Raw genomic sequence first — 112,708 nt, forward strand, 5'->3', positions numbered from 1 at the left:
CGTGACGGGTGGTTCCAGTGGACACCTGAACAAAGGGCCCCGACTTCCCGTATGCATGGGGAGGCACACAGGAAGGAACGACCGCCCGTGGCGACCACGACCAGGACACGCCCGTCGCCGGACACCGACCAGGAGGGTGGCCGCCGCCTCGACTCCCCCCTGCTGCTGACCATGGTGCTGCTTCTGGCGGTCCTGCTCCAGAACCCCCTGCGCGGCGCCCTGTCCGCACCGGTCATGCAGAACTGGATGACGGTGTTCGTCGCGGTGATGATCCAGGCGCTGCCCTTCCTCGTCCTCGGCGTCCTTCTCTCCGCGGCCATCGCGGTGTTCGTCCCGCCGTCGTTCTTCGCCCGCGCCCTGCCCGCCCGCCCCGCCCTCGCGGTACCGGTCGCCGGGGCGGCGGGCGCGGTGCTGCCGGGCTGCGAGTGCGCGTCGGTGCCCGTCGCGGGAGCGCTCGTGCGGCGCGGGGTCACCCCGGCCGCGGCACTGGCGTTCCTGCTGTCCGCCCCGGCGATCAACCCGATCGTGCTGACGGCGACGGCGGTCGCCTTCCCCGGCAACCCGGAGATGGTCCTCGCCCGACTCGTGGCGAGCCTGCTGGTGGCCTGCGCGATGGGCTGGCTGTGGCTGCGCCTCGGCCGCGCCGACTGGCTGCGCCCACCGGCCCGTTCGTCCTACGACGGCCAGGGCCGGGGCGCCGCCTTCTGGGGCTCGGTCCGGCACGACGTGATGCACGCCGGCGGCTTCCTGGTGGTGGGCGCGATGGCGGCGGCCACCCTGAAGGCGGCGGCGCCGGAGAGCTGGCTGCGCGAGCTGGCCGGCAACCCGGTGCTCGCCGTGCTCGCCCTGGCCGTGCTCGCCGTACTGCTGTCGATCTGTTCGGAGGCGGACGCGTTCGTGGCCGCGTCGCTGACGCACTTCTCCCTCACCGCCCGGCTCACCTTCCTGGTGGTCGGACCGATGATCGACCTGAAGCTGTTCGCGATGCAGGCGGGCACGTTCGGCCGGGCCTTCGCCCTGCGCTTCGCGCCGACGACCTTCGCCGTGGCCGTCCTGGTCTCGGCCGCCACCGGGGCGGTGCTGCTGTGAACCGCCAGGCCCAGGCCGCGATCCTCTTCCTCCTCGGCGCGTCCCTGCTGCACGCGGGCACCACCGACCTGTACCTGCGCTACGTCAAGTCCGGCCTGCGCCCGCTGCTGCTGGCCTCGGCGGCGGTGCTGATCGTGGCGGCGCTGGCGACGTTCTGGTACGAACACCGGCGCCCCGACCCCGCGCACTCCCACCCCGAGCCCCGCATCAGCTGGCTCCTGGTGCTGCCCCTTCTCGCCCTGATCCTGGTGGCCCCGCCCGCCCTCGGCTCCTACAGCGCCCTGCGCACCGGAACGGCCCTGCAACAGCCGTACGGCTACGCCGAGTTGCCCTCCGGCGACCCGGTCCGGCTCGGCCTGGTCGACTACGCGGGCCGCGCGGTCTACGACCACGGCCGCTCCCTGAAGGACCGCCGTGTCGAGATCACCGGGTTCGTGGCGCTGGACCGCGCGGGCACCCCGTATCTGGTCCGGATGACCCTCAACTGCTGTGCCGCGGACGCCCAGCCGGTCAAGGTCGCCCTGACCGGCGAGGTTCCCCCGGTCCTCCGCCCCGACACCTGGCTGCGCGTCACCGGCACCTACACCCCCCGCCGCACGAAGGACCCGGTCAACGGCGCCCCCATCCCGTTCCTGAAGGTCACCAGCGCCGTCCCGGCACCGACGCCGCAGGACCCGTACGAGGAGAACTGACGTCGCTCTGGGGGGACTTACCGGCCGGCGGACTCGGCCAGGGTGTGCGCGACGAGCGCGTTGGCGTGGCCGTGGCCCAGACCGTGCTCGGCCTTGAGCCAGTTGACGAGTTCCATGTGCCGGGTCAGCGGCGAGGAGCGGATGAGGTCCTTCCACTCCGCGACGGGACGGCCGTACTTCTTCTCGATCGAGGGGAAGTAGCTCGCGGGGCCCTTGGCGATTGCGGTCATGTCGGTGGTCTCCTGGCTGCGTCGGGGACGGCTTTGTACAGGAGACCGACTTACGGCGCGGAAATCATCGGTCGGTGGCCCGGGATCCGGGCCACCGACCTGACTGCCGTCAGTTCTTCTCGTCGAGGAGCTCGTTCATCTCCTCGATCTCGGCGTTCTGCGCGGTGATGATGTCGCCGGCCAGCTCCTTGGCGGGCCCGTACTGGCCCTTGTCCTGCTCGGTGCCGGCCATCTCCACGGCGCCTTCGTGGTGGTCGATCATCATGGTCAGGAACATGGTGTCGAAGCCGGCGCCGGACGCCTCCATCAGCTTGTCCATGTCCTCGGTGTCCATCATCCCGGGCATGCCGGAGGAGTCGTCGCCGTGCCCGCCGGAGTGGTCCATGCCGGGCATGCCGGAGGGCACGTCCTCACCCCAGGACTCCAGCCACCCGGACATGGTCTCGATCTCCGGGTCCTGCGCCTTCTCGATCCGGGAGGCGAGGTCCTTGACCTCAGCGGAAGACGCCTGGTTCTTGGCCATCTTCGCCATCTGAACGGCCTGCTGGTGGTGCGGGATCATGTCCTGCGCGAAGGACACGTCCTGGTCGTTGTGGGCGCCGGCGGTGTCCTCGGCGGTGGCCGAGGCCGCCGTACCGGAGCCGGTGTCGGAGCCGCCGTCCTCACTGCCGCAGGCGGCGAGGAGGAAAGCGGCGGCGAGCGCCGTGGCGCCGAGCGCGGCACGACGGACGAGGGAACGGGTGCTGGTCATGCTGGTACTCCTGCGATGTACGGGGGTGTGCTGGGACATGGCTGAGTGCCGTACGACGACGGCTCGGCCTTGTCCTAGATCCGCAGGAGTTGCAGTTCGGCGAGGGTGGGCGGGGCGCGACCCCCGTCGGGTGCGGCCAGGAAGGCGCCAGGCGCCCGGTCGACGACCGGGACGGCACCGAGCGGATCGCCCGGGGGCGAGGCGAACACGGGCCCCGCACCCACGGCACCGGACGCACACGTGGCATCGGCATGCTGAGCGTGCCCACCGGTGTCGGCGTCGCCGTGGCAGACGTACTCGTCGTACTCGCCGTGCCCCATCGCCATGCCGACGTGCGCCGAGGCGGCGGGGGAGTGATGCCCGCCGACCGCTCCGGTACTCCCCGGAGCGAGCGCATGCATCCCGAAGAGCCCCGCAAGCAGCCCGAGCACCAGCAACACACGCCACCGCCCGAGGGGCGAGGACGCAGGCCGAAGCTGTGCGGGGGCTGTCACGGTCCCCATGCTACGGAAGCCGGGGGGCGGGGGTGGGGGGTACCCGGGCTTCGGTGGGATTGGTGTCGGTGTGGGTGGGCGTACCCGGCTACGTTGCGGACGTCCGTCGCCGTGCTCAGACCGTCGGCTCCGGCGCGATCTCCTTGATCAGGCCCTCGACCAGCACCCTGATCTCGTCCCGGATCGGGCGGACGGCCTCGACGCCCTGGCCGGCCGGGTCCTCCAGCTGCCAGTCCAGGTAGCGCTTGCCGGGGAAGACGGGGCAGGTGTCGCCGCAGCCCATGGTGATGCAGACGTCGGACTCCTTGACGGCGTCCACGGTGAGCATCTTCGGCACCTCGGCGGAGATGTCGATGCCGACCTCCCGCATCGCCTCGACGGCGGCCGGGTTGACGTGCTCGCCCGGGTTGGAGCCGGCGGAGCGGACCTCGACGCGGTCCCCGGCCAGATGGGTCAGCCACGCGGCGGCCATCTGGGAGCGGCCGGCGTTGTGGACGCAGACGAAGAGCACGGAGGGCTTGTCGGACATCGGAGGCTCTCTCTTGTCTCACGGCGGCATCAGGCGTGGATGACATCAGCACCCGATGGTGTCAGTCACCACTGATGTGACAGTATCAGCCCATGATGACGTCAGTCGACACTGACCTGATCCGGGTACTGGCCGACCCGCTCAGGCTCCGGATCGTGACCCTGCTCGCCAAAGAGACGCTGTGCACCACCCACCTGGTGGAGGAGACCGGAGCCAAGCAGACCAACCTCTCCAACCACCTGAGAGTGCTGCGCGAGGCAGGAGTCGTCGAGACGGAGCCCTGCGGCCGGTTCACGTACTACCGACTCAAGCCCGACGTCATCGCCTCCCTCGCCGGTCAGTTCGCCGACCTGGCCGAGTCCGCTCGTACCGCCGCAGAGAACAAGAGGGCCTGCCCATGACCCCCGCCGAAGCCGCCCCGACCGCGCAGTCCGCGCCGGCGGCTCCCGCACCCGCGCCGGCCGCCGCCCCGCCGCGTACCCCGCTCGTCGCCCGCGTCTCCGCCGAACTCATAGGCACCGCCCTGCTGGTGGCGGTCGTGGTCGGCTCCGGTATCCAGGCCACCGCGCTGACGACGGACGTGGGCGTGCAGCTGCTGGCCAACTCCCTGGCCACCGTCTTCGGCCTCGGCATCCTGATCCTCCTGCTCGGCCCGGTCTCCGGCGCGCACTTCAACCCCGTGGTCACGCTGGCCGACTGGTGGACGGGCCGGCGCGCCGGCACGGGCGTGACGACCCGCGAGGCCGCGGTGTACGTGCCCGCGCAGATCGCGGGCGCGATCGCGGGCGCGATCCTGGCGGACGCCATGTTCGGCGAGCCCCTCGTGGAGTGGTCCACGCACGACCGCTCCGCCGGGCATCTGCTGCTCGGCGAGGTGGTCGCCACCGCCGGCCTGATCCTGCTGATCTTCGGCCTGGCCCGCACCGGCCAACTCCGCTACGCCCCCGTGGCCGTCGCCTCCTACATCGGCGCCGCGTACTGGTTCACCTCGTCGACGTCCTTCGCCAACCCCGCGGTGACCATCGGCCGCACCTTCAGCGACACGTTCGCGGGCATCGCGCCGGGTTCCCTCGCGGGCTTCATCGGCATGCAGATGATCGGCGCCGTGGTCGGGCTGGCGCTGGTGGCGCTGATCTTCCTGCCGGGGCGGGGCGCGGCGGAGTGACCGGGACGTGCCGGGCGGCGGTGATCGGCGTCGGCCGCCCCGCCCGCCGGGCCGCGCGCGAGATCACCGCCCTGCTCACCGCCCTGCTCGCCGGTCAGGCGGCGGCCGGCGTGACGAGCAGGAGCCTGCCCATCGCGGCCAGTACGGACGGCTCGACCCGGTAGTACACCCAGGTTCCGCGCCGCTCGGAGGTCAGCAGCCCGGCCTCCTTGAGCTTCTTCAGGTGGTGGGAGACGGTCGGCTGCGAGACCCCCACGTCGGAGATGTCGCACACGCACGCCTCGCCGCCCTCGTGCGAGGCGACCGCGGAGAACAGCCGCAGCCGCACCGGGTCGCCGAGGGCCTTGAACATCCGCGCGGCCGTCTCGGCCTCCTCCGCGGTGAACGGCCGCTCGGTGAGCGGTGGGCAGCAGGGTGCGACGGCGTCGGAGTCGTCGAGCAGCGGCAGCACCTTGGTGTTTGACATGCATCTATGTTGACACACGTCGAAGCAAGGGGCAGGGTCCCGGGATTCCTGGATTCCGCGACCCTCGACTTCGACAAATGTCTATGTTGACGCTCGTCGAATCAGGTGCCATGCTGGCGGCGCAGGCCATCGACAAACGTCGAAGCAAAGGGGAGTCCAGTGGCTGTATCCGTGAAGAGCGCGCCCACCACCGACCAGCTGCCGGTCGTCGTCATCGGCGCGGGCCCCGTCGGACTGGCCGCCGCCGCCCACCTCGTCGAGCGCGGCCTGGAACCACTGGTGCTGGAGGCCGGCCCCACCGCCGCCACGGCCGTACGGGACTGGGCGCACGTCCGTCTGTTCTCCCCATGGGCCGAGGTCACCGACCCCGCGGCCGAGAAGCTCCTCGCCCCCACCGGCTGGGTCCGCCCCGACGGCGCGGCCTACCCGACCGGCGGCGACTGGGCCGAGCACTACCTCCAGCCGCTCGCCGACGTCCTCGGCGACAAGGTCCGCTACGGCACCACCGTCACCGGTGTCGCCCGCGCGGGCCGCGACCGCATCGTCGACGCCGACCGCGAGGAGCAGCCGTTCACCGTCCACCTGCTGGGGACGGACGGCCGCGAGGAGCGGATCACCGCGCGTGCCGTGATCGACGCCTCCGGCACCTGGTCGACCCCGAGCCCGATGGGTGCCGACGGACTCCCGGCCCTCGGCGAGAAGGCGGCCGCCGACCGCGTCTCCCACCGCGTCCCCGACCTCAAGGACCCGGCCGTACGTGCCCGTTACGCGGGCAAGCGCACCGCCGTCATCGGCTCCGGCGCCTCCGCCTTCACCGCGCTGGCCCTCCTCGCCGACCTGGCCGAGGAGGAGGCCGGCACGCACGCGGTGTGGATCCTGCGCCGCGGCATCGGCGCCAACACCTACGGCGGCGGCGAGGCCGACCAGCTCCCCGCCCGCGGCGCCCTCGGCCTGCGTGCCAAGTCCGCGGTGGAGGACGGCCACGCGAGCGCGGTCACGGGTTTCCGCACCCAGTCCGTGGAACGCGACGGCGACCGGCTGATCCTGGCCGCCGAGGACGGCCGCAGCCTGCCCCCGGTGGACGAGATCATCGTGCTGACCGGCTTCCGCCCGGACCTCTCCTTCCTCTCCGAGGTCCGCCTCGGCCTCGACGAGCGCCTCCAGGCCCCGACCGCTCTGGCCCCGCTCATCGACCCCAACGTCCACTCCTGCGGCACGGTCTACCCGCACGGCGTGGGCGAACTCTCCCACCCCGAACAGGACATCTACCTGGTCGGCATGAAGTCCTACGGCCGCGCGCCCACGTTCCTCGCCCTGACGGGCTACGAGCAGGTCCGCTCCATCACTGCCGCGCTGGCCGGCGACCGCGAGGCGGCAGAACGCGTCGAACTGACCCTGCCCGAGACCGGCGTGTGCGGTGGCGCGGGCCTGTACGACGAGCCCGAGGCAGCGCAGTCCGGCGGCTGCTGCGCGGCCCCGGCCACCGTACAGATCGGCATCGGCGCCCCGGCCACGTCCGGCGGCTGCTGACCCAACTGGAGGTACGCCATGTCCCGAGTTCAACTGGCCCTACGCGTCCCAGACCTGACCGCCTCGGTCGCCTTCTACACCAAGCTGTTCGGCACCGCCCCCGCCAAACTCCGCGACGGCTACGCCAACTTCGCCGTCACCGAGCCCCCGCTCAAGCTGGTCCTGATCGAAGGAACACCGGACGAGGACACCCGCCTGGACCACCTAGGCGTGGAAGTCGAGACGACGGAGGCGGTCCACACGGCCACCACGCGTCTCGCCAAGTCCGGCCTGACCACGACCGAGGAAGAGAACACCACGTGCTGCTACGCCCTCCAGGACAAGGTCTGGGTCCAGGCCCCCGGCCGGGAACCCTGGGAGGTGTACGTGGTGAAGGGCGACGCCGACACCCTCACCAAGAACCAACCCCCCACCACGGCCGACACTTGCTGCTGACCCACCGATGACCGACCTGGACACCAGCGGGGCCGCGACCGGCACGGGGAACCGGTCACGGCCCCGCGCCGCCCTGCCCGCCCTCTGCGCCACCCAGATCACCGGCTGGGGAGTCGTCTACTACGCGTTCCCGGTCCTGAACCCACAGATCACCGCAGAAACCGGCTGGTCGACCACCAACACGACGGCCGCCTTCTCCGCCGCCCTCCTGGTCTCGGCCCTCGCCGGCATCCCCGTGGGTCGCATCCTGGACCGCCGGGGCCCCCGCGCCGTAATGACCACAGGCTCCGTCCTGGGCGTCCTCGCGATACTGGCCGTCGCCCACGCCCCCACCCTCGCGACCTTCACAGCGGCCTGGCTGCTGGCCGGGGTCTCCATGGCGGCGACGTTCTACCAACCGGCCTTCGCGGCGCTGACGCGCTGGTGGGGCGAACACCGCGTACGGGCCCTGACCATCGTCACCCTCGCCGGCGGCCTGGCCTCCACGGCCTTCGCCCCCCTGACCGCCGCCCTGTCGGAACACCTGAGCTGGCGCGCCACGTACACGGTGCTGGCGTTGGTCCTCGCAGCGATCACAATCCCGGCACACGCACTGGCGCTACGAGCGGAATGGCCCCCGGCACCCCGAACCCTCAAACCATCCGACGGCCGCTCGGTAATACGCACCCGCCCCTTCCACCTCCTGGCCGCGGCCATGACCCTGAACAGCTTCGCGATGTACGCCGTAGTCATCGCCCTGGTCCCCCTCATGATCGCCCGCGGCCACCCCCCGACGGCCGCAGCCTGGGCCCTGGCCCTGGGCGGCGCGGGCCAGACCCTGGGCCGCACCCTCTACGCCCCCCTCGCCCGCCGCACCACCGTCACCACCCGCACGGTGCTCCTGATCGCCGCCGGCGGAGCCACCACCCTGTCCCTGGCCCTGGTCCCCGCCCCCTACCCCCTCCTCCTGGCCCTCTCCGTCACCGCAGGCATGGTCCGAGGCAACCTCACCCTCCTCCAGGCCACCGCCGTAACCGACCGCTGGGGCACCACCCACTACGCCACCCTCTCCGCCACCCTCACGGCCCCCGCCACCCTCGCCGCCGCGCTGGCCCCCTTCGCCGGCGCAGCCCTCGCCCACGAACTCGGCAGCTACACAGCCCTGTTCACGACCCTGTCCCTGACATCGTTGACGGCCGCGGCGCTGGCAGCGGGTTCGGCACCAAGGTCCCCCGAAAACCACTCAGGGGCCTGACCCGTTTCCACGGATCAGGCCCCTGACCTGGTGTTACAGCTGTCGGGGTGGCGGGATTTGAACCCACGACCTCTTCGTCCCGAACGAAGCGCGCTGCCAAGCTGCGCTACACCCCGATTGTCGCTGCTTGTCGCGGCGACGTCGTTTACTTTAGCCCACCGGTGGCTGGAGACGAAATCCAGTTTTGGCGCGGTGGTGGGCGCGGTGGCGGACGGGGTTCGGGCGGGTGTGGTCGAGGGCTACGAAGAGGACGGCGAGGGCGTAGATGGAGAGGCCGAGGAGGAGGGCGTTGCCGAGGACGCTCTTGTAGCCGTGCAGGTCCACGTCCAGGAACGGGTAGAGGTAGCGGCCGTCGGCTCCGGGGAGCAGGAGTTCGCCTCTGAGCAGGGAGAACGCCAGGTAGGCCAGGGGGTAGAGGAGCCAGGTCGCGGCGTGGCGCAGGCGTAGGCCGCCGGGGGCCGTCAGCAGGAGCCAGTCCAGGAGGGCCGCGATCGGGGTGGCTGTGTGCAGGACGTGGTTGGCCACGGCGTGCCAGCCCGTGGGGGGCGCCGTGTCGCCGGTCATGGAGAACGGGCTCGACGTGTTCGCCAGGAGCAGGTGGTAGACGAGGCCCGTGATCGTGACGTAGAGCAGGGCCGCGCCCGTCAGGGCCGGGGACAAGGGGCGGCGGGCCGTCCAGGCGCGGCGGGCCGCGAGGAGCATGACCAGGGCCAGCAGGATGTTGCTCTGGATCGTGAAGTAGCTCAGGACCCGCAGCGGGCTGCCGAGGAGGAGTTCCAGCGTCACCGCGCCGGCCGCCGCCAGGGCGATCAGCAGGCGGTACAGGGCGGCCGGGCGGCGGCGTACGGGGGCCACCACCGCCGTGGCGGGGACGGGCGAGGGCAGCAGCGCGGGCATGCCCGGAACGGCGGGCAGATCCGGGATGTCCCTGGGTATGGGGGCGGTCATGCCCTCACGCTAAGCAGGGGGGATGAATGGGGCGATACGGGCGGGCCGTGCGGGTTAACCCCGCCGATCTCCATCCCAGGGGAACGTCAGCCGCGCTCCACCAACGTCAGCAGCGTAGCCTCCGGCGGGCAGGCGAAGCGGAACGGGGTGTAGCGGTTCGTGCCGCAGCCCGCCGAGACGTGGAGGTAGGACGTGCGGCCCTCCGCCGTGTGCGTGGACAGGCCCTTCACCCGGTCCGTGTCCAGGTCGCAGTTGGTGACCAGGGCGCCGTAGAAGGGGATGCACAGCTGGCCGCCGTGCGTGTGGCCCGCCAGCAGCAGGGGGTAGCCGTCGGCCGTGAAGGAGTCCAGTACGCGCAGATACGGCGCGTGCACCACGCCCATCGAGAAGTCCGCCGTACCGGACGGGCCGCCCGCGACCTCGGTGTAGCGGTCGCGTTTGATGTGCGGGTCGTCCAGGCCCGTCAGCTCCACCGACACGCCCTCGACCTTCAGGGTGCCGCGCGTGTTGGTCAGGTTCAGCCAGCCCGCCTCGTCGAAGCCGTCCCGCAGGCCCTCCCACGGGTTGTGGATCACGCCGACGGCGGGCGGGTTGCCGTTCAGGCCGTGGCGGCCCTGGGCCTTCTCCAGCAGGTAGCGGGCGGGGTTGCGCAGCTTGGGGCCGTAGTAGTCGTTGGAGCCGAAGACGTACGCGCCGGGGAACTCCATCAGCGGGCCGAGCGCGTCCAGGGCCTCCGGCACGCCCTCGGGGTCGGAGAGGTTGTCACCCGTGTTGATCACGAAGTCGGGGCGCAGGCCGGCCAGCGAGCGCAGCCAGCGCTGCTTCTTGTGCTGTCCGCTCACCATGTGGATGTCGGAGACCTGGAGCACGCGCAGGGGGCGCATCCCGGTGGGGAGGACGGGGACCGTCACCCGTCGCAGACGGAAGGAGCGGGCCTCGAAACCCGCCGAATAGAGCAGTCCGGCGGCGCCAGCCGCCGCGATCCCCAGAGGTACTCCGTATCGCGCGCGCATACCTCCATCGTGTCAGACGGCGCCCAACTCCCGTGCCCGGCCGCCCCTCAAGCGCCCCGCCACGGAAATCAACGGGCACCGTTCCCCTTGCACCTGCGACAATCGACCCCATGACCACGCTCAAGTCGAAGCTGCAGGACGACCTCAATGCCGCGATCAAGGAGCGCGACGAGCTCCGCTCCTCGACGCTCCGGCTGACGCTCGCCGCGATCACCAAGGAGGAGGTCGCGGGCAAGGAGAAGCGCGAGCTCTCCGATGACGAGGTGCTGAAGGTGATCACCAAGGAGGCGAAGAAGCGCCGCGAGGCCGCGGACGCCTTCGCCCAGGGTGGTCGTCCCGAGTCGGCCGAGCGGGAGAAGGCGGAGGGCGAGGTGCTCGCCGAGTACCTGCCCAAGCAGCTCGGCGACGAGGAGCTGGAGCGGATCGTCGCCCAGGCCGTCGAGGAGGCCAGGGCGGCCGGCGCCGAGGGGCCGCGGGCCATGGGCGCCGTCATGAAGATCGTGAACCCGAAGGTGGCCGGCCTGGCCGAGGGCGGCCGAGTCGCCGCCGCCGTGAAGAAGCTGCTCGCCGGCTGACCGACCCCGGTGCCGGAGAGACCTACGGCCCCTTCCCCTCCGCAGAGGGAAAGGGGCCGCAGCCTTGATCCAGGAGTACGGAAGCCTTAATCCGGGGGAGCCTCAATCCCGGGAGTACGGACCTCAGTCCCGCCCCCCAGTGCCGTTACCGCTGTTCGTCTGGCCCTGGAAGAAGTCCTCCGGGATCGAGAACGTCGGATCCGGGGTCGTCGTGCCGCCGTCCGAGCCGGTGCTGGTGCCGCCGTCGACCAGGCCGCCGATGAGACCGCCGTTGCCGTTGCCGTTCTCGTCGCCGTTGCCGTTGTCGTTGTCGTCGTCATCCCGGTCCCGGTCGCCCTTGTCGCTCGGGGGGATGTTGACGAGGTTGAACTCGGGCGCTTCCTTGCCCTCCAGCGCGCCGGTCATCATGGCGTTCCAGATCGGGCCGGGGACCTGGCCACCGAAGACCTTCTCGTGCCAGACGCCACCGATCGTGATGTCCTGCATCTTCCGCTTGTGCGCGGGGTCGCCGACCCAGACCGCGCCGGCCATGTTCGGCGTGTAGCCCACGAACCAGGCGGCGTAGCGCTCGTCCGTCGTACCGGTCTTGCCCGCGCTGGCGCGGCCGCTGAGCCCTGCCTGCTGGCCCGTACCGTCCTCGACCACGCCCCGCAGCAGGGTGTTGATGGTGTCGGCGGTCTGCTCGGACATCGCGCGCGAGCAGGTCGACTTGGGGACCTCAAGCGACTTGGTCTTGCCGCCGACGCGCTGGGTGATCGACTCGATGGCGACCGGCGTGCAGTACATGCCGCGGGCGGCGAAGGTGGCGTAGCCGTTCGCCATGGTCAGCGGGGACATCTCCTGGGTGCCGAGGGCGATGGAGGGGGCCTGGTCCATCTTGGCGCCGTTCGCGCGTTCGACGCCCATCTTCCCGGCCATCTCCGTGACCGGGCAGATGCCGATCTCGCTGATCAATTCGATGTAGTAGGTGTTGACCGACTTCGCGGTCGCTTCCTTCATGTCGTACGGGCCGACCTCGGACTCGTTCTCGTTGGCGACCGGGACGCCCGACTCGTTCCAGGTCTTGCCGTCGCAGGCCGAGACCGGGCTCGGGTAGTCCATCTCGTACGGCGACCGGTACACCTTGTTCGCCGGCGTGCCGCCCTCAAGCGCCGCCGCGGCCACGATCGGCTTGAACGTCGAACCGGGCTGGTAGCCCGCGCCGCCGCCCATGGCCGCGTCGACGGAGAGGTTGATCTGCGTCTCGTTCTTGCCGAAGCCGTACGGGCGGGACTGGCCCATGGCGAGGATCTTGCCGGTGCCGGGCTCGACGATCGTCGCGGCGGTCGCCACGTCGTCGCTCTTGTAGACGTGGTCCTTGACCGACTGCTGGACCGAGTCCTGAGCCTGCGGGTCGAGGGTCGTCTGGATCGTCAGACCGCCCTGGTTCCAGATCTTGGCCCGGGCCTCCTTGGTCTTGCCGAAGACCGGGTCCTGCAGGAACACCGCGCGGACGTAGTCGCAGAAGAAGCCCGCGCCCTTGACCGCGGTGATGCAGCCGTTCTTGGGCTTGCTGACCTTCAGGCCCAGCGGCTTCTCCTTGGCCGCGTCGGCCTCCGCCTGGGAGACGTTGCCGACGTCGGCCATGCGCTGGAGCACGGTGTTGCGCCGCTTGGTGGCCTCGGCCTCGTCGTTGACCGGGTCGTAGCGCGACGGCGACTGGACGATGCCGGCGAGCAGCGCGGCCTCGTCCAGCTTCAGGTCCTTGGCCGACTTGGAGAAGTAGCGCTGGGCGGCGGCCTCGACGCCGTAGGCCTGCTGGCCGAAGAACGTGATGTTCAGGTAGTTCTCAAGGATCTTCTTCTTGCCGAGCTCCTCCTCGACCTGGATCGCGTACTTCAGTTCGCGGATCTTGCGGCCGAGGGTCTGCTGGGTGGCCTGCGCGACCTTCGTCGGGTCGTCGCCGGCCTCTTCGACGAAGACGTTCTTGACGTACTGCTGGGTGAGCGTGGAGGCGCCCTCGGAGACCCCGCCGCTCTGCGCGTTGCGGTTCAGCGCGCGCAGGACGCCCTTCAGGTCGACCGCGCCGTGCTGGTAGAAGCGGGCGTCCTCGATCGCGACGATCGCCTTCTGCATGTACGGCGAGATGTCCTTGAGGTCGACCACCGTGCGGTCGCGCGAGTAGACCGTGGCGATCGTGCCGCCCTTGGCGTCGAGGATCGTGGTGCGCTGACTCAGCGGTGGCGTCTTGAGGTTGGCCGGGAGCTCGTCGAAACTCTCGACCGAGCCCTTGGCGGCCAGCCCCAGCGCGCCGACCGCGGGCAGGGCGATGCCTGCCAGGACGGCTCCCGCGAGCACACTGACACCGAGGAACTTGGCGGCCTGCTGCGTTGGCGACAGACCACCGCCCGAGCGCTTCTTTGGCATGGGGGCAGCCTACGTTCTCATTCGCCGGACACGCGTATATGCCTTGGCCTAAGCTGCTCTCAACTGTCACAGCAGTAGGGCTACGTATCAATACGTCCGGCGACCCCGAATCGTTCCGGTCGGCCATCACTTTTTTGATGGGAACGTGTCCGAATCCGCCTTGTGTGTCACCTGGCGCCCGTTGTGACTCAACTGAACTGTCCCGCTTTGCCGGGATGATCACGCATGTCACCAGCTCACTCCCCCGGGTGATCTGCCGCTTACGCATAGTCCGTTCGGGCCATTCAAGATTGGGCCCGCTGGGGGTGTTGCGCTGTGCCCACCTTCCGTAACGTCCTCAACTGGCGGCGGTGAATATGCCGCTGCCGCCGTGGGGGAGCCTCGATTCGGGAGAGGACGGCGCCGGTATGGGCTGGGTAACCGACTGGAGTGCGCAGGCGGCCTGCCGCACTACCGATCCGGATGAACTGTTCGTTCAGGGAGCAGCGCAGAACAGGGCCAAGGCAGTGTGCACCGGATGTCCGGTACGCACGGAATGTCTGGCCGATGCGCTCGACAACCGCGTCGAGTTCGGCGTGTGGGGAGGCATGACGGAGCGGGAGCGTCGCGCACTGCTGCGCAGGCGGCCGACCGTCACCTCCTGGCGCCGGCTGCTGGAGACGGCTCGTACGGAGTACGAGCGCGGAGTGGGCCTGGTGCCCCTCGACGACGACGATGTCTACGAGAACTACGCGGCGGTGAGCTGAGGGGATTCCCCCTCACGCGCCGGCACCGGGGTTGGGCAGCTCCGGTCGGCCGGCCGCCAGCCGGTTTCCGATGTCCCGCAGCCCCGCGAGGTCATGCACATCGCCGGGCAGCGCGGCCACTTCGGCCACCGCCACCTCGGGGTGGAGCGCGGTGAAGCGATCACGCGTGCGCTGCTCGCGGGAGAGCAACTGCATACGATCGGCGTGCAGCCTCAGCAGGCCTGCGGTGAGCTGGTCGACGGGGCGCGCGGGGTCCGGGTCGCCGAGGCGCTCGACGTCCGTGGCGGCGGGGGAGCCTTCCTCGGTGGCTTCGGGCGGTGCCTCGGGAGCGGGAGATTCTGAACTGCCGTACGTGTCGGGAGAGTTACGAAGTCCAGCTTTCCCGCCGTCCTGATCGACAATGCGGGACTCCTCAAGATTTTCCGCGGCGGCGAGCGCCCGCTCGGCCGACAGCCGGTCGGCGCCGCTGCCGTGGACACGGTTGAGCACCAGACCCGCGAGCGGCATGTCCTCGGCGGCCAGCCGCTCCACGAAGTACGCGGCCTCGCGCAGCGCGTCCCGCTCCGGCGCCGCGACCACCAGGAACGCCGTCCCGGGCGCCTGAAGCAGCTTGTACGTCGCGTCCGCGCGCGTACGGAACCCGCCGAACATCGAGTCCATCGCCGCCACGAACGTCTGCACGTCCTTCAGCAGCTGCCCGCCGAGCAGCTTGCCGAGGGCGCCGGTCATCATCGACATGCCGACGTTCAGGAACTTCATCCCGGCCCGGCCGCCGACCTTGGCGGGTGCCAGCAGGACGCGGATCAGCTTGCCGTCGAGGAACGACCCGAGGCGCTTGGGCGCGTCGAGGAAGTCCAGCGCGGAGCGCGACGGCGGCGTGTCCACGACGATCAGGTCCCAGGCGTCCTTCGCCCGCAGCTGGCCCAGCTTCTCCATCGCCATGTACTCCTGCGTGCCCGCGAAGCCCGCCGAGAGCGACTGGTAGAAGGGGTTGCCCAGAATCGCGGCCGCCCGCTCGGGATCCGCGTGCGCCTCGACGATCTCGTCGAAGGTGCGCTTCATGTCGAGCATCATCGCGTGCAGTTCGCCCTCGCCCTCGACACCCTTCACGCGGCGTGGGGTGTTGTCGAGCGAGTCGATGCCCATGGACTGCGCGAGACGGCGGGCCGGGTCGATGGTGAGGACCACCACCTTCCGGCCGCGCTCGGCCGCGCGCAGGCCGAGGGCCGCAGCGGTGGTCGTCTTGCCCACGCCGCCCGAGCCGCAGCACACGATGATCCGCGTCTTGGCGTCGTCGAGGAGCGGATCGACGTCCAGGCCGCGGGCCGGGGTGAGGTGGTGATGGGCACCTGTGTGGGCGTCCGGGCTCATTTCATCCCCTGCTCTCGCAGCTCGGTGGCCAGTTCGTACAGCCCCGCCAGGTCCAGTCCCTCGGCGAGCAGCGGCAGTTCGTGCATCGGCAGGCCGAGTTCGGCCAGGACGGCGCGCTGCTCGTGCTCCAGCGTGTACCGCTCGGCATACTCCTCGGCCTGCGCCAGCAGCGGGTCCACCAGCCGCTCCGCGTGCCCGCCGCGCCGCGCACCGCCGAGGCCGGCCGCCGACAGGGACTGCGCGAGGGCCGTACGGGGCGTGCTGCGTACGAGTTCCAGGTCGGCCGCGTCCAACACCTGCGGCCGCACCATGTTCACGATGACCCGGCCCACCGGCAGCCGGGCCGCCCGCAGTTCGGCGATGCCGTCCGCCGTCTCCTGGACCGGCATCTCCTCCAGCAGCGTCACCAGGTGCACGGCCGTCTCCGACGACTTCAGCACCCGCATCACGGCCTGCGCCTGATTGTGTATCGGGCCGATCCTGGCGAGGCCGGCGACCTCGTCGTTGACGTTCAGGAAGCGCGTGACGCGGCCGGTGGGCGGGGCGTCCATGACGACGTAGTCGTAGACGAACCGGCCGTTCTTTTCCTTGCGTCGGACCGCCTCACACGCCTTGCCGGTCAGCAAAACGTCCCTGAGGCCCGGGGCGATGGTGGTGGCGAAGTCGATGGCGCCGAGTTTCTTCAGCGCCCGTCCCGCGCCGCCCATCTTGTAGAACATCTGGAGGTAGTCCAGTAGGGCCAGTTCGGGGTCGATGGCGAGGGCGTACACCTCCCCGCCGCCCGGCGCTACGGCGATCTTCCGTTCCTCATAAGGCAGCGCCTCCGTCTCGAAGAGCTGTGCGATGCCCTGCCTGCCCTCGACCTCGACGAGAAGCGTCCGCTTCCCCTCGGTGGCGAGAGCGAGCGCGAGCGCTGCGGCGACCGTGGTCTTTCCGGTCCCGCCCTTGCCGCTGACGACCTGGAGCCTGCTCACGTCTTCGAGCCTAACCAGTCGGCCGCCGGATCACGCCGGAGGCTGTGGACAACGTGCGCGCGGGGTGGGGACGGGGGCGGCCGGACGCGGGGGCGGCAGGGGCTAGAGTCGGCCACATGACCAAGTGGGAATACGCAACCGTGCCGCTGCTCGTCCATGCCACGAAGCAGATTCTGGACACCTGGGGCGAGGACGGCTGGGAGCTCGTCCAGGTCGTGCCCGGGCCGAACAACCCCGAGCAGCTCGTGGCCTACCTGAAGCGGGAGAAGCAGGCATGAGCGCGGTGGAGGCTCGGCTGGCCGAGCTGGGTCTGACGCTTCCGGAGGTCGTGCCGCCGCTGGCCGCGTACCAGCCGGCCGTGCAGTCGGGCGTCTACGTGTACACCTCCGGTCAGCTGCCCATGGTGGAGGGCAAGCTTCCGGTCACCGGGAAGGTCGGCGCGGAGGTCACGGCGGAGGAGGCGAAGGAGCTTGCCCGTACGTGCGCGCTCAACGCCCTTGCCGCGGTCAAGTCCGTCGTCGGTGACCTGGACCGCATCGCGCGCGTGGTGAAGGTCGTGGGCTTCGTGGCGTCCGCCTCGGACTTCACGGGGCAGCCGGGTGTCATCAACGGCACCAGTGAGCTGCTCGGCGAGGTACTCGGCGACAAGGGCGTCCACGCGCGCAGCGCGGTGGGCGTGGCCGTGCTGCCGCTGGACGCGCCGGTCGAGGTCGAGGTGCAGGTGGAGCTCGTCGAGGCGTAACGCCTCCGGCGGCCCGTGCGGGCTCGGTGGGGGCCGGGGCAGTGGACCCGACCCCCACCCCTCACTCCGGGCACCTCTCGAACATCCGCGCACCCCGAGATAGCCTCCGCACATGGCGAACGGTCAGTGGTATCCCGCGGAGTGGCCCGACCGCATCCGCGCGCTCGCGGAGGGCACCCTCACTCCGGTGACCCCCAAGCGCGCGGCCACCGTCATGCTGCTGAAGGACACCGGCACCGGCCCCGCCGTCCACATGCTCCGCAGACGCGCCTCCATGGCCTTCGCCGGCGGCGCGTACGCGTACCCCGGCGGCGGCGTCGACCCCCGTGACGACGAGCACCACGTCCGCTGGGCGGGCCCCACGCGCGCGTGGTGGGCGCAGCGGCTCGGCGTGGACGAGACGGGGGCCCAGGCGATCGTCTGCGCGGCGGTGCGGGAGACGTACGAGGAGGCGGGCGTCCTGCTCGCCGGCCCCGCCCCCGATGCCGTCGTCGGCGACACCACGGGGGAGGACTGGGAGGCGGACCGCGCGGCCCTGGTCGCCCGTGACCTGTCCTTCGCCGAGTTCCTGGACCGCCGCGGCCTGGTCCTGCGCTCCGACCTGCTGGGTGCCTGGACGCGCTGGATCACCCCGGAGTTCGAGCCCAAGCGCTACGACACATGGTTCTTCGTGGCCGCTCTCCCAAAGGGGCAGCGCACCCGCAACGCCTCCACGGAGGCCGACCGCACGGTGTGGATCCAGCCGACGGGCGCGGCGGCCTCGTACGACAAGGGCGAGCTGCTGATGATGCCGCCCACGATCGCCACCCTGCGCCAGCTCGCGCCGTACGGCACGGCCGCCGAGGCGCTCGCGGCCGCCCCCGGGCGGGACATGACCCCCGTCCTGGCACAGGCGTACCTGGCGGACGGCGAGATCGTGCTCACCTGGCCGGGGCACGACGAGTTCACCAAGCACATCCCGACCGGTGGAGCCCCCGCATGACGGACGCAAGCACCCTGCCCGGCCGGCCGCGCGGCGGGGTCCTCTCGGGCCCCGCCACCCCGCGCGCGGTGAACGTCCTCGCGCCCAACGCCTCCGCGATGACCCTGGACGGCACGAACACCTGGATCCTGTCCGAGCCGGGCTCCGAACTCGCGGTCGTGGTCGACCCGGGGCCGCTCGACGAGGGCCATCTGCGCAATGTCGTCGACACCGCCGAGCAGGCCGGCAAGCGCATCGCCCTCACCCTGCTGACGCACGGTCACCCCGACCACGCCGAGGGCGCCGCGCGTTTCGCCGGGCTGACCGGCACGAAGGTGCGCGCGCTGGACCCGGCGCTGCGGCTGGGGGAGGAAGGGCTGGGCGCCGGGGACGTGGTGCGGGTCGGCGGTCTTGAGCTGAAGGTCGTACCGACGCCCGGGCACACCGCGGACTCCCTGTGCTTCCATCTCCCGGCCGACCGCGCGGTCCTGACCGGAGACACCGTCCTGGGGCGTGGAACGACCGTCGTGGCGCATCCCGACGGCCGTCTCGGCGACTATCTGGACTCACTGCGCCGGCTGCGCTCGCTCACGGTCGACGACGGCGTCCACACGGTGCTGCCGGGCCACGGGCCGGTCCTGGAGGACGCCCAGGGCGCCGTCGAGTTCTACCTGGCCCACCGCGCCCACCGCCTCGCCCAGGTCGAGACGGCGGTCGAGGACGGCTACCGGACGCCCGAGGAGATCGTCCGCCACGTGTACGCGGATGTCGACCGTTCCCTGTGGCCGGCGGCGGAGCTGTCGGTGCGGGCGCAGCTGGACTACTTGTCGGAGCACGGGCTCGTCTAGTCGGGGCGCGGTGTCTTTACGCCGTGCACGCGCGCGTACTCGGCGGCGAGCCACGGGCCCAAGTCGTCGACGTAGGAGCGCAGTACGGCCGGGTCGCCGGTCGGCGCACAGCCGAGGGCGGCCGCCGCGCGCACCTGCTCCGCCCGGTCGGGGTAGTACGCGCCGAACGCCGCGGCCATCTCCGTCAGGTCGCTGGTCCAGCCGTTCCAACGGGGCATGACGAGCGTGAATCCGGTGCGGACGAGGTGGCGGGACATGTACCGGACGAGCGGTCTGCGGGCCTGTTCGGAGTCCTCGGCAGCGGCGATCCGTTCGCGCCAGCGGGGGAGCAGGAGGGCCAGGTCCCCATTGGTCTCCCGGGCGAGCAGCGAGTCGGGCCGGTAGCGCGGCAGGTACTCGGCGAGGTCCTCGCCGAGCAGCGGCGTGCACAGGCAGGCGACGAACCAGCCCAGGTCGTACGTCTCCAGGTCGCTCAGCAGCCGCGTCCGGCTGTACAGGAGCGTGCCTACGCCGTCGATCTGCGCGAACTCCTTGTCGAGCGCCTCGCCGAGCACCCGGGCGGCCTCCCGGTCGGCGTCGGTCGGCTCCGCGCGCAGCGCGACCAGCAGGTCGAGGTCGCTGCGCCCCACGCGCGCGGTGCCGCGCGGAATCGACCCGTAGAGGTACGCGCTGTCCATACGTGCCCCGAACGCGTCGAGCAGCCGGTCACGTGCGGCGGCGACGACCGGGCGGAAGGAGTGGGTGACGCGCCCGAGCGATCCCTCGCGCTCGATGCAGCCCTGGGGATCGAGTCCGGGGCGCTGAACGGTTTCGGCCATGGAGCAACTGTGCCCCGGCGGGGCGGCCGGGGCGGCGCATTTTTCGGCGCGGCCTGCTGCGTTCAGCCCGTCCGGCGCTTGAGGACGAGGCCGCTCGGGCCGGGGGCCCGGGAGGCGGTCACGCGAACAGGGCCCGCCTCATGAGAGGACGGGCCCTGAAGCAGCAGTAAGGCGCCGAGGCCGAGCGTCAGCGGGACCGCTTCGCGAGGCGCTCCACGTCCAGCAGGATCACCGCGCGCGCCTCCAGGCGCAGCCAGCCGCGCTGGGCGAAGTCGGCGAGGGCCTTGTTCACGGTCTCGCGGGACGCGCCGACCAGCTGGGCCAGCTCCTCCTGCGTGAGGTCGTGGACGACGTGGATGCCCTCCTCGGACTGCACGCCGAAGCGACGGGAGAGGTCCAGCAGGGCGCGGGCCACACGGCCGGGGACGTCCGAGAAGACGAGGTCGGACATCGCGTCGTTGGTGCGGCGCAGGCGCCGGGCCACGGCGCGCAGCAGTGCGGTGGCCACCTCGGGGCGGGCGTTCAGCCAGGGCTGGAGGTCGCCGTGGCCGAGGCCGAGCAGCTTGACCTCGGTCAGCGCGGTGGCGGTCGCCGTGCGCGGGCCCGGGTCGAAGAGCGACAGTTCGCCGATGAGCTCGCCGGGGCCGACGACGGCGAGCATGTTCTCGCGGCCGTCGGGGGAAGTGCGGTGGAGCTTGACCTTGCCCTCGGTGACGACATAGAGCCGGTCACCCGGGTCGCCCTCGTGGAACAGGGAGTCGCCACGTGCGAGGGTCACCTCACTCATGGAGGCGCGCAGTTCCGCGGACTGCTCGTCGTCGAGTGCCGCGAAGAGCGGGTTGCGCCGCAGAACGTCGTCCACGAGTTCTCTCCTTGTCGACCTGCTCAGGGGATCTTGCTCCCCCTTGGTACCAGGGGACCGTGTTCCCCATTTTGCCGGACGGTCCAAACAGTGTGATCTGTCACAAGGATGCCGCACAGGTGTCCCGAGGTAAGCGGCAGGGGTCCAATTGGGGGCTGATCTTCAGGGGCCGGGGCGGATGTCGGTGCCGGGCTTTAGGCTGGCCGGGTGTCCAAATCGCCGGTGAGAGCACAGGCCAAGGGGGCTGGGCGGGTGGTTGTACGTCGAGATTCCGCTGTGGGCGAACAGGACCCCGGTGGCGGAAAGAAAACGGCAAAAGCGACAAAGGGTGCCCCTGTGAAGAAGGCTGCGCCGGTCAGGAAGTCGGCCGCGGGCAAGGCTCCTAAGACGGCAGCGAGCAAGGCTCCGAAAGAGGAGTCGCGTACCGCGCTCGTCCGTCGTGCCCGCCGTATCAACCGCGAGCTCGCGGACGTCTACCCGTACGCCCACCCCGAACTGGATTTCGAGAACCCCTTCCAGCTGGTGGTCGCCACGGTCCTGTCCGCCCAGACGACCGATCTGCGCGTCAACCAGACGACCCCCGCACTCTTCGCCAAGTACCCGACGCCCGAGGACCTGGCCGCCGCCAACCCGGAGGAGGTCGAGGAGATCCTGCGCCCGTGCGGGTTCTTCCGGGCCAAGACCAGGTCGGTCATAGGGCTGTCCAAGGCGCTGACGGAGGACTTCGGCGGTGAGGTGCCCGGCCGTCTTGAGGACCTCGTCAAACTGCCCGGCGTCGGCCGCAAGACCGCCTTCGTCGTCCTCGGCAACGCCTTCGGGCGGCCCGGCATCACCGTCGACACGCACTTCCAGCGGCTCGTGCGGCGCTGGCGGTGGACCGAGGAGACCGACCCCGACAAGATCGAGGCGGCCGTCGGCGCGCTGTTCCCCAAGAGCGACTGGACGGACCTCTCCCACCACGTGATCTGGCACGGCCGCCGCATCTGCCACGCCCGCAAGCCCGCCTGCGGCGCCTGCCCCATCGCCCCGCTCTGCCCGGCGTACGGCGAGGGCGAGACCGACCCGGAGAAGGCGAAGAAGCTCCTCAAGTACGAGAAGGGCGGCTTCCCGGGCCAGCGTCTGAACCCCCCGCAGTCCTACCTGGACGCGGGCGGCAAACCGGCCCCGCCGCTGGGGGCCGGATGACGGGCCGCGCGCGCAGGCGGGGCCGGGCGGTGCTGCGTCGTCGGCCCGGCGGGCCTGTTCAGGGGCCGTCCCGGGGCTGCCCTTCAGGCCGAGCTCAGGCTCGGTCTCAGGGCCGATCTCAGGCTCGACCCCAGGGCCGATCTCAGGGTCGATCTCAGGGTCGATCTCAGGGTCCGGCCCAGGAACGATCTCGGTGCGGCCCGGCGTTGGACACGGCAGAACGACGGGGGTGGCGATGACACGCGCGAGCAATACCCAGGGCGGGCCGGTGGTGCTCAGCAAGGACGGCCTGCCCGCCTGGCTCGACCCGGTGGTGCACGCCGTGGAGACGGTCCAGCCGGTGCAGCTGAGCCGCTTCCTGCCGCCGGAGAGCGGGGCGGGACGCCAGTCCGCCGTTCTGATCCTGTTCGGCGAGGGTGACGGCGACGGCGAGCGCGGGCCCGAGCTGCTGCTCATGGAGCGGGCCAGCTCCCTGCGCTCCCATGCCGGCCAGCCCTCCTTCCCCGGCGGCGCCCTCGATCCCGAGGACGGCGACCCGAAGGCCGACGGACCCCTGCGGGCCGCTCTCCGCGAGGCCGAGGAGGAGACCGGGCTCGATCCGGCGGGCGTACAGCTCTTCGGCGTCCTGCCCCGGCTGTACATCCCGGTCAGCGGCTTCGTCGTCACCCCGGTGCTGGGCTGGTGGCGCGAGCCGACCCCGGTCGGCGTCGTCGATCCGAACGAGACCGCCCGGGTCTTCACGGTCCCCGTGGCGGATCTCACGGACCCCGCCAACCGCGCCACAGCCGTCCATCCCAGCGGCCACAAAGGTCCGGCATTCCTGGTCGAATCGGCCCTCGTCTGGGGCTTCACCGCGGGGATCATCGACCGCTTGATCCACTTCGCGGGCTGGGAGCGGCCCTGGGACCGGGACAGGCAGGTCCCGCTGGACTGGCGGTCATGACAGGGTGGGCGCCGTGCTGTGTAATCCGGGGGGCCGTGAAGTGACGAGGCGAGGCTTGAAGCGGTGAACGTGCTCGACATCCTGCTGCTGGTCGCCGCCGTGTGGTTCGCGATCGTGGGCTACCGCCAGGGCTTCGTCGTCGGCATCCTGTCGGTGATCGGCTTCCTCGGCGGCGGCCTCGTCGCCGTCTACCTGCTCCCGGTCATCTGGGACGCCCTGACGGACAACGCCGAGGTCAGCACGACCGCGGCGGTCGTCGCCGTGGTCGTCGTCATCGTCTGTGCCTCCGTCGGCCAGGCCCTGACCACCCACCTCGGCAACAAGCTGCGCCGGTACATCACCTGGTCCCCGGCCCGCGCCCTGGACGCGACCGGCGGCGCCCTGGTCAACGTTGTCGCGATGCTCCTGGTCGCCTGGCTGATCGGCTCGGCTCTGGCCGGCACCACTTTGCCGACGCTCGGCAAGGAGGTCCGTAACTCCAAGGTGCTGCTCGGGGTGTCACGGGCGCTGCCCGCGCAGGCCGACACCTGGTTCGCGGACTTCTCCGCGGTCCTCGCGCAGAACGGCTTCCCGCAGGTCTTCAGCCCGTTCTCCAACGAGCCCATCAACGAGGTCCAGCCGCCCGACCCGGCCCTCGCCAGCAGCGCCGTCGCCACCAGCGCGAAGAATTCCATCGTCAAGGTCGTGGGCACCGCGGAGAGTTGCGGCAAGGTCCTGGAGGGCACCGGCTTCGTCTACTCCGACCGCCGCGTGATGACCAACGCCCATGTCGTGGGCGGCGTCGACGAACCCACCGTCCAGATAGGCGGCGAGGGCCGCAAGTACGACGCGACGGTCGTCCTCTACGACTGGAAGCGCGACATCGCCGTACTCGACGTCCCCGATCTGGACGCGCCCGCGCTCCAGTTCACCTCCACGGACGCCCGCAGCGGCGACGGCGCGATCATCGCGGGCTTCCCGGAGAACGGCGCCTACGACGTCCGCGCCGCGCGCGTCCGCGGCCGTATCCCCGCCAACGGCCCGGACATCTACCACCGCGGCACCGTGCACCGTGACGTCTACTCGCTGTACGCGACCGTCCGCCAGGGCAACTCCGGCGGCCCGCTCCTCACCCCCGAGGGCAAGGTGTACGGCGTGGTCTTCGCGAAGTCCCTCGACGACGCCGACACCGGCTACGCGCTGACGGTGGACGAGATCCAGGAGGACATCACCGCCGGGCGCACCGCCAACCAGCAGGTCGACAGCGACAGCTGCGCGTTGTAGGTCCTCGGTCCACGGCAACAGCCGCGCGCCGCAGGCCCGCGAGGGGCTCGGGCGCTCAGCCGCGCGGGTGACGCAGGCGTACCGAGACCCAGCGGGCCCGGCGGCGCAGGATGCGTGGGATTCCCACCCGGAGGTCGCTGCCCGCCATCTGCGGGGCGGCGCCCCGCTGGTGGGAGCTCAGGGCGTTGCCCGAGCGGCGATTGCGTGCTGCGTCACTGTAGTCGTGCGTCCAGCCCATACCCCGACGTGTGCCCCTGCCCCAAGGTCGATAACCGCCCCCAGGGCCCCCAATTGGCCTATGCGCCGGGCATTTGGCTGTTCGTAGTACAGGTGTTCAGGTCCGGATACCGGGCGCATCGGCACGGTCACCGATCGGGTTCGGGATCCTTCAGCCAGTTGACCAACTCGGCGGAGAAGGCGACCGGATCCTCCTCGTGCGGGAAATGGCCGAGACCGTCGAACAGCCGCCAGCGGTACGGGGCTTCGACGTACTCGCCGGAGCCGGCCGCGCTGCGGGTGCGCATCACGGGGTCGAGGGAGCCGTGCAGATGCAGCGTCGGCACCCGCACCGGCCGCTTCATGCGCCGGTTGAACTGGATGCCGTCGGGGCGGGCCATTGACCGCACCATCCAGCGGTACGGCTCGATCGAGCAGTGCGCGGTCGAGGGGATGCTCATGGCGCGCCGGTACGTCTCCACCGCCTCGTCGTCCGGCAGCCGCGGCCCGGACCAGTCCCGCACGAGCCGGCCCACCAGCGCCCCGTCGTCGGCGGTGAGCTGACGCTCGGGGATCCAGGGGCGCTGGAACCCCCAGATGTAGGAACCGGCGGTCGTCTGCTTGACGTCCGAGAGCATCGCCGAGCGCCACCGTCGCGGGTGCGGCATGGACGAGACCGCGAGCCGCCGTACCAGCTTCGGGCGCATCACGGCCGCCGTCCACGCCAGGTAGCCGCCCAGGTCGTGGCCGACCAGCGCGGCGTCCGGCTCGCCGAGGGAGCGGATCACGCCGGTGATGTCGAGGGCGAGGTTGGCGGGGTCGTAGCCGCGCGGGGTGCGGTCGCTGCCGCCGACGCCGCGCAGGTCCATGGCGACGGCCCGGAAACCGGCGTCGGCGAGGGCCGGCAGCTGGTGCCGCCAGGTCCACCAGAACTGCGGAAAGCCGTGCAGCAGCAGGACGAGCGGCCCGTCGCCCATCTCGGCGATGTGGAAGCGCGCACCATTGGCCGCGACGTCGCGATGGGTCCAGGGACCGTCGGGCCGTACGACCGAGGCAGTGGCGGGGTCCGTCATGACGACGAGCGTGCCACAGCCTCGATGGCCGCGGGGGAGCGGTCCTCCAGGGCCGGTGCGGTCCGCGGGTGGGGCTTGGCCTTCTGCAGGACGCCCGCCGTCTCCTTCATGGACGCGGCGACCTTCTGCGGGCCCTTGCTCTTCTTGGCCTTCTTCGCGAAGACGACGCCGATCATCGCCAGGCCGACCGCGATGAGGACGTTCGCCGCGAAGGACAGCAGGAAGCAGATCGCGAGGTTCCAGTCGCTCCAGGTACGAATGCCGTACGCCAGGGCAAAGTTGAGCATCGGCAGCGAGAACACCAGAACGGCGCCGGCCACCATGAACGCGCCGCCGCTGGTGGCACCGCGCTTCACGTCCTGCTTGAGCTGCGCCTTGGCCAGCGCGATCTCGTCGTGCACCAGCGCCGACATCTCGGTGGTCGCCGAGGCGAACAGCTGGCCGATGCTGCGTTCGGCGCCGACCGGGCTGCCGTCGGGTGCGCTCATCGCGGACTCCCTCTATCGAGCAGGTTTTGTACCGTCCCGTCAGATCATGCCCGACGGTCGTTGTCCTCGCTTGCCCCGCCCGTCACTTCCGCAAGGGCGTGGCGCTCGGCGGCCTTGACCTCGGCGATCCTGCGGTGCTCGGCGGCCTTGCGCTCGTGGATGGCAGCCATCCGCAGGTGGTACTCCGGCTGGTCCTCCTCGTAGATGTCCGGGATGCCGTCGAGGTCCTCGTCGCGCTCCTCGGCCTCGCACATCCGGCGGTACGTGCCGTTCCGTATCTTCAGCAGCACGGCCGCCAGGGTCGCCGCGATGAGGGAGCCCAGCAGGACGGCGGCCTTGATCTCGTCCGTCATTGTCGTGTCGCCCTCGAAGGCGAGTTCGCCGATGAGCAGCGAGACGGTGAAGCCGATGCCGGCGAGCGTGGCCACGGCGAACACATCGGCCCAGGCGAGGTCGTCGCTGAGCGAGGCCCTGGTGAAACGTGCCGTCAGCCAGGTGCCGCCGAAGATGCCGACCGTCTTGCCGACCACGAGCCCGAGCACCACGCCGAGCGTCTCCGGCTGGCTGAACACATCGCCGACCGCGCCGCCGGAGATCGACACACCCGCGCTGAACAGCGCGAACAGCGGCACGGCCAGGCCCGCCGAGAGGGGCCGTACCAGGTGCTCGATGTGCTCGCCGGGGGAGTGCTGCTCATCCTCGTGGCGGGTGCAGCGCAGCATCAGACCCATGGCGACGCCGGCGATGGTGGCGTGGATGCCGCTGTTGTACATCAGCGCCCAGATGACGAGCGCGAGCGGGACGTAGACGTACCAGCCGCGTACGCCCTTGCGCAGCAGCAGCCAGAAGACCGCGAGGCCGACCACCGCGCCGCCGAGCGCGGCGAAGTCGATGGTGTCGGTGAAGAAGACCGCGATGATCAGGATCGCGAAGAGGTCGTCGACGACGGCGAGGGTGAGCAGGAAGGCGCGCAGGGCGCTCGGCAGGGAGGTGCCGATGACGGCGAGCACGGCCAGCGCGAAGGCGATGTCGGTCGCGGTGGGGACCGCCCAGCCCGACAGCGAGCCCCCGCCGGTGGCGGCGGTGAGGGTGTAGACGAGCGCCGGTACGGCCATGCCGCACAGGGCCGCGACCACGGGCAGCGCGGCTGCCTTGGGGTCGCGGAGGTCACCGGCGACGAGTTCGCGCTTGAGCTCGATGCCGGCGACGAAGAAGAAGATCGCGAGGAGTCCGTCGGCGGCCCAGTGGGCGAGGGACAGGTCGAGTCCGAGGGCCGCGGGGCCTATGTGGAAGTGGCTGACGCTCTCGTAGCTGTCGTGCAGGGCGGGGGTGTTCGCCCAGATCAGCGCGGCGACCGCGGCCAGGAGCAGCAATACACCGCCGACCGTCTCGGTACGCAGCGCGTCCGCGACGAAGGTGCGCTCGGGCAGGGAGAGGCGTCCGAGGACCTTGCGGCTGGGGGCGGGGCGGGGCGCGGACACGGGAGACCTCCGGTCGGGTGGGCAGCACGGAGCACATGCCGACCAGACTTCCCGGCGCACCTGATGTAGACGTCGTTTTCTTTAGCTTACCTAACGTGCGTGGGGAAGCATCCGGCGGACCTCACATTAGGCACAAAAGGGCCACCCGGCGCGTTCGCCCGGGCGGCCCTTCGGTGGTCGGTGGATCAGTCCTCGCTCGGCGCCGCCGGCAGCTTCGCCTGGATGAGATCCATGACCGTGGAGTCCGTCAGCGTGGTGACATCGCCGAGCTCACGGTTCTCGGCGATGTCGCGCAGCAGCCGGCGCATGATCTTGCCGGAACGGGTCTTCGGCAGCTCGGCCACCGGCATGATCCGCTGCGGCTTGGCGATCGGGCCGAGCGTGGCGCCCACATGACCCCGCAGCTCGGCGACCAGGTCCTCGGTCTCGGCCGCCGTACCGCGCAGGATCACGAAGGCGACGATCGCCTGGCCGGTCGTCTCGTCCGCCGCGCCGACCACGGCCGCCTCGGCCACGGAGGGGTGGGAGACGAGGGCCGACTCGACCTCGGTGGTGGAGATGTTGTGCCCGGACACGAGCATCACGTCGTCGACCCGGCCCAGCAGCCAGATGTCGCCGTCGTCGTCCTTCTTCGCGCCGTCACCGGCGAAGTACTTGCCCTCGAAGCGCGACCAGTACGTGTCGATGAACCGCTGGTCGTCGCCCCAGATCGTGCGCAGCATCGAGGGCCACGGCTCGGTGAGGACCAGGTAGCCGCCACCGCCGTTCGGGACCTCGTTCGCCTCGTCGTCGACGACCGTGGCGCAGATGCCGGGCAGCGGCGTCTGCGCGGAGCCGGGCTTGGTCTCGGTCACGCCGGGCAGCGGCGAGATCATCATCGCGCCGGTCTCGGTCTGCCACCAGGTGTCCACGATCGGGGTGGCGTCCGCGCCGATGTGCTTGCGGTACCAGATCCACGCCTCGGGGTTGATGGGCTCGCCGACCGAGCCGAGGACGCGCAGGCTGCTGAGGTCGAACTTCGCGGGGATGTCGTCGCCCCACTTCATGAACGTACGGATGGCGGTCGGCGCCGTGTACAGGATGGTGACCCCGTACTTCTGCACGATCTCCCAGAAGCGGCCCTGGTGCGGGGTGTCCGGCGTGCCCTCGTACATCACCTGCGTCGCGCCGTTGGCGAGCGGCCCGTAGACGATGTACGAGTGCCCGGTGACCCAGCCGACGTCGGCGGTGCACCAGTACACGTCGGTCTCCGGCTTGAGGTCGAAGACGGCGTGGTGGGTGTAGGCCGCCTGGGTGAGGTAGCCGCCGGAGGTGTGCAGGATGCCCTTCGGCTTACCCGTCGTACCGGACGTGTAGAGGATGAACAGCGGCTGCTCGGCCTCGAAGGCCTCGGGGGTGTGCTCGGCGCTCTGCCGCTCGACGATCTCGTGCCACCACACGTCACGGCCCTCGGTCCAGGCGACGTCCTGCCCGGTCCGCCGGACGACGAGCACGTGCTCGACGTTGTCCACCTTGTCGATCGCGTCGTCCACCGCCGGCTTGAGCGCGGACGGCTTGCCGCGCCGGTAGCCGCCGTCGGAGGTGATGACGACCTTGGCGTCGGCGTCCTGGATACGGGTGGCGAGTGCGTCCGCCGAGAACCCGCCGAAGACGACCGAGTGCGCGGCGCCGATCCGGGCGCAGGCGAGCATCGCGACGGCCGTCTCGGGGATCATCGGCATGTAGACGGCGACCCGGTCGCCCTTGCGAACGCCCAGCTCCAGCAGGGCGTTGGCGGCCCTGGAGACCTCGTCCTTGAGCTCGGCGTAGGTGATCGCGCGGCTGTCACCGGGCTCGCCCTCGAAGTGGATGGCGACCCGGTCGCCGTGCCCGGCCTCCACATGCCGGTCCACGCAGTTGTACGCGACGTTCAGCTCGCCGTCCTTGAACCACTTGGCGAACGGCGGGTTCGACCAGTCCAGCGTCTCGGTCGGCTCCTTGGCCCAGGTCAGCCGGCGGGCCTGCTCGGCCCAGAAGCCGAGCCTGTCAGCCTTGGCCTGTTCATACGCCTCCGCCGTGACGTTGGCGTTCGCGGCCAGGTCGGCGGGGGGTGCGAACCTGCGTTCTTCCTTGAGCAGGTTGGCCAGGCTTTCGTTGCTCACGACATCTCCCTTGCGGCGCTTTGTCGGGGGCGACCGTTGTGTCCCAGGCCACAGCTCATCAGACCTGAGGGCCCGATGACAAGGGTCGACCGGGAATTGGTTTAGACCTGTGTGCGGCTGGTGGTGGCAGTTCTTGCGGCAGTCGGCGTCATCCGTACCCACGGACGCTGACCAGGCGGAGTTCAGACTCTGTAACGCCTTTCACACTTCGGCCCAAGTACGGGTGAAGCGTCACCGACGAGAAGGGAGTCCGAGTGGAAGGGATACGGGGCGGGCCCGCCGCGGCGGCCCGCGACCCGGAACTCTTCGAGGAGTTCTACCGGCGCCATGTGAGCGCCGTGACCTCTTTCGTGGCCCGGCGTGTCGCGGACGCCCACACAGTGGCGGACCTGACCGCCGAGGTCTTCCTCGCCGTCCTCGACTCCGCCCACACCTACCGCCCCGGCAGGGGCAGCGAGCGAGCCTGGCTCTACGGCATCGCCCGCAACGTGGTCGCGGGGGAGTACCGCCGGATGGCCCGCGAGACGGCTCGCGACCGGCGCATCTCGGGGCGGCGGCTGCTGGAGGCCGACGACATCGCCCGCCTTGAGGACAAGCTCGACGCCGAGAGCCCCGGCCGCCGCGCCCTCGCGGCCCTGGAACGGCTCCCGGAGGGCGAGCGGGCCGTCATGGAGCTGATCGTGGTCGACCAGCTCACCCTCGGCGAGACCGCCGCCGCCCTCGGCATCCGCCCCGTCACGGCCCGCGTACGACTGCACCGGGCCCGCAAGTCGCTGCGCGCGCAGGCCGATTCGACGGCCCCGGACCCGCAGAACACATCCCTGTCGTACGCCACCGGAGGAGAGGCATGACCACCAGGACGACGTTCGAGGACCGACTGCTGACGGAGCTGCGGAGCGAGATCGAGCTCCGCGCCGCCGACCGGACCGCCTCGGCCGAGGCACCCGCCGCACGGCGCCGTGTGCTCACGCGCCCCAGGCTGGCCCTTGCCGCCGCTGCCTGCTCGGCGGCCGGGCTGGCCGTAGTGCTGGTGCCGGGCTCACCGGCCGACACACCCGCGTACGCGGTGCAGCGCCACGGCGATGGCAGCGTGACCCTCACCATGAAGGACATGTCCCTCGCCCCCGACGCCCAGCTCCAACTCGCCGAACGGCTGCGGGCGCAGGGCATCCACGTGACCATCGACGACCTCCCGGCCGGGAAGCAGTGCGAGCAGCCGCGCGGCGAACCGCTTCCCTCCTTCTGGGACGGCGACTCGGCCGAGAAGCCGCACAGAGTCGAGGACGAGCAGCGTGCATTGGTGCGGGAGGCCGTCCGGGCGGGGACCTGGAAGACCACTCTGCACCCCGGCGACTCCCTCGCCATCGAGAACACGAGGCCTTCCCAGGCGGACAGGAGCGAGGTCCTGATCGTCGGCGTCTACGCGGTGCGCGGCGAAGTCGGTGCCTGCAAGCCCGTGGAGGTGCCCCGGCACTGACCCGCAGCCGACGGGCATCCCGGTCGGTGCCGACGCCCGGGGTGCCCGTCCCGCGGAGCGCTACGCCGGACTGCGCAGGTCCTCCACGCCGGCCACGTGGTCGAACACGTCGTCCGCGCCCGCCCTGGTGAGCAGGTAGGCCTGCGCCTCGCCCACGTGGAAGTACATCCCGTGCAGTTCCAACTCCCCCTTCCGCAGGGCACGGGCCACCGACTCGTGGGCCCGCAGATGCTCCAACTGCTGGACCACATTGGTCAGACAGAGCTGCTCGACCGCGTCGGCCGGTGCCCGCCCGGCGAGCCTGGCCCAGGGCCGGCTGTCGTCGGCCATGCGCTCCAGGCTCGGCAGGCCATGCCGCAGCCACCGCTTGAGCGGGGTCTGGGCGCCGCCGGGTTCGGAGTTGAGCAGCGCCTGCATGGCCCCGCACCCGGAGTGTCCGCACACCGTGATGGACCGCACCTGCAGCACGTCCACCGCGTACTCGATCGCGGCCGCGACCGAGTCGTCCCCGCTCTCCTCACCGGGCTGGGGGCAGCTCCCGGTGTTGGCCGGGGGAGGCACCAGGTTGCCCACGTTGCGCACCACGAAGAGGTCACCGGGACCACTGGAGGTGATCATCGAGGTGACGAGACGCGAGTCGGCACAGGTGAGGAAGAGCTGGGAGGGCCGCTGTCCCTCGCGGGCCAGACGGGCCAGCTCGCCTCGCACCAGGGGAGCGGTATTGCGCTGGAACGCACTGATGCCACGCGCCAGTTCATGCCCGCTCGGCCCGGATGCGCCGGTCCCGTCGCTCGCACCGGGGCCGGGCGACGATCCGGTGTCCTCGGGCACCGCCATCGGTCGCTCGCACTGGTGGTTGCGCCAGGGCGTCCAGGGGCTGCAACGGCAGCCGGTGGGAGCGGTCGCCTCGACGGCCCCGGAGTCGGCGCTCGGGTCGGCGGCGGCTCCGGGCTCGGCGATGCGGACTCCGGCGCGGCGGCCGGTCAGCTCGACGGAGCCTCCCTGCGCGGTGTGCGTGTTCTGCCAGTCCTGCAAGGACTCGTAGGCCGCGTGGTCCATGAAGGACCCGTCCAACTCCACGACCACTCGGGTCCCTTGGGGCACGAGATGCAGGGCACGGCTGAGCCGCGGCACCGCGAGGAACGTCAACTGTCCTCGGACATGTACGTAATGGACTCCTTCCTTCTCGTCGTGGGTGATCCGGGTGCGGGCGAGGCGGTGCAGGGAGACGGTGACGGCCATGGCGATCCCGAGCGCCACGCCCTCCAGGACGCCGAGGAAGACCACGCCGGTGATGGTGACGGCGTAGACCAGCACTTCGCGGTGGCGGGTCACCGTGCGGATGTGGTGCAGGGACACCATCTGGATGCCGACGGCCATCACCAGGGCGGCGAGCGAGGCGAGCGGGATGAGCTCCAGGATCGGGACCATCAGCAGCGCGGCGACTACTACGAGAACGCCGTGCAGCATCGTGGAGTTCCGGCTCACGGCACCGGCTTGAACATTTGCCGAACTGCGCACGGCCACACCGGCGACGGGCAGTCCCCCGAGGCCGCCGGAGACGATGTTGGCCGCGCCCTGCCCGAGCAGTTCGCGGTCGAGGTCGGAGCGGCCGACACGGGTGGTCAGGCCCGGGCGGCCGGTCACCAGCTTGTCCACGGCGACCGCGCCGAGCAGCGACTGCACGCTGCACACCAGGGTGACGGTCAGCACCGCGGCGACCAGACCCAGCACCGGGCCCTCGGGGAGCCCGGCCAGCGCGTGACTGCTCCAGGACGGCAGGTCGACCTTGGGCAGGTGGAGCCCGGCGAGCGAGGCGGTCGCGGTGGCGCCGGCGACCGCGACGAGCGCGGCCGGGATCCCGCGCAGCAGACGTCCGGCCCGGCCGGGGATCCGCGGCCAGAGCAGCAGCAGGGTGAGGGTCAGCGCGCTCACCGACAGGGCGGCCGGATGCAGGTCGGCCAACTGGGCGGGCAGCGCACGCAGGTTGGCGGGGACGGAGCTCTGCGGGGTGCCGCCGAGGACGATGTGCAGTTGGGCGACGGCGATGGTGACGCCGATACCGGCGAGCATGCCGTGCACGATGGCGGGGCTGACCGCGAGCGCGGTGCGCGCCACGCGCAGGAAGCCCAGGCCGAGTTGGGTGAGTCCGGCGAGAACGGTGATGGCGCAGGTGGTCCGCCAGCCGTAGCGCTGGATGAGGTCGGCGGTGACCACCGTGAGACCGGCGGCGGGGCCGCTGACCTGGAGCGGGGAGCCGCCGATCCGGCCGGCGACGAGTCCGCCGACGGCGGCCGCGACGAGGCCTGCCTGGAGGGGGGCTCCGGTGGCCAGGGCGATGCCGAGGGACAGGGGCAGGGCGATCAGGAAGACCGCGATGGACGCGGAGACATCGGCACCGGCGACACGGAAGCGGCGGGGCCGGGTCGGGGGCGGACTGTGGGGTGGGTGGGGGCGCTTGGTCCGAGTGGGGTCGGTGGCGCGGGTGGGGACGCAGGCTGACATGGTTCCCGTCTCCTCCGGGGCAGCGCGGTCGCGGGTCTGGCGGTCCCCCGTCGGATGGCGGGGGGTCGGGTCGCGGCCGTGGGTCACGGCGTGCAGCGGCGGGATGATTCAACGCTCGGTAAACGGATCGTAATGCAGAGTAAAGGGCGGGCATAGATTTTCCAGGCAAATGGGTGAATACCTCGCCCGGAAGAGTGATGGGGATCTTTGATCGGCTTGTCGTACTAATTCCTTCTCGGTCCCGTGCGACCTTGGCGGCGCTGTCGGCATTTCCGGCAGATCACTAGAAAACGCCATTGCCGGCGTTGGCCTGAGAGAAGGAAGAGGTGGGCGGAACATGGCCGCCACCCAGAGGATCGCCGCGGGCGCCGTGGTCGCCGCGGTCTGTGCCGCATCACTCGCCGGTTGCGCCCTCGGCACCGACGGTTCCAAGGCAGGGGCCCCCGGCCCGCAGAAGGCGAAGCCGGCCCAGGCGCCGCCCAGGAGCCCGGTCCGGCTGATCGGCGACGGCTCGACCTCGTACACCGGCGCCCAGCCGTACCTGCCCAGACCCGAGCGGCTGAAGCCCGGTCAGAAACCGCCGCAGTTCGTGGTGTTCTCCTGGGACGGCGCGGGCGAGGACGGCCAGCGGCTGTTCTCCCACTTCCGCAAGGTCGCCAAGGCCAACAACGCGACGATGACGTACTTCCTGAGCGGCGTGTACATGCTGCCGGAGCACAAGCGCGACCTGTACCGGCCGCCGCAGCACTCCCCGGGCCGCTCCGACATCGGCTTCAACGACGAGCAGGGCATCGCTGACACCGTCAAGCAGCTGCGCGGGGCGTGGCTGGAGGGCAACGAGGTGGGCACCCACTTCAACGGCCACTTCTGCGGCCGGGGCGGCGGTGTCGGCGAGTGGTCGGTGCAGGACTGGAAGGACGAGATCGCCCAGGCGAAGCAGTTCGTGAAGTCCTGGAAGACCAACACCGGTATGACGAAGGCGGCAGCGCTGCCCTTCGACTACGACAAGGAGCTCGTCGGCGCCCGCACACCGTGCCTGGAGGGCCGGAAGAACTTCATGAAGGCGGCCCGCGACCTGGGCTTCCGCTACGACACCAGCGGCGTCAACAACCAGCTCTGGCCGAAGAAGGAGGAAGGCCTGTGGGACCTGTCGATGCAGCTCGTGCCGTTCCCCGGCCACTCCTACGAGCAGCTGACCATGGACTACAACTTCATGGTCAACCAGTCCGGCACCACCAGCCAGGGCGACCCGGACAAGTACGAGTTCTGGGGCGACCAGATGCGTGACGGACTGCTGGGGGGCTTCAACCGCGCCTACGACGGCAACCGGGCGCCCCTGATCATCGGCAACCACTTCGAGTCCTGGAACGGCGGCACCTACATGCGGGCCGTCGAGGAGGTCATCGAGCAGGTGTGCACCAAGTCCGAGGTGCGCTGTGTGTCGTTCCGTCAGCTCGCCGACTGGCTGGACGCCCAGGACCCGCAGGTCCTGGCGAAGCTCAACACGCTGAAGGTCGGCGAGGCCCCGCAACAGGGCTGGGCGTCCTTCCTGTCGGGCCGCCCCGCCCCGGCGCCGAAGGGCGTGCCCGGGGCGCCGGCGGCAAGGCCCTGACCGTCACGCCAGAGCGGTGACGCCCTCACCGAGGACGAAGGAGGGGTCGACCTGCGCGGCCAGGTCGGCCCCGGTCCGCTCGTTGCCCCACGACTGTGCGTTCTTCAGGTGGAAGTGCACCATCTGGCGTGTGTAGCGCTCCCAGTCCCGCACCTCGTACGTGGCATCGGCGGCCGACCGCAGCTCCCGCAGGGCGCGGCGGTTGGCGTCCTCCAGGCGGTCGAACCGGGGCGGGCGGCCCTTCTCCATGGCGCGCACCCAGTCCGAGTGCCCGACCGTCACGAGCAGGTCGTCCCCGACCTCGGCGCGGAGGAAGTCGAGGTCGTCCTGACCCTGCACCTTGTTGCCGACGACCTTCAGGGTGACGCCGAAGTCGCGGGCGTACTCCTTGTACTGGCGATAGACGGAGACCCCCTTCCGGGTCGGCTCGGCGACGAGGAACGTGATGTCGAAGCGGGTGAACATGCCTGAGGCGAAGGAGTCCGAGCCGGCGGTCATGTCGACCACGACGTACTCGTCACGCCCGTCCACCAGGTGGTTCAGGCACAGCTCCACCGCTCCTGTCTTGGAGTGGTAGCAGGCAACCCCCAGGTCGGCGTCCGTGAAGGGCCCGGTGACCATCAAACGGACGGCGCCGCCGTCGAGTTCCACCGGCCTGGCGCAGGCGTCGTAGACCGGGTTGTCCTCGCGCACCCGCAGCAGACGCGAGCCCTCGCCGGGCGGGGTCGTCTTGATCATCGTCTCGGCCGACGCGATGCGCGGGTTGGAGCCGCGCAGGTAGTCCTTGATCAACGGCAGCCGGTCGCCCATCGCGGGCAGGGCGGCCGCCTCGGACTCGTCGAGGCCGAGCGCGGCCCCCAGGTGCTGGTTGATGTCGGCGTCGACCGCGACCACCGGCGCTCCGGCGGCTGCGAGATGCCGGATGAACAGGGAGGACAGGGTCGTCTTGCCGCTGCCGCCCTTCCCGACGAAAGCAATTTTCATGTTCACCAAGGGTAGTGCCGCAGTCGCCGTACGTGGCAGGCGGACGTGAAGAAGGCCACTCGATCGTGGGGCGGTGCCGGGAGGTGCGTAATGTCGTACTCATGAGTACGACAGGCGCGTCCGCCGATCCGCTCGCGGCCCTGGGCTCGCTGCCCGGTGTGGCCGAGTCCGTGGAGTCCGTGCGCAAGGCCGTGGACCGGGTCTACGGGCACCGGATCATGCGGCGCCGCAGCAACGCGATCACCTCCGAGGCCGCGCTGCGCGGCGCCCGGGGTTCCGCCGCGCTGTCCGGTGCCGACTGGGCCCTCGAAGAGGTGCGCCGGCGTACCGACTTCAGTGGTGACGAAGAGGCGCGGGTCGTGGGCGCGTCCCTGCGGCTGACCGCCGAGGCGGGTCAACTGCTGTCCATCTGGCGGCAGTCGCCGCTGCGGGTGCTGGCGCGCCTGCACCTGGTGGCGGCGGCGACCAACGGCCCCGAGGTCGGGCGTCCGCGGCAGGCGGGCGAGCCGGTCGACGAGCCGCTGATCAAGCTGCCGCTGCCGAGCGCGGCGGAGGTACACGGACGGCTGGAGGGCCTGTCCGAGCTGATCATCGCGGGGGGCTCCGCCCCGGCGCTGGTGACGGCCGCCGTCGTGCACGGCGAGCTGCTGGCGCTGCGCCCCTTCACGTCCCACAACGGCCTGGTCGCGCGCGCGGCCGAGCGGATCGTCCTGGTGGGCAGCGGCCTCGACCCGAAGTCCGTCTGTCCGGCGGAGGTCGGTCACGCCGAACTCGGCCGGGCGGCCTATCTGGCGGCGCTCGACGGGTACGTCTCCGGCACTCCGGAGGGCGTGGCCGCCTGGATCGAGCACTGCGGCAAGGCGGTCGGGCTCGGTGCGCGTGAGTCGACGGCGGTGTGCGAGGCGCTCCAGCGGGGCGCGGCCTAGACGGAAAAGGCCCCCGAACAGGGGGCCTCAACGGGTTGCGGCGGTACGAGTATTCGTACCGCCGCTGGCATGTCCACCCGGTTACCAAGCGTCCTCGATATGTTGCCCATCAGGTCGGGAGCTTTGCCCGTGACCTGGTGCGGCTGGCCCGTAATCGACGGGTCGACGTCGCGTGGGTGCCCAGTGTTCATGCTCGGTCCGTGGGGCCAAATTGCGTTTTTAAGGTGATCCTTTCGGATGTCCTTGGTCTCGCGGGCCGTTGACTCCTTTGTACTCCAGGCATGGGGCAAGCGGAAGTCCTGGCTGCAGTTCTTTACTTTTAGGTTCAAACAGGATGTAAACGGGCGCCGGTATTGCGAACGGCCCGAGTGTGGTGGCGAACGCGCAGGTCAAATGAGTGCGGCGCGGCGGCGGCTGGCGTACCAGACGAGACCCGCGGTGGCTGCCGCGGCGCCTATGGCCGCCGCCGCGACGAGCGCCGGACGGGCCGGTACGGAGAGCGCGGGCAGCCGCTGCTTGAGCCGCACCGGCCGGTGGAAGTCGAGAATCGGCCACCCGCGCGCGAGGGCTTCGCGGCGTAGTGCGCGGTCCGGGTTCACGGCGTGCGGATGGCCGACCGACTTCAGCATCGGCAGGTCGGTCGCCGAGTCGCTGTAGGCGTAGCACCGCGAGAGGTCGTATCCCTCGGACTCGGCCAGCTCCTTGATGGCCTCGGCCTTCGTCGGGCCGTACGCGTAGTACTCCACCTCTCCGGTGAAGCAGCCGTCGTCGCCCACCACCATGCGCGTGGCCACCACGCGGTCCGCGCCCAGCAGTTCGCCGATCGGCTCGACCACCTCGGCGCCCGACGTGGACACGATCACCACGTCGCGGCCGGCGGTGTGGTGCTCCTCGATGAGGGAGGCGGCCTCGTCGTAGATGATCGGGTCGATCAGGTCGTGGAGGGTCTCGGCGACGAGTTCCTTGACCTGTTCGACGTTCCAGCCGCGGCACAGCGCGGAGAGGTACTCGCGCATGCGCTCCATCTGGTCGTGGTCGGCGCCGCCCGCGAGGAAGACGAACTGGACATAGGCGGTCCGCAGGACGGCCCTGCGGTTGATCAGTCCGCCTTGGTAGAACGACTTGCTGAACGTGAGCGTGCTCGACTTCGCAATGACCGTCTTGTCCAGGTCAAAGAAGGCAGCTGTGCGGGGCAAGGAGTGGTTTTCCACGACCCCGAGCATAGGCGCAGCCCATTCGGCGTAAGGTGGGGCGCGTGGGTTTGCCTGAGAGGGCTCTCGGGTACACCATGGAAGTCACGGATCGTTCGCGACCGTGCTAACCCGGCCCGGCTCCTCCCCCCCCGAGTCGGCCGTGGAGACGACCCCCGCTCTCCCCCCCGGCGGGGGTCGTCGCATGTCCGGGTGGGTTTTCCCCTTCTGTTCGTGACCGTGAGGTCGCATCGAGGCGGCTGTAGCCGCCTCTTCGACATGCCCATGATCCGTCACTGTGCGTAGTTGACGCGCTGCTCTGCGGAAGCCGTACGGAGACCAGTACAGGGGTCACCGGTATGGGTGATGGCGATATTCACAACCGCGGAGTTGTCCACAGTTTTCGACCAAGATCCACACGATTTCCGGCATCGCTGCACCGTGATTCCAACGCGTCCCGCCGGCGTCGAGTTCATGGCCGGTTCCGGTTAGTCGGGCGCGTTTGGCCGGTTCGTATCGGCCGCTCATATGGAGACCGGACGCCGGTTCTTCACACGTTTGGGAATCGCGGGGCCGCAGGGGCTGCGCGAGAGATGCAGCGAAGGGGGACCCAAGCCATGACCGCAGCCGTCACACATGATCCACCGCCCGCCGCCTCGGGGCAGCCGGGCGCACCGCTGATCGTCACCGAGGACGCCGACCTGCTGGACGACCTGCTGCGCCTGTGCGCGGCCGCCGGCGCCACACCCGAGGTCCATCACGGAATTCCGGAACCCAGAGGCAACTGGGAGGCCGCACCGCTCGTCCTGGTCGGCGACGACGCGGCCCGCCGCGTGCGGGGAGCCGCCCGCAGGCGCGGAGTGGTGCTGGTCGGCCGGGACCAGGACGACTCCGGGGTCTGGCGCCGGGCCGTCGAGATCGGCGCCGACCATGTCCTGATGCTGCCCGACGGGGAGCAGTGGCTGGTCGACCGCATCGCCGACGTGGCCGAGGGAGTGGGCCGGCCCGCACTCACCGTGGGCGTCATCGGCGGCCGAGGCGGGGCCGGCGCGTCCACGCTGGCCTGCGCGCTGGCGGTCACCTCCGCGCGCGAGGGACTGCGCACCCTGCTGGTGGACGCCGATCCCCTGGGAGGCGGACTCGATGTAGTCCTAGGCGGCGAGACGGCCGAGGGGCTGCGCTGGCCCGCGTTCGCCGCCTCGCGCGGGCGGGTCGGCGGCGGCGCCCTGGAGGAGTCGCTGCCCCGGCTGCACTCGCTGAGGGTGCTCAGCTGGGACCGCGGAGACTGCGTCGCCGTTCCGCCGCAGGCCGTACGGGCGGTGCTGGCCGCCGCCCGCCGCCGTGGCGGCACCGTCGTGGTCGATCTGCCGCGCCGCCTCGACGACGGGGTCGCCGAGGCGCTCGCCCAGCTCGACCTCGGGATCCTCGTGGTCCCCGCCGAGCTGCGAGCCGTCGCGGCCGCGGGCCGCGTTGCCTCCGCGGTCGGAATGGTGCTGGGGGACCTGCGGGTCGCGGTGCGCGGGCCGTACGCGCCCGGACTCGACGACCGTGAGGTGGCCCGGCTCCTCGGACTGCCCCTGGCCGGCGAAGTGCCCGTCGAGTCCGGCCTGCTGCGGCCCCACGGGAGCAAGTCCCCGCCCGCCGCGGCGGGCCGCGGACCACTGGCCCGATTCTGCAAGGGGTTCTGGGAGCGGGCGTTGCTGGAGGCGGGGGCCGTATGAACGCGATCTCGGGACCTGACGCAGCCGACATGTCGGTGGAACTGCTCGACGGGGTGCGCCGCAGACTGGCCGAGAGCGGGGCCGAACCGACGCCCGCGCGCGTGGCGCAGGCCCTGCGGGAACAGGGGCGGGTGCTCGGGGACGCCGAAGTCCTCGGAGCCGCCGACCGGTTGAGGTCCGAACTGATCGGCAGCGGACCGCTGGAACCGCTGCTCGCCGACCCCTCGGTGACCGACGTACTCGTGTCGGCCCCGGACCGGGTCTGGGTGGACCGCGGCCGCGGACTGGAGCTGACCGGCGTCTCCTTCCCCGACGCGGCGGCCGTACGACGCCTTGCGCAGCGCCTGGCCGCGGTGGCCGGACGCCGGCTCGACGACGCACGGCCCTGGGCCGACGCCCGACTGCCCGACGGAACCCGCCTGCACGCCGTGCTGCCCCCGGTGGCCGTCGGCTGCACCTGCCTCTCGCTCCGGGTCGTACGGCCGCGCGCGTTCACGCTCGACGAACTGGTGGGCGCGGGCACGGTGCCGCCGGGCGGGGACCGCGTCCTCGGGGCGCTCGTCCGGGCACGGCTGTCGTTCCTGATCAGCGGTGGGACCGGCAGCGGCAAGACCACACTGCTGAGCGCACTGCTCGGGCTCGTCGGGCCGGGCGAACGGATCGTCCTCGCCGAGGACTCGGCGGAGCTGCGGCCCGACCATCCGCACGTCGTACGGCTGGAGAGCAGACCCGCCAACCAGGAGGGCGCAGGGCTCGTCACGCTCCAGGACCTTGTGCGGCAGGCCCTGCGGATGCGGCCGGACCGGCTGGTCGTGGGCGAGGTCCGGGGACCGGAGGTGGTCCATCTGCTGGCCGCGCTCAACACGGGGCACGAGGGCGGCTGCGGGACCGTCCATGCCAATGCGGGGGCCGATGTACCGGCCCGGCTGGAGGCGCTCGGCACGGCGGCCGGGCTCGACCGGGCCGCGCTGCACAGCCAGTTGGCGGCCGCGCTGTCGGTGGTCCTGCATCTCGTGCGGGACCGGGCCGGGCGGCGGCGGGTCGCCGAGGTGCATGTGCTGGAACGGGAGCCGTCGGGGCTGGTGCGGACGGTGCCGGCGCTGCGGTGGGGCCCGCGGGCGTTCGTGCCGGAGCGGGGATGGGAGCGGCTGCGGGGGCTGCTTCGCGGTGGGGGAGGCGAGTTGGACGAGTCGGCCGACCGGGGGGACGGCGTGGTGATCGGGACGGGTGACGGGGGGACGGAGCGGTGATCGGGACGGGTGAGGCGGCGACGGGCGCGGCCCTGGTGTGCGTGGCCGCGACCGCGTGGGCGCTGGGCGAGCGGCGTTCCCAGGCGCGGCGGGCGCAACTGCTGCTCGCGGGCGGCGGGACGGTGGGCGTGGGACCGCCCGCCTGGCGGCACCTGGCCGGTGAGGTACGGCGCGCCCGTGGGCGACTGCGGGCCGAGTGGTGGGCGCCGGCCGTCGGGCTCGTGGTGGCGATGCTGGGCGCCTCGGTGCTCCCGCTCGTCGCCGGGGCGGCCGGGGTGCCGTTGCTGCGGCGGATGCGGCTGGCCGGGGAGGCGCGGCGCGCGCGGGAACGGCGCGGGGACGCGGTGATCGCGCTGTGCGCGGCGCTCGCCGGGGAGGTGCGTGCCGGACGGCAGCCGGGGGAGGCGCTGCTGCGCGCCGCCCACGACTCGGGCGGGCTCGGCGACGCTCAGCCGGCGGTGCTGGCGGCGGCGCGCTTCGGCGGCGACGTCCCGGGCGCGTTGGCGGTGGCGGCGCGCCGACCGGGTGCCGACGGGCTGCTGGGGCTCGCGGCGTGCTGGCGGGTGGCCGTGGACCAGGGCGCGGGGCTCGCGGCGGGACTGGACCGCCTGGAAGCCGCACTGCGCGCGGAACGGGACCAACGTGCCGATCTGCGAGCGCAGTTGGCGGGCGCCCGCTCCACGGTCGCGATGCTCGCCGGGCTGCCGGTCCTCGGCCTCCTCCTCGGCGCGGTCATGGGCGCCGATCCGCTGGGCGTGCTGCTGCACTCCGGGGCGGGGCTCGGGTGCCTGTTCGCCGGTGGGCTGTTGGAGGGGCTGGGGATGTGGTGGGCGCTGCGGATTGTGCAGGGGGCGGAGGTGGTGTGAGGGGGCGGCGGCGATGAGGGAGCGGCGGGCGAGGGAGGGCCCGAGTGGAGATGCGGAGGCGTGACGTGCGGAGGCAGGCATGGCGGGAGGCGTGGTGAGTGCGGAGGTTGTCCACAGGCTGGGGGTAGTTGTGGGGGTCGTGCTGGCAGTCGGGTGGTTGGCGCGATGGGTGGCGTCGGTGCGGCGCGAGCGGAGAGTTCGGCGCCGGGTGGCGGAGTTGCTGGCCGTCGCGGAGGCGGCACCGGTCCGTGCGCGGTTCGAGGCGCGGGGCGTGCTGCGGCGATGGCTGCCCGCGGTGGCGGTGGTGGGTGCCGGGTGGGTGCTGGTCGGCGGAGTCGTCGGGGCCGTGGTCGGGGTGACGGCGGCGGCCGTGATGGAGCGATGGCTCGGCCGGCGGGCCGCTGCCGGAGCCGGGGCGGCTTACGACCCCGCGGAGGTGGCACGGCAACTACCGCTCGCCGCCGATCTGTTGGCGGCCTGTATCGCGGCCGGCGCCGGACCGGTGGTTGCAGCCCAGGCCGTGGGTGAGGCACTGGGCGGACCGGTGGGGGAGGCGCTGGCGCGCGGGTCGGCGGAGGTACGGCTCGGCGGCGAACCGGGCGCCGCTTGGCGGACGTTGGCCGCACTGCCCGGGGCCGAGGCGCTGGCCAGGTTGCTGGAGCGGGCCGATGTGTCCGGGCTGCCGGCGGCCGCGCCTGTCGCGCGGCTCGCCGCGGACGCCCGCGCCGACTGGGCCCGCGCGGCGACCGCCCGGGCACGACGGGCGGCGGTCATGGTCACCGCGCCGGTGGGGCTGTGCTTCCTGCCCGCGTTCATCGCGGTCGGAGTCCTGCCCGTGGTGATCGGGCTGGCAGGCGGCGTGCTGGGAGGGGGTGGCCACTGACCGAGGCGACAGGACGCAGGAACTGAACGGTTCGACGGACAACGGAACGAATCCTTACGGGGGTTGAGATGTACAAGGCAGTACGGGCACGGATGCGTGCCGTGGTGTGCAGGGCACGGGCGGCACGGCGGGACGGGGGGATGGTCACCTCCGAGTACGCGATGGGAATCGTCGCGGCGGTCGCGTTCGCGGTGGTCCTCTACAAGGTGGTGACCAGCGGGCAGGTCAGTGCGGAACTCCAGGCCATCGTGAAACGGGCGCTCGATGCGCGGATGTGAGCGGCGCCGGCGCGACCGAGGGTTCGTGACGGCGGAGTCGGCCGTGGTGATGCCCGTCCTGATCATGTTCGCGATGGCACTGGTGTGGGGCCTGCTCGTGGTCGCCGCGCAGATCCAGTGCGTGGACGCGGCACGGACGGGCGCCCGCGCGGCGGCCCGCCAGGACCCGGCCGACGCCGTCGTCGAGGTGACGCGCGAGGCCGCACCGGCGGGCGCGAAGGTCACGGTGAGCCGCAACGGGGGCCGCGTCCGGGTGGTCGTCGTGGCGAAGCCGGCGGTGCTGCGGGGACTGCCCTTCGAGGTACGGGAGGAGGCCGTGGCGGCGGCTGAGGAGATGACGGGAGCGGAGAGATGAGAGCGCAGTCGGGCCGCCGCCCGCGGCGCATCGGCCGCATCGGGCCCATTGTCGAACGCCGGTACTCGGACCGGGGTTCCGCCACTGTCTGGAGTGTCGCCGCGCTCGCTGTCCTGTGCGTGGTCTTCGGTGCCGTGCTCGCCCTGGGCCAGGCCGTGGTGACCCGGCACCGTGCGGCCGGCGGTGCGGACCTCGCGGCGCTCGCCGCGGCGGACCACTGGGCCGAGGGCGCCGCGGCGGCCTGCGCCCGGGCGGACCGCGTGGCCCGGGCCCAGGGCACCCGGCTCGTGCGGTGCGCGCTCGTGGGCGACGTCTCGGACGTGACGGCGGCGTCCGGCAGGGGACCGTTCGCGGCGGAGGTCAGGGCACGGGCGGGGCCTGCGGGGCCGGCTCCGGGGACTGGGACGGGGATGGGGACTGGGCCGACTCCGGGGCCTGGGCCTGGGTCTCTTCCGTCGGCGCCCCCCGCAACAGCACCGTGAGCAGCCGTACGGCACCCCTCTTGTGGAGCGGATCGTTGCCGTTGCCGCACTTGGGGGACTGGATGCAGGACGGGCAGCCGGCCTCGCACTCGCAGGAGGCGATGGCCTGACGGGTGGCGGTGAGCCAGGCGCGGGCCGTGTGGAAGGCGCGCTCCGCGAAGCCCGCGCCGCCGGGATGGCCGTCGTAGACGAAGACCGTGGGGAGGAGGGTGTCGGGGTGGAGGGGGATCGAGACGCCGCCGATGTCCCAGCGGTCGCAGGTGGCGAAGAGGGGCAGCAGGCCGATCGAGGCGTGCTCGGCGGCGTGCAGGGCGCCGCCGAGGATCTCCGGGTTGATCCGGGCCTCGTCGAGCTGGTCCTCGGTGACCGTCCACCACACCGCGCGCGTGCGCAGCGTACGAGGAGGGAGGTCGAGTTTCGTCTCGCCCAGGACCTCGCCGGTGATCAGGCGCCGGCGGAGGAAGGAGACCACTTGGTTGGTGACCTCGACGGAGCCGTAGCAGAGGCGTCCGTCGCCCCACGGGATCTCGGTGTCCGTCTCCAGGACGGAGATCGACGTCGTGTCGCGGGCGACCGTCGCGTACGAGGGGCTCGCCTCCTCGACCAGGGCGACGGAGTCCTCCAGGTCCAGGCTGCGCACCAGATACGTACGGCCCTGGTGCAGATGGACCGCGCCCTCGTGCACCGTCGTGTGCGCGGCGCCCGCGTCGACCGTGCCGAGCAGCCGGCCGGTGCCGGACTCGACGACCTGGACCGGCCGTCCGCCCTCGCCGCGGATGTCGGTGAGGTCGGCGGCCCGTTCCCGGCGGGTCCAGTGCCAGGCCTTCGTCCGGCGGCGCAGCAGCTTCGCGGCCTCCAACTGGGGCAGGAGGCTCTCGGTTTCGGGGCCGAACAGTTCCAGATCGTCGTCGGTCAACGGGAGTTCGGCGGCCGCCGCGCACAAGTGCGGAGCCAGGACATACGGGTTGTCGGGGTCGAGGACCGTCGACTCGACCGGCCGGTCGAACAGGGCCTCGGGGTGGTGGACCAGGAAGGTGTCCAGCGGGTCGTCCCGGGCGACCAGGACCGCCAGCGCGCCCTGGCCGGAGCGGCCGGCCCGGCCCGCCTGCTGCCACAGGGACGCGCGGGTGCCCGGATACCCGGCGATCACCACCGCGTCCAGGCCGGAGACATCGATGCCGAGCTCCAGGGCGGTCGTCGCGGCGAGGCCCAGCAACTCTCCGGAGTGGAGGGCCTGTTCCAGGGCGCGGCGCTCCTCGGGGAGATAGCCGCCGCGGTAGGCCGCGACACGCCGGGCGAGGGAGCGGTCGACCTCGGCGAGGCGCTCCTGGGCGATCACCGAGATCAGCTCGGCACCGCGCCGGGAGCGGACGAAGGCGACCGTTCGGATGCCCTGCACGGCGAGGTCGGTCAGCAGGTCGGCCGTCTCGGCGGTGGCGGTGCGGCGGACCGGGGCGCCCTTCTCGCCCTGCATCTCGGTGAGCGGAGGCTCCCAGAGGGCGAACACCAGTTCACCGCGCGGTGAGGCGTCGTCGGCCACCTCCACCACCGGCAGGCCGGTCAGGCGCCGCGCGGCCACCGAGGGCTCGGCGGCGGTCGCGGAGGCCAGCAGGAAGACGGGGGAGGCGCCGTAGCGGGCGCACAGGCGGCGCAGGCGGCGCAGCACCTGGGCGACATGGGAGCCGAAGACCCCGCGATAGGTGTGGCACTCGTCGATGACGACGTACTTCAGCGCCTTCAGGAAGGAGGACCAGCGGGGGTGGGAGGGCAGGATCCCGCGGTGCAGCATGTCCGGGTTGGTCAGGACGTAGTTGGCGTACTGGCGGATCCACTCGCGTTCCTCGAACGGCGTGTCCCCGTCGTACACGGCTGGTCGAACAGAATTGCCCAGCGGTTGTGAAAGTTCCTTCACCGAACGGCACTGATCCGCCGCGAGAGCCTTCGTGGGTGCCAGGTACAGGGCGGTGGCGCCCCGGCCGTTCGGGGCCTCGGAGCCGTCCAGGAGCGTCGAGAGCACGGGTGCGAGATAGGCCAGCGACTTGCCGGACGCGGTGCCGGTGGCGACGACCACGGAGTCGCCGTCCAGGGCGTGCTCGGCGGCGCGTGCCTGGTGGGCCCAGGGGTGTTCGATCCCCGCGGCCTGTACGGCGGCGATGACCTCCGTTCGGATCCGGTCAGGCCAGACGGCATGGCGGCCCTCGCGCGGGGGCACATGCTCCGTATGAGTGATGCGCGAAGCTCGGCTCGGCCCCGCGGCCAGCCGGCCCAGGACCGTGCCCGGGTCCGCCCGGGAGACGGGGTCCGTCGAGGATCGATCGGATCGGTGATTCTTGGCCATCGGCACCGAGTGTGTCACTGGCGTGACGGACAATGGGACCAAGGCGTCGTGCACGCCTGCCGGTAAGTGATTGAATGCCATCGCGGCTGGCGAACCGTCCTGGGACTGCAAGCCGAGGTGTCCCGAGGGACGACCGCTCGATAGCAAGGTGCTGGAGGATCCGTGGACCTGTCCCTGTCGACCCGTACCGTCGGCGATCGTACGGTCGTCGAGGTCGGTGGCGAAATCGACGTATATACCGCGCCCAAGCTGCGCGAGCAGCTGGTCGAGCTGGTGAACGACGGGAGTTTCCACCTCGTCGTCGACATGGAGGGCGTGGACTTCCTCGACTCCACCGGGCTCGGCGTACTGGTCGGCGGCCTGAAGCGGGTGCGTGCCCATGAGGGCTCGCTGCGCCTGGTCTGCAACCAGGAGCGCATTCTCAAGATCTTCCGCATCACCGGTCTCACCAAGGTGTTCCCGATCCACACCTCGGTCGAGGAAGCGGTGGCGGCCACCGACTGACCACCGGCTCCGGGCCCGGTGGGAGCCCGCGCCCGGGGCGGAAGAAGTTCAAGAAGGGGGACCGGGCTTTCGGCGGCCCGGCCCTCCGGACAGCACGCCCGTAGTTCCGAGGGGGATGCATGGCCACCGTTGAACTCCGCTTCAGCGCGCTGCCCGAGCACGTCAGGACCGCCCGGTTGGTGGCGGCAGCGGTGGCGCGCAGGGCCGGAGTGGACGAGGCCGTACTCGACGAGGTGCGCCTCGCCGTCGGTGAGGCCTGCACCCGTGCCGTGGGACTGCATCAGCTCGGCGGCGTCACGGCACCGGTGAAGGTGGTGCTGATCGAGGAGGAGAAGCAGTTCTCCATCGAGGTCGGCGACGAGGCGCCGCGCTCCGCCCCGGGCGACCGGGCACCGGGCGCCGCGGGCGAGGACGCGGAGTCCGAGGAGGACGAGATGGGCCTCGCGGTCATCAGCGGGCTCGTCGACGACGTCGAGGTCACCGCCGGGGAACACGGCGGACTGATCCGCATGACGTGGCCCACGACGCCCTCGGTGGCCGAGCTTCCCTGACCCCCGCGTCACTGCGTATCCGTACCCGAAGGGCCCTACCCAGGTAGGGCCCTTCGGCATGTCGGCGCGCGGGATCCGTGTCTACAGTGGACTCGTCCGATGCTATTCGTGAATTCCTTCACGATCAATCACGCGATAATTCGATCAAGTTCCTGGTGGGCGCCCGTCTCGCGTCAATGCTTTTGAGGCATTACCACTTTCGGGTTCCGTGGTCGGAGGTCGATCATTTGCTGAAGAGCATGTGAAGACCAATTCCGTTAACCGCGCACTGTTTTGATCAGGTTCCGGTACCTACAATCCGTCCACATCTTGAGCTCAGCCCAAGCGTCAAGGAGGACGAATGGCGGGGCTTTCTACCCCTCATCAGTTGGACCACCCCACAACCCTCGCAGCCGCAGTGTTGACCGACGGCAACCGCGCCATGGTGATGGTCATCGGGGCCGTGGCCCTGGCCGCACTCGTGGTCGCCGGCGTCCTGGTGCGCCAGGTGCTCGCGGCGGGCGAGGGCACCGACAGCATGAAGAAGATCGCGGCAGCGGTCCAGGAAGGTGCGAACGCCTATCTGGCCCGGCAGTTGCGCACGCTCGGCGTTTTCGCCGTCGTCGTGTTCTTCCTGCTCATGCTGCTGCCCGCGGACGACTGGAATCAGCGCGCCGGCCGATCGGTGTTCTTCTTGATCGGCGCCGCGTTCTCGGCGGCCACCGGCTATATCGGCATGTGGCTCGCCGTACGCAGCAATGTGCGCGTTGCCGCCGCGGCCAGGGAAGCGACCCCGGCGGAGGGTGAGCCGGAAAAGGATCTCACCGCCGTCTCGCACAAAGCCATGAAGATCGCTTTCCGCACGGGCGGCGTCGTCGGCATGTTCACGGTGGGGCTCGGTCTGCTGGGCGCCTCCTGTGTGGTGCTGGTGTACGCGGCCGACGCGCCGAAGGTGCTGGAGGGATTCGGCCTCGGGGCCGCCCTCATCGCCATGTTCATGCGTGTCGGCGGCGGCATCTTCACCAAGGCCGCCGACGTCGGCGCCGACCTGGTCGGCAAGGTCGAGCAGGGCATTCCGGAGGACGACCCGCGCAATGCCGCGACCATCGCCGACAACGTGGGCGACAACGTCGGCGACTGCGCGGGCATGGCGGCCGACCTCTTCGAGTCCTACGCCGTGACCCTGGTCGCCGCGCTGATCCTCGGCAAGGCGGCCTTCGGTGACGCGGGCCTCGCCTTCCCGCTGCTGGTGCCCGCCATCGGCGTGCTCACGGCCATGATCGGCATCTTCGCCGTGGCCCCGCGCCGCAGCGACCGCAGCGGGATGTCGGCGATCAACCGCGGCTTCTTCATCTCCGCGGTGATCTCGCTCGCGCTGGTGGCGATCGCGGTCTTCGCGTATCTGCCGTCGTCGTACGCCGACCTGGACGGCGTCACGGACAAGGAGATCATCGGGCACGACGGCGACCCGCGGATCCTCGCGCTCGTCGCCGTGGCGATCGGCATCCTGCTCGCCGCCGTGATCCAGCAGCTGACCGGCTACTTCACCGAGACCAACCGTCGGCCGGTCAAGGACATCGGCAAGAGCTCGCTGACCGGCCCGGCCACCGTCGTCCTCGCCGGTATCTCCGTCGGTCTCGAATCGGCCGTCTACACCGCCCTGTTGATCGGCCTCGGCGTGTACGGGGCGTTCCTGCTCGGCGGTACGTCGATCATGCTGGCGCTGTTCGCGGTGGCGCTGGCCGGCACCGGCCTGCTCACCACGGTCGGTGTGATCGTCGCGATGGACACCTTCGGACCTGTCTCCGACAACGCGCAGGGCATCGCCGAGATGTCCGGCGACGTCGAGGGGGCGGGCGCGCAGGTGCTCACCAACCTGGACGCGGTCGGCAACACCACCAAGGCCATCACGAAGGGCATCGCCATCGCCACGGCCGTACTGGCGGCGTCGGCGCTCTTCGGGTCGTACCGGGATGCGATCGAGACGGGTGCGCGGGACGTGGGTGAGCAGTTCACGGGTGAGGACGCGCCGATGAACCTGGTCATGGACATCTCGCAGCCCAACAACCTCGTCGGTCTCATCGCGGGCGCGGCGGTCGTCTTCCTCTTCTCCGGACTCGCCATCAACGCCGTGTCGCGTTCGGCGGGTTCGGTGGTCTACGAGGTGCGGCGGCAGTTCCGCGAGCGGCCCGGGATCATGGACTACACCGAGAAGCCGGAGTACGGAAAGGTCGTCGACATCTGTACCCGCGACGCCCTGCGCGAACTCGCCACGCCCGGGTTGCTCGCCGTGCTGGCGCCGATCTTCATCGGGTTCACGCTCGGGGTCGGCGCGCTCGGCGCCTTCCTGGCGGGCGCGATCGGTGCGGGCACGCTGATGGCGGTGTTCCTCGCCAACTCCGGTGGTTCCTGGGACAACGCCAAGAAGCTCGTGGAGGACGGCCATCACGGCGGCAAGGGCAGCGAGGCCCACGCCGCCACGGTGATCGGCGACACGGTCGGTGACCCGTTCAAGGACACCGCGGGTCCCGCGATCAACCCGCTGCTGAAGGTGATGAACCTGGTGGCGCTGCTGATCGCGCCCGCCGTGATCGATTTCTCGTACGGCGACGACAAGAACGTCGGCGCACGGGTCCTGATCGCGGTGCTCGCTTTCGTGGTGATCGCCGGTGCGGTCTACGTCTCCAAGCGGCGCGGGATCGCCATGGGTGACGAGGACAACGCCGAGCGGACCGCCAAGTCGGCGGATCCGGCGGTGGTTTCGTAGGGTCCGGCACGAGTCCCGGCTCAAGGGGCGGGCGGACGGCGCGCATTGACGTGCCGTCCGCCCGCCCTTGTGTGTTCACGCCCTCATCGTGAGCCTTCTCTCGCTTGGTGCAAATGGTTACAAAAGGCTTCTTACCGGACCCCCGACATGCGGTTGTAGGCCATCCGGCGTGTATGTTCCGGGGCCGAGAGCCATGGAAGGGACCAATCCGGTGAACAAGAAGCTCGCGGCCGCACTGTCCGGCGGTGCGGTACTGGTACTGGCGCTGTCGGGATGCGGCGGCAGCGACGACAACGACAAGCTGGACGCGTGGGCCAAGCAGGTCTGCGACGCGGTGCAGCCGCAGGCCAAGAAGATCGAGGCCGCCAACGCCGCGATCCAGAAGGAGACGTCGGACAACAGCACGCCGGAGGACGTGCAGAAGACCGACGCCAAGGCCTTCCAGGACATGTCGGACGCCTACAAGGCCATCGGGACCGCCGTGGACAAGGCCGGGGCGCCCGACGTGGAGAACGGCGAGACGAAGCAGCAGAACGCCGTCAAGGAGCTCAACAGCATCTCCGCGTCGTACGCCTCCCTGAAGAAGCAGGTCGACGAGCTCGACACGAAGGACCAGGCCGAGTTCGCCGACGGCCTGAAGGACATCGCCACCGAGCTGGACAAGCTCAGCCAGAGCGGCAACGACGCCCTCAAGGAGCTGGAGGAGGGCGAGGTCGGCGAGGCGATGGCCAAGCAGCCCAGCTGCCAGTCGGCGTCGGAGTCGGCGGCCGCCAGCTGAGCCGGAACTCCGGGAGGCCCCTGTTGTGCCGCGGTGAGCCGGTAGCGCGGGTCACAATGGGGGCGTGAGTACCTCCAGCCTGCCCGCCCTGCCCGCTTCCGACCGCCTCGACGTCACCGCACGGCTGCGGGACGCCCTGCTCGGGGCCTCCTTCACCGCCGACGGGCTGCTCGAACTGCTCGGCGCCCCCGCGTACGCGGCACTCGCGCGCAGCGAGACCGTCCCCGCGCTGCGGGCGACGCGCGGGGACGCGCCGCTGGAAATCCTCGTACGGCTGTTCCTGTTGCAGCAGCCCGTGCCGCACGCGCGCGTGGCGGACGTTCTGCCCGCGGAGGAGTGTCTGGAGAGCGGCTGGCTGGTCCGCGCGGGCGCCGACGAGGTGGCCGCGACCGTGGACGTACGGCCGTACGGCGGGCCCGGCGGCGAGGACTGGTTCATCGTGTCGGACCTCGGGTGCGCGGTGGGCGGCGCCGGAGGCATCGGCAGCAAGGACGAGGGGGTCGTCCTCGGCGTCGGCGGTGCCTCCACGACCCTCGCCGGCATCACCGTCCGTACGCCGGTCTCCTCGGCCCTCGACCTCGGCACCGGCTCGGGGATCCAGGCGCTGCACGCCGCACAGCACGCCACGCGCGTGACGGCGACCGATCTCAACCCGCGCGCGTTGCACATCACCGCGCTGACGCTGGCGCTGTCCGGCGCCCCGGCGGCCGATCTGCGCGAGGGATCGCTGTTCGAGCCGCTCCGGAGCGATGAGACGTACGACCTGATCGTGTCGAACCCGCCGTTCGTGATCTCGCCCGGTGCGCGGCTGACGTACCGCGACGGCGGGATGAGCGGGGACGATCTGTGCCGCTCGCTCGTTCAGGGAGCGGGGGAACGGCTCAACGAGGGCGGGTTCGCGCAGTTCCTCGCCAACTGGCAGCACGTGGAAGGGGAGGATTGGCAGGACCGGCTTCGGTCGTGGGTGCCGCGCGGCTGCGACGCCTGGATCGTGCAGCGTGAGGTGCAGGACATCACGCAGTACGCCGAGCTGTGGCTGCGGGACGCCGGTGACCACCGCGGCGACCCGGCCGAGTACCAGGCGCGCTACGACGCATGGCTGGACGAGTTCGAGGCGCGCAAGGTGAAGGCCGTGGGGTTCGGGTGGATCACCCTGCGCAGGACGGGCTCCGCTGTGCCGTCCGTCACCGTGGAGGAGTGGCCGCATCCGGTCGAGCAGCCCCTCGGCGACACGGTCCGGGCGCACTTCGACCGCCTCGACTACCTGCGCGCGCACGACGACGCGGCGCTGCTCGCCGGGCACTTCAAACTGGTCGCTGAGGTCGTCCAGGAGCAGGTCGGGCTGCCCGGTGCCGAGGACCCGGAGCACGTCGTGCTGCGCCAGAACCGCGGAATGCGCCGTGCCACCAAGGTGGACACGGTCGGCGCCGGCTTCGCGGGTGTCTGCGACGGCTCGCTGAGCGCGGGCCGCATCCTGGACGCGATCGCCCAACTGGTGGGCGAGGACCCCGTGTTGCTGCGCGACCGCACGCCCGCGCAGATCCGGCTGCTGGTGGAGCAGGGGTTCCTGGAGCCGGCGTGACCCCGGCCGTGCGCCACGGGTGAGGCGTGCCCGCACTCCTGAGGCCCGCGTGTCCGCTCTGATGGGATTGCTCCGTAAAAGGGCTCCTGTCAGTGGCGGGTGCGAAGCTACCTTCTAGGGACGAACTTCGCGCGTTCTCGGGGGAGGCGCGCCGTCTCGGGTCTCGGGGGAGGCGTGATGGTGGGGGAGACGCCGGAGCAGGGCGAAGGCAGGGTCATCAACGGCCGTTACCGGCTGCTGCGCTCGCTCGGCGCGGGCGGCATGGGCCGGGTGTGGCTGGCCCACGACGAGGAACTGGCCTGCGAAGTCGCGATGAAGGAGATCGCGCTTCCGGATGTGCCGATGGACGCGAGCGAGCCCGCCCAGCGCATCGCGCGGGCCCGCAGCGAGGCCCGGCACGCGGCCCGGCTGCGCGGACATCCGCATGTGGCGACTGTGCACGACGTGGTGGTGCACGAGGGGCTGCCGTGGATCGTCATGGAGTACGTGCCGGACGCGGTCGATCTCCAGGCGGTCGTACGGCGGTCGGGGCCGCTGCCGCCCGTGCAGGTGGCCCGCATCGGGCTGGCCGTCCTCGACGCGCTCACCGCCGGACACCGGATCGGCATCCTGCACCGGGACGTGAAACCGGCCAACATCCTTCTGGCGCCGGACGCTTCGGGCGACGCCTACGCGCGCGTGCTGCTCACCGACTACGGCATCGCGCTCCAGCCCGAGTCCCGCGAACCCCGGCTCACCGCCACGGCCGGCATCCTCGGCACGCCCGGCTACCTCGCCCCCGAACGGGCCCGCGGTGAGCCGCCCACCCCGGCCGCCGACCTGTTCTCCCTCGGCGCCACGCTGTACGCCGCCGTCGAAGGCCGCGGCCCCTTCGACCGCCACGGCGACTACGCGACCCTCACCGCCCTGCTCGGCGAGGACCCGACCCCGCCCGTCCGCGCGGGCGAACTGGGGCCCGTCCTCCAGGGGTTGCTGGTGAAGGACCCGGTCCGCCGGTCGGCACCGGAGACCGTCGCGCGCGGGCTGGAGCGGGTGGTGCAGGGCGTCCCCCCGGTGTGGGGGGCCGGACAGGGACAGGCGCCGCCTCACGAGGGCTTCGGGCCACCGCCCGCGGGGTACGGCGCGGCCCAGGCGGGGCCGACACCGGCCGGGCCCGGGGTGCCGCCAGAGGCGTGGCCAGGCGGAGCGCCGCCCGGGTACGACGCGAGTCAGCCGCCCGGCGCCGGGGCCGGCCCGGCGGGCGGCTGGGGCGGACCGCCCGCGTCGGGCACACCGCAGACGCCGGGAGCGTCCTCGACACCGAACACCCCGCAGACACCTCACACCCCGCACACTCCGACGGGCGGTCCGGCCACGCCCGGCGGCCCTGGGGACACGCCCGCCCCGACCCCGTACGGCATGTGGCACCGGCCCGCCGCGCAGTCGCCCGTCGACCCCGGGAACCCGTACGCGCAAGGGCCCGGCTCCACCTACGCCGGGGGCGGCGCGGGTGCGCCGTACGGCGGCGGGAGTGCGGCGCCGTACGGCGGGAGCGGGGCGCCTTCGCCGTATGCCTCGGGTGTCACCCAACCGGCGTACGGCGGTGGCCCGCCGGGTGCCCCGCCGCGCGTCCCCTTCGGCAAGCGCCGCGCCGCGATCGTCGCGATCGTCGTGGCGGCCGTTCTCGTCGTCGCGGGCGGTGTGTGGGGAGCGGTGCTGCTGACCGGTGGTGGGGACGACGACGCCAAGGAGAACGCGGCGACGAAGCGGTCGCCCTCGCCGAGCGCCTCGCAGGGCTCGCCGTCGCCGACCGGGCCCGTGTATCCGTACGGCGACGTGGTCGGCCTGACCGAGCCGCTGGAGGCGGGCGACTGCGTGCAGGCGGTCTGGTCGGGCACCCCGTTCAAGTCCGCGCCGAACCTGGGCGTCGTGGACTGCGCCGACGACTGGCCCGATGGCCAGGTCGTGGCGGTCGACACGGCCACCGACTACGCCGACGCCCGCGACCGGGGCGCGAAGCGCTGCGAGAACCAGAGCCGGTCCGTCGTCGACGCCCTGCCGGACGCGAGCGGCTACGCCGTCGTACCGACGCAGGAGGGCTTCACCGCGGCCAACAGCGGTACGGCATGTCTCGTACTGGGCCGCCATGCCGCGATAGGCGGAGAGGTGGGCCGTTTCCGCGACGAGGGAGTGAATCTGTGGGTCGGTCAGATGAGTGTGGGTGACTGCTGGGTCTACGAGGAGGAGGACGACGGCTACAACGCGCCTCTCACCGACTGCGCCGAACCGCACACCGACCAGGTCGTAGGAACTGTTCAGGCACCCGCGGAAATGAGCTACGAGAAGGGTTCCGACAACGCGACCAAGCTGTGCGGGAACAAATTCGAGTCGACTTGGGCGCCGGGTGAGGAGCGCACCGTGTACGGCTGGGTGGCCGACTCGGAGGACTGGGACGAGGGCTTCACCAAGGTCGTGTGCACCGTCAGCCGGAGCGACAACAAGAAGACGACCGGAAAGATACCCGCGCCCGGCTCGGTCTGAGCTCGGGGCGGGCCCGAGGGGATCGAGGAGGCCGGCGGGACCCTGCGCAGTCCACGGTCGCGTCGCTCCCGCGTTCACCTGAGGTTCGCCTGTCCGCCGCCCGCGCGTGTCAGTCTCCCGGGGCTGGGCACGCGCGGACGGGAGAAAAGGGGCAAGGGCGCCATGGAGAGGGGACCGGCGATCTTCGCGGGACTGGTGTTCGCCCTGTTCGGAGCCGGGCTGCTGGCGTGGACGGTGAGCCGGGTACGGCACCGAGAGCCGGTCGCCCACGGTGTGAACCCCGTCGCATCGCTGACCCTCGCGAGCCTCGCCTCGGTGATCGCGCTCGTCCTCGGCGCATGGTGCTTCACCCGTCTGTGAGAACCGCGTCCGAGCTGCGCCTCCGATAATTGGGAGGCGGTCCTCCGGAAAGGCTCGAAATGGCCGGTGGGCACTCCGGGCGGCAGGAATGGCGGTAGTCGGGTTACCGTTCGAGTGGCCGTTGTGGGCTTTTCCCGTTTGACACGGGGGCGGGATGTACCGTCACACTCCGCAGCGTCACCATGACCCGACCCCGGGAGCAAGGCCTGGGGAGGCCACCCAGCGTCGACCGGAGAGAAGAGCGAAGTTGTCCCCGACCAGCGAGACCGCGAAGGGCGGCCGCCGACTCGTCATCGTCGAGTCGCCTGCCAAGGCGAAGACGATCAAGGGCTATCTCGGCCCCGGATACGTTGTCGAGGCGAGCGTCGGGCACATTCGCGACCTCCCCAACGGTGCCGCGGAGGTGCCGGAGAAGTACACCGGTGAGGTCCGCCGCCTCGGTGTGGACGTCGAACATGACTTCGAGCCGATCTATGTGGTCAACGCCGACAAGCGCGCCCAGGTCAAGAAGCTCAAGGACCTGCTGAAGGAGTCCGACGAGCTCTTCCTCGCCACCGATGAGGACCGCGAGGGCGAGGCGATCGCCTGGCACCTCCAGGAGGTGCTCAAGCCCAAGGTCCCGGTCAAGCGGATGGTCTTCCACGAGATCACCAAGGCCGCGATCCAGGCCGCCGTCGCCAATCCGCGCGAGCTGAACCAGAAGCTGGTCGACGCCCAGGAGACCCGCCGCATCCTCGACCGTCTCTACGGCTACGAGGTCTCGCCGGTCCTGTGGAAGAAGGTCATGCCGCGCCTGTCGGCCGGCCGTGTCCAGTCCGTCGCCACGCGACTCGTCGTCGAGCGGGAACGCGAGCGCATCGCGTTTCGTTCTGCCGAGTACTGGGACCTGACGGGCACCTTCGCGACCGGCCGCGCCGGGGACCCGTCGGACCCGTCGTCGCTGGTCGCCCGCCTCCAGACCGTCGACGGCAGGCGGGTCGCGCAGGGCCGCGACTTCGACTCCCTGGGACAGCTCAAGAGCGCGAACACCCTCCACCTCGACGAGGCGAACGCCCGCGCCCTGGCCGCCGCCCTGGAGCAGACGCGGTTCGCCGTCCGTTCCGTCGAGTCCAAGCCGTACCGCCGCTCGCCGTACGCCCCCTTCCGCACGACGACGCTCCAGCAGGAGGCGTCCAGGAAGCTCGGCTTCGGCGCGAAGGCGACCATGCAGGTGGCTCAGAAGCTGTACGAGAACGGCTTCATCACCTACATGCGTACGGACTCCACGACCCTGTCGGACACGGCGGTCGCCGCCGCCCGCGCCCAGGTCACGCAGCTGTACGGCGCCGACTACCTGCCGTCCGCCCCGCGGACGTACGCCGGGAAGGTCAAGAACGCCCAGGAGGCGCACGAGGCGATCCGCCCGTCGGGTGATCGTTTCCGCACGCCTGCCGAGACCGGACTGACCGGCGACCAGTTCAAGCTCTACGAGCTGATCTGGAAGCGGACCGTCGCCTCGCAGATGAAGGACGCCACGGGCAACTCCGTCACCGTGAAGATCGGTGGCACCGCCGCCGACGGCCGGGACGTCGAGTTCAGCGCCTCCGGCAAGACGATCACCTTCCACGGCTTCCTGAAGGCCTACGTCGAGGGCGCCGACGACCCGAACGCCGAGCTGGACGACCGCGAGCGCCGGCTGCCCCAGGTGAGCGAGGGCGACGCGCTCAGCGCCGAGGAGATCACGGTCGACGGGCACGCCACCAAGCCCCCGGCCCGCTACACCGAGGCCTCCCTGGTCAAGGAGCTCGAAGAGCGCGAGATCGGCCGCCCGTCGACGTACGCGTCGATCATCGGCACGATCCTCGACCGCGGCTACGTCTTCAAGAAGGGCACGGCCCTCGTGCCGTCCTTCCTGTCCTTCGCCGTGGTCAACCTCCTGGAGAAGCACTTCGGGCGGCTCGTCGACTACGACTTCACCGCCAAGATGGAGGACGACCTCGACCGCATCGCGCGCGGCGAGGCGCAGTCCGTGCCGTGGCTCAAGCGCTTCTACTTCGGCGAAGGCACCGGAGAGGGCGGCGCGGCGGACGCCGGCAACGGCGACGGGGACCACCTCGGCGGCCTCAAGGAGCTGGTGACCGACCTGGGCGCGATCGACGCGCGCGAGGTGTCGTCGTTCCCCGTGGGCAACGACATCGTGCTGCGGGTCGGCCGCTACGGGCCGTACATCGAGCGCGGCGAGAAGGACGCCGAGGGCCACCAGCGCGCGGACATCCCCGAGGACCTCGCGCCCGACGAGCTCTCCGTCGAGCTGGCCGAGGAACTGCTGGCCAAGCCGAGCGGCGACTTCGAGCTGGGCGCCGACCCGGTGACCGGCCACCAGATCGTCGCCAAGGACGGCCGCTACGGCCCGTACGTCACCGAGGTGCTCCCCGAGGGCACCCCGAAGACCGGCAAGAACGCCGTCAAGCCGCGTACGGCCTCGCTGTTCAAGTCGATGTCGCTGGACACGGTGACGCTCGACGACGCGCTGAAGCTGATGTCGCTGCCGCGGGTCGTGGGCGCCGACGCGGAAGGCGTGGAGATCACCGCGCAGAACGGCCGCTACGGGCCGTATCTGAAGAAGGGCACGGACTCGCGCTCGCTGCAGTCCGAGGAGCAGCTCTTCACGATCACGCTGGAGGAGGCGGAGGCGATCTACGCCCAGCCCAAGCAGCGTGGCCGCGCCGCCGCCAAGCCGCCGCTGAAGGAGCTGGGCACCGACCCGGTCAGCGAGAAGCCGGTCGTGGTGAAGGACGGCCGCTTCGGCCCGTACGTCACCGACGGGGAGACCAACGCGACCCTGCGCTCCGGCGACAGCGTCGAGACGATCACCCCGGAGCGCGGCTTCGAGCTGCTCGCCGAGAAGCGGGCCAAGGCGCCCGCCAAGAAGACGGCGAAGAAGGCTCCGGCCAAGAAGACCGCCACGAAGAAGGCTCCGGCCAAGAAGGCGACGACCGCGAAGAAGACCGCGGCGAAGAAGACGACCACGACGAAGAAGGCCGCCGCGAAGAAGACGACGGCCTCGAAGCCGGCCGCCGAGGACTGAGCGAGCCTCTCCACTCGGCGCCCACTTCGCGAAACGAACGCCCCGGCATCACTCTTTGGTGTCGGGGCGGGCGTACGTTCGGACGGCTGCCGCGGGCTGTCGGTGCCTGCCGATAGGCTGAAAGCATGACGCGTGCCGAGCAGCCGACGGCCCACCATCCAACCCCTGACGACGCCCTGGTCGCGGACTCCCGCGAGCGCGCCGTCCGCGCCCTGCTGCGCCGACCGCAGCTCAGGCGGTTGTGGAGCGCACAGCTCGTGGGCGGTGTCGGCGATGTCCTCGCCCTTCTGGTGCTGATCCTCCTCGCCCTCCAGGCGGCGATCGCCGAGGGTTCGTTCGGAGGTGACTACCGAGGTGTGGCGTTCGCAGTGGCGACCGTCTTCGGCGCGCGCATCCTGGCGACGCTGCTCTTCGGCGCCGTCCTGCTGGGCCCGCTCACCTCGCTGACCTCCCCGGAGGGACCGCTCGACCGCCGCTGGACGATGGTCGGCGCGGACGGTCTGCGGGCCGCCCTGCTGATCGTCGCGCCGCTGTGGATCGACTGGACGCCCGAGAACGCGCTGGCCGCCCTCCTGGTGACCGTCTTCGTGACCGGCGTCGCCGAGCGCTTCTGGACCGTGTGCCGGGAGAGCGCGGCTCCCGCGCTGCTGCCCGCCCCGCCCCCGGAGGGGGCCACGGTGCGCCCGCTGCCGGACCACATGGACGCGCTGCGGCGCCTGTCGCTGCGTACGAGCTTCGTGGCCGTCCCGCTCGCGGCCGCCACGCTCGTCACCGCCGCCCTCTGCAACAACCTGCTGGGCACCGGCATCGACTGGTTCGACCAGCACCGGGCGGCCCTCGCGTCGTACGTCGCGGCCGGTCTGTTCGCCGCGTCCCTGTCCGTGGTGACCTTCCTGGAACTGCCCGGAACACGCACCCCGCGCGCGCGTTCCCCGCTGGAGGGGCTGCGCCGGCCCAGGACGGGCACCGGCGTCGACAAGGGACGCACCGGCGCGATCCCGCTGCTGGTGCCGGCCTGCGCGGCCGTCGCGGGCGCGATCTCGGCCGCCGTGGCCGTCTCCGTGCTGCACGCCAAGGACCTGGGCGGCGGACCGGTGCTCTACGGCCTGCTGGTGCTCGGGCTGACCGGCGGAGTCGTGGTCGGCATCCGTACGGCGCCCAGGATGCTGGTGTCGCTGTCGCGGCGGCGCCTGCTGGCGCTGGCCATCGCCTTCACCGGCATCGCCCTGCTGGCCGCAGGTCTCGTCCCGGACGTCACCACCGTCCTGCTGATCGTCGCGCTGGCCGGCATCGGCGCGGGCGTGGCCGCCAACACCGGGCACGCGCTGCTCGACCAGGAGACCGAGGACTACCGGCGCCCCCGCACGACCGAGCACCTGCACGCGGTCGTCCGCGTCTTCGTGGCGCTCGGCGTGCTCGTCGCGCCCGTGGTGGCCGCGGCGATCGGGCCGCACCGGCTGGAGAACGGCCGGTTCGTGTTCGCCCACGGTGGCGCCGCGTTCACGCTGATGCTGGTCGGCGCGCTGCTGCTGCCGGTGGCGGCGCTGGTGCTGGCCAAGGTCGACGACCGCTCCGGCGTACCGCTGCGGCACGACCTGCGCGACGCCCTGCTCGGCGGCGACGACCCCGAGCAGGTGCCCGCCGCGACCGGCTTCTTCATCGCCCTGGAGGGCGGCGACGGCGCCGGCAAGTCCACCCAGGCCGCGGCGCTCGCCGAGTGGATCAGGGGCAAGGGCCACGAGGTCGTCGTGACGCGCGAGCCGGGAGCCACCCCGGTGGGCAAGCGGCTGCGGTCGATCCTGCTGGACGTCTCCAGCGCCGGTCTGTCGCACCGCGCGGAGGCGCTTCTGTACGCGGCGGACCGCGCGGAGCACGTCGACACGGTCGTCCGTCCCGCGCTGGAGCGCGGTGCGGTGGTCATCTCCGACCGGTACATCGACTCGTCGGTGGCCTACCAGGGCGCGGGCCGCGACCTGTCGCCGACCGAGATCGCCCGGATCAACCGCTGGGCCACCCATGGCCTGGTGCCGCATCTCACCGTGCTGCTGGACGTCGACCCGGAGACCGCGCGCGAGCGGTTCACCGAGGCGCCGGACCGGCTGGAGTCGGAGCCGGCCGAGTTCCACGCGCGCGTGCGGTCCGGATTCCTGACGCTGGCCGCCGCCGACCCCGGGCGCTACCTCGTGGTGGACGCGGGCCAGGAGCCCGAGGCCGTGACGACCATCGTCCGGCACCGGCTCGACCAGACGCTGCCGCTGTCCGAGCAGGAGATTCGGGAGCAGGAGGAGGCGCGGCGCAAGGCCGAGGAGGAGGCCCGCAGGAAGGCCGAGGAAGAGGCCGCCCGCAAGGCCGAGGAGGAGCGCCTGGAGCGTGAGCGCCAGGAGCAGCTCGCCCGGCTGCGTGCCGAGGAGGAGGAGCGCAAGCGCCGCGAGCTGGAGGAGGCGCAGCGCCGCGAGGCCGAACGGCAGGCGGAGGAGGCCCGGCTGCGGGCCGAGGAAGCGGCTCGCCGCGCCGAGGAGGAGCGGCAGCGGCTGCTCGCCGAGGAGAAGGCGCGGGCCGAGGAGGAGGCCCGGCGCAGGGCGGAGGAGGACCGCCGCCGCAAGCAGGCCGAGGAAGAGGCACGGCTGCGGGCCGAGGCCGAGGCGCGACGCCTGGAGAAGCAGCGCAAGGCCGAGGAGGCGCTGCTGCGCGCAGAGGAGGCCCGCCGCCTCGCCGAGCAGGCCACGGCCGTGGCGGAGGCCGGCCCCAAGCCGACGACTCCCGCGGCTCCGGCCGCCTCACCGGACGCCGGGACCGTGCCGACGCCGGTCGTGACACCGACGAACGCTTCCGGCGGGCCGGCCGAGGAGACGGCGGTGCTGCCGCGCGCTGCCTCGGGCAAGGGGGGCGACGAGCCGGCTGCGGCTTCCGACTCCGAGGTGACGGCGGAACTCCCGCAGCCGCCCACTCCGGCGGGGGCCTCGGACGAGACGACGCTGCTGCCTGCCGTGCCGGGCGCGGGGGACGAGACGACCGTGCTGCCGCAGGTGCCTCCGGGCGCCGCGGACGAGACCGCGGTGCTGCCGCCGGTGCGGGAGGAGCGTCCTACGGACCGGGTGCCGCCGGGGTTCTTCCGGGACGAGCACCCGGAGCCGGCCGCGCGACCGGACGGGACCGATGACCGCACGCGCGAACTGCCGCAGGTCGATCCGCAGGCCGGTGAGCAGGAGCCGCCGCGGCGGCGACCGCGGTCCGACTGGGCCGAGGAGACCCCGCTGGACGATCTGCCGACGCTGGCGGACGAACTGCTCGGGCCGCACGAGGACGAGTACGGCGACGAGCGAGGGCGGGGCCGGGGCCGGCGCTGAGCTGCCGGTCCCGGAGTCGGGGTCGGCGGCGGCGCTGAGGTGCCGGTGCTGGGGTCGGCGGCGGCGCAGTCATGCCGTTGATGCCCCGGCCCCCGCTGCCCGGAACCGATTGTCAGTCCCGCCCCCCACAATGGATGGCGCACCGCGAGATGTGGACGGAAAGGGCGGCGTGAGCCATGACCGTGTGGGATGACCTGGTGGGGCAGGAGAAGGTGAGCGAGCAGCTCGCCGCCGCTGCCCGGGACGCCGATGCCCTGGTCACCGCGGCCGCCACGGACGCGCCGCCGCCGGAGGCGTCGAAGATGACGCACGCCTGGCTGTTCACGGGACCGCCCGGTGCGGGGCACACCCAGGCGGCGCGGGCGTTCGCCGCCGCGCTGCAGTGCGTCAGCCCCGACCGCGCGCTCGGCGGATCCCCCGGCTGCGGCTTCTGCGACGGATGTCATACGGCGCTGATCGGCACCCACGCCGATGTCACCACCGTCGCCGCCGTCGGCACTCAGATCCTCGCCGACGACATGCGGGACACCGTCCGCAAGTCGTTCACCTCGCCCGCTAACGGCCGCTGGCAGGTCATCCTCGTCGAGGACGCCGAGCGGCTGAACGAGAAGTCGGCCAACGCCGTCCTCAAGGCCGTGGAGGAGCCCGCCCCCCGCACGGTCTGGCTGCTGTGCGCCCCCTCCATCGAGGACGTCCTGCCCACGATCCGCTCCCGCTGCCGCCACCTGAACCTGCGCACGCCGTCGGTCGACGCCATCGCCGACATGCTCGTACGTCGTGAGGGCATCGAGCCCGGCGTGGCGGCCGCCGCGGCGCGCGCCACGCAGGGCCACGTCGACCGGGCCCGTCGCCTGGCCACGGACCCGGCGGCCCGGGAGCGCCGCGCCGCCGTGCTGAAGCTGCCGCTGCGGGTCGAGGACGTCGGCGGCTGCCTCAAGGCTGCCCAGGAGCTCGTCGACGCGGCGGCGGAGGACGCCAAGCAGCTCGCCGAGGAGATGGACGGCAAGGAGACCGAGGAGCTGAAGGCGGCGCTGGGCGCGGCCCAGGGCGGCCGGATGCCGCGGGGCACGGCGGGCGTGATGAAGGACCTGGAGGACAAGCAGAAGCGGCGCCGCACGCGTACCCAGCGCGACAGCCTCGACCTTGCCCTGACCGACCTCACGGCCTTCTACCGCGACGTCCTCGCCCTCCAGCTCGGCTCCCGCGTGGCGATCGCCAACGCCGACGCCGAGGACGCCCTGGAGCGCCTGGCCCGGGGCAGCTCCCCGGAGTCCACACTGCGCCGCATCGAGGCGATCGCGGCCTGCCGTGACGCCCTCGACCGCAATGTGGCGCCGCTGCTCGCGGTGGAGGCGATGACGATGGCGCTGAGAGCGGGCTGAGAGCGGGCTGAGAGCGGGCTGGGGGCACCCGCACAACGATCAACGGGAGGTTGACCAGGTAATCCGTACGAGCCGGAGCGTGCACGCAGGGCATCTGAACGGCTGCGCAGAGTTACGCTCGCGAGATGCACATCAGGCGCCCCTCCCCAGCCCGCCCCCGCCCCCACGGGGCCCGCACCGCCGGTGTTCTCCTCGCCCTCGCCGCGCTGGTCGTCACCGCCTGCACCTCCGGCGGGTCGACGAGTTCCGCCAGCCCGGCGGCGGCCGCACTGGCCGCGCTGCCGCAGTCCACGCCGGACGCGCTCGCGCCGTACTACGGGCAGAAGCTGAACTGGCGCGGCTGCGGCGTCCCCGGCTTCGAGTGCGCCACGCTGAAGGCGCCGCTCGACTACGCCGAGCCGGACGGGGGCGACGTACGGCTTGCGGTCTCCCGCAAGAAGGCCACGGGGCCGGGCTCCCGGCTCGGGTCGCTGCTGGTCAACCCCGGAGGGCCGGGCGGTTCGGCGGTCGGCTACCTCCAGGCGTACGCCGGGATCGGCTACCCGGCCGACGTCCGCGCCCGCTACGACATGGTCGCGGTCGACCCGCGCGGCGTCGCCCGCAGCGAGCCCGTCGAGTGCCTCGACGGCCCGGACATGGACACGTACACGCAGACGGACATCACGCCCGACGACGCGTCGGAGAAGACGGCGCTGGTGGAGGCGTACCAGAAGTTCGCGGAAGGCTGCGGAGCGGACTCGCCGGAGCTGCTGCGCCATGTGTCCACCGTCGAGACGGCCCGGGACATGGACATCCTGCGGGCGGTGCTGGGGGACGAGCGGCTGACCTATGTGGGGGCGTCGTACGGAACGTTCCTCGGGGCGACGTACGCGGGGCTCTTCCCGAAGCGCGTCGGCAGGCTCGTCCTGGACGGCGCCATGGACCCGTCGCTGCCGGCCCGCCGGTTGAACCTCGACCAGACGGCGGGCTTCGAGACGGCGTTCCGGGCGTTCGCGCGGGACTGCGTCCAGCAGCCGGACTGCCCGCTGGGCGAGAAGGCCGACGCGGTCGGCCCGAACCTCAAGGCCTTCTTCGACGGACTGGACAGCCGTCCGATCCCCACCGGCGACGCGGACGGCCGCAGGCTCGGCGAGTCCCTCGCCACCATCGGTGTGATCGCGGCGATGTACGACGAGGCGGCCTGGGCACAGTTGCGCGAGGCGCTGACCTCGGCGATGGAGGAGAACGACGGCGCGGGCCTGCTGATCCTCGCCGACAGCTACTACGAGCGGGACGCCGACGGCCACTACGCGAACCTGATGTTCGCCAACGCGGCCGTGAACTGCCTGGACCTCCCCGCGGCCTTCGCCGGCCCCGACCAGGTGGAGGACGCCCTGCCCGCCTTCGAGAAGGCGTCCCCCGTCTTCGGCGAGGGCCTCGCCTGGGCCTCCCTGAACTGCGCGTACTGGCCGGTCGCCCCCACGGGCGAGCCGCACCGCATCGAGGCGAAGGGCGCGGCCCCGATCGTCGTGGTCGGCACGACCCGCGACCCGGCCACCCCCTACCGCTGGGCCCGGGCCTTGGCCGCCCAACTCTCCTCGGCCCGCCTCCTCACCTACGAGGGCGACGGCCACACCGCCTACGGCCGCGGCAGCGACTGCATCGACCGCACGATCAACGCCTACCTCCTGCGCGGCACCCCACCGACCGACAAGAAGCGCTGCTCGTAGCACCCGCCGCCGGCCCCGGAGGACCCCCTCCGGGGCCGGTACGGAGCACCCCCGGAAACTGTGTAGACTTACCGACGTTGCTGATCGCACCATAGTGCGGACAGCGCGCCGCCTTAGCTCAGATGGCCAGAGCAACGCACTCGTAATGCGTAGGTCTCGGGTTCGAATCCCGAAGGCGGCTCCACTGAAACCCAGCTCAGACCCAGTCTGAGCTGGGTTTTCTCGTTGAGCGGACGCGAGGGTGGTGTCGGGCTTCGGGCAGTAGATCAATGAGGGTGGCGACGGCGCGGCCGGTGCGGGCGGCGGTCGAGGAGACGGGACGAGGGTCCCGGTCGTTCACCTCCGCCGACCGGGACCCCTGTACGTCCCCGGATCCGGCGCGACGGCGTCACTCCCCCGAGTAACGCGTCATACGCGCGCACCGTCGGGCCAGATCCGATGTAGTGATCACATCAGGGAGCACCAACAGATCGCTAACATGTGGCCAATGGTTCTCCGTGTCGTCGTCGGTCGATTGGCGTGAAGCCGTCGTTCGATGCCGATGGATGGCCGGAACGGCAGGGAATCGCGGCGGTTGGGCCGTCGCGGGCAGATGGCGGAAAACCGCCGCTGGCGGGCGGGAATCCGCCAGAGTGGTTCGAGATGCCGTACGTCGTCGTGCGCACTCGGGAAGGCAATGGGGCGGTGGGACGCTGTGATGCGGTGCGAACTGCGGTTCGGGCTGCTGGGGCCGACCGTTCTGTACGGCCCTGACGGCGCGGATGCCGCCGAAGGTGTCGGAATCCGTCCCATCGGCAGCCCCAAGGTGCGTGTCCTGCTGGCCGCACTGCTGCTCGAATCCGGCCGCGTCGTCTCCGTGGACTCGCTGAAGGACGCCCTGTGGGGCGGTGCGCCGCCCACGTCGGCGCAGGCCTCGCTGCACAACCATGTGACCCGGCTGCGGCGGCTGCTCGACGACCCCGAACGGCTTCGGGCGGTGTCTCCCGGCTACCAACTGCGCGTCGACGAGGGCGAGCTCGACCTGCACGTCTTCGACGGCCATGTCGCCGCCGCCCGTGCCGCCCACGCCGACCGGGACTGGCGGCGGACCGTACGCGAGTGCGAGTCGGGGCTCGGGCTGTGGCGAGGCGCCCCGCTCAGCGGGCTCCCCTCCGAGCTGGGCGGATACGCGCTCGTACAACGCCTCCAGGAGGCCCGGCTGCTGCTTCTGGAGTGGCGCTACGACGCCGAACTGGCCGTCGTCGACGCGCGACTGGACTCCCTCGTACCGGAACTGGCCGCGCTCACCGCCGAGCATCCGCTGCGCGAGGCGTACCACCGTCAGCTGATGCTCGCCCTGTACCGCACCGGCCGCCGGGCCGAGGCCCTGGCCGTCCACCGCGACCTGCGCAACCGTCTCCTGGAGGAACTCGGCATCGAGCCGGGCCGGGCGGTGCGGGACGCGCACATGGAGGTGCTGCGGGGGACGGGCGAGCCGCAGCCGGGGAACGCCGGCTCGGAGACCGCGCGTTCGGAGACGGCGGGCCCAGATGCGGCGCGTTCGGAGACGGGAGGCTCGGGGACGGTGGGCTCGACAGCCCGCGCCTCGGGTGCGCCAGCCACCGCCCCCACAACGCCAGCCGCCGCCCCCCACAAAGAAGCCGCACGCACCCCTCTGCCCCGCCCCGCCCAACTTCCCCCACCCCCCGCCCACTTCACCGGACGCGCCTCGCTCATCGGCAGCCTGCACCGCACCCTCTCCCAGGCCGCCCCCGCCCAACACCCCGCCGTCGCCGTCCTCAGTGGTATGGCCGGCGTCGGCAAGAGTGCCCTCGCCCTGCATGTCGCCCACGGCCTGCGGGAACGTTTCCCCGACGGGCAGCTCTACGTCCATCTGCACGGCGCCACCCCCGGAATGACCCCCCTCGCCCCCGGCCAGGCGCTCGCCGCGCTGCTCCGTGACGTCGGTGCCAGCCCCCGCAGCATCCCCGAACACCCGGACGCGGCCGCCGCGTTGCTCCGCTCGCTGCTCGCGCCGACCCGCACTCTCCTGGTCCTGGACGACGCGGCGAACGCGGCGCAGGTACGGCCGTTGCTGCCGGCCGGCGCCGACTGCGCGGTGATCGTCACCAGCCGTTCGCCGCTCACCGCGCTCGACGGCGCCCGGCGTTTCCCGCTCGATCCGCTGTCGGCCGAGGAGAGCGCGGCGCTGCTGCGGGCGGTGTCCGGCCGCGACGAGGCCGAGGACCCCGATGGCGAGGACCGCATCGACGCCACCCACCCCCTCGTCGAACTCACCGGCCGCCTCCCGCTCGCCCTGCGCATCGTCGCCGCCCGGCTGGCCGCCCGCCGGGCCCTCACCCCGGACGTGCTCGCCGATCAACTGGCCGCCACGGAAGGACGGTTGCGGCACCTGGAGTACGACGACCTGTCCGTACGCCGCTCCCTGGCCGTGGCCCATGACGCGCTCGCCGCCTCGGGCCGCCGGACCGACCGCGACGCCGCACTCGCCCTGCGCCGCCTGGGCGCCCTCGACCTGCCCACCTACGGCGCGCCCCTCATCGCCCGCCTCCTCGGCACCGACACCACGCCCGCCGAGGCGGCCCTCGACCGGCTCGTCGACGTGGCTCTCCTGGAGGAGACCGCGTACGGCCGTTACGCCCCCCACGACCTGGTCCGCGACTTCGTCCGCGAACTGACGGACACCCGACACGCGCCCGACATCGCCCGCACCGCCGTGCGCTGGTACACGGCCGTCGCCGAACGCGCCTTCACCGCGATCGTCGAGCCGGGCCTCGACCAGGAGGACCGGCGCCGCCCGACCGCCGCGCAGCCGCCCGAACACGCGACGCACGCCCTGTCCGTGCCGCCCTTCGCCTCCTCCGAAGAGGCCTTCGTCTGGTGCGGCTCGGAGCTGGAGAACATCGTCACCCTGGTCGAGCGGTACGCGGACGCGCCCGACGACGGCATCCCCGCCCATGTCTCCACCCTGTTGCGCCTCCTCTTCCCCTACCTCCAACGCAGCGGCCGCGTCTCCGAGATGGAGGTGCTCGGGCAGGCCGCGCTCCGGATCGCGCGGCGGCTCGGGGACGAGGTCGCCGAGGCGTACGCGCTGGGCGACCTGGCCGGACTGCGCTTCCTCACCGGCCGCCAGAGCGATGCCCTCGCGCTCGTCGACCGGTCCCTGGAGATCTGGCGGCGGCTCGACGTGGTCTCCCGGATCCGGCGCTGCCTCCAGAACCAGGGCCTGCTGCTGGAGAACCTCGGCCGGTACACCGAGTCCGGGGAGGCGCTGCGGCAGAGCCTGGAGCTGTCACGGCAGTTGGACGACCCCTGGGGCGAGGCCGTGACCTACGGCCATCTCGGCAACCTGTACGAGCACACCGACCCCCGGGCCGCCATCGAGCAGCACCGGCGCTCGCTCGCGATCGGCGCCGAGATCGGCAACGTCATCGTGCAGCACTCCGCGCACTGCAACATCGGCTACGCCCATCTCACCCTGGGCGAACCGGCCGCCGCCGTACCGCACTTCGAGGAGAGCCGGCGGATCCTCGGCGGCCACGGCGACTGGCACGGCGAGTCCCAGTCCCGGCTCGGACTGGTCCGCGCCCTGCGTCTGCTCGGCCGGACGGAACGGGCCGAGAGCGAGTGCGCCGAGCTGCTGAGCCGCGCGGACGCCCGCGCCGACGGATATATAGGCGGTCTCGCCCGCCACCAGTACGGGCTGGTGCTGCGCGAGCTGGGGCGCGTGGAGGAGGCGTACGCGGCCTGGCGGGCGGCGCTCGACGCGTTGGACGGGACGGACGAGAAGACGGTGGTCGTCGAGCTCCAGCAGCTCCTCACCGACGTCGGCTGATCACTTGGCGTCGGCATAGCACTCCACCACCGCCGTCGTGAACGGAAACCGCACCGGCGTCTGCCCGAACGTCAGCCGCCCGGCCAGCTCCGACGCCTGCCGGATCGCGTCCACGACCGCCTCGGCCTCCTCCTTCGGACAGTGCACGATGACCTCGTCGTGCTGGAAGAAGACCAGTTCGGCCGCCATGTCGGCGCAGGCCCGGCGCAGCGCGGCGAGCAGCAGCAGGGCCCAGTCGGCGGCGCTGCCCTGGACGACGAAGTTCCGGGCGAATCGGCCCCGCGCGCGGGCGTTGCTGGAGGCGTAGCCCGGCACCCACTGCTGACGGTCCTCGGAGTCGTCGTCGGCGACCGGGATGCCCGCCTCCTCCTCCGGATCCTCGCCCGCTCCGGCCGCCGGCGGGCAGGTGCGGCCCAGCCAGGTCCGCACGAGCCGGCCCTCCTCACCGGCCCGCGCGGCGTCGTCGACGTAGGCCACCGCGCGCGGGAAGCGGCGGCGCAGCGCGGCGAGGTTCTTCAGGCCGTCGCCGGAGGTCTGGCCGTAGACCGCGCCGAGCACCGCGAGCTTGGCCTGGGCGCGGTCGCCGGAGAAGGCGCGGTCGGAGACGGACTGGTACAGGTCGGTCTCCCGGCCGGCCACCTCCATCAGACCGGGGTCGCGGGAAATGGCGGCCAGTATGCGCGGCTCCATCTGGTCGGCGTCGGCGACGACGAGCCGCCAGCCCGGGTCGGCGACGACGGCCCGCCGGATGACCTTGGGGATCTGCAGTCCGCCCCCGCCGTTGGTCACCCATCGCCCGGTGACCGTCCCGCCCGCGAGGAACTCGGGCCGGAAGCGGCCGTCGCGCACCCAGTCCTGGAGCCAGGACCAGCCGTGGGCGACCCAGATCCGGTACAGCTTCTTGTACTCGACCAGCGGTTTCACGGCCGGATGGTCGAGGGACTCGATCTCCCAGCGTCGCGTCGACCTCACCTTGAGGCCGGCCTGGGCGAAGGCCTTGAGGACGTCGGCGGGCAGATCGGGGCGGACACGGCGGCCGAACGCGGCGGACACCTCGTCCGCGAGCTCGGCCAGGCGGCGTGGCTCACCGCCGCCCGCGTACCGCTCGCCGAGCAGTTCGTGCAGCACCCGGCGGTGCACCTCGGCGCTCCACGGCAGACCGGAGCGGTTCATCTCGGCGGCGACCAGCATCCCCGCCGACTCGGCCGCCGTCAGCAGCCGCATCCGGTCGGGGTGCGCGGTGGTGTCGTGCCGGCGCTGCTGGCCGGCGTACACCTCGATCAGGTCGGCCAGCGGCACACGGGCCGACTGCGGCTCGAAGAGGGGCGACTGCGCGCCCGGTTCGGCGGACCGCTGGGGCGGGTCGGGCGGTACGGGTCCGCCGCGCAGCCGGGCCAGGGCGGCGGCCGCGGAACGGGGTTCTCCGTACCGCCCCTCGTGGCCGAGCAGGAGGGTCTCGGCGTCCTCGATGTCGTAGCACCGCTCGACTCGCACCCCCGCGGCGAGCAGACGCGGATAGACCTCGGCCGTGGACCGCCACACCCACCGCGTGACCCCCGGCCGCCCGCGCACGGCCTGGGCCAGGTCCGCCTCCCGTCGCACCGGTCCGGAGGGCAGCCCGTCCGGACCGAGGGGGGCGAGCTCCACGCCACCACCCTCGGCCGGAGCGAGCGCCCAGCGGTCGGTCATGCTGCGAGTGTGGCAGGGGGGTCTGACAGTGAGGATGCAGGAGGCCATCGAGCGCCGGGCCCGGTCCACGAAGTGGCCGATCCGGTGGTCGGACGCCCCGCACGCGTGCGTGCCGCTGCTTCGGCGACGCCGCCAGGCCCGCGCGCGAGGCCCCGTCCCGGCGCCATGGCACGATCCTCACGTGAGCACGCCCCGTACCGTCGACCTCGCCTTCCAGGCCGCCCTGCACACCGACTCCGACACGGCCCTGGACACCGGCGCCTCCCTCCTCGCCGCCGACCCCACCGCCGACCCCGAACTGGAGTGCCGGGGAACGGAGTTCGTCGCGGCGGCCTGGCGGCGCGGCTGGCAGCCCGCCGACGTCGTCCGCATCGTCCGACGCGAGCTGGACGACGTACACGTGCAACTGCTGTCGTCCCTCATCAGCGCGCAGGCGCCCGACGACGGCCCCCGCGGCCCGCGTTGGCGGGCGCAGCTCGACGAGCTGGCCGCGACCGTGGACGCCCCGCCGCGCACCGACCGCTTCTCGCACGCGACGGCCGTTCTGGAGCTGTACCGCCTGCTGCTGCGCCTGCCGTCGCTCGAACGTCTCGACGAGCCGCAGCAGTCGCACCGGCCCGAGTCCCGCATGCTCACCCGGATCCGCGCGCTGCTCGCCAAGGCGGAGGCGACCGGCTACCCGGAGGAGGCGGAGGCGCTGACCGCCAAGGCGCAGGAGCTGATGGCCCGGCACAGCGTCGACGAGGCCCTGCTGTCGGCGCAGGCGCCGGCCGGCGATGTGCCGGGTGCCTGCCGGATCGGTGTCGAGCCGCCGTACGAGCAGGCCAAGGCGGTGCTGCTGGACGCGGTGGCCGCCGCGAACCACTGCCGGGCGGTGTGGAACGAACCCTTCTGCTTCTCCACCGTGGTCGGATTCGAGTCGGACCTGGAGGTGGCCGAGCTGCTCTACACCTCGCTGCTCGTCCAGGCGCAGACGGCGATGACGAAGGCGGAGGCGCAGGCGCGCGCGGGCGGGCGGAAGCGGACCAAGACGTTCCGGCAGTCATTCCTCGCCGCCTACGCGCACCGCATCGGCACCCGTCTCGCGAAGGCGGCCGAGACCCAGGTCAGCGACGATCTGCTGCCGGTGCTGGCCTCCCGTGAGGTCGCGGTCACCGACCGCCTGGACCGCATGTTCCCCGAGACCACCACGACCCGGCTGCGGGGCGTCAGTGACGCCGCGGGCTGGACCCAGGGTGCCGAGGCGGCCGACAGGGCGCAGGTGAAGGCCCGGCGGCCGCTGGACTGACGCGGGCTCAGTCGCCCGTCTGCTGGAACCCGCTGACCGTGGCGTCCGGCTTCCCGCCCTTGAGCGCGACATCGCCGTACGACCACGGGAAGCTCTTCGTCGTGTCGGCGCCGGGCAGCGCGAACTCGGCCGTCTTCACCGCGAGGCTCTGATTGCCCTCCCCGCGCGCGTACGTGACGGTGAACGACAGCGAGCCGCCCTCGGCGAGCGTCAGCTTCTGCGCCGCGGCGGCGGGGTCGGGGGCGACCTCCGCCGAGGTGCCGCCCGCCTTGAGCGTCACGGCGGGCAGGCCGTCCAGGGTGCACTCGGTGCCGGTGTTGGTGAGGGTGACGGGCACGTTGCCGGTGTCCCCGGCGGCGGGAGCGGCGTTGGCGGGACCGACCTTGACGTCCATCCCGCCGATCGCGCAGGCGGTCGTGGAGTCGCCCCCTTCGTCACTGCAGGAGGTCAGCAGAAGAGCCGCGGCAACGGCGGCGAGGGGCAGGGCGGTGGCGCGCATGTCGTGTCCTCTGGGGCGGGCGGGGCTGCTTGCGTGCATGGATCATCACGCATACGGCTGTGAGCCGGGTGCCGAAACCCGAGGGGCGGACCGGACCGCGAGGGTCACGACCCCAGACCGGCGGTCGGCAGTCCGGTCGGCAGCTCGGCGCCCTCGGCCTTCAGATACGTCTCGGGACCGAGGCCGCCCTCCCAGGTGACCTTGAGTCGGTCCTCGCTGACGGAGTCGATCGTCCCCGTCGCCCGATCCTTGCTGCCGTCCGTGCACGTGAGGCGAATCGTCTCCTCGCCCGCGGTGCCGCTGCACACCGTCCCGCCGGTCGCGAACAGCCCGGCCCGGCTGCCGGTGACGACCAGCGCGACGGCCTTGCCGTCGGTGGTAGCGAGCCAACTGCCCTCCAGGTCGCCGGCCGGGGACGCCGTACCGCCGTCGCCCCCGCCGGTGTCCGCGGTCCGGGTGGCGGACGGCGTGGCGCTCGGGCTGGGCGAGGCATCGTCCGTGGAGCCGTCGTCGCTGCACCCGCTCAGCACGAGCACACCTGTCAGCCCCGCGGCCGCCACCGCGATCCGCCCTCGCCCGCGCGCCACGCGCGTGTACGTCGCCGAAGTCACTGCAAGCCCCCAGGGTGAGCCGGTTGGACGCTACAACCGCAGCAAGCTACCAGTACGTAACCCACCCGGAACCTGTGAGTTCGAGCACCACCGGAGCACCACCGGAGCACCACCGGAGCACCGCCTACCAGGACGACTTGCGCACCCCCGGCAGATACCCGGCATGCGCCTGCTGCCTCAGCGACACCCGGGACAGCCCGAACGCCCGGAAGTACCCGCGCGGCCGCCCGTCCGTCTGGTCGCGGTTGCGCACGCGCGTGGGGCTCGCGTCGCGGGGCTGCCGGTTCAGCTCCCGCTGGGCGGCCAGGCGTTCGGCATCCGTCGACGACGGCCGCCGGATGATCTCCTTCAGCTCGGCCCGTCGCGCGGCGTACCGCGCGACGATCTCCTGCCGCTTCTCGTTCTTCGCGATCTTGCTCTTCTTCGCCATCAGACCCGCACCCCCCGCGCGCGGATGCGCGCCACAGCCGCCTCGACGCCGATCGAGTCGACGGTCTTGATCCCCTTCGCGCTCAGCTTCAGCCGGACGTACCGGCTCTCGCTCGGCAGCCAGTACCGCTTGCTCTGGATGTTGGGGTCGAAGCGGCGGGAGGTGCGCCGGTGGGAGTGGGAGATGTTGTTGCCGAAGCCGGGCCGGGCGCCGGTCAGCATGCAGTGGGCGGACACGGGTGACGCACCTCTCTCGAACGGGGTGTGTAAATGGAATTCATTTTCAGTAAGATACCAGCATGGCTCGCAACGAACTCCGCCCGGTCATCAAGCTCCGGTCCACCGCCGGCACCGGCTACACCTACGTGACCCGCAAGAACCGCCGCAACGATCCAGACCGTATGACCCTGCGCAAGTACGACCCGGTCGCCGGCCGCCACGTCGACTTCCGAGAGGAGCGCTGACCAGTCATGCGCCAGGGAATCCACCCCCCGTACGGTCCCGTCGTCTTCCGTGACCGGGCCGCGAACCATGCCTTCCTCACCCGCTCGACGATGACCAGCGAGAAGACGATCGAGTGGGAGGACGGCAACACCTACCCGGTCGTGGACGTCGAGATCTCCAACGTCAGCCACCCCTTCTACACGGGCACCGCCCGCGTCATGGACACCGCCGGCCGCGTCGAGCGATTCGAACGCCGGTACGGAAAGCAGGGCTGATGCTCCCCGTCGTGATCGTCGGCGGGCTGCACGCCGACGCCCGTAGAGCGGCCGTGGACCGGCTGCTCGCCGAGGTGCCCGGCAGCGTCGTGCTCCACCACGACCTGGCGACGGCCGCCGCCGGCACGGTCGTACGGACGATCCGTGACGCCACCGGCATCCGGGACGCCGGCGAGGCGCCCCTCGTCAACGACTGTGCCTGCTGCGCGCTGCGCGAGGACCTGGTGCCGGAGCTGGAGCGCATCCAGGACGCGGGCGGCGTCCCGCTCGCGGTCGTCGAGCTGTGGGACTCCGTCGAGCCCAAGGCCATGGCGGAGGTTGTCGCGGCCGGCGGGCTCACCGTCACCGGCGTCGTCACCGCCGTGGACCCGGCGCTTCTGCTGCCCTACCTCGGCAACGGCGACGACCTGGCCGAGCGCGGCCTGGCCGCCGCCACCACCGACCAGCGCACGGTCGCCGACACCTTCGCCCGGCAGTTGGAGTACGCCCCCGTCCTCGCCCTCGTCGAGTCCGAGGACGCCGACGACGAGGACCGTGAGCTGCTGGCCCAGCTGCATCCGACGGCCCGCCAGGTCCTGATCGGCCACGGTGACCTGGCGGGCGCCGTACTCGCCGGCTTCGACGTGGAGGCGGCGGCCGCCGCCCAGCACCCGGCCTGCGCGCTGCTGCCCGCCGAGGCCGACGCGCACGGGGTGTCGACGCTGGTGTGGCACAGCCGCCGGCCCTTCCACCCGGAGCGGCTGTACCAGGCGCTGGAGGACCTGACCTGCGCCGCCGCCCGCAGCCGGGGCCGGTTCTGGCTCGCCGACAAGCCCGACACGCTGCTGCACTGGGATGCCGCGGGCGGCGCCCTGTGCGTGGAGAGCGCGGGCCCCTGGCTCGCCTCGCTCCCGGACGCGGCCTGGGAGATGGTCCCGCCGGTGCGCCGCGCCGCCGCCGCGCTGGACTGGCACCCCGAGCACGGCGACTGCTGCCAGCACCTGGTCTTCACCTCGCCCGGCCTGGACCGGGACGGCCTCGCGCGGCTGCTGGAGTCCTGCCTGCTGAACGACGCCGAGTACGCCGCCGGGCGCGACGCCTGGAAGCGGCTCCCGCCCGCCTTCGACACCCTCCTGGAGGTCTGACCCCCCATGCCCCGCAAGATGGACCGCAAGCCCGCCAAGAACCGGCCCAACCCGCTGGACCAGGCCAAAATCGAGTACATCGACTACAAGGACACCGACCTGCTGCGCCGGTTCATCTCCGACCGCGGCAAGATCCGCAGCCGCCGGGTGACCCGGGTCTCCGCGCGGCAGCAGCGACAGCTGGCCAGGGCGATCAAGAACGCGCGGGAGATGGCACTGCTGCCGTACGCGAGCCGCTGAGGCCGCTTGACCTCCGACAACCCCCGTCCGCATGCGCCGGACGGGGGTTTTTGCATGAAAGTTGGAACAATATGGGCGCCGTATGCGTCTCTGTCCTAGAGCACGGGGGATTCGATCCGGCCCGATCGGTGGCCCGGAACGGCTTCGGTAAAGCGCGCGTCAAAGCTGTAACCGCAGGAACACCCCGCGTGCACGTGCATCTGCTCGTGCATCCGCTCATGCATCGGCACATGAACAAGGTTATGATCCGGGTCAGTTGACCACTGCATCAATGGCCACACCAGCCAGTGCACCACCGGGGAGCGACCTGTGGACCACGACGTGTACGACGTTGACGACGCGTCCGGCGTGTACAACGGCATGGCCGCCGCCCGGCTCAGTGGCGTCGCCTGGCAGAAGAGCAGGCACAGCAACTCGCAGGGCTCCTGTGTGGAGTTCGCCCGGCTGCCCGGTGGGGACGTGGCCGTGCGCAACTCGCGCTTCCCCGACGGTCCCGCGCTCGTCTACACGCGCGCGGAGATCGAAGCGATGCTGCTGGGTGTCAAGGACGGCGAGTTCGACCATCTAGTAGCGGGCTGACGCACCGCCGGTCAATCGCCGGAACTTTTCCGGCGATCAGCGCGTTCTACGCATTAACGCGCGTAGAGAACAGTTTTGTTGGTGCGTGAAGGCCGTAACGCGCGTAGAACCGCGGCGCCTCGAAGCGCCGCGGTTCCTCAGTCGACGGGGTTCGCCTGCGACGGCAGCTGGAGGCGGAAGAGCGCCCAGACCACCTTGCCGTTGAGGGTGCCCGCGAGCGGGTGCCAGCCCCAGCCGTCGCTGAAGGAGTCGACCAGGAACAGGCCACGGCCGGACTCGGCCGCGAAGTCCTCCTCCGACTCGCGCGCGACCGGGCTGTCCTGGCTGGGATCGCGTACCGCGCACACCAGTCGTTCGGTCCACCGCATCAGGTGCAGCCGCACGGGCGGGCTCTGCTCGGGTACCCGCGAGGCGTTCGCCGGCAGGGCGTGCCGCAGGGCGTTGGTGACCAGTTCGGAGACGACCAGGCAGACGTCGTCGAAACGGTCGCCTATCTCCCACTGGTCGAGCGTTCTGCGGGTGAATCGCCGGGCTTCGCGCACCGCTTCGTAGCGGGCGGGAAGGGCACAGGAGGCGGCGTTGGACACGGCCGCGGGATCCAGCGGCGGAAGGCCCTGCCGTAACGGCTCGAGCATGGTCGATCCATTCGTCCCCATGCGAGGCACTCCCGGGATTTCGCGGTCGTTGCGATGCAGCGGATGCGCGGGACCATGGTTTCGGATGCGTACAGCAGATGCAAGGGCAGATGCACGTGCACGTGACCGAATTGGACCCTCCCGTACCGCTTGTTGGCCATTTTTTCCGCCATCTTCATGCCCTCCGCTTGCCTTCTCGCTCTCCCTTCCTGATGCAAATCTTTGGCTTCTTTCCATCTCTGTAATCGGACGAGTACAGCTCGGAGTGTTTTAGTGGCAGACTTCGGGCCCTGAAGAGTTGGGGAGGCTGGCGAACGTGAGCGCGGGAGAGCCCGGATCGGTGGTGCGGCGCATGCTGCTCGGCTCGCAACTGAGGCGACTGCGAGAGGCCCGCGGAATCACCCGCGAGGCCGCGGGGTACTCGATCCGTGCGTCCGAGTCGAAGATCAGCCGGATGGAGTTGGGCCGGGTGAGCTTCAAGACCAGGGACGTCGAAGACCTGTTGACCCTGTACGGCATCACGGACGACGCGGAGCGCACCTCGCTGCTCTCGCTCGCCAAGGAGGCCAACGTCGCGGGCTGGTGGCACAGTTACTCGGACGTGCTGCCCAGCTGGTTCCCCACCTATGTGGGACTTGAGGGCGCCGCCTCCCTGATCCGTTGCTACGAAGTGCAGTTCGTGCACGGCCTGTTGCAGACCGAGGCCTACGCGCGCGCGGTCGTTCGGCGCGGCATGAAGGGCGCGAGCGAGGCCGACGTCGAGCGACGGGTGGCGCTGCGTCTGGAGCGGCAGAAGTACCTCGTCGACGAGAACGCGCCGGAGTTCCACTTCGTCCTTGACGAGGCTGCCCTGCGCCGGCCGTACGGCGACCGTGAGGTGATGCGGGGTCAGCTCCAGCACCTCATCGAGATCTCCGAGCGCCCCAACGTGCGGCTGCAGATCATGCCGTTCAGCTTCGGTGGGCACTCGGGAGAGTCCGGCGCCTTCACCATTCTCAGCTTCCCCGAGTCCGACCTGTCGGACGTCGTCTACCTGGAGCAGCTCACCAGCGCGCTGTACCTGGACAAGCGCGAGGACGTCGCCCAGTACGAGAAGGCGCTGAAGGAGCTTCAGCAGGACAGTCCGGGGCCGGACGAGAGCCGCGACCTTCTCCGGGGTCTTCTTCAACTCTCTTGAAACACAAGTACGATGACGTGTGATCAGACCGTGGAGATGATCAGCAGCGATCAGCAGTGATCAGGTGCCTGCTGGGGATTGAGGGATCACATGTCGTCCTACTTCACCGACCTGGCTCAGCAGTACATCGACGGTGAGTGGCGCCCGGGCACAGGCTCCTGGGACATCATCGACTTCAATCCGTACGACGGTGAGAAGCTGGCGTCGATCACCATAGCCACGGTCGACGAGGTGGATCAGGCCTACCGGGCCGCCGCCCGCGCGCAGAAGGCCTGGGCCGCGACCAACGCGTACGCCCGCCGCGGCGTCTTCGAGAAGGCCCTGCGCCTGATCGAGGAACGCGAGCAGGAGATAGCCGAGGTGATCATCGCCGAGCTCGGCGGTACGCGGCTGAAGGCGGGCTTCGAACTCCACCTCGCCAAGGAGTTCCTGCGCGAGGCGGTCCACCTGGCGCTGCGCCCCGAGGGCCGGATCATCCCCTCGCCGGTCGACGGCAAGGAGAACCGCGTCTACCGCGTCCCCGTCGGTGTGGTCGGTGTGATCAGCCCCTTCAACTTCCCCTTCCTGCTGTCGCTGAAGTCGGTCGCCCCGGCCCTCGCGCTCGGCAACGGCGTGGTCCTCAAGCCGCACCAGAACACCCCGATCGTCGGCGGCACCCTGGTCGCGAAGATCTTCGAGGACGCGGGCCTGCCCGCCGGTCTGCTCAACGTCGTCGTCACGGACATCGCCGAGATCGGCGACGCCTTCATCGAGCACCCGGTCCCGAAGGTCATCTCCTTCACCGGCTCCGACAAGGTCGGCCGCCACGTCGCCACCGTCTGCGCCTCGCACTTCAAGCGCTCGGTCCTCGAACTCGGCGGCAACAGCGCGCTGGTGGTCCTCGACGACGCCGACGTCGACTACGCCGTCGACGCGGCCGTCTTCAGCCGGTACGTCCATCAGGGCCAGGTCTGCATGGCCGCCAACCGCGTCCTGGTGGACCGCTCGGTCGCCGAGGAGTTCACCGAGAAGTTCGTCGCCAAGGTCAAGACCCTCAAGGCCGGCGACCCGCGCGACCCGGAGACCGTGATCGGCCCGGTCATCAACTCCTCGCAGGCGGACTCGATCTCGGGCGTCGTCGAGCAGGCGATCGCGGAGGGCGCGACGGCCCTGGTGCACGGCACGACCACCGACAACCTGGTCGAGCCGTCGGTACTGACCGGCCTCCCCGCCGACTCCGCCCTGCTCCAGCAGGAGGTCTTCGGCCCGGTCGCCTTCCTCATCCCCTTCGACGGCGAGGAGGAGGCCGTACGCCTCGTCAACGACACGCCGTACGGCCTGAGCGGCGCCGTCCACACCGGGAACATCGAGCGGGGCGTCGCCTTCGCCAAGCAGATCGACACCGGCATGTTCCATGTGAACGACGGCACCGTCCACGACGAGCCGATCGTCCCCTTCGGCGGCGAGAAGAGCTCCGGCGTGGGCCGCCTGAACGGCGAGACGATGCTGGACGCGTTCACGACGGTGAAGTGGATCTCGGTGCAGCACGGGCGGAGCGGGTTCCCCTTCTAGGAGTTCTGGATCTTTTCCCGAGTTCCGGGAACTTTTTCCCGCGCGGGCCCTTGCGGACAGAAGCTGACCGCAAGGGCCCGTAACTTCGTCGGTGTCAGGCAAGGAGTCACCCCGACGAAAGGCGGCCGGTCATGGTCACTCACGTTCCCGCAGAGGCGCACGGCGACGAGCGCGGAGCCCTGCTGTCCTTCCTCGCGGAGCAGCGCGGCGGGATCCGCCGGGCGGTGCTCGGGCTGACGGACGAGCAGGCGTCCTCGCGCCCGAGCGTCAGTGAGCTGTCCCTGGCCGGTCTCCTCAAGCATGTGGCCGAGGTCGAGCAGAGCTGGATCGCGCGGGCCAGGGGCGAGGAGCCGGCCGTACAGCGGGACCCGTCGAACTGGCACGAGTGCTTCGCCCTGGTCGACGGCGAGACGGTCGCCTCGCAGCTGGAGTACTGGGAGAAGGTGGCTGCCGAGACGGAGGCGTTCATCCGGTCGGTGCCGAGCCTCGACGACACCTTCGCGCTGCCCGACCAGCCCTGGTTCCCGCCGGAGGGCCGGGTGTCCATGCGCTGGGTGGTCCTGCACCTGATCCGCGAGACGGCCCGGCACGCCGGCCACGCCGACATCATCCGCGAGTCGCTCGACGGAAAGACGGTCTTCGAGCTGGTTGCCCTCGCCGAAAGCTGAGGTCATAACCTGGAGCCCATGTCAGCGATCCGTCTCCTCGTGCTGGGCGCCGTGCGCCAGCACGGGCGGGCCCACGGCTACCAGGTGCGCAACGACCTGGAGTACTGGGGCGCGCACGAGTGGTCCAACGCCAAGCCCGGCTCGATCTACCACGCCCTGAAGCAGATGGCGAAACAGGGACTGCTCCTCGCCCACGAGATCGCGCCGTCCACGGCCGGGGGCCCGCCCCGCACCGAGTACGAGATCACCGAGCAGGGCACCGAGGAGTTCCTCAGGCTGGTGCGCGAGGCGCTGACCTCGTACGACCAGAAGATGGACGTGAAGTCGGCGGCCATCGGCTTCATGGTCGACCTGCCGCGCGACGAGACGGTGGCCCTGCTCAAGGAGCGGATCCGGCGGATCGAGGAGTGGCGCAGGGCCGTCACCGAGCACTACGTCCCCGAGGACGGTCCCGGGCAGCTCGGTCACATCGGCGAGATCATGAACCTCTGGATCCACACGGCCGACGGCGAGGCCGAGTGGACCGGAGGCCTGATCGAGCGGATCGAGGGTGGTGCCTACACGTTCGCGGGGGAGGGCGAGCCCTTCGTGGGCGTGCTGGCGGACGACCAGGAGAACCCGTACGCGACGGGTGAGGCGCATCCCGGGGATGCACGCTAATCAAGTTTGACGACTCCGGTCGGCGGCGTTACTTTTGAAAGTGTGTAGTCAAGTTTGACTAGCGAGGGAGTTTTCGTGGCCGATACGGCGATCGCCGTCGAAGGCGCACACAAGAGGTACGGCGAGAAGAAGGCGCTGGACGGGCTCGACCTGCTGGTCGCGCGCGGGACGGTGCACGGGGTCCTCGGACCGAACGGCGCGGGCAAGACCACCCTCGTCCGCATCCTGTCGACACTCCTGCGGCCGGACGCGGGCCGGATCGAGGTGGCCGGGCACGACGTGGTGAAACAGGCCCGCGCGGTCCGCTTCCGCATCGGCCTGCTCGGCCAGCACGCGGCCCTCGACGAGGAACTGGGCGGCCGCCAGAACCTGGAGATGTTCGGCCGCCTCTACCACCTGGGTGCCCGCCACGCGCGCGTGCGGGCCGACGAACTGCTGGACCGCTTCGGCCTCGCGGACACCGGCCGCAAGGCGGTCCGGCTCTACAGCGGCGGCATGCGGCGCCGCCTCGACCTCGCCGCGTCCCTGATCACCGACCCGGAGGTGCTGTTCCTGGACGAGCCCACGACCGGCCTTGACCCACGCGGCCGCGCCGAGGTGTGGGCCGCGGTCCGTTCCCTGGTCGGCGGCGGTACGACGGTCCTGCTCACCACGCAGTACCTGGAGGAGGCCGACCAGCTCGCCGACCGCATCTCGGTCGTCGACTCCGGCCGGGTCGTCGCCGACGGCACGGCCGACGAGCTGAAGGCGGCCACCGGCGGCGACCGCATCGACGTCGTCCTGCGCGACGCCGGCCAACTGGGCGCCGCGGTGGCGCTGTTGCCGTTCGACCCGGAGGGGGTCTCGGTCGACCCCGACCGCCGCCGGCTGAGCGCCCCGGTCACCGACCGCATGGCGGCGCTCTCCGGGGTCGTACGGGCCCTGGAGGCGGCCGGCATCGAGGCGGAGGACGTGGTTCTGCGGCGGCCCACGCTGGACGAGGTGTTCATGCATCTCACCGGCGACTCCCGAGTGAAGGAGGCCGCGTGAGCACCTATGCGCTGACCGATTCCTGGACCATGACCCGGCGCGAACTCGCCCACTGGGCACGGCAGCCGGTGCAGGTCGTGGTCAACCTGGTCTTCCCCGTGATGCTGCTGCTGATGTTCGGCTACCTGGTGGGCGGCGGCCGCGGCATCGACGGCGACTACCTCGACTACCTGGTGCCCGGCATGCTCGCGCTCACCATGGCCTTCGGCCTGGAGGGCACGATGATCGCCGTCACCCGAGACCTCGACAAGGGGGTCATCGACCGCTTCCGTTCGATGCCGATGGCGAGCGGCGCGGTACTGGTCGGCCGGGCGGTCGCCGACATGCTCCAGTCGGCGCTGGGCCTGGCCGTGATGATCGGCGTCGGGTACGCGCTCGGCTGGCGTGCGCACGACGGCGCGGGCCCGTTCCTGGCCGCCGTGGGGCTGCTCCTGCTCTTCCGGTTCGCGATGCTGTGGATCGGCATCGAACTGGCGCTGATCGCCGGGAAGCCGGAGATGGTGCAGGCCGTGCAGATCCTGGTCTGGCCGGTCGGCTTCCTCTCCAACGCCTTCGCCACCCCCGACTCCATGCCCGGCTGGCTGGGCACGGTGGTCGAGTGGAACCCGATGTCCCACACGGCGACGGCCGTACGCGATCTGTTCGGCAGCCCGGGCGGGGAGCCGGGGCACGTGTGGGCGGCCGTCGTCTGGCCGCTCGCGCTGCTGGCGGTGTTCTTTCCGCTGGCGGTGCGGCGGTTCGGGGGCTTGAGCAAGTAGGTCCTGGCTTCGAGCGAATTGGTCCGGCCGGGAGTGGAACCCGGACCCGGTCTGCGGTGTACCAGAAGTAGCAATCGGCTGCCGGCCACCGCAGATCGGGGGAGTCCATGGGAATGCAGAGGCTGAGGGCGCTGGTCGGGGCTGTCACGGCAGCCCTGCTCCTGGCCGCGTGCGTCGCGGACGCGAAGGAGAAGGAGGAGCGCACGGCCGGCGCCCCGCCGCCCAGCCGTCCCGGGACCCCGCCGCCCCGCATTCCGTCCGCCCCGAACCTCCCGGGCTGGTCCCACAGCGTCGGTTTCGCCGCCGACGGATCGGGGTTCGCCCTGCTCGCGGGGTGCACCGACAAGCGCTGCGGCCAGCATGTCGCCGTCCTCGACAAGGGCGCCGGACGCTGGCGCCTGGCCCGCTCCCCGCTGCCGGACATCACCGGCGACAACGGCATCACGGCAGGGCTGACGGTCCTCGGGCCGGGCCGTGCCGTCATCATCGACCAGGCCGAGGAGTGGACCCAGCCCGCGCCCACCTGGTTCACCCGCGACAGTGGCCGCACCTGGACGCGCGGCTCGACGAGGCCGACGGGCGCCACGGCTTCCGTGCCCGAGGGCGCGCTGCTCACCCACGAGTGCCTGCACCCGGCTTCCGACGGCAACGGCTGCGCCCGCAACCGGCTGCTCGTCGTCCTGCCGGACACCGGCGAGCACCGCGTCCTGGAGCGGCAGCCGCCCCTGAAGGGCACCCTCGCGCCGGCCGGCGAGGTGGAGCCGGACAAGCTCTTCGTCGCCGGCGAGTACCCCGGCTCCGGCCGCCCGGCGCTGGCCATCAGCGAGGACCGCGGCCGCACCTGGCGGCTGACCGAGGTGACCGAGCCCGGAAAGGAGAGCTGGCCCTTCCGGGTCGTCGCCGGAGACAGCCGCCTGTACGCCCTCCAGCCGGGCCAACTGCCCGAGGAGGAAGGGGTGAAGAACGGCCTGCGCGCGATCCACACCAGCACCGACGGCGGTCACACCTGGACCCGCGTCTGGCGCTACCGCAAGGGCGTCGAACCCCTTTCCTCCCTCGGCGACCTGCTCGCCGCCGACGACGGCAGCCTCACCGTGCACGGAGAGTCCGGCGTGTGGCGCAGTACCGACGGCGCCCGCACCTTCCGCCCGAACGGCACGGGCCGGGGCCCGGCGGGCTCGGTGACCCGCACCCCGCTCGGCTGGCTGTGGAACGACAGCTACGGCAACGGCCAGTACCGCATATCCGCCGACGGGATGCACTGGAACGCGTTCACCCTGGGCTCGCCGGCTCAGTGATGGAAGGCGGTGGCCTGGGCCGAGTCCCGCCCCAAGGGATGCGGCTGGCGTCGCAGTTCGGGCAGCAGCCGGCCCAGGTCCTCCACCAGCAGCGCCGCGAGATCCGTCGAGAAGCCGTTGCGGCACACCACCCGCAGCACGGACAGGTCCTCGCGGTTCGCCGGGAAGGTGTACGCGGGCACCAGCCAGCCGTGCTCGCGCAGTCTGCGGGACACGTCGAAGACGTCGTAGGCCGTGACGTCGGAGGCCGTGGTGAAGGCGAAGACGGGCAACTGGTCGCCGCGGGTGAGCAGTTCGAAGTCGCCGAGGGCCTCGATGCGCTCGGCGAGACCGCGGGCGACGTCCCGGGACGCCTGCTGCACCGCCCGGTAGCCCTCGCGGCCCAGCCGCAGGAACGTGTAGTACTGCGCGACGACCTGAGCGCCGGGCCGGGAGAAGTTCAGCGCGAAAGTCGGCATCTCGCCGCCCAGGTAGTTCACCCGGAAGACGAGCTCCTCGGGCAGGGACTCCTTGTCGCGCCACAGCGCCCAGCCGACCCCGGGGTAGACCAGGCCGTACTTGTGGCCCGAGGTGTTGATGGAGGCGACCCTGGGCAACTGGAAGTCCCACACCAGGTCGGTGTCGAGGAAGGGCGCGACCATGGCGCCGCTGGCGCCGTCGACATGCACCGGGATGTCGAGCCCGGTGCGCTCCTGAAGGGCGTCAAGGGCCGCGCACAGGTCGGCGATCGGCTCGTAGGACCCGTCGAAGGTCGACCCGAGGATGCCCACGACGCCGATGGTGTTCTCGTCGCACAGGTCGGCGGCGGCCTGCGGATCGAGACGGAACCGGTCGCCCTCCATCGGGACCTGGCGGGCCTCCACCTCCCAGAAGGTGCAGAACTTCTCCCAGCAGACCTGGACGTTGACCCCCATGACGAGGTTCGGACGACCGCCCGTGTTCCGTTTGCTCCACCGGCGCTTCAGCGCCATCCCCGCGAGCATGCACGCCTCGCTCGAACCGGTCGTCGAACAGCCCACGGCAGCCGCCGGATCGGGCGCGTGCCACAGGTCGGCGAGCATCGCCACACAGCGCCGTTCCAGCTCGGCGGTGCGCGGGTACTCGTCCTTGTCGATCATGTTCTTGTCCCGGCACTCCGCCATCAGCACACCCGCCTGCGGCTCCATCCAGGTGGTGACGAAGGTGGCCAGGTTCAGCCGTGCATTGCCGTCCAGCATCAACTCGTCGTGGACGAGCTGGTACGCCGTCGCGGGTGGCAGCGGGCCGTCCGGGAGCCGGTGCTCGGGTGGCGCCTCGGCCATACCGCCGACCGGGTTCGCCTCCCCGTAGAAGGGGTTCACGGACAGCGGGCGCTCCGCGGGCCCGCCGGGACCTTTGTGCAGCGGCATCGAAGTCTCCTACCGGTGAGGGGGGTTCAGCGGACGGCTGTGCCGTCCTCGCGCAGCTGCATCTGCGGCCGGCCCGTCACCAGCAGCCAGGCGGGCAGCGACGCGAAGCACAGCAGGGCGAGGATTGCGGGGGAGGACACCAGGACGGCGGCGGTGAACAGGCTCACCCAGCCCTGCCGGGTGATGGCGAGCAGCACGCCGAGCACGCCCGCCGCGATGCCCAGCGCCGGATGCACACCTGGCACCAGCGCGTGGGCACACAGCCCGAGGGCTGCCCCGATGAACACGGCGGGGAAGATCCGCCCGCCGCGGAAGCCGCAGGACGCGGCGACGAGCAGCGCGGCCAGCTTCACCACCGTCATCGTCGCGAACTCGCCCGCCGACCAGCCGTCGGGATCGGCCGCCAGTTCCCCGACCTCCTCCAGCCCCTTGAAGAGCGTCAGATGGCCGCCCAGGGCCCCCAGCAGGCCGAGTACGAGTCCGCCCACCGGAAGCGCCACCATGGGGTGCCCGAGGCGGGAGAAGGCGCTGTGGACGTACGGGAAGGCGTACACGGCCACCATGCCGAGCAGTGCGCCCGCCGAGGCGATCACCAGAGCCGCGAGCAGGTCGCCCCAGCCGGGGTGTCCGAACGCGGGCAGGTCGAGGTCGAAGGTCGGATGGGCCACCAGAGTGGTGGTCAGCGCGCCGGCGGCGGCCGCGGCGAGGGGGGCGAAGACGTTGTCCCACAGTGCCCCCCGGACCTTCCGTCCGGCCAGCGCCTCCGAGATCACCAGGGCTGCCGCCACCGGCGTACCGAACAGCGCGCCGATCGTCGCCGCCTCCGCCAGCACGACCCACAGCGCGCCGGGCAGCCGGGGCAGAAACCGGTTCCCCATCCAGAAGGCGAGTCCCACGTTGACGGCGATGATCGGGTTCTCCGGGCCCAGGCTCGGTCCGCCCGCGAGCATCAGCGCGGTCGCCAGCAGCAGTCCCGGCATCACGACCGGTGGCGGCGGGACCGTCTCCAGACCGGTGGTGGCCGGGTCCGGCCCCGCGTGCCCGGGCACTTTCCACACCACGAGACCGACCAGCACCCCGGTCGAGGTGAGCATGACGATCATCCACAGTGCCGAGTACCGGCCCACGCCCAGCGCGTCCGGCAGGTCCTGCCACAGCACGTCCTGGAGGGCCTCCGCGAGTTCGCTCACCGCGAGGAACAGCAGGCTCGCCGCCACGCCCACGACCAGAGCGGGCAGGATCAACGGCAGCAGCGACCGTGCCGGGGTCGAGGGAACGGCGGGAGCCTGCTGCGCGGTGTCCTGATCCACGGGCACACGATAAGCGGGCAAAACGGACTCAACATCCCGAACGGCATCCCGTTGGTTCACGGGCTTGCACCTCACGTGACGTGAGGACTCACCGTGGAGTGCGTACCGAGAAGGGAGCGGAAGTGAGCTACTCCGTGGGACAGGTGGCCGGCTTCGCCGGGGTCACGGTGCGCACCCTGCACCACTACGACGACATCGGCCTGCTCGTACCCAGCGAGCGCAGCCGTGCGGGCCACCGGCGCTACAGCGACGCCGACCTCGACCGGCTGCAGCAGATCCTGTTCTACCGGGAGCTTGGCTTCCCGCTCGACGAGGTCGCCGCCCTGCTCGACGATCAGGCCGCCGGAAAAGCAGACCCGCGCGCGTATCTGCGCCGCCAGCACGAACTGCTGACCGCCCGGATCGAGAAGCTGCAGAAGATGGCGGCGGCCGTGGAGCACGCCATGGAGGCACGCAGGATGGGCATCAACCTCACCCCCGAGGAGCGGTTCGAGGTCTTCGGCGACAAGGACCCCGAGCAGTACGCCGAGGAGGCGGAGCAGCGCTGGGGCGGCACGGAGGCCTACGCCGAGTCGCAGCGCCGCGCCGCGACCTACACCAAGGACGACTGGAAACGCATGCAGGCCGAGGTGGCCTCCTGGGGCGAGCGCTACGACGCCCTGATGGCCGCGGGCGTACCGCCGACCGGCGAGGCCGCCATGGACATGGCCGAGGAACACCGGCAGCACATCTGCCGGTGGTTCTACGAGTGCCCGTACGAGATGCACCGGTGCCTGGGCGAGATGTACGTCTCGGACGAGCGCTTCAAGGCCTTCTACGACTCCATGCGCCCCGGCCTCGCCGAGCACCTCAGGGACGCGATCGAGGCGAATGCGGCCCGTCACCCTTCCCGGTGACGGGTGCGGCCTAGACGCCCGGGCTGCACAGCTTGGTCCGGGCAGGCCCACAGGGCATCCTGTGGAGGCCCATGGAACCTGGGCGTCCAGTGCTGCGTTGGTACCAGTGCCGCGTTGGTACGTTTGAGCACCAGCCCCCGCCCGCCCCACCAGCAGGAGCCACAATCCCGTGACCACGCTTGCGCTCGGCCCCGAGTGGCTCAGCCCGGACTACCTGATCGAGACCTTCAGCCTGCCCGGCATCCTGCTGATCGTCTTCGCCGAGTCCGGCCTCTTCGCCTTCCTGCCCGGCGACTCCCTGCTGTTCACGGCGGGTCTCTTCGTGGCCGAGGGGAACTACATCAGCCAGCCGCTGTGGCTGGTGTGCACCCTGATCGTGCTGGCCGCCGTCATCGGCGACCAAGTCGGCTACATGATCGGCAAGTTCTTCGGCCCGAAGCTCTTCAACCGCCCGAACTCCAAGCTCTTCAAACAGGAGAACCTGGAGAAGGCGCACGAGTTCATGGAGAAGTACGGCCCCAAGGCGATCGTCCTGGCCCGCTTCGTACCGATCGTGCGCACCTTCGCCCCCATCGTGGCGGGCGCCGGCCGCATGAAGTACCGCACGTTCCTGACGTACAACGTCATCGGAGGCATCGCCTGGGGCACCGGCGTCACCCTCTCCGGCTACTGGCTCGGCCAGATCGACTTCATCAAGACCAACGTCGAGGCGATCCTCATCCTGATCGTCTTCGTCTCGGTCGTCCCGATCATCATCGAGTACCTCCGCGAGCGCTCCAAGAAGAAGCGCGCGGCGGCCGAGGCCCCGGCCGTGCAGCCCCAGCAGCAGCCGTACCCCCAGATGATGGACGACGCCACCACCCAGCTCCGCCGCATCGACCCGACGGAGGAGCCCCCGCAGCAGTACGGCCAGCAGTACGAGAACCAGTACTACGCCCAGCAGCAGTACCCCCAGCCCTACGGCAACCAGCAGCAGCCGTACGGCAACCAGCAGAACGAGCAGTATCCCTACAACCAGGGGTACTAGAAGCGTCCCTCAAGGGGTGCGGGGCCAGTGGGCGACGCGGCTCAGAAGCCCCGCGTCCGCTTGGCGGCCCTGCGCCCCGCCCCGGCCCCGACCGGAACCCGCAGGAACAGCCGCGAGATCTCCGACCCCAGGTTCACCCCGATGGCGATGGCCATGGCCAAGGAGGCGGCCGTGGCCAGCGACACCAACCCCTTGTCCACCTCGTTCTGGGCGATGGACAGCAGCCCGAAATACGTGGCCGACCCCGGCAGCAGCGGCCCGATCGCCGCGGTGGTGTACGGCAGCGCCGACGCGAACCGGTACCGCGACAGCAGCTGCCCGAACAGCCCCACCAGCCCCGCCGCGATGGCCGTGGAGGCAACCGGCGACAGTTCGCCGACGTAGTGCAGCGCGCCGTACACCGACCAGGCGACACCGCCGTTCAATGTCACGGCCAGCACGGTGGACCGTTCCTGCTGCAGCAGCACCGCGAACGTCAGCGACAGCAGCATCGACGCGCCGATCTGCCACAGCGGCCGCTCGGAGATGTTCAGGGCCGCGTCCGGGTTCAGCTTGGCGCCCAGGTTCACGCCGAAGTACAGGACGACCAGGACCCCGGCGACGATCCCCACGAAGAAGTACATGACCTCCAGCAGGCGCGCGGAGGCGGTGATGTAGAAGCCGGTCAGGCCGTCCTGCACGCCCGCCACCAGCGCCCGCCCCGGCAGCAGCGCGAACAGCCCGCCGGTGATGACCGCGGACGCCTTCACGTCCACGTCCGCGAGCGTGAGCGCGACGCCTATCGCGGCCGGTGGCATCGCCGCCACCATGAACTGGTAGAACTCCGGCAGCCCGCGTCCGGCGCACAGCCACGCCAGCCGGTCGCCGAGCATCGCGCCGAGCGCGGCGGCGATGAACACGATCACGTCACCACCGACCAGCACCGAGGCCGCGCCCGCCAGCAGCCCGCTCGCCGAGGTCAGCACCCAGGTCGGATAGGGGTGCCGGTTGCGGCGGATCTCCGCCAGCCGCCGGTAGGCCTCCTCCAGGGAGATATGGGTCTCCGGATCGCTGAGGTCGTCCACCAGCCGGAACACGGCCGCGAGCCGCGTGTAGTCGGTGCCGCGCCGCCGTACCGTCCGGGACGCCGTCACCGGGTCGTCCACCAGTGAGGGCTGGTAGGAGATCGACAGCAGGGTGAAGGTGACGTTCGGCTCGCAGCGGTCCAGGCCGTAGGACCGGCAGACCGCGAACATCGCCGCCTCGACGTCCTCGGCGCCCTCCCCGCCCGCCAGCAGCAACTCGCCGATACGCAGCGTCAGGTCGAGCACGCGGGGGACGGCGGGCCCCTCCTCCTCGGCCTTGTGGATCCGCTCCGGCGCGGGCCGCTCGGCCACCGGCATGCGCAGCATCGTGCGCATCCGGTCCTGCCAGGGCACGTTCTTGGTCAGGCTGACCGCGGGGATGCCCGTCGCCGGCGTGAACGCGGGCGGCGCGTCCTTGGCGTGGTAGGTCCTCGGCGGACTGAATGCCGACCCCTCCGGCTCGGCGGCCGGCCCCGCGGGTGCGTCCAGCCCGTCCGGGAGGGCGAACTCGGACGACGTCTCCGACTCGCCACCGGTGTTCGGCGCGGCGAGCCCCTCGGGAATGGCGAACTCGGATGTGATCTCGGGGTCGAACGTGCCGCTAGCCTCGTCCGACTGCGGCTTGCGGTCCTCCGCATCCGTCACTTTGCGCAGCGCTCCCTGTACGACGCCTCAAGGCCAAGCCTCAGTATGCGCACACAAACCAAAACGGGCCGCACGCGTGTGCGTGCGGCCCGTCAGTGGACTGGAGGCTCAGTGGCCGCCCTGGTCCTTGAAGCGCTTGTAGGACCGCTCGATCTCGGCCTCGGCCTCGGTGCGGCCGACCCAGTCGGCGCCCTCGACGGACTTGCCGGGCTCCAGGTCCTTGTAGACCTCGAAGAAGTGCTGGATCTCCAGGCGGTCGAACTCCGACACGTGGTGGATGTCGCGCAGGTGCTCCACGCGCGGGTCGGTCGCCGGGACGCACAGCAGCTTGTCGTCGCCGCCGGCCTCGTCCGTCATACGGAACATGCCGATCGCGCGGCACTTGATGAGGCAGCCCGGGAACGTCGGCTCGTCCAGAATGACGAGCGCGTCCAGCGGGTCGCCGTCCTCGCCGAGGGTGTTCTCGACGAAGCCGTAGTCGGTCGGGTAGGCGGTCGAGGTGAAGAGTCGACGGTCCAGGCGGATCCGACCGGTCTCGTGGTCCACCTCGTACTTGTTCCGCGAACCCTTCGGGATCTCGATCGTGACGTCGAACTCCACCGGTGGCTCCTCCATGATCAGCACATAGTTCTGGTGATTAAGTGTCCCTCACGCAGGTGTGTGATCGCGAAAGGGGCTGGTGGTCGTGCCGGAGCTGAGGCCGTGGCGGGCCGCGAGACCGCATCTGGCGCGGGTCGCGAGCGCCGTACGCCCCCGTCTCGCACGGGCCGCGGCAGCCGCCGCACCGCGGGTCACGCGGGTCGGCCGAGCCATGACAGCACAGGTCACGAGGCCGAAGACCTGGCAGTACACCGCCGGTGCCGCCACTGCCGGGCTGGCACTGGCCGCCTCCGTGGTGACCGCCGCCGGCCCCTGGGACTCCTCGGGTCAGCGTACGGCCGAGAGGGACCGGGCAGCCGCCCAGGGGCACACGGGTGGCGCAGATCACGGTCGTAGTTCCGCTACGACGTCCAGGGCGCCCCGGCCCGCCCCCAGCGCCGCATCCGTCCTCACCGGCCTCGGCGGCGCCGCCGACAGCGTACGGACGGCGCCGACCGGAAAGGCCCTCACCGACGTCCTGACGCCCCTCCTGGACGCCCCCGCGCTCGGCGCCCGCCGCACCGCGGCCGTCGTCGACGTGACCACCGGCAAGCGCCTGTACGGGGTGGGCGCCGACGAGGCGTTCATCCCCGCCTCCACGACGAAGATCGCCACCGCCGTCGCGGCCCTGTCCGCTCTCGGCCCCGACCACCGCCTCACCACCCGCGCCGCCCTCGAACCCGACACGAAGGAACTCGTCCTCGTCGGCGGCGGCGACCCCACGCTCACCGCCCGCAAGGACGCCGAGGGCTGGGCCAGCCTGCACACCCTGGCCGCCGACACGGCCGCCGCGCTGAAGAAGGAGGGCCTCGCCAAGGTGACGCTCTCCTACGACACGACCCTCTACGAGGGTAACGAGATCCACCCGATCGGGGTCAACGACAACCTCGCCCCGGTCAGCGCCCTGATGGCCGACGAGGGCCGCACCGACGACTCGACCAGCGGCCCTGCCCCGCGCGTGACGGACCCGGCGGCGGACGCGGCCCGCACGTTCGCCGACCTCCTGAAGGACCACGGCATCACGACGACGTCCCCGGGCCCCTCCAAGGCGACCGGTCGCGCCGAGACCCTCGCCACGGTCTCCTCGCCCCCGCTGTCGGCCCTGGTCGAACGCATGCTGACCAACAGCGACAACGACCTCGCCGAGGCCCTCGCCCGCCAGACCGCCGTCGCCGCAGGCGAACGCGCCGACTTCGACGGCGCCGGCCGCGCGATCCACGACCGGCTGAAGAAGCTCCGACTGCCCGTCGCCGGCGCCCAGTTCAAGGACGGCAGCGGCCTCAACCGCGACGACCGCCTCACCACCGGCCTGCTCACGGCCCTGCTGGCCACGTCCGGCGACCCGTCCCACCCCGAACTCCGCCCGGTCCTCACAGGCCTGCCCGTGGCCGGCTTCACCGGCACCCTGACCAGCCGTTACACCGACGGCGCCGCCGGCATCGTACGAGCCAAGACAGGCACCCTCACGGGCGTGAACGCCCTCGCGGGAACGGTCGTGGACCAGGACGGCCATCTTCTGGCCTTCGCGTTCCTGGCCTCCGAGACGATGGACCCGGGAGCGGCGCAGACGGCGCTGGACAGGACGGCGACGGCACTGGCGGCCTGCGGCTGCGCCTAGCCGCACGGCTGTTCACCCGCCTCGGCCTTGCCCGCCCTTGCGGCCTGCCCCAAGCGGGAACGCTCACGTACGGTTGACACATGACGAGCATCGGTGGTGCCGCAACTCCTGGGATGGTCGACTGGAATCTCGCGGTGGCGACCGCGACCCGGCTGATGCGGCCGGGACCCGAGGTCAGCCGCGACGAGGCCCGCGCCGTCGTCGCGGAGCTGCGCCGGCACGCCAAGGCCTCGGAGGAACACGTCCGGGGCTTCACTCGTCTGGGCACCGAGGAGACCCACGACACCCCGGTCCTCGTCGTCGACCGCCCCGGCTGGGTGCGGGCCAATGTCGCGGGCTTCAGGGAGATCCTCAAACCGCTCCTCGACAAGATGCAGGAGCGCCGCGGCAGCACGCCCGGCGGCGCGGTCCTCGGCGCCGTCGGCGGCAAGGTCACCGGTGTCGAACTCGGCATGCTGCTGTCGTTCCTGGCCTCGCGGGTCCTTGGCCAGTACGAGACCTTCGCCCCGGCCACCCGCGAACTCCCCGCCGGTGCTAACGGCGGCGGCCGGCTGCTGCTCGTCGCGCCGAACATCGTGCACGTCGAGCGCGAACTCGACGTACAGCCCCACGACTTCCGCCTCTGGGTGTGCCTGCACGAGGAGACGCACCGCACGCAGTTCACGGCCGTGCCCTGGCTGCGGGACCACCTTGAGGGTGAAATCCAGTCGTTCTTGGCGGAGACCGACGTCGACCCCATGACCGTCCTGGAGCGCATTCGCGAGGCCGCCCAGTCCCTCGCGGGCGGTCGGCCCGAGGGCGAGGAGGACGACGGGGGTCACTCGTTCGTGGAGATCGTGCAGACCCCGGCCCAGCGGGAGATCCTCGGCCGGCTCACCGCCGTGATGTCCCTCCTTGAGGGTCACGCCGACTTCGTCATGGACGGGGTCGGCCCGGCGGTCGTGCCGTCCGTCGCGGAGATCCGCGAGAAGTTCCAGCAGCGCCGCGCCAAGGGGGCCTCCCGGCTGGACTTGGCGCTGCGCAAGCTGCTCGGTCTGGACGCCAAGCTCCGGCAGTACCGGGACGGCGAGCGGTTCGTGCGCGCGGTCGTCGAGCAGGTCGGCATGGACGGCTTCAACCGCGTGTGGACCTCCCCGAACACCCTCCCGACCAAGGCGGAGATCGCCAAACCGGCGGACTGGATCGCACGGGTGCACCGCAGGACCGAGACGTGAAACCCGACGAGCGAGTCGTGAACCTCGGGAAAGGTCGTGAAACGAATCCGGCCGACGGCAGGCGAACGCCCCTCCAATCACCCGTCCGAGGGACCGTGAGCCATGGGTAGGCGTGCAATGCTCGGGGAACGGCCCGGTTCTGTCACCATCTACACACTCTGAGTGACCGAACCTCGGGCTCACCCCCCGACAACTTCATGAAGGGAACCGGACATGGGTCCCCATCCTGCGGTCGCGGCGATACGCCTGGCGGTCCGCCGCGTCCTCCACGACATCCTCACCGAACACAACCGCATCACAACCGGCCTCTCGCACGAGCGCCCGCCGTCTCCGCTCGTGCTCGTGGCCTGCTCCGGCGGCGCCGACTCCATGGCCCTCGCCTCCGCCCTCGCCTTCGAGGCTCCCAAGCTCGGCATCCGTGCCGGCGGTGTCACCGTCGACCACGGCCTCCAGCCCGGCTCCGACCTGCGCGCGGAGGAAGTCGTCCTGCGCCTGCGCGAACTCGGCCTGGACCCCGTCGAGTCCGCCGCCGTCACCGTCGGCCGCGAAGGCGGACCCGAGGCCGCCGCCCGGGACGCCCGCTACGCCGCCCTCGACGCCGCCGCCCAGCGCCACGGCGCCGTCGCGATCCTGCTCGGCCACACCCGCGACGACCAGGCCGAGACCGTCCTGCTCGGTCTCGCCCGCGGCTCCGGCACCCGCTCCCTGTCCGGAATGGCCGCGGTCTCGGGGGCCGACGGCCGTTACCGCCGCCCCTTCCTCGAACTCGACCGGCAGACCGCCCGCCGGGCCTGCATGGTCCAGTCCCTGCCCGTCTGGGACGACCCCCACAACGCCGACCCCGCCTACACCCGGTCCCGGCTGCGCCACGAGGGCCTGCCCGCCCTGGAGAAGGCGCTCGGCAAGGGCGTCGTCGAGGCTCTCGCCCGTACGGCCCAGCTCTCCCGGGACGACGCCGACGCCCTCGACGCCTGGGCCAGCCAGGCCGAGACCTCCGTCCGCGACGCCGCCGGCCTGCTGGAGTGCGCCAAGCTCTATGCCCTGCCGCCCGCCGTACGCCGCCGGATCCTGCGCCGCGCCGCCATCGAGGCAGGCGCCCCGGCCGGCTCGCTGTTCGCCCGCCACATCGAAGAAGTCGACCGCCTGATCACCGGCTGGCGCGGCCAGGGGGTCATCAATCTCCCTGGCAAAGTCGTGGCTCAGCGCCAGGGTGGCAGACTGGTGATTCGGCAAGGCTGAATCCTTACCCCCTCCTCGGGGGCGGGCAGCCGGTGGGACGACCGAAAGTGATGCGGGTGGACGCGAAAGACATGGGTGCCGACCTCAAGCAGGTGCTCATCACCAAGGAAGAGATCGACGCGAAGCTGGCGGAGCTGGCGGCGAAGATCGACGCGGAGTACGCGGGCAAGGACCTGCTGATCGTCGGTGTCCTCAAGGGCGCGGTGATGGTCATGGCCGACCTCGCGCGGGCGCTGTCCACCCCCGTCACCATGGACTGGATGGCCGTGTCCTCCTACGGCGCGGGCACCCAGTCCTCCGGTGTGGTGCGGATCCTCAAGGACCTCGACACCGACATCAAGGGCAAGCACGTCCTGATCGTCGAGGACATCATCGACTCCGGCCTGACGCTGTCCTGGCTGCTGTCGAACCTCGGCTCGCGCGAGCCGGAGTCGCTGAAGGTGTGCACCCTGCTGCGCAAGCCGGACGCCGCCAAGGTCGCCATCGACGTCGAGTGGGTCGGCTTCGACATCCCCAACGAGTTCGTCGTCGGCTACGGCCTCGACTACGCCGAGAAGTACCGCAACCTCCCGTTCGTCGGTACGCTCGCGCCCCACGTCTACGGCGGCTGACACCGCGGCTGAGCCACAAGGGCGAGGCTTGTAGGACGATCGGGAACCCCAGCGCGGTTCGCGCCGTTGGAGCATGCAGAGACGGGAATGCAGCCGTCCGAGCTTCTCCGTGCGGCTTCGGGCCACAATGCTGGGGTACCGTCAGAAGAACTGTCTTATCAAACTCACTATGGCAGGAGGGACGGGGCGGCACCGCTCCGTATGGATGGACGTGAAGCGATACTTCCGTGGGCCGGTCATGTGGATCGTGCTGGCCGTCCTTGCCGTGGTCGTGTTGATGCAGGTCGTCGGCTCGTCCGGCGGCTACAAGACGGTGGACACCGGCCAGGTCGTCCAGGCGATCACTGACAACAAGGTCGAGTCGGCCAAGCTGACCACCGGCGACGAGCAGACCATCAAGGTCCAGCTCAAGGACGGCGAAAAGATCGAGGGCAGCTCGAAGATCCAGGCGAGCTACATCGGCGACCAGGGTGTGAACATCGCCAACACCCTGCAGACCAAGTACCAGGACAAGCAGATCCCGGACGGGTACACGGTCTCTCCGACCAAGCAGAACGCCTTCGTGAGCATCCTGCTCTCGCTGCTCCCCTTCGTCCTCATCGTGGTCGTCTTCCTGTTCCTGATGAATCAGATGCAGGGTGGCGGCTCCCGGGTCATGAACTTCGGGAAGTCCAAGGCGAAGCTCATCACCAAGGACACCCCGAAGACGACGTTCGCGGACGTCGCCGGCTCGGACGAGGCCGTCGAGGAGCTCCACGAGATCAAGGAGTTCCTGCAGGAACCGGCGAAGTTCCAGGCCGTCGGCGCCAAGATCCCCAAGGGCGTACTGCTGTACGGCCCTCCCGGCACCGGCAAGACCCTGCTCGCGCGTGCCGTCGCGGGCGAGGCCGGCGTGCCGTTCTACTCGATCTCCGGTTCCGACTTCGTCGAGATGTTCGTCGGTGTCGGTGCCTCCCGAGTCCGTGACCTGTTCGAGCAGGCCAAGGCGAACGCCCCGGCCATCGTCTTCGTCGACGAGATCGACGCGGTCGGCCGCCACCGCGGCGCCGGCCTCGGCGGCGGTCACGACGAGCGCGAGCAGACCCTGAACCAGCTGCTCGTCGAGATGGACGGCTTCGACGTGAAGGGCGGCGTCATCCTGATCGCCGCCACGAACCGGCCCGACATCCTCGACCCGGCCCTCCTGCGCCCCGGCCGCTTCGACCGCCAGATCGCGGTCGACCGCCCGGACATGCAGGGCCGTCTGGAGATCCTCAAGGTCCACCAGAAGGGCAAGCCGGTCGCCCCGGACGTCGACCTGTCGGCCGTCGCCCGCCGTACGCCGGGCTTCACCGGCGCCGACCTGTCGAACGTGCTGAACGAGGCGGCGCTGCTCACGGCCCGCTCGGACAAGAAGCTCATCGACAACCAGATGCTCGACGAGGCCATCGACCGCGTCGTGGCGGGCCCGCAGAAGCGGACCCGGATCATGTCGGACAAGGAAAAGAAGATCACCGCGTACCACGAGGGCGGTCACGCCCTGGTCGCGGCGGCCTCCCCGAACTCCGACCCCGTCCACAAGATCACGATCCTGTCCCGAGGCCGCGCCCTCGGCTACACGATGGTGCTCCCGGACGAGGACAAGTACTCGACCACGCGCAACGAGATGCTCGACCAGCTCGCCTACATGCTGGGCGGCCGCGCGGCCGAGGAACTGGTCTTCCACGACCCGACCACGGGCGCCGCGAACGACATCGAGAAGGCCACGGCAACGGCCCGCGCGATGGTCACGCAGTACGGCATGACCGAGCGTCTCGGCGCCATCAAGTTCGGCGGCGACAACACCGAGCCGTTCCTCGGACGTGAGATGGCTCACCAGCGCGACTACTCGGAAGAGGTCGCCGCGCTGGTCGACGAAGAGGTCAAGAAGCTCATCGAGAACGCGCACAACGAGGCCTGGGAGATCCTGGTCGAGAACCGCGACGTCCTCGACAACCTCGTTCTCGCGCTGCTGGAGAAGGAGACGCTGGGCAAGGAGGAGATCGCCGAGGTCTTCGCCCCGATCGTCAAGCGTCCGCCGCGTCCGGCCTGGACCGGCTCCTCCCGCCGTACGCCGTCCACCCGTCCGCCGGTGCTCTCCCCGAAGGAGCTCGCACTGACGAACGGCGCCAACGGCGCGACGCCGGCGATCACCACCGCCAAGTCGACGGCCGCCGAGCACGCCCCGGTGACGGAGCCCGCTCCCGAGGAGCGTCCGGAGAGCTGACACCCGGTTCCCGGTGACCTCACCGGGCCCGGAATGGATGCCGCGTCCCCCTGGTTTTAGCCTGGGGGGCGCGGCATCGTCGTATGTCCGCAGTTCAGACGCGTGACCCACACGCGCCACCCGCACAGGAACGAGGCACCACACATGACCGACCCCGTGACGCTGGACGGCGAGGGCCGCATCGGCGAGTTCGACGAGAAGCGCGCCGAGAACGCCGTACGCGAACTGCTGATCGCGGTCGGCGAGGACCCGGACCGTGAGGGCCTGAAGGAGACGCCCGGGCGGGTTGCCAGGGCGTACAAGGAGATATTCGCGGGCCTGTGGCAGAAGCCCGAGGATGTGCTGACGACGACGTTCGACCTCGGGCACGACGAGATGGTGCTCGTGAAGGACATCGAGGTCTACAGCACGTGTGAGCACCATCTGGTGCCGTTCCGGGGCGTGGCGCACGTCGGGTACATCCCGGCGACCTCCGGGAAGATCACCGGGCTGTCCAAGCTGGCCCGGCTCGTCGATGTCTACGCCCGCCGCCCTCAGGTGCAGGAACGACTCACCACGCAGATAGCGGACTCCCTGATGGAGATCCTGGAGCCGCGTGGGGTGATCGTCGTCGTGGAGTGCGAGCACATGTGCATGTCGATGCGCGGCATCCGCAAGCCCGGCGCGAAGACCATCACCTCGGCGGTGCGCGGACAGCTGCGGGACGCGGCCACGCGCAACGAGGCGATGAGCCTGATCATGGCGCGCTGACGCCGCCCGGCCGTCATGCGGCCGGTGCCGCCCCCGCCCCGTTGTGCTCGTCGTCCTCCGGGAGCTTGCACACGCGCTCCAGGAAGATGGCCGCCGCTATGACGGCGATGCCCGCGACGACCGAGAAGCCGGCGTAGATGGCCTGGTCGCGGCGGGCGGGGATGTCGAGGACCTCCAGCAGGAAGACGCCCGTGCCGCCGTACATGCCGGAGACGAGGGCGGCGACCAGGGCGCTGGCCTGGCCGAACACGACCGCGCGGGCGGCCATCAGGGGGTCGACGCCCTTGGCGCCGGGGCGGCGCTCGCGCTGGGCCTTGAGGCGGGAGCGGATCGAGAGCGCCGTGGCCAGCAGAACCGCGGCGATCAGCGCGAGGACGATGGGGGCGGCCAGGGGGACGCTCGGCAGGGTCCCGATCGAGTTCCAGAGGCGGGCGCCCGCCCAGGACAGGACGCCGGCCACGACGAAGACGCCGGCCAGCACCCTGATACGCAGCTCTCTCACGGTGTCCCTTCAGCTCCCCCGGATCTCCACGGACTGTGGGCGATCTTCTTGACCTTAACGACTACTCGGGCAGTCGGAGTTCCAGGTCCTGGCGGGCCGACACACCCTCCTGGGTGACGGTGCCGAGAAGGTCGGCGACCGCGCCGCGGCCGGGCAGCTGGGCCTCGGGCTCCAGGTCGTGCCAGGGGGCGAGGACGAAGGCCCGCTCGTGGGCGCGCGGGTGGGGAAGGGTGAGGACCGGGTCGTCGGAGACGACATCGGCGTAGGCGACGATGTCGACGTCGAGGGTGCGCGGGCCCCAGCGCTCGTCGCGGACGCGGTGGAAGGCTTCCTCGACCGCATGTGCCCGCTCCAGCAGGGAGGACGGGGGGAGCGTGGTCTTCAGGACGACGACCGCGTTGAAGTACGAGGGCTGGCTGCCGGGCTCCACTCCCCACGGCTCCGTCTCGTAGACGGGGGAGACGCCCTTGATGCGGACGCCGGGGGTGTCCTCCAGGGCGTCGATGGCGCCCTGGAGTGTCTCCAGGCGGTTGCCGAGGTTGGAGCCGAGGGAGATCACGGCCCGCTGCGGGTTGTGCAGGGTGGTGTCGGCGGCGTCGACCTTCTCGACGACGGAGGCGGGTACCGGCTGGACGGTCGGGTCGCTGGGACCCTGCGTGAAGGACGCGGTCATACTCGGCTCCGGGTGATGGTGACGGTCACGTCGTCGAAGGGGACCGTGATCGGCGCGTCGGGTTTGTGGACGCGGACCTCGACCTCCTGGACCCCCTCGTGCTTGAGACAGGCCTGGGCGATGCGCTCGGCGAGGGTTTCGATGAGGTTGACGGGCTCGCCCTCGACGACGGCCACGACCTCCTCGGCCACGATGCCGTAGTGCACGGTCTTCGTCAGGTCGTCGTCGGCGGCGGCCGGTCGGGTGTCCAGGCCCAGGACGAGGTCCACGATGAAGGTCTGGCCCTCCTCGCGCTCCTTGGGGAACACACCGTGGTACCCGCGGGCCTTCAGGCCGCTCAGCGCGACACGATCCACGCGAATCACTCCTGCAATCGTCGGTAGCGGCCGGTCCGTGCCGCGTGCGGGCGGCACACCGGCCTCGGACGAATCTACCTGCGGGCACTGACAGGGCCGGGCCACGGGGGCACGGGCCCCCGACGGGCCCGGGAGGTTTCACCGTGTGTTTCCCCTGGGGAACCCGGCGGCTCACGGGTTGGTAGCCGCCCCTACCCAGGGGTGCGTGATTCCAACCACTTCTTGGTCCCTGTGGGCGGATCCGCGGTGTGGCCCAAGGGGCGCCTACCCACTCAGGAGGGTGTGTCGTCGCCTTCTTCCTCGTCGGTTTCGGCCAGAACGGGCGAGGCGTGGTGGGACCAGAGTTTCCAGCCTGCCGGGGTGCGACGGAAGACATTGGTGGCGACGACCAGCTGGCCGACGAGCGGGCCCAGCTCCTCGCCGCCCTCGGGTGCGGGACCGCCGCTGAGGATGTTCTCGGTGCAGGTCACCAGCGCGGTGTCGCCGGTGACGGACACGTGCACGTCGGTGAGGAAGAACTGGATGTAGTCGGTGTTCGCCATGATCAGCGCGTACGACCTCAGGACCTCGCCGCGGCCGGTGAGCACCGGCCAGCCGGGGTGCACACAGGAGATCACTCCGGAGTCGGCGGGGTCGTGGTAGGTCTCGTCGACGCCGAGGTCGGAGGGGGTGAGCCAGAGGGAGGACACCTCCTCGAAGTCGCCGCGTTCCAGTGCCTCGTAGAAGGCGGTGTTGGCGGCTTCTACCTGCTCGACGTCGGTGTGGGGGGCGCTCACCGGGCTCCTTCGGAGGAGTGCGAGCCCGGCGCTCGGTGGATGTCGCGCGCCCCTTCTACGGCGCGCGCAACGCGTACCGCGTCCGCCGTCGCGTGCACCTCGTGCACGCGCACTGCCCATGCGCCGGCGTGCGCCGCGAGCGCGGACACGGCGGCCGTTGCGGCGTCGCGCTCGCGCGCGGGCGGCGGCGCGCCCTCCGGGCCGGCCAGCACACGGCCGAGGAACCGCTTGCGGGAGGCGGCGACGAGCAGCGGGTGGCCGAGAGCGAGCAGCCGGTCGAGGTGGGCGAGGAGGACGAGGTCGTGCTCGGCGTCCTTGGAGAAGCCGAGGCCGGGGTCCACGACGATGCGGTCGGGGGCGATGCCGCCCGCCAGAACGGCCTCCACGCGCGCGTGCAGTTCGTCGACGACCTCGGTGACGACGTCGTCGTAGACGCCCTTGACGTTGCCGCCTTCGAGGAAGCCGCGCCAGTGCATGACGACGAAGGGGGCGCCGGCGTCCGCGACGACCGGGATCATCGCGGGGTCGGCGAGGCCGCCGCTGACGTCGTTGACAAGGGCGGCGCCGGCCGCGAGGGACTGTTCGGCGACGGAGGCGCGCATGGTGTCGACGGAGATCGTGACGCCCTCGGAGGCGAGACCGCGGACGACCGGGATGACGCGCTTGAGCTCCTCGGCCTCGTCGACGCGGGTGGCGCCGGGGCGGGTGGACTCGCCACCGACGTCCACCAGGTCCGCGCCCTCGGCGACCAGGGCGAGGCCGTGCTTGACGGCGGCCGTCGTGTCGAACCAGCGGCCGCCGTCGGAGAAGGAGTCCGGGGTCACGTTCACGACTCCCATGACCGCGCAGCGGTCCCATTCCGGAAGTCCTGCCACGCGCGCGCGTCCGCTCTGCTTGCTCATACGTTCAGCGTAGGCCCCGGGAGGGGCGGTTCGGTCGTGCGGCCCGGACGGAAGCCCCTGGGGACGTGGGGGAGCGGGGGAGCTTCCGTCCGGGCCTGTCCGGGGGGTCATGCCGCGCGGACGTTGTGTTCCTTCCTGGTGCGGGCGCAGGGGTGCGCGCGAGCGGTGCGGTGGCGCGGGGAGTGGGGCAGGGCCACGTCGACGAAGCGTGCGCCGCGAGCGCGGTGGCCCAGTGCCACGGAGGAGCCACGTCCGGTGTCGGTGGCGCGGCGGATGCGGTCCGGTTCGGCCCGGCCGAGGTCACGGACGTGTCGTACCCGGGTCGCGTAACCGGCTCGCTCGATGCGCGTGACCATGTGGCGCACGGTGCGCATCGAGCGGCCGGTGAGCGAGAAATCCGCGACGTCCACCACCGCCTCGTCGCCGAGTTCGAGGGCGTCCAGGCCGGTCTCGCGGGTCCACACCGCACCGCCCGTCTCCGAGCAGCCCATGACGGCCGGGGTCCACGAGTGGGCGCGGGCCTCGTCCATGAAGCGCTCGATCGCGCCCGGCCAGGCCTCCATGTCGCCGATCGGGTCGCCGCCGGCGAGCATCACACCGGAGACGACGCGGTAGGTCACCGCCGCCTTGCCACTGGGGGAGAAGACGACGGCCTTGTCGCGGCGCAGCGCGAAGTGGTCGGCGGAGTCGCGTCCGCCGTGCTTCTCCAGGAGGGCCCTCAGGCGGGCCTCGTCCTCCTGCGTGAGGCGCGCGGCCGGGTGTTCGGGACGGAAGGCGAGGTAGATCGTGGTGACGGCGGTGAGCAGGCCGAGGGCGCCCAGGGAGAAGGCGACGGTCCACGTCGCGGTGCCCTGGTAGGCGACGGGGCCCTCGAAGCCGAACAGGCCGTACAGAACGTGGGTGATGCGCTCGGCCAGGCTCGGGTTGCCGATCAGGCTCCCCGGGTGGGCGCTGACGATGACGAGTCCGAGGGCAAGGGAACCGGCGCCCATGAGGACGAAGTTGGCCAGCGCCCGCCACCGGCTGCTCGGGTCGGGCAGGGCCGCGAACCGGTCGCGGTGGCGCAGCACGGTCGCCAGCAGGACGAGCGGGACGAGGGCGCCCAGCAGGGAGTGCCGGTAGGCGAACTGGGCCACGGCGCCGGCCGGGAGCAGTGCCACCGCGGCCCGCCACGCCCGGCGCTTGCCCTGCTTGAGGCCGGGCGCGAGCAGCAGTAACAGCACGCCGGTGCTGAGCGAGAGCGCGGCCGCGAGCGGGCCGAGCGCGCCCGGCAGCACCTCGGCGAGGGTGTGCACACGCGTGTGCCGGAAGTGCGGGAAGACGCCCACGGCGATGTCCAGAAGGCCTACGAGGGCACAGGCCCTGCCGATGAGAAGGGGGGCGGCCTCGGGGCGCGGGCCGCGCAACAATCGGCGTGCCCGGCCCGACAGCTGCGGGATTGCGCCCGGCACTTCCTCATCCGTCCTGACAGACATCGCATCCCGTAGTTCTGCGAGAGACCTTGGATCCGGTGCCGATTCGGGCATCCGGCGACATTGCGCCCTCTAGGACGGCGTCTTGGGGAGCGAGGTTCACTCACCTCGTCAAAGCCGGTTCAAAGGCCGGGGAAAGTCCCGGGCAAGAGCGGGGCGGAAACGTCACTGGTCGTCAGCAGCAGCCGGATCGACGAGTTCCGGACCGATTGCCGGACGGGGCCGACAGCCGGAAATGATCTTGTTCTTTGCGGGCGTGGTCCTATTCCGGAGCGCTTCTGATTCCTGATGACTCGTGAAGGCTGCGGGATGGCTGTGTTTTTACGGGGCGGGCCACCAAGATTCGCCTACGCGCGGTAAGTTTCTGGCCATGCCACGTGGACGTCACCGCCATTCCCCGCCCCTGCACAGGCTGCTGCCCCCCTCGGCGATCGCCGGCGTCTCGCTCGTCTGCGCCGTCGGCCCCTGGGTGTTCTCGGAGGCCATGGTGCTCCGCGGACTGGCCGCGGCTGCCGCGGCGACGGCGGTCATGGGCGCGGTCGTCATGCGCCGCTGGGACGCGCAGGCGGGCAAGCAGGTCGCCGACCTCACGCGTGCGCGTGCGAGCGACGAGTGGCGTCACGAGGAGCGGGTCGCCGAGCTGGAGACCGACCTGGAGGAGTCGCGCGAGCTGCGCGGCAAGCTGGAGCAGCGGCTGCGGGCCAAGCGCTCGGAACTCGCGGGCCTGCGCAACGAACACGCGGCGCTGCTGCGGCGGTACGCCACGGCGGAGACCGAGCGCGCGAGCGCCCTGGAGGGCCGCCGGCTGCTGGAGATAGAGGCAACGGTGCCGTCGCGCGCGCTGCCGCCCGCGCCGGCGCCCGTGGACGAGCAGGAGCCGGAGAAGGCAGGGGCCGTGGCAGCCCGGGCCGAGGCGGAGACCGAGGGCGACACCGAGGCCGAGGTCGCGGCGGAGGAAGCGAGCGCCCCGGCGATCTTCTCGCCGGAGGGCTCCCAGCTCTTCCTGCGCGCGCGGGCGGCGCTTTCGCGGTTCGACGGCGAGGACGCCCCCAAGGCGGACGGCGACGCGCCGACGGCTTCTGCACCCACGCGGAACGACGGCCCGGCGCAGTCCGATGCCTCCGCGCAGTCCGATGCCCCCGCGCAGAACAGCATCCCGGCGCAGAGCGGCGGCTCCTCGAACGACGAGGCCGTGACGGCCGGTTCAGCCGCGCAGGAGGACGAGGCGCAGGGGAAGCCCGAGGCGGTCGACGGGCAGGAGCACACGCGCGCGGCCGCCGCCACCACGAACAGGCCGGCCCTGCCCGCCCAGCAGCCCACCGGGCACTTCGTCGCCCCGACGGCGGTGGCCGTCGTCCCGTCGGCGCCCGCGCGGCGCCCGATGGTCGAGGGCGGCTTCGACTTCTTCGGTACGAAGCAGGGGGAGCCCTCCTCCGCTCTGGAGGACGTGCAGAACGAGGACCTCGCCGACGTCGTCGGCCAGGAGGCGCTCGCGCTCCACAAGGCCGAGGCGGAGGCCCAGTTCAAGCCGGCGGACGAGGAGTCCCGCGGCATCGGCCAGGTGATCGACCTGACGGCTCACGACGAGACCGAGCAGATCGACGTACAGGGCCTGCGCAGCGCGGTTTCCTGAAGCCCGGCGAGCGGGGCCGGCGGTGCTACGCCATCCACCGGTCGGGCCGTGCGTCCCGCCGCCCCGTGTGTGACCTCTCCGCCTGACTCCGCAACAGCTCCGCGGCCTCCTCAACGGCCCTGAGCCGTGCTGTCACGGTCTTGTTGGCGCCCGTGTCCACATGCACGTGGGCGAGGCCCAGACGCCGCTGCCAGGGGCCCTGTGCGAGCCGTACGCTCTGCACCTTCGCGTGCGGCACCAGCGCCAGACTGCGGCTCAGCAGCCCCTCGTGCGCGGCGAACACCCCGTCGGTGACGGCAAGGCCGTAACCCCGCCACCACAGGGGCACGCGCCACCTCGCGCGCCGTGGCGGCCGGGAGAGCGCCGCGTCCGGGGGCACGGTCACGCCGGGCAGCACGCGCGCGACGACCGCCTCGGCGATCTCGCGCGGCGCGACCGGCACCAGGACGGAGTTGGACGAGCCGGCGACGTCCAGCTCGACCCGCACCCACCCGCGCCGCCGCCACAGCAGGGGCCGGACGAGGCGCACGGTCTGCACCCGCCCCGGCGGCACCGTCTCGTGGACGCGGTCCAGCAGCCCGCGGTCGATGCGCAGCCCGTCGGGGGAGTCGGCCACCGTCCAGTCGTACTCGGCGACGAACCGGCCCACGCTGCTCGCGCCCGCAGCGCCGAGCAGCGGCACGGCGGTGGCCAGGACCGTCCACACGCTGTGGGTGGCCAGCCACAGCACCGGCGGTACGACGAGTGCGGCGGCCAGCGTGCCCCAGGTGGCGCCCGTCAGCACGAGTGAGCCGGCGAGCACGCCCGGGGGCACGCGCAGCAGCTCGCGCGCCGGCGCTTCACCGACTTCATGCGCCGTCTCGGGCGCGAATCCGGCGGCGCGTGCGAGGAGTTCCGCGCGGAGCGCACGCGCCTCGCCCGCGCCCAGGAAGGCGAGCTCGTCCTTCTTGTCCGTGCCGACGACATCGAGTTTGAGCTTGGCGACGCCCGCCACGCGCGCGAGGAGCGGCTGGGTGACGTCGATGGCCTGGATCCGTTCGAGCCGGATGTGCGCGGTGCGCCGGAACACCAGCCCGGTGCGGATGCGCAGTTCGGTGGTGGTCACCGCGAAGTGCGTGAACCACCAGGTGAGGAAGCCGTAGAGGGCGGCTGCCGGAAGGATGACGGCTACCGCGATCAGCAGGGTGGTCGTCGTCAGCCGGGTCAGCTGGCGCTGCGTCTGGTCGGGGTCGTGCACCGCCCACCCGATGAGTACGGCGACCGGCGCCCACGCCCGCCGGAGCGGGGTCACGGGATGCAGCCGCCGCTCGGTGACGGGCGGCTTCTCGCGTACGTCGTCGTCGACGCCCGGCGCCGTCACAGCCCCGCCGATCGGGCCTCGCCCAGCTCGGTGAGCCGGTCGCGCAACCGTTCCGCCTCGGCCGGGTCGAGGCCGGGGATGGTCGCGTCGGTCGCCGCGGCGGCCGTGTGCAGTTGCACGCTGGCCAGCCCGAAGTGCCGCTCGACGGGCCCGGAGGTGACCTCGACGAGCTGCATGCGCCCGTACGGCACGACGGTCTCCTCGCGCCACAGCACACCCCGGCTGATGAGCAGGTCGTCGGCGCGCTCGGCATAGCGCCAGGAGCGCCAGTTGCGGCCCAGCATCACCCAGCCCCAGACCATCGCCGCGAGGGGCAGCAGCGCGAAGGCGGTCCAGGCGGGTCCGACGACGAGGCCGAGCAGCACCGCCAGGCCCGCGGCCAGCAGTCCCAGCCACACCACCAGCAGCATCCGTCGCATGCGCAACAGCCCTGGCGGCAGTCCGGTCCACACCGGCTCGTCCCCGTTGGTCCCCGTGCTGCCCGTGTGCACCGAGTTTTCCGGGCTCCCCGTCTCCATACGGCCAGCGTACGTAGGACAGACTGTGTCCATGACTCCTACGACGGAGACCATGGTCGGGATCGGCGGCGCCGCGGAGAGCACCGACATGGTGCTCAACATCGGGCCCCAGCACCCGTCGACGCACGGCGTGCTGCGGCTCCGGCTCGTCCTGGACGGCGAGCGCATCACCAGCGCGGAGCCGGTGATCGGCTATATGCATCGCGGCGCGGAGAAGCTCTTCGAGGCCCGCGACTACCGCCAGATCATCATGCTCGCCAACCGTCACGACTGGCTGTCGGCGTTCTCCAACGAGCTGGGCGTCGTCCTCGCCGTGGAGCGCATGCTCGGCATGGAGGTGCCCACGCGCGCGGTGTGGACACGCACGCTGCTGGCGGAGCTGAACCGCGTGCTCAACCACCTGATGTTCCTCGGGTCGTACCCCTTGGAGCTGGGCGGGATCACCCCGGTCTTCTACGCCTTCCGGGAGCGCGAGACCCTCCAGAACGTCATGGAGGAGGTCTCCGGCGGCCGTATGCACTACATGTTCAACCGCGTCGGCGGCCTCAAGGAGGACCTGCCGGCCGGCTGGACGACACGCGCGCGTGCCGCCGTCGCCGCCGTGCGCTCGCGTATGGACGTCTACGACGACCTGGTCCTCGGCAACGAGATCTTCCGGGGGCGCACGCGGGGCGTGGGCGCTCTCACGCCGGAGGCCGTGCACGCGTACGGCGTGAGCGGGCCCATCGCGCGCGCCTCGGGCGTCGACTTCGACCTGCGCCGCGACGAGCCCTACCTCGCGTACGGGGAGCTCCAGGACACCCTGAAGGTGGTGACCCGGCGGGACGGCGACTGCCTGGCCCGTTTCGAGGTGCTTCTGGAGCAGACGCACAACGCCCTCGACCTCGCAGACGCCTGCCTGGACCGGCTCGCCGACCTGCCGCCCGGACCGATCAATCAGCGGCTGCCCAAGGTCCTCAAGGCGCCCGAGGGGCACACGTACGCGTGGACCGAGAACCCGCTCGGCATCAACGGCTATTACCTGGTCAGCAAGGGCGAGAAGACCCCGTACCGGCTGAAGCTGCGCTCGGCCTCGTACAACAACATCCAGGCGCTGGTCGAGCTGCTGCCGGGCACGCTGGTGGCGGACATGGTGGCGATTTTGGGGTCACTGTTCTTCGTGGTCGGGGACATCGACAAGTAGCTCCCCGGGTGGCCCGCCGAGGGGCGCGTCCGGAATGCCGACCGGCTGGAGCAGCCAGCCGAAGTCGCCGAGTCCGCCGGCTGCGGTGAGCTCGGCGGCCTCACCGGCGCGGGCGAGGGCGCGGACGTACTCCGTGGGTTGCGTGGCTGCGAGCGTGAGCGGGGGGCGTGCGCCTGCGAGGCCCAGGGCGCGCAGGGCGTCGCGCTGGAGCATCAGGCGCGGGCTCGGCAGCGCGCGCGCCGTCGCGGACACTTCCACGCGTGCCCGCGCAGACGCCCTCGCTCCCGCCTCCGCGCACGCGTCCAGCGCGACATGCGCCGTGATGTCGCACGACCCGTCCGGCACCGGCGCCGTCTCGCGCCCCTCCCGGAACCCGGTCAGCGTCCCGAACAGGGGGCGCGCGTCCGCCGTGTGCGCGTAGTCCACCGCGACCGTGAGCCCCCGTTCGACCGACGCGACCGCCGAGGCCCAGGCGTCGTCCCGGGGCAGCCCGATCTCCGCCCGCAGTCCCTCCTCGGCGGGCAGCGGCCACCACCGCGCGAGCCACTCCGCGTCCGCACCGGCGACCGGCTCCCCGAGCCGCTCGGTCCCGTCCCGCGTGACGAGGACCTGCCGCGGTACGCCCGCGGAGTCCGTCTCCGCCACGTCCACGGGGACGTTGTCGAGCCACTCGTTGGCGAACAGCAGCCCGGTGATCGCCTGCGGCGGCTCGGGCAGCCACTCGATCCGGTGATCAAGGTCCACGGGACGGTCGGCGATCTCGACGGCGTACCCGCGCGCGCGGGCGGCCACGTCGGCGGGCAGTGCGGCGAGCACGGCGGTGACCAGTTCGCCCCGGCCGGCCGCCATGTCGACGAAGTCGAGCGTCGCGGGCCTGCCCAGTGCCTCGTCGACCCGGCACAGCAGCCGGGCCACGGCCTCGGCGAAGAGCGGCGAGGCGTGCACGGAGGTACGGAAGTGCCCGGCAGGGCCCTCGGGTCTGCGATAGAAGCCGTGCGGCCCGTACAGCGCCTCCCGAGTCGCCGCCCGCCACCCCAGCCATTCGCCCGTCGCCTCGTGCGTCACGGGCCCAGGCTAAGCGCACAGGGGAGCGGGGCCTCCACCTTGCGGAGTACGCGCGCCCGCTGCGGATCGACCCTTCGGTTGACCCCTGCACACGTCACGCTTCCCTACGCTGGGTTACGTGCAGCGCCTCTATGACTTCCTCCGCAGGCACCCGACATGGGTCGACAGCTTCTGGGCCGTCTTCCTGTTCGGGATCTCGGTGGTGTCCGGAACCGTGCAGCAGGAGGTCGAAGGCGTCGACTACCAGGTCGCCGCCGTGCCGATCGCCCTGCTGCTGAGCCTGGTGATCGCGCTGCGCCGGCGCATGCCGGAGAGGATGCTGCTGCTGGCCGTCGCGCTCGGCGTGGCGCAGCTCGCGCTGGACGTCGAGACGATGCCCGCGAACTTCGCCATGCTGGTGATCACCTACACCGTGGCCGCGACCGGCGCCCGCTGGGCCTCCAGGCTGGCGCTGGCCGTCGGTCTGTGCGCGGCGCCCCTGGCACAGCTGCGCTGGCCGGAGAACGAGTCGAGCCTCCTCGGCACCATCGCGCTCATCGTCTTCACGACAGTGCCCTTCGCCCTGGCCTGGGTGCTCGGCGACTCGATACGCACCCGCCGCGCCTACTTCGCGCAGCTGGAGGAGCGCGCGACCCGGCTCGAAAAGGAGCGCGAGGCGCAGGCCAAGGTCGCGGTCGCCGCCGAACGAGCCCGGATCGCGCGCGAGCTGCACGACGTGGTCGCGCACAACGTGTCGGTGATGGTGGTCCAGGCCGACGGCGCCGCCTACGTCCTGGATGCCGCGCCGGACCAGGCGAAGAAGGCCCTGGAGACCATCTCCTCCACCGGCCGCCAGGCCCTCGCCGAGATGCGCCGCCTGCTCGGCGTGCTGCGCACCGGGGAGCACCAGGAGGGCGGCGAGTACGTCCCGCAGCCCGACGTCGAGCAGATCGAGGACCTCGTCGAGCAGTGCCGTACCGCGGGCCTGCCGGTCGACTTCAAGGTCGAGGGCACCCCGCGCCCGTTGCCCAGTGGCGTCGAGCTCACCGCGTACCGCATCGTGCAGGAGGCGCTCACCAACACCCGCAAGCACGGCGGGCCGAACGCGGGTGCGAGCGTGCGCCTGGTCTACTTCGACGACGGCCTCGGTCTGCTCGTGGAGGACGACGGCAAGGGCGCCCCGCACGAGTTGTACGAGGACGGTGGCGTCGACGGCCAGGGGCACGGCCTGATCGGGATGCGCGAGCGGGTCGGCATGGTCGGCGGCACCCTGGACGCGGGCCCCCGCCCGGGCGGAGGATTCCGCATCAGTGCCCTGCTCCCGCTCAAACCCGTGCACTGACGCCTGCCCATGCCCTGTGTTGACACCTGTAACGGCCTTGTAGACGGACACGGAAGAGGACTCCGATGACGATCCGCGTAATGCTCGTCGACGACCAGGTGCTGCTGCGCACCGGGTTCCGGATGGTGCTCGCCGCCCAGCCGGACATGGAGGTCGTCGCGGAAGCGGGCGACGGCGTCGAGGCCCTCCAGGTGCTGCGGACGACCGCTGTGGACGTGGTTCTGATGGACGTGCGCATGCCGAAGCTGGACGGCGTGGAGACCACCCGCCGCATCTGTCAGGACGCCAACCCGCCGAAGGTGCTGATCCTGACCACCTTCGACCTCGACGAGTACGCCTTCTCCGGGCTGAAGGCGGGCGCCTCGGGCTTCATGCTCAAGGACGTGCCGCCCGGCGAGCTGCTCGCCGCCATCCGCGCCGTGCACAGCGGAGACGCGGTGGTCGCCCCGTCGACGACCCGGCGGCTCCTGGACCGGTTCGCGCCCATGCTGCCCTCCACCGGCAAGGAGCCGCAGCACAAGGAGCTGGAGCGGCTCACCGACCGCGAGCGCGAGGTCATGGTGCTGGTCGCCCAGGGCCTGTCCAACGGCGAGATCGCGGCCCGGCTGGTCCTGTCCGAGGCGACCGTCAAGACGCACGTGGGCCGCATCCTGACCAAGCTCGGGCTGCGGGACCGGGTGCAGGTGGTGGTGCTGGCCTACGAGACGGGCCTCGTGCGGGCCGGCGGTCAGGCCTGAGCGGCCACCCGGGCCGCCGGTAGGGTCGGCGGCATGCTCCTGTGGATCAACGGGCCCTTCGGGGGCGGAAAGACACAGACCGCGTACGAGATCCGGCGCCGCCTGCCCGGCAGTGTCGTCTGCGACCCCGAGCACGTCGGCTTCGGGCTGCACCGCATGCTGCCCCCGGACCTGCGGGGCGACTTCCAGGATCTGGCGTCCTGGCGGCAGGGCGTCGTCGAGGTCCTCGATCTGGCCCTGACGGAGCACGACGGCGTGGTGATCGCGCCCATGACGGTCACCGACTCCGGCCACTTCGCCGAGACCGTCGGACGACTGCGCGAACTCGGCCACGACGTACGCCACTTCACCCTCCTCGCCGAGCGTGCGACCGTCCTGCGGCGGCTGCGCGAGCGCGGCCTGGGGCACCTCCCCCAGTACATCGCCGGAAAGAACGCCGGGCTGCGCCGCGAGAGCTGGGCGGTGCGGCAGCTCGACCACTGTCTGGAGCGGCTGCGCGAGCCGGAGTTCGCCGAGCACCTGTGGACCGACCACTCGACCGTGCCGAGGACGGCGGAGCGCATCGCCGGCCTGGCCGGGCTGCGGCTAGGCCCGAACGACGAGGGCGCGCTGCGGACATGGCTGCGGCAGGCGGGTGTCGGGATCCGGCACATCCGGTTCGACTGACCGCGCGGCGCGTCCTCGGCGCGGCCTCAGCGCAGCAGTGCCTCCAGGAAGTCGCTGCCCAGGCGGGCCACCGCCGTGACGTCCAGCTGGTGCAGGACGTAGCGGCCGCGGCGGCGCGTGGTGATCAGGCCGGCCTTCTTCAGGACGCCCAGGTGCCGGGATATCTCGGGGGCGGTCATGCCGTGGATCTGCACCAGCTCGCCCGTGGTGTACGTGGAGCGGGCGAGGTTGCGGCACAACTGCATGCGCACCGGGTGGGACAGCGCGGTCATCCGCAGGGTCAGCTGCTCGACGGAGGGCGGTGCGGCGATCCCGGGGGAGCCGACGGGGTAGTGCAGGACCGGGTGCCAGCCGTGCCGGTGGAGCACCATCAGGTGGGGCCAGCCCAGGCTCGTCGGCACCAGGAGGAGGCCGTCGCTCTTGATGGAGCTGTGGCCCTGGCGCAGCTTGTCGATGGTGATCCGGCCGGCGCTCTCGTCGACGGCCACCGACGGGGACACCGAGGCCAGGGCCTCGGCGAGCCCCCGGTGCCGCAGGAGGTCGGTCTTGTGCCGGGCGTCCGCCGCGAGCTGGTGGCGCAGCCGGGACCAGGTGTCCGCGAAGAAGACCTCGTCGCAGTCCTCAAGGAACTGCCGCAGCCAGGCCCGGATCTGCGGCGGGTCGTCGAACAGCCGCAGCGTGAACCGCAGCTGCTGCGGCCCGCGCGCAGCGGCGAGCTCCAGGGCACGCTGCCGCAGCTCCGCGTCGTCGAGTACGGAGGGCCCCTCGACGGCGTACGGCAGGGCGCAGGTGAACTCCAGGGCTGCGTCCACGAACTGGTCGTCCGTCAGCTTGTCCAGGAGGTCCAGGTCCTCGGCGAGCGTGGCGCCGGGCAGCGCACCGCCGGGCAGGCCCGCGTAGGGCAGGAAGAGGTCCGAGAACGTCGTCCGCCACAGGAAGTCGGCCTCGCACATCCGGTCGGCCAGGTGCGGGTCGAGCCGGGCGGTCACGCTGGTCGCCCAGCCCTGCAGCCCCGGGTGGTGGCCGG

104 protein-coding genes, 2 tRNA genes and 2 pseudogenes (1 of these 108 running past the window's edge) are annotated in these 112,708 nt (G+C 71.4%); 66 read left to right on the forward strand and 42 right to left on the reverse strand.

Going from position 1 to position 112,708, the window contains the following annotated elements:
• Positions 1-87: 87 nt before the first annotated feature.
• Both AB0Q90_RS28505 and AB0Q90_RS28510 read left to right on the forward strand, forming a co-directional pair.
• The gene (locus AB0Q90_RS28505; protein WP_363161064.1) at positions 88-1,089 is read left to right on the forward strand and encodes a permease; all 1,002 of its coding nucleotides are present in this window, start codon (positions 88-90) and stop codon (positions 1,087-1,089) included.
• On the forward strand, positions 1,086-1,781 hold the full coding sequence (locus AB0Q90_RS28510; RefSeq protein ID WP_363161063.1) for a TIGR03943 family protein: 696 nt from the start codon (positions 1,086-1,088) through the stop codon (positions 1,779-1,781). The genes AB0Q90_RS28505 and AB0Q90_RS28510 overlap by 4 nt, the downstream gene beginning before the upstream one ends.
• A gap of 17 nt (positions 1,782-1,798) precedes the next feature.
• On the opposite strand, the gene AB0Q90_RS28515 is transcribed toward AB0Q90_RS28510, so the two are convergent.
• The 4 genes from AB0Q90_RS28515 to AB0Q90_RS28530 all read right to left on the reverse strand — a co-directional run bounded on the left by AB0Q90_RS28515 (position 1,799) and on the right by AB0Q90_RS28530 (position 3,785).
• Positions 1,799-2,011 carry a DUF4287 domain-containing protein gene (locus tag AB0Q90_RS28515; protein ID WP_363161062.1) on the reverse strand — a complete coding sequence of 71 codons (213 nt, stop codon included), beginning with the start codon at positions 2,009-2,011 and terminating at the stop codon, positions 1,799-1,801.
• A 109-nt stretch (positions 2,012-2,120) separates the two neighbouring features.
• Positions 2,121-2,762, reverse strand: coding sequence for a DUF305 domain-containing protein (locus AB0Q90_RS28520; protein ID WP_363161061.1), 642 nt, complete (start codon positions 2,760-2,762; stop codon positions 2,121-2,123).
• A gap of 74 nt (positions 2,763-2,836) precedes the next feature.
• Positions 2,837-3,256 carry a DUF6153 family protein gene (locus tag AB0Q90_RS28525; protein WP_365733808.1) on the reverse strand — a complete coding sequence of 140 codons (420 nt, stop codon included), beginning with the start codon at positions 3,254-3,256 and terminating at the stop codon, positions 2,837-2,839.
• 115 nt (positions 3,257-3,371) lie between these two features.
• Positions 3,372-3,785 carry an arsenate reductase ArsC gene (locus tag AB0Q90_RS28530; protein ID WP_363161059.1) on the reverse strand — a complete coding sequence of 138 codons (414 nt, stop codon included), beginning with the start codon at positions 3,783-3,785 and terminating at the stop codon, positions 3,372-3,374.
• 92 nt (positions 3,786-3,877) lie between these two features.
• Here AB0Q90_RS28530 and AB0Q90_RS28535 point away from each other — a divergent pair, with 92 nt between their 5' ends.
• Both AB0Q90_RS28535 and AB0Q90_RS28540 read left to right on the forward strand, forming a co-directional pair.
• On the forward strand, positions 3,878-4,186 hold the full coding sequence (locus AB0Q90_RS28535; protein WP_363161058.1) for a metalloregulator ArsR/SmtB family transcription factor: 309 nt from the start codon (positions 3,878-3,880) through the stop codon (positions 4,184-4,186).
• Positions 4,183-4,950 carry an aquaporin gene (locus AB0Q90_RS28540; protein WP_363161057.1) on the forward strand — a complete coding sequence of 256 codons (768 nt, stop codon included), beginning with the start codon at positions 4,183-4,185 and terminating at the stop codon, positions 4,948-4,950. Before AB0Q90_RS28535 ends, AB0Q90_RS28540 begins: the two co-directional genes overlap by 4 nt.
• Positions 4,951-5,044: 94 nt before the next feature.
• Here the strand turns inward: AB0Q90_RS28540 and AB0Q90_RS28545 are convergent, their stop codons facing one another.
• Entirely contained in the window at positions 5,045-5,416 is a 372-nt protein-coding gene (locus AB0Q90_RS28545; protein ID WP_363161056.1) for a metalloregulator ArsR/SmtB family transcription factor, read from the reverse strand.
• Between the two features lie 159 nt (positions 5,417-5,575).
• Here AB0Q90_RS28545 and AB0Q90_RS28550 point away from each other — a divergent pair, with 159 nt between their 5' ends.
• From AB0Q90_RS28550 to AB0Q90_RS28560, 3 genes are read left to right on the forward strand one after another with little or no spacing between them, the layout of a single operon-like run.
• The gene (locus tag AB0Q90_RS28550) at positions 5,576-6,946 is read left to right on the forward strand and encodes an FAD-dependent oxidoreductase (protein ID WP_363161055.1); all 1,371 of its coding nucleotides are present in this window, start codon (positions 5,576-5,578) and stop codon (positions 6,944-6,946) included.
• An 18-nt stretch (positions 6,947-6,964) separates the two neighbouring features.
• Positions 6,965-7,381: an ArsI/CadI family heavy metal resistance metalloenzyme gene (locus AB0Q90_RS28555; protein WP_363161054.1), complete on the forward strand. Its 417-nt coding sequence runs from the start codon at positions 6,965-6,967 to the stop codon at positions 7,379-7,381.
• Positions 7,382-7,388: 7 nt separating this feature from the next.
• Positions 7,389-8,615: an MFS transporter gene (locus AB0Q90_RS28560; protein ID WP_363161053.1), complete on the forward strand. Its 1,227-nt coding sequence runs from the start codon at positions 7,389-7,391 to the stop codon at positions 8,613-8,615.
• A 42-nt stretch (positions 8,616-8,657) separates the two neighbouring features.
• Here the strand turns inward: AB0Q90_RS28560 and AB0Q90_RS28565 are convergent.
• The 3 genes from AB0Q90_RS28565 to AB0Q90_RS28575 form a co-directional block, all read right to left on the reverse strand.
• A tRNA-Pro gene (locus tag AB0Q90_RS28565) sits at positions 8,658-8,731 on the reverse strand.
• A 34-nt stretch (positions 8,732-8,765) separates the two neighbouring features.
• Complete coding sequence (locus AB0Q90_RS28570; protein WP_363161052.1) at positions 8,766-9,563, reverse strand: Pr6Pr family membrane protein; 798 nt, start codon at positions 9,561-9,563, stop codon at positions 8,766-8,768.
• 86 nt (positions 9,564-9,649) lie between these two features.
• Entirely contained in the window at positions 9,650-10,576 is a 927-nt protein-coding gene (locus AB0Q90_RS28575) for a metallophosphoesterase (protein ID WP_363161051.1), read from the reverse strand.
• A gap of 110 nt (positions 10,577-10,686) precedes the next feature.
• Here AB0Q90_RS28575 and AB0Q90_RS28580 point away from each other — a divergent pair, with 110 nt between their 5' ends.
• The gene (locus AB0Q90_RS28580) at positions 10,687-11,151 is read left to right on the forward strand and encodes a GatB/YqeY domain-containing protein (RefSeq protein WP_363161050.1); all 465 of its coding nucleotides are present in this window, start codon (positions 10,687-10,689) and stop codon (positions 11,149-11,151) included.
• A gap of 123 nt (positions 11,152-11,274) precedes the next feature.
• On the opposite strand, the gene AB0Q90_RS28585 is transcribed toward AB0Q90_RS28580, so the two are convergent.
• Entirely contained in the window at positions 11,275-13,557 is a 2,283-nt protein-coding gene (locus AB0Q90_RS28585) for a transglycosylase domain-containing protein (protein WP_363161048.1), read from the reverse strand.
• Positions 13,558-13,964: 407 nt separating this feature from the next.
• Here AB0Q90_RS28585 and wblA point away from each other — a divergent pair, with 407 nt between their 5' ends.
• Positions 13,965-14,303, forward strand: coding sequence for a transcriptional regulator WblA (gene wblA / locus AB0Q90_RS28590; RefSeq protein WP_363161047.1), 339 nt, complete (start codon positions 13,965-13,967; stop codon positions 14,301-14,303).
• Positions 14,304-14,315: 12 nt separating this feature from the next.
• Here wblA and AB0Q90_RS28595 read toward each other — a convergent pair whose 3' ends face one another.
• Both AB0Q90_RS28595 and AB0Q90_RS28600 read right to left on the reverse strand, forming a co-directional pair.
• The gene (locus AB0Q90_RS28595; protein ID WP_363161045.1) at positions 14,316-15,674 is read right to left on the reverse strand and encodes an ArsA family ATPase; all 1,359 of its coding nucleotides are present in this window, start codon (positions 15,672-15,674) and stop codon (positions 14,316-14,318) included.
• Positions 15,671-16,648 carry an ArsA-related P-loop ATPase gene (locus tag AB0Q90_RS28600; protein WP_363161044.1) on the reverse strand — a complete coding sequence of 326 codons (978 nt, stop codon included), beginning with the start codon at positions 16,646-16,648 and terminating at the stop codon, positions 15,671-15,673. Before AB0Q90_RS28600 ends, AB0Q90_RS28595 begins: the two co-directional genes overlap by 4 nt.
• A gap of 116 nt (positions 16,649-16,764) precedes the next feature.
• Here AB0Q90_RS28600 and AB0Q90_RS28605 point away from each other — a divergent pair, with 116 nt between their 5' ends.
• The 4 genes from AB0Q90_RS28605 (at position 16,765) to AB0Q90_RS28620 (ending at position 19,199) form a co-directional block, all read left to right on the forward strand.
• Positions 16,765-16,926 (forward strand): DUF4177 domain-containing protein, encoded by a 162-nt coding sequence (locus AB0Q90_RS28605; RefSeq protein WP_003975360.1) that lies wholly within the window; start codon positions 16,765-16,767, stop codon positions 16,924-16,926.
• Positions 16,923-17,390 carry a RidA family protein gene (locus AB0Q90_RS28610; RefSeq protein WP_363161043.1) on the forward strand — a complete coding sequence of 156 codons (468 nt, stop codon included), beginning with the start codon at positions 16,923-16,925 and terminating at the stop codon, positions 17,388-17,390. Before AB0Q90_RS28605 ends, AB0Q90_RS28610 begins: the two co-directional genes overlap by 4 nt.
• Positions 17,391-17,502: 112 nt before the next feature.
• On the forward strand, positions 17,503-18,372 hold the full coding sequence (locus tag AB0Q90_RS28615) for an NUDIX hydrolase (protein WP_363161042.1): 870 nt from the start codon (positions 17,503-17,505) through the stop codon (positions 18,370-18,372).
• Positions 18,369-19,199, forward strand: coding sequence for an MBL fold metallo-hydrolase (locus tag AB0Q90_RS28620; protein WP_363161041.1), 831 nt, complete (start codon positions 18,369-18,371; stop codon positions 19,197-19,199). The genes AB0Q90_RS28615 and AB0Q90_RS28620 overlap by 4 nt, the downstream gene beginning before the upstream one ends.
• Here the strand turns inward: AB0Q90_RS28620 and AB0Q90_RS28625 are convergent.
• Positions 19,196-20,017, reverse strand: coding sequence for a nucleotidyltransferase domain-containing protein (locus AB0Q90_RS28625; protein WP_363161040.1), 822 nt, complete (start codon positions 20,015-20,017; stop codon positions 19,196-19,198). The two genes, AB0Q90_RS28620 and AB0Q90_RS28625, sit on opposite strands and share 4 nt — an antisense overlap.
• Before the next feature lie 187 nt (positions 20,018-20,204).
• Positions 20,205-20,879 (reverse strand): Crp/Fnr family transcriptional regulator, encoded by a 675-nt coding sequence (locus tag AB0Q90_RS28630; RefSeq protein WP_015658871.1) that lies wholly within the window; start codon positions 20,877-20,879, stop codon positions 20,205-20,207.
• A gap of 252 nt (positions 20,880-21,131) precedes the next feature.
• Between AB0Q90_RS28630 and nth the strand changes: the two genes are divergently transcribed.
• From nth to AB0Q90_RS28645, 3 genes are all read left to right on the forward strand, one after another.
• Positions 21,132-22,064: an endonuclease III gene (gene nth, locus AB0Q90_RS28635; RefSeq protein WP_363161039.1), complete on the forward strand. Its 933-nt coding sequence runs from the start codon at positions 21,132-21,134 to the stop codon at positions 22,062-22,064.
• Positions 22,065-22,299: 235 nt separating this feature from the next.
• Positions 22,300-23,007 carry a CoA pyrophosphatase gene (locus AB0Q90_RS28640; RefSeq protein WP_363161038.1) on the forward strand — a complete coding sequence of 236 codons (708 nt, stop codon included), beginning with the start codon at positions 22,300-22,302 and terminating at the stop codon, positions 23,005-23,007.
• 63 nt (positions 23,008-23,070) lie between these two features.
• Positions 23,071-24,270: a MarP family serine protease gene (locus tag AB0Q90_RS28645; protein ID WP_363161036.1), complete on the forward strand. Its 1,200-nt coding sequence runs from the start codon at positions 23,071-23,073 to the stop codon at positions 24,268-24,270.
• Between the two features lie 55 nt (positions 24,271-24,325).
• Here AB0Q90_RS28645 and AB0Q90_RS28650 read toward each other — a convergent pair whose 3' ends face one another.
• The 5 genes from AB0Q90_RS28650 to acs form a co-directional block, all read right to left on the reverse strand.
• On the reverse strand, positions 24,326-24,508 hold the full coding sequence (locus AB0Q90_RS28650; protein WP_363161035.1) for a hypothetical protein: 183 nt from the start codon (positions 24,506-24,508) through the stop codon (positions 24,326-24,328).
• A gap of 127 nt (positions 24,509-24,635) precedes the next feature.
• Positions 24,636-25,559, reverse strand: a complete 924-nt coding sequence (locus AB0Q90_RS28655; RefSeq protein ID WP_363161034.1) for an alpha/beta hydrolase — start codon at positions 25,557-25,559, stop codon at positions 24,636-24,638.
• Positions 25,556-26,047 carry a phage holin family protein gene (locus AB0Q90_RS28660; protein ID WP_363161033.1) on the reverse strand — a complete coding sequence of 164 codons (492 nt, stop codon included), beginning with the start codon at positions 26,045-26,047 and terminating at the stop codon, positions 25,556-25,558. The genes AB0Q90_RS28655 and AB0Q90_RS28660 overlap by 4 nt, the downstream gene beginning before the upstream one ends.
• A gap of 44 nt (positions 26,048-26,091) precedes the next feature.
• Entirely contained in the window at positions 26,092-27,528 is a 1,437-nt protein-coding gene (gene nhaA / locus AB0Q90_RS28665) for a Na+/H+ antiporter NhaA (protein ID WP_363161032.1), read from the reverse strand.
• A gap of 185 nt (positions 27,529-27,713) precedes the next feature.
• Entirely contained in the window at positions 27,714-29,669 is a 1,956-nt protein-coding gene (acs, locus tag AB0Q90_RS28670) for an acetate--CoA ligase (RefSeq protein WP_363161031.1), read from the reverse strand.
• Positions 29,670-29,923: 254 nt separating this feature from the next.
• Between acs and AB0Q90_RS28675 the strand changes: the two genes are divergently transcribed.
• Complete coding sequence (locus tag AB0Q90_RS28675; RefSeq protein ID WP_363161030.1) at positions 29,924-30,520, forward strand: RNA polymerase sigma factor; 597 nt, start codon at positions 29,924-29,926, stop codon at positions 30,518-30,520.
• On the forward strand, positions 30,517-31,146 hold the full coding sequence (locus AB0Q90_RS28680) for a hypothetical protein (RefSeq protein WP_363161029.1): 630 nt from the start codon (positions 30,517-30,519) through the stop codon (positions 31,144-31,146). Before AB0Q90_RS28675 ends, AB0Q90_RS28680 begins: the two co-directional genes overlap by 4 nt.
• A gap of 60 nt (positions 31,147-31,206) precedes the next feature.
• Here the strand turns inward: AB0Q90_RS28680 and AB0Q90_RS28685 are convergent, their stop codons facing one another.
• On the reverse strand, positions 31,207-33,651 hold the full coding sequence (locus AB0Q90_RS28685; RefSeq protein ID WP_363161028.1) for a SulP family inorganic anion transporter: 2,445 nt from the start codon (positions 33,649-33,651) through the stop codon (positions 31,207-31,209).
• A 337-nt stretch (positions 33,652-33,988) separates the two neighbouring features.
• On the opposite strand from AB0Q90_RS28685, the gene AB0Q90_RS28690 reads away from it, so the two are divergent.
• Positions 33,989-35,263, forward strand: coding sequence for a hypothetical protein (locus AB0Q90_RS28690; RefSeq protein ID WP_363161027.1), 1,275 nt, complete (start codon positions 33,989-33,991; stop codon positions 35,261-35,263).
• A 3-nt stretch (positions 35,264-35,266) separates the two neighbouring features.
• Here AB0Q90_RS28690 and AB0Q90_RS28695 read toward each other — a convergent pair whose 3' ends face one another.
• A complete protein-coding gene (locus tag AB0Q90_RS28695) occupies positions 35,267-36,247 on the reverse strand; it encodes an ATP-binding protein (RefSeq protein WP_363161026.1) in 981 nt (326 codons plus the stop codon).
• Between the two features lie 101 nt (positions 36,248-36,348).
• Between AB0Q90_RS28695 and AB0Q90_RS28700 the strand changes: the two genes are divergently transcribed.
• Positions 36,349-37,173, forward strand: a complete 825-nt coding sequence (locus AB0Q90_RS28700) for an oxidoreductase (RefSeq protein ID WP_363161025.1) — start codon at positions 36,349-36,351, stop codon at positions 37,171-37,173.
• Between the two features lie 389 nt (positions 37,174-37,562).
• Here the strand turns inward: AB0Q90_RS28700 and AB0Q90_RS28705 are convergent, their stop codons facing one another.
• Positions 37,563-38,396, reverse strand: coding sequence for an HAD-IB family hydrolase (locus tag AB0Q90_RS28705; RefSeq protein ID WP_363161024.1), 834 nt, complete (start codon positions 38,394-38,396; stop codon positions 37,563-37,565).
• Positions 38,397-38,980: 584 nt separating this feature from the next.
• Here AB0Q90_RS28705 and ssd point away from each other — a divergent pair.
• The 7 genes and pseudogenes from ssd to AB0Q90_RS28740 form a co-directional block, all read left to right on the forward strand.
• On the forward strand, positions 38,981-40,084 hold the full coding sequence (ssd, locus tag AB0Q90_RS28710; RefSeq protein WP_363161023.1) for a septum site-determining protein Ssd: 1,104 nt from the start codon (positions 38,981-38,983) through the stop codon (positions 40,082-40,084).
• A complete protein-coding gene (locus AB0Q90_RS28715; protein WP_363161022.1) occupies positions 40,081-41,334 on the forward strand; it encodes a TadA family conjugal transfer-associated ATPase in 1,254 nt (417 codons plus the stop codon). Before ssd ends, AB0Q90_RS28715 begins: the two co-directional genes overlap by 4 nt.
• A complete protein-coding gene (locus tag AB0Q90_RS28720) occupies positions 41,331-42,200 on the forward strand; it encodes a type II secretion system F family protein (RefSeq protein WP_363161021.1) in 870 nt (289 codons plus the stop codon). The genes AB0Q90_RS28715 and AB0Q90_RS28720 overlap by 4 nt, the downstream gene beginning before the upstream one ends.
• Positions 42,201-42,294: 94 nt before the next feature.
• A complete protein-coding gene (locus tag AB0Q90_RS28725; protein WP_363161020.1) occupies positions 42,295-43,083 on the forward strand; it encodes a type II secretion system F family protein in 789 nt (262 codons plus the stop codon).
• 68 nt (positions 43,084-43,151) lie between these two features.
• The gene (locus AB0Q90_RS28730; RefSeq protein ID WP_363161019.1) at positions 43,152-43,361 is read left to right on the forward strand and encodes a DUF4244 domain-containing protein; all 210 of its coding nucleotides are present in this window, start codon (positions 43,152-43,154) and stop codon (positions 43,359-43,361) included.
• On the forward strand, positions 43,348-43,716 hold the full coding sequence (locus AB0Q90_RS28735) for a TadE family type IV pilus minor pilin (RefSeq protein ID WP_363161018.1): 369 nt from the start codon (positions 43,348-43,350) through the stop codon (positions 43,714-43,716). Before AB0Q90_RS28730 ends, AB0Q90_RS28735 begins: the two co-directional genes overlap by 14 nt.
• A pseudogene (locus AB0Q90_RS28740) lies at positions 43,713-44,126 on the forward strand (Rv3654c family TadE-like protein); the annotation flags it as partial. The gene AB0Q90_RS28735 and the pseudogene AB0Q90_RS28740, both read left to right, overlap by 4 nt.
• On the opposite strand, the gene AB0Q90_RS28745 reads toward AB0Q90_RS28740, so the two are convergent.
• The gene (locus AB0Q90_RS28745; RefSeq protein WP_363161017.1) at positions 44,077-46,617 is read right to left on the reverse strand and encodes a DEAD/DEAH box helicase; all 2,541 of its coding nucleotides are present in this window, start codon (positions 46,615-46,617) and stop codon (positions 44,077-44,079) included. The pseudogene AB0Q90_RS28740 and the gene AB0Q90_RS28745 sit on opposite strands and share 50 nt — an antisense overlap.
• Before the next feature lie 81 nt (positions 46,618-46,698).
• Between AB0Q90_RS28745 and bldG the strand changes: the two genes are divergently transcribed.
• The 13 genes from bldG (at position 46,699) to AB0Q90_RS28810 (ending at position 68,917) form a co-directional block, all read left to right on the forward strand.
• The gene (gene bldG, locus AB0Q90_RS28750) at positions 46,699-47,040 is read left to right on the forward strand and encodes an anti-sigma factor antagonist BldG (RefSeq protein ID WP_003975386.1); all 342 of its coding nucleotides are present in this window, start codon (positions 46,699-46,701) and stop codon (positions 47,038-47,040) included.
• Positions 47,041-47,159: 119 nt separating this feature from the next.
• Entirely contained in the window at positions 47,160-47,591 is a 432-nt protein-coding gene (locus tag AB0Q90_RS28755) for an ATP-binding protein (RefSeq protein ID WP_363161016.1), read from the forward strand.
• 340 nt (positions 47,592-47,931) lie between these two features.
• Entirely contained in the window at positions 47,932-50,337 is a 2,406-nt protein-coding gene (locus AB0Q90_RS28760; RefSeq protein ID WP_363161015.1) for a sodium-translocating pyrophosphatase, read from the forward strand.
• 193 nt (positions 50,338-50,530) lie between these two features.
• Positions 50,531-51,115 (forward strand): small secreted protein, encoded by a 585-nt coding sequence (locus tag AB0Q90_RS28765; protein WP_363161014.1) that lies wholly within the window; start codon positions 50,531-50,533, stop codon positions 51,113-51,115.
• 64 nt (positions 51,116-51,179) lie between these two features.
• Positions 51,180-52,697 (forward strand): class I SAM-dependent methyltransferase, encoded by a 1,518-nt coding sequence (locus tag AB0Q90_RS28770; protein ID WP_363161013.1) that lies wholly within the window; start codon positions 51,180-51,182, stop codon positions 52,695-52,697.
• A 177-nt stretch (positions 52,698-52,874) separates the two neighbouring features.
• Entirely contained in the window at positions 52,875-55,217 is a 2,343-nt protein-coding gene (locus AB0Q90_RS28775; RefSeq protein WP_363161012.1) for a protein kinase, read from the forward strand.
• A gap of 162 nt (positions 55,218-55,379) precedes the next feature.
• Positions 55,380-55,577 (forward strand): hypothetical protein, encoded by a 198-nt coding sequence (locus AB0Q90_RS28780; protein WP_363161011.1) that lies wholly within the window; start codon positions 55,380-55,382, stop codon positions 55,575-55,577.
• A 247-nt stretch (positions 55,578-55,824) separates the two neighbouring features.
• On the forward strand, positions 55,825-58,644 hold the full coding sequence (gene topA, locus AB0Q90_RS28785) for a type I DNA topoisomerase (RefSeq protein ID WP_363161010.1): 2,820 nt from the start codon (positions 55,825-55,827) through the stop codon (positions 58,642-58,644).
• Between the two features lie 125 nt (positions 58,645-58,769).
• The gene (gene tmk / locus AB0Q90_RS28790) at positions 58,770-61,991 is read left to right on the forward strand and encodes a dTMP kinase (RefSeq protein ID WP_363161009.1); all 3,222 of its coding nucleotides are present in this window, start codon (positions 58,770-58,772) and stop codon (positions 61,989-61,991) included.
• Positions 61,992-62,167: 176 nt separating this feature from the next.
• Positions 62,168-63,373: a DNA polymerase III subunit delta' gene (locus AB0Q90_RS28795; protein ID WP_363161008.1), complete on the forward strand. Its 1,206-nt coding sequence runs from the start codon at positions 62,168-62,170 to the stop codon at positions 63,371-63,373.
• A 125-nt stretch (positions 63,374-63,498) separates the two neighbouring features.
• Positions 63,499-65,082, forward strand: a complete 1,584-nt coding sequence (locus AB0Q90_RS28800) for an alpha/beta hydrolase (protein ID WP_363161007.1) — start codon at positions 63,499-63,501, stop codon at positions 65,080-65,082.
• Positions 65,083-65,189: 107 nt separating this feature from the next.
• Positions 65,190-65,266, forward strand: a tRNA-Thr gene (locus tag AB0Q90_RS28805).
• 513 nt (positions 65,267-65,779) lie between these two features.
• Positions 65,780-68,917 carry a BTAD domain-containing putative transcriptional regulator gene (locus tag AB0Q90_RS28810; protein WP_363161006.1) on the forward strand — a complete coding sequence of 1,046 codons (3,138 nt, stop codon included), beginning with the start codon at positions 65,780-65,782 and terminating at the stop codon, positions 68,915-68,917.
• Here the strand turns inward: AB0Q90_RS28810 and AB0Q90_RS28815 are convergent, their stop codons facing one another.
• Positions 68,918-70,606 carry a bifunctional 3'-5' exonuclease/DNA polymerase gene (locus AB0Q90_RS28815; protein WP_363161005.1) on the reverse strand — a complete coding sequence of 563 codons (1,689 nt, stop codon included), beginning with the start codon at positions 70,604-70,606 and terminating at the stop codon, positions 68,918-68,920. It lies immediately after the preceding gene.
• A gap of 181 nt (positions 70,607-70,787) precedes the next feature.
• Between AB0Q90_RS28815 and AB0Q90_RS28820 the strand changes: the two genes are divergently transcribed.
• Complete coding sequence (locus tag AB0Q90_RS28820) at positions 70,788-71,894, forward strand: DUF2786 domain-containing protein (protein ID WP_363161004.1); 1,107 nt, start codon at positions 70,788-70,790, stop codon at positions 71,892-71,894.
• A 7-nt stretch (positions 71,895-71,901) separates the two neighbouring features.
• Here AB0Q90_RS28820 and AB0Q90_RS28825 read toward each other — a convergent pair whose 3' ends face one another.
• The 4 genes from AB0Q90_RS28825 to rpmB all read right to left on the reverse strand — a co-directional run bounded on the left by AB0Q90_RS28825 (position 71,902) and on the right by rpmB (position 73,670).
• A complete protein-coding gene (locus tag AB0Q90_RS28825; protein WP_363161003.1) occupies positions 71,902-72,393 on the reverse strand; it encodes a DUF4232 domain-containing protein in 492 nt (163 codons plus the stop codon).
• 104 nt (positions 72,394-72,497) lie between these two features.
• The gene (locus tag AB0Q90_RS28830) at positions 72,498-72,980 is read right to left on the reverse strand and encodes a hypothetical protein (protein WP_363161002.1); all 483 of its coding nucleotides are present in this window, start codon (positions 72,978-72,980) and stop codon (positions 72,498-72,500) included.
• A gap of 148 nt (positions 72,981-73,128) precedes the next feature.
• Entirely contained in the window at positions 73,129-73,434 is a 306-nt protein-coding gene (rpsN, locus tag AB0Q90_RS28835) for a 30S ribosomal protein S14 (RefSeq protein WP_363161001.1), read from the reverse strand.
• Positions 73,434-73,670: a 50S ribosomal protein L28 gene (rpmB, locus tag AB0Q90_RS28840; RefSeq protein WP_363161000.1), complete on the reverse strand. Its 237-nt coding sequence runs from the start codon at positions 73,668-73,670 to the stop codon at positions 73,434-73,436. Before rpmB ends, rpsN begins: the two co-directional genes overlap by 1 nt.
• A gap of 62 nt (positions 73,671-73,732) precedes the next feature.
• Between rpmB and rpmG the strand changes: the two genes are divergently transcribed.
• The 5 genes from rpmG to AB0Q90_RS28865 all read left to right on the forward strand — a co-directional run bounded on the left by rpmG (position 73,733) and on the right by AB0Q90_RS28865 (position 76,095).
• Positions 73,733-73,897: a 50S ribosomal protein L33 gene (rpmG, locus tag AB0Q90_RS28845; protein ID WP_030573688.1), complete on the forward strand. Its 165-nt coding sequence runs from the start codon at positions 73,733-73,735 to the stop codon at positions 73,895-73,897.
• A 6-nt stretch (positions 73,898-73,903) separates the two neighbouring features.
• The gene (locus AB0Q90_RS28850) at positions 73,904-74,152 is read left to right on the forward strand and encodes a type B 50S ribosomal protein L31 (protein ID WP_363160999.1); all 249 of its coding nucleotides are present in this window, start codon (positions 73,904-73,906) and stop codon (positions 74,150-74,152) included.
• Positions 74,152-75,276, forward strand: coding sequence for a GTP-binding protein (locus AB0Q90_RS28855; protein WP_363160998.1), 1,125 nt, complete (start codon positions 74,152-74,154; stop codon positions 75,274-75,276). The genes AB0Q90_RS28850 and AB0Q90_RS28855 overlap by 1 nt, the downstream gene beginning before the upstream one ends.
• Positions 75,277-75,282: 6 nt before the next feature.
• The gene (gene rpsR, locus AB0Q90_RS28860) at positions 75,283-75,516 is read left to right on the forward strand and encodes a 30S ribosomal protein S18 (protein ID WP_363160997.1); all 234 of its coding nucleotides are present in this window, start codon (positions 75,283-75,285) and stop codon (positions 75,514-75,516) included.
• A gap of 309 nt (positions 75,517-75,825) precedes the next feature.
• Positions 75,826-76,095 (forward strand): DUF397 domain-containing protein, encoded by a 270-nt coding sequence (locus tag AB0Q90_RS28865; RefSeq protein ID WP_363160996.1) that lies wholly within the window; start codon positions 75,826-75,828, stop codon positions 76,093-76,095.
• A gap of 137 nt (positions 76,096-76,232) precedes the next feature.
• Here AB0Q90_RS28865 and AB0Q90_RS28870 read toward each other — a convergent pair whose 3' ends face one another.
• On the reverse strand, positions 76,233-76,730 hold the full coding sequence (locus AB0Q90_RS28870; RefSeq protein ID WP_363160995.1) for an ATP-binding protein: 498 nt from the start codon (positions 76,728-76,730) through the stop codon (positions 76,233-76,235).
• Between the two features lie 352 nt (positions 76,731-77,082).
• On the opposite strand from AB0Q90_RS28870, the gene AB0Q90_RS28875 reads away from it, so the two are divergent.
• The 7 genes from AB0Q90_RS28875 (at position 77,083) to AB0Q90_RS28905 (ending at position 83,871) form a co-directional block, all read left to right on the forward strand.
• The gene (locus tag AB0Q90_RS28875) at positions 77,083-77,907 is read left to right on the forward strand and encodes a helix-turn-helix transcriptional regulator (RefSeq protein WP_363161171.1); all 825 of its coding nucleotides are present in this window, start codon (positions 77,083-77,085) and stop codon (positions 77,905-77,907) included.
• A gap of 90 nt (positions 77,908-77,997) precedes the next feature.
• Positions 77,998-79,458: an aldehyde dehydrogenase family protein gene (locus tag AB0Q90_RS28880; RefSeq protein ID WP_363160994.1), complete on the forward strand. Its 1,461-nt coding sequence runs from the start codon at positions 77,998-78,000 to the stop codon at positions 79,456-79,458.
• Between the two features lie 131 nt (positions 79,459-79,589).
• Entirely contained in the window at positions 79,590-80,126 is a 537-nt protein-coding gene (locus tag AB0Q90_RS28885; RefSeq protein ID WP_363160993.1) for a DinB family protein, read from the forward strand.
• A gap of 18 nt (positions 80,127-80,144) precedes the next feature.
• Positions 80,145-80,786: a PadR family transcriptional regulator gene (locus AB0Q90_RS28890; RefSeq protein ID WP_363160992.1), complete on the forward strand. Its 642-nt coding sequence runs from the start codon at positions 80,145-80,147 to the stop codon at positions 80,784-80,786.
• Between the two features lie 75 nt (positions 80,787-80,861).
• A complete protein-coding gene (locus AB0Q90_RS28895; protein WP_363160991.1) occupies positions 80,862-81,815 on the forward strand; it encodes an ATP-binding cassette domain-containing protein in 954 nt (317 codons plus the stop codon).
• Positions 81,812-82,573 carry an ABC transporter permease gene (locus AB0Q90_RS28900; protein WP_363160990.1) on the forward strand — a complete coding sequence of 254 codons (762 nt, stop codon included), beginning with the start codon at positions 81,812-81,814 and terminating at the stop codon, positions 82,571-82,573. Before AB0Q90_RS28895 ends, AB0Q90_RS28900 begins: the two co-directional genes overlap by 4 nt.
• 113 nt (positions 82,574-82,686) lie before the next feature.
• Positions 82,687-83,871 (forward strand): sialidase family protein, encoded by a 1,185-nt coding sequence (locus AB0Q90_RS28905; RefSeq protein WP_363160989.1) that lies wholly within the window; start codon positions 82,687-82,689, stop codon positions 83,869-83,871.
• Here AB0Q90_RS28905 and AB0Q90_RS28910 read toward each other — a convergent pair.
• Positions 83,865-85,259, reverse strand: coding sequence for a glutamate decarboxylase (locus tag AB0Q90_RS28910; RefSeq protein ID WP_363160988.1), 1,395 nt, complete (start codon positions 85,257-85,259; stop codon positions 83,865-83,867). The two genes, AB0Q90_RS28905 and AB0Q90_RS28910, sit on opposite strands and share 7 nt — an antisense overlap.
• Before the next feature lie 26 nt (positions 85,260-85,285).
• Complete coding sequence (locus AB0Q90_RS28915) at positions 85,286-86,569, reverse strand: ion channel protein (protein WP_363160987.1); 1,284 nt, start codon at positions 86,567-86,569, stop codon at positions 85,286-85,288.
• A 122-nt stretch (positions 86,570-86,691) separates the two neighbouring features.
• On the opposite strand from AB0Q90_RS28915, the gene AB0Q90_RS28920 reads away from it, so the two are divergent.
• Positions 86,692-87,465: a MerR family transcriptional regulator gene (locus tag AB0Q90_RS28920; protein ID WP_363160986.1), complete on the forward strand. Its 774-nt coding sequence runs from the start codon at positions 86,692-86,694 to the stop codon at positions 87,463-87,465.
• 169 nt (positions 87,466-87,634) lie between these two features.
• The gene (locus tag AB0Q90_RS28925; protein ID WP_363160985.1) at positions 87,635-88,492 is read left to right on the forward strand and encodes a VTT domain-containing protein; all 858 of its coding nucleotides are present in this window, start codon (positions 87,635-87,637) and stop codon (positions 88,490-88,492) included.
• A gap of 41 nt (positions 88,493-88,533) precedes the next feature.
• Here the strand turns inward: AB0Q90_RS28925 and AB0Q90_RS28930 are convergent, their stop codons facing one another.
• Positions 88,534-90,201 carry a threonine/serine exporter family protein gene (locus AB0Q90_RS28930; protein ID WP_363160984.1) on the reverse strand — a complete coding sequence of 556 codons (1,668 nt, stop codon included), beginning with the start codon at positions 90,199-90,201 and terminating at the stop codon, positions 88,534-88,536.
• Positions 90,202-90,309: 108 nt separating this feature from the next.
• Positions 90,310-90,801 (reverse strand): inorganic diphosphatase, encoded by a 492-nt coding sequence (locus AB0Q90_RS28935; RefSeq protein WP_031487466.1) that lies wholly within the window; start codon positions 90,799-90,801, stop codon positions 90,310-90,312.
• A 79-nt stretch (positions 90,802-90,880) separates the two neighbouring features.
• On the opposite strand from AB0Q90_RS28935, the gene dacB reads away from it, so the two are divergent.
• From dacB to folE, 6 genes are all read left to right on the forward strand, one after another.
• Positions 90,881-92,458, forward strand: a complete 1,578-nt coding sequence (dacB, locus tag AB0Q90_RS28940; protein ID WP_363160983.1) for a D-alanyl-D-alanine carboxypeptidase/D-alanyl-D-alanine-endopeptidase — start codon at positions 90,881-90,883, stop codon at positions 92,456-92,458.
• Positions 92,459-92,538: 80 nt separating this feature from the next.
• Positions 92,539-93,672, forward strand: a complete 1,134-nt coding sequence (locus tag AB0Q90_RS28945) for a zinc-dependent metalloprotease (RefSeq protein WP_363160982.1) — start codon at positions 92,539-92,541, stop codon at positions 93,670-93,672.
• A 213-nt stretch (positions 93,673-93,885) separates the two neighbouring features.
• Positions 93,886-94,911 carry a tRNA lysidine(34) synthetase TilS gene (tilS, locus tag AB0Q90_RS28950; RefSeq protein ID WP_363160981.1) on the forward strand — a complete coding sequence of 342 codons (1,026 nt, stop codon included), beginning with the start codon at positions 93,886-93,888 and terminating at the stop codon, positions 94,909-94,911.
• Positions 94,912-94,961: 50 nt separating this feature from the next.
• Positions 94,962-95,522 carry a hypoxanthine phosphoribosyltransferase gene (gene hpt, locus AB0Q90_RS28955; protein WP_067028163.1) on the forward strand — a complete coding sequence of 187 codons (561 nt, stop codon included), beginning with the start codon at positions 94,962-94,964 and terminating at the stop codon, positions 95,520-95,522.
• 205 nt (positions 95,523-95,727) lie between these two features.
• A complete protein-coding gene (gene ftsH, locus AB0Q90_RS28960) occupies positions 95,728-97,767 on the forward strand; it encodes an ATP-dependent zinc metalloprotease FtsH (protein ID WP_363161170.1) in 2,040 nt (679 codons plus the stop codon).
• Positions 97,768-97,911: 144 nt separating this feature from the next.
• Positions 97,912-98,517, forward strand: coding sequence for a GTP cyclohydrolase I FolE (gene folE / locus AB0Q90_RS28965; RefSeq protein ID WP_363160980.1), 606 nt, complete (start codon positions 97,912-97,914; stop codon positions 98,515-98,517).
• Between the two features lie 13 nt (positions 98,518-98,530).
• On the opposite strand, the gene AB0Q90_RS28970 is transcribed toward folE, so the two are convergent.
• The 6 genes and pseudogenes from AB0Q90_RS28970 to AB0Q90_RS28995 all read right to left on the reverse strand — a co-directional run.
• Positions 98,531-99,019, reverse strand: a complete 489-nt coding sequence (locus AB0Q90_RS28970; protein ID WP_363160979.1) for a DUF3180 domain-containing protein — start codon at positions 99,017-99,019, stop codon at positions 98,531-98,533.
• Positions 99,020-99,080: 61 nt separating this feature from the next.
• The gene (gene folK / locus AB0Q90_RS28975; protein ID WP_363160978.1) at positions 99,081-99,692 is read right to left on the reverse strand and encodes a 2-amino-4-hydroxy-6-hydroxymethyldihydropteridine diphosphokinase; all 612 of its coding nucleotides are present in this window, start codon (positions 99,690-99,692) and stop codon (positions 99,081-99,083) included.
• On the reverse strand, positions 99,689-100,048 hold the full coding sequence (gene folB / locus AB0Q90_RS28980; protein ID WP_363160977.1) for a dihydroneopterin aldolase: 360 nt from the start codon (positions 100,046-100,048) through the stop codon (positions 99,689-99,691). The genes folK and folB overlap by 4 nt, the downstream gene beginning before the upstream one ends.
• A 272-nt stretch (positions 100,049-100,320) precedes the next feature.
• On the reverse strand, positions 100,321-100,824 hold the full coding sequence (locus AB0Q90_RS28985; protein ID WP_363160976.1) for a nuclear transport factor 2 family protein: 504 nt from the start codon (positions 100,822-100,824) through the stop codon (positions 100,321-100,323).
• Positions 100,821-101,726, reverse strand: a complete 906-nt coding sequence (folP, locus tag AB0Q90_RS28990; RefSeq protein WP_363160975.1) for a dihydropteroate synthase — start codon at positions 101,724-101,726, stop codon at positions 100,821-100,823. Before folP ends, AB0Q90_RS28985 begins: the two co-directional genes overlap by 4 nt.
• Before the next feature lie 227 nt (positions 101,727-101,953).
• Positions 101,954-103,201 (reverse strand): annotated as a pseudogene (locus AB0Q90_RS28995) (phosphatidylglycerol lysyltransferase domain-containing protein); the annotation flags it as partial.
• Positions 103,202-103,568: 367 nt separating this feature from the next.
• On the opposite strand from AB0Q90_RS28995, the gene AB0Q90_RS29000 reads away from it, so the two are divergent.
• Positions 103,569-104,831, forward strand: a complete 1,263-nt coding sequence (locus AB0Q90_RS29000) for a hypothetical protein (protein ID WP_363160974.1) — start codon at positions 103,569-103,571, stop codon at positions 104,829-104,831.
• A 25-nt stretch (positions 104,832-104,856) separates the two neighbouring features.
• Here the strand turns inward: AB0Q90_RS29000 and AB0Q90_RS29005 are convergent, their stop codons facing one another.
• Together AB0Q90_RS29005 and AB0Q90_RS29010 are read right to left on the reverse strand one after the other, a co-directional pair.
• Entirely contained in the window at positions 104,857-106,191 is a 1,335-nt protein-coding gene (locus AB0Q90_RS29005) for a PH domain-containing protein (protein WP_363160973.1), read from the reverse strand.
• Positions 106,188-106,709: a PH domain-containing protein gene (locus AB0Q90_RS29010; protein WP_363160972.1), complete on the reverse strand. Its 522-nt coding sequence runs from the start codon at positions 106,707-106,709 to the stop codon at positions 106,188-106,190. The genes AB0Q90_RS29005 and AB0Q90_RS29010 overlap by 4 nt, the downstream gene beginning before the upstream one ends.
• A 31-nt stretch (positions 106,710-106,740) precedes the next feature.
• On the opposite strand from AB0Q90_RS29010, the gene AB0Q90_RS29015 reads away from it, so the two are divergent.
• Entirely contained in the window at positions 106,741-107,892 is a 1,152-nt protein-coding gene (locus AB0Q90_RS29015) for an NADH-quinone oxidoreductase subunit D (protein ID WP_363160971.1), read from the forward strand.
• Here the strand turns inward: AB0Q90_RS29015 and AB0Q90_RS29020 are convergent.
• Positions 107,857-108,957, reverse strand: coding sequence for an SAM-dependent methyltransferase (locus tag AB0Q90_RS29020; protein WP_363160970.1), 1,101 nt, complete (start codon positions 108,955-108,957; stop codon positions 107,857-107,859). The two genes, AB0Q90_RS29015 and AB0Q90_RS29020, sit on opposite strands and share 36 nt — an antisense overlap.
• Before the next feature lie 118 nt (positions 108,958-109,075).
• On the opposite strand from AB0Q90_RS29020, the gene AB0Q90_RS29025 reads away from it, so the two are divergent.
• The 3 genes from AB0Q90_RS29025 to AB0Q90_RS29035 all read left to right on the forward strand — a co-directional run bounded on the left by AB0Q90_RS29025 (position 109,076) and on the right by AB0Q90_RS29035 (position 111,681).
• Positions 109,076-110,278: a sensor histidine kinase gene (locus AB0Q90_RS29025; RefSeq protein WP_363160969.1), complete on the forward strand. Its 1,203-nt coding sequence runs from the start codon at positions 109,076-109,078 to the stop codon at positions 110,276-110,278.
• Between the two features lie 65 nt (positions 110,279-110,343).
• Complete coding sequence (locus tag AB0Q90_RS29030) at positions 110,344-111,015, forward strand: response regulator transcription factor (protein ID WP_363160968.1); 672 nt, start codon at positions 110,344-110,346, stop codon at positions 111,013-111,015.
• Positions 111,016-111,048: 33 nt separating this feature from the next.
• Positions 111,049-111,681 carry an AAA family ATPase gene (locus tag AB0Q90_RS29035; protein WP_363160967.1) on the forward strand — a complete coding sequence of 211 codons (633 nt, stop codon included), beginning with the start codon at positions 111,049-111,051 and terminating at the stop codon, positions 111,679-111,681.
• A gap of 26 nt (positions 111,682-111,707) precedes the next feature.
• On the opposite strand, the gene AB0Q90_RS29040 is transcribed toward AB0Q90_RS29035, so the two are convergent.
• Positions 111,708-112,708: the 3' portion of a DUF5937 family protein gene (locus AB0Q90_RS29040; RefSeq protein ID WP_363160966.1), read on the reverse strand. 103 nt of this gene lie beyond the right edge of the window; only the last 1,001 of its 1,104 coding nucleotides appear in the window; its start codon lies beyond the right edge, outside the window; its stop codon occupies positions 111,708-111,710.

The sequence above is a fragment of the Streptomyces sp. NPDC079141 genome (genome assembly GCF_040686775.1).
Taxonomy (GTDB): domain Bacteria; phylum Actinomycetota; class Actinomycetes; order Streptomycetales; family Streptomycetaceae; genus Streptomyces.

Bases quoted from the DNA above. Each gene is read 5' to 3' on its own strand.
- AB0Q90_RS28515 (WP_363161062.1), bottom strand. From the start codon at position 2,011: ATGACCGCAATCGCCAAGGGCCCCGCGAGCTACTTCCCCTCGATCGAG.
- AB0Q90_RS28520 (WP_363161061.1), bottom strand. From the start codon at position 2,762: ATGACCAGCACCCGTTCCCTCGTCCGTCGTGCCGCGCTCGGCGCCACG.
- AB0Q90_RS28530 (WP_363161059.1), bottom strand. From the start codon at position 3,785: ATGTCCGACAAGCCCTCCGTGCTCTTCGTCTGCGTCCACAACGCCGGC.
- AB0Q90_RS28535 (WP_363161058.1), top strand. From the start codon at position 3,878: ATGATGACGTCAGTCGACACTGACCTGATCCGGGTACTGGCCGACCCG.
- AB0Q90_RS28540 (WP_363161057.1), top strand. From the start codon at position 4,183: ATGACCCCCGCCGAAGCCGCCCCGACCGCGCAGTCCGCGCCGGCGGCT.
- AB0Q90_RS28545 (WP_363161056.1), bottom strand. From the start codon at position 5,416: ATGTCAAACACCAAGGTGCTGCCGCTGCTCGACGACTCCGACGCCGTC.
- AB0Q90_RS28555 (WP_363161054.1), top strand. From the start codon at position 6,965: ATGTCCCGAGTTCAACTGGCCCTACGCGTCCCAGACCTGACCGCCTCG.
- AB0Q90_RS28560 (WP_363161053.1), top strand. From the start codon at position 7,389: ATGACCGACCTGGACACCAGCGGGGCCGCGACCGGCACGGGGAACCGG.
- AB0Q90_RS28570 (WP_363161052.1), bottom strand. From the start codon at position 9,563: ATGACCGCCCCCATACCCAGGGACATCCCGGATCTGCCCGCCGTTCCG.
- AB0Q90_RS28575 (WP_363161051.1), bottom strand. From the start codon at position 10,576: ATGCGCGCGCGATACGGAGTACCTCTGGGGATCGCGGCGGCTGGCGCC.
- AB0Q90_RS28580 (WP_363161050.1), top strand. From the start codon at position 10,687: ATGACCACGCTCAAGTCGAAGCTGCAGGACGACCTCAATGCCGCGATC.
- AB0Q90_RS28585 (WP_363161048.1), bottom strand. From the start codon at position 13,557: ATGCCAAAGAAGCGCTCGGGCGGTGGTCTGTCGCCAACGCAGCAGGCC.
- wblA (WP_363161047.1), top strand. From the start codon at position 13,965: ATGGGCTGGGTAACCGACTGGAGTGCGCAGGCGGCCTGCCGCACTACC.
- AB0Q90_RS28595 (WP_363161045.1), bottom strand. From the start codon at position 15,674: ATGAGCCCGGACGCCCACACAGGTGCCCATCACCACCTCACCCCGGCC.
- AB0Q90_RS28605 (WP_003975360.1), top strand. From the start codon at position 16,765: ATGACCAAGTGGGAATACGCAACCGTGCCGCTGCTCGTCCATGCCACG.
- AB0Q90_RS28610 (WP_363161043.1), top strand. From the start codon at position 16,923: ATGAGCGCGGTGGAGGCTCGGCTGGCCGAGCTGGGTCTGACGCTTCCG.
- AB0Q90_RS28615 (WP_363161042.1), top strand. From the start codon at position 17,503: ATGGCGAACGGTCAGTGGTATCCCGCGGAGTGGCCCGACCGCATCCGC.
- AB0Q90_RS28620 (WP_363161041.1), top strand. From the start codon at position 18,369: ATGACGGACGCAAGCACCCTGCCCGGCCGGCCGCGCGGCGGGGTCCTC.
- AB0Q90_RS28625 (WP_363161040.1), bottom strand. From the start codon at position 20,017: ATGGCCGAAACCGTTCAGCGCCCCGGACTCGATCCCCAGGGCTGCATC.
- AB0Q90_RS28640 (WP_363161038.1), top strand. From the start codon at position 22,300: ATGACACGCGCGAGCAATACCCAGGGCGGGCCGGTGGTGCTCAGCAAG.
- AB0Q90_RS28650 (WP_363161035.1), bottom strand. From the start codon at position 24,508: ATGGGCTGGACGCACGACTACAGTGACGCAGCACGCAATCGCCGCTCG.
- AB0Q90_RS28655 (WP_363161034.1), bottom strand. From the start codon at position 25,559: ATGACGGACCCCGCCACTGCCTCGGTCGTACGGCCCGACGGTCCCTGG.
- AB0Q90_RS28660 (WP_363161033.1), bottom strand. From the start codon at position 26,047: ATGAGCGCACCCGACGGCAGCCCGGTCGGCGCCGAACGCAGCATCGGC.
- AB0Q90_RS28680 (WP_363161029.1), top strand. From the start codon at position 30,517: ATGACCACCAGGACGACGTTCGAGGACCGACTGCTGACGGAGCTGCGG.
- AB0Q90_RS28685 (WP_363161028.1), bottom strand. From the start codon at position 33,651: ATGTCAGCCTGCGTCCCCACCCGCGCCACCGACCCCACTCGGACCAAG.
- AB0Q90_RS28690 (WP_363161027.1), top strand. From the start codon at position 33,989: ATGGCCGCCACCCAGAGGATCGCCGCGGGCGCCGTGGTCGCCGCGGTC.
- AB0Q90_RS28695 (WP_363161026.1), bottom strand. From the start codon at position 36,247: ATGAAAATTGCTTTCGTCGGGAAGGGCGGCAGCGGCAAGACGACCCTG.
- AB0Q90_RS28700 (WP_363161025.1), top strand. From the start codon at position 36,349: ATGAGTACGACAGGCGCGTCCGCCGATCCGCTCGCGGCCCTGGGCTCG.
- AB0Q90_RS28705 (WP_363161024.1), bottom strand. From the start codon at position 38,396: ATGCTCGGGGTCGTGGAAAACCACTCCTTGCCCCGCACAGCTGCCTTC.
- ssd (WP_363161023.1), top strand. From the start codon at position 38,981: ATGACCGCAGCCGTCACACATGATCCACCGCCCGCCGCCTCGGGGCAG.
- AB0Q90_RS28715 (WP_363161022.1), top strand. From the start codon at position 40,081: ATGAACGCGATCTCGGGACCTGACGCAGCCGACATGTCGGTGGAACTG.
- AB0Q90_RS28730 (WP_363161019.1), top strand. From the start codon at position 43,152: ATGTACAAGGCAGTACGGGCACGGATGCGTGCCGTGGTGTGCAGGGCA.
- AB0Q90_RS28735 (WP_363161018.1), top strand. From the start codon at position 43,348: ATGCGCGGATGTGAGCGGCGCCGGCGCGACCGAGGGTTCGTGACGGCG.
- AB0Q90_RS28745 (WP_363161017.1), bottom strand. From the start codon at position 46,617: ATGGCATTCAATCACTTACCGGCAGGCGTGCACGACGCCTTGGTCCCA.
- AB0Q90_RS28755 (WP_363161016.1), top strand. From the start codon at position 47,160: ATGGCCACCGTTGAACTCCGCTTCAGCGCGCTGCCCGAGCACGTCAGG.
- AB0Q90_RS28760 (WP_363161015.1), top strand. From the start codon at position 47,932: ATGGCGGGGCTTTCTACCCCTCATCAGTTGGACCACCCCACAACCCTC.
- AB0Q90_RS28765 (WP_363161014.1), top strand. From the start codon at position 50,531: ATGGAAGGGACCAATCCGGTGAACAAGAAGCTCGCGGCCGCACTGTCC.
- AB0Q90_RS28775 (WP_363161012.1), top strand. From the start codon at position 52,875: ATGGTGGGGGAGACGCCGGAGCAGGGCGAAGGCAGGGTCATCAACGGC.
- AB0Q90_RS28780 (WP_363161011.1), top strand. From the start codon at position 55,380: ATGGAGAGGGGACCGGCGATCTTCGCGGGACTGGTGTTCGCCCTGTTC.
- tmk (WP_363161009.1), top strand. From the start codon at position 58,770: ATGACGCGTGCCGAGCAGCCGACGGCCCACCATCCAACCCCTGACGAC.
- AB0Q90_RS28795 (WP_363161008.1), top strand. From the start codon at position 62,168: ATGACCGTGTGGGATGACCTGGTGGGGCAGGAGAAGGTGAGCGAGCAG.
- AB0Q90_RS28800 (WP_363161007.1), top strand. From the start codon at position 63,499: ATGCACATCAGGCGCCCCTCCCCAGCCCGCCCCCGCCCCCACGGGGCC.
- AB0Q90_RS28810 (WP_363161006.1), top strand. From the start codon at position 65,780: ATGCGGTGCGAACTGCGGTTCGGGCTGCTGGGGCCGACCGTTCTGTAC.
- AB0Q90_RS28815 (WP_363161005.1), bottom strand. From the start codon at position 70,606: ATGACCGACCGCTGGGCGCTCGCTCCGGCCGAGGGTGGTGGCGTGGAG.
- AB0Q90_RS28825 (WP_363161003.1), bottom strand. From the start codon at position 72,393: ATGCGCGCCACCGCCCTGCCCCTCGCCGCCGTTGCCGCGGCTCTTCTG.
- rpsN (WP_363161001.1), bottom strand. From the start codon at position 73,434: ATGGCGAAGAAGAGCAAGATCGCGAAGAACGAGAAGCGGCAGGAGATC.
- rpmG (WP_030573688.1), top strand. From the start codon at position 73,733: ATGGCTCGCAACGAACTCCGCCCGGTCATCAAGCTCCGGTCCACCGCC.
- AB0Q90_RS28850 (WP_363160999.1), top strand. From the start codon at position 73,904: ATGCGCCAGGGAATCCACCCCCCGTACGGTCCCGTCGTCTTCCGTGAC.
- AB0Q90_RS28855 (WP_363160998.1), top strand. From the start codon at position 74,152: ATGCTCCCCGTCGTGATCGTCGGCGGGCTGCACGCCGACGCCCGTAGA.
- rpsR (WP_363160997.1), top strand. From the start codon at position 75,283: ATGCCCCGCAAGATGGACCGCAAGCCCGCCAAGAACCGGCCCAACCCG.
- AB0Q90_RS28870 (WP_363160995.1), bottom strand. From the start codon at position 76,730: ATGCTCGAGCCGTTACGGCAGGGCCTTCCGCCGCTGGATCCCGCGGCC.
- AB0Q90_RS28875 (WP_363161171.1), top strand. From the start codon at position 77,083: ATGCTGCTCGGCTCGCAACTGAGGCGACTGCGAGAGGCCCGCGGAATC.
- AB0Q90_RS28880 (WP_363160994.1), top strand. From the start codon at position 77,998: ATGTCGTCCTACTTCACCGACCTGGCTCAGCAGTACATCGACGGTGAG.
- AB0Q90_RS28885 (WP_363160993.1), top strand. From the start codon at position 79,590: ATGGTCACTCACGTTCCCGCAGAGGCGCACGGCGACGAGCGCGGAGCC.
- AB0Q90_RS28890 (WP_363160992.1), top strand. From the start codon at position 80,145: ATGTCAGCGATCCGTCTCCTCGTGCTGGGCGCCGTGCGCCAGCACGGG.
- AB0Q90_RS28905 (WP_363160989.1), top strand. From the start codon at position 82,687: ATGCAGAGGCTGAGGGCGCTGGTCGGGGCTGTCACGGCAGCCCTGCTC.
- AB0Q90_RS28910 (WP_363160988.1), bottom strand. From the start codon at position 85,259: ATGCCGCTGCACAAAGGTCCCGGCGGGCCCGCGGAGCGCCCGCTGTCC.
- AB0Q90_RS28945 (WP_363160982.1), top strand. From the start codon at position 92,539: ATGACGAGCATCGGTGGTGCCGCAACTCCTGGGATGGTCGACTGGAAT.
- tilS (WP_363160981.1), top strand. From the start codon at position 93,886: ATGGGTCCCCATCCTGCGGTCGCGGCGATACGCCTGGCGGTCCGCCGC.
- hpt (WP_067028163.1), top strand. From the start codon at position 94,962: ATGCGGGTGGACGCGAAAGACATGGGTGCCGACCTCAAGCAGGTGCTC.
- ftsH (WP_363161170.1), top strand. From the start codon at position 95,728: ATGGACGTGAAGCGATACTTCCGTGGGCCGGTCATGTGGATCGTGCTG.
- folE (WP_363160980.1), top strand. From the start codon at position 97,912: ATGACCGACCCCGTGACGCTGGACGGCGAGGGCCGCATCGGCGAGTTC.
- folK (WP_363160978.1), bottom strand. From the start codon at position 99,692: ATGACCGCGTCCTTCACGCAGGGTCCCAGCGACCCGACCGTCCAGCCG.
- folP (WP_363160975.1), bottom strand. From the start codon at position 101,726: ATGAGCAAGCAGAGCGGACGCGCGCGCGTGGCAGGACTTCCGGAATGG.
- AB0Q90_RS29000 (WP_363160974.1), top strand. From the start codon at position 103,569: ATGCCACGTGGACGTCACCGCCATTCCCCGCCCCTGCACAGGCTGCTG.
- AB0Q90_RS29010 (WP_363160972.1), bottom strand. From the start codon at position 106,709: ATGGAGACGGGGAGCCCGGAAAACTCGGTGCACACGGGCAGCACGGGG.
- AB0Q90_RS29015 (WP_363160971.1), top strand. From the start codon at position 106,741: ATGACTCCTACGACGGAGACCATGGTCGGGATCGGCGGCGCCGCGGAG.
- AB0Q90_RS29030 (WP_363160968.1), top strand. From the start codon at position 110,344: ATGACGATCCGCGTAATGCTCGTCGACGACCAGGTGCTGCTGCGCACC.
- AB0Q90_RS29035 (WP_363160967.1), top strand. From the start codon at position 111,049: ATGCTCCTGTGGATCAACGGGCCCTTCGGGGGCGGAAAGACACAGACC.